This window comes from Streptomyces sp. NPDC021019 (assembly GCF_044333295.1).
Taxonomy (GTDB): Bacteria; Actinomycetota; Actinomycetes; order Streptomycetales; family Streptomycetaceae; genus Streptomyces.
The window spans coordinates 344,477-458,451 of sequence record NZ_JBIRQR010000003.1; the positions used below are offsets into that span (position 1 = coordinate 344,477).

The following is a 113,975-nucleotide window of genomic DNA, read 5'->3' on the forward strand; positions in this document are numbered from 1 at the left end:
ACCCGGCTGTCCCTGGGCTGGCGGCCGGAGCCGCTCGAAGTCGCGGGCCTCGCCGCGGCCGCGCTGCTCCTGGTGGCCGTCTGGTGCGCCGTCGCCCTGCGTGGGGCGGCCGTCGTACGACGGCCCCAGGACGCTCCCGGCGTCTCCTAGGGTCCGTCGCGAGACACCCCGTGCGACACGCCACGCGCTCGGGGGGCCGGTGACGGGAGACGCGCCCGGCGCGCGGGGCACACTGGGGCAGCACTCCATCCCCGTACGAAGGAGCGTGCAGTGGCACTCACCCGTGAAGAGCGCGAACAGTTCCTCGCCGAACCTCATGTCGCCGCCCTGGCCGTCGCGTCGCGGGACAGCGACCGGGCACCGCTCAGCGTTCCCATCTGGTACCAGTACGTGCCGGGCGGCGACGTGCGCATCCTCACCGGCCGCACCTCCCGCAAGGCCGAACTGATCGGCGCGGCGGGCCGGTTCACGCTCCTGGTCGACCGGCTGGAGCCGACCATCCGCTACGTCTCCGTCGAGGGGCCCGTCGTCGACACCCGCCCCGCCACCCGCGCGGACCTGGAGGAGGTGTCGGCGCGCTACCTCGCGGCCGAGAAGGTCGCCGGTTACGTGGACTTCGCCTGGGAGAACCACGGCGAGCAGGTGGTGATCACCCTGCGCCCCGAGCGTTGGGTCAGCTCGGACCTCGGCCAGGTCTGAGCCTCGGCCGTACGGCCCGGGCCAGGTCCGAGCCTCGGCCGTACGGCCCGGGCGGCGGGGCCTCCCGTCGGCCTCGTCCGGGCGCACCTTCGGTGTCGGCTCGCGTCCGCCGGAGACGATGTCACAAGGCGTGCCCGCCGGCTACTTGCAGCACCTGTCCGGTGATCCACCGCGCTTGGCGGGAGGCGAGGAACACGACGGCGTCGGCGATGTCCTCCGGCTCGCCCACCCGCCCCAGGGGGATGGCCCGTTCGGCCCGGTCGATCAGCGCCGCGTCCATCCAGCCGGTCTGCACGGGCCCGGGGGCCACGGCGTTGACCCGGATCCCCGAGCGTCCGAGATCGAGCGCGGCAGCCCTGGTGAACGCTTCCAGTGCCGCCTTGGACGTGCCGTAGCCGATCTGCCCGGGGAAGGCGCGCGCGGCATCGGTGGAGATGTTCACCACGCAGGGCGACCGGTCGGCGCGGGCACGGTGGGCGAGTGCGGAGGTGAGCAAGGCCGGAGCGGCGACATTGATCCGGTAGTGGCGCTCCAGTCCGGACGCGGTCAACGCGTCGACGGTGTCCGGACTCTCGCAGTGGGCGGCGTTGTTGACCAGCACGTCGACGGGCCCGAGCCGGCCTTCGACCTCGTCGAACAGGCGATCCGCGGAGTCCGGGGCGGAGAGGTCGGCCGCGACGGTGATGGCGTCGCCCAGCTCCCGTACGAGGCCCACCGCCTCCTCGGCCGGCGGAATCGCATGCTCCCAGCGCCTTCCCGGGGGAGGTGCCTGCTCCTGCTCCGGGACGTAGTAATGCACGGCCACGCGGGCGCCCTCGGCGGCGAAGGCACGACTGATCGCTCTGCCGATTCCTCCGCTCCCCCCGGTCACGAGCACGATGTGTTCGGCCAGACCTGTTTCGACCATTCCTGAAGCGTCGGGGACGCGTCGGCCCCACGCAAGCCGTTTCGCGCCCGACGCGGCCGGAGCGGACCACGCCCGGCCGCTGACGGGGCCGGACGGCGACGCCGCGTGATGCTTTCCCGGGCCGCCGAAAACACGTCGTGTGTCCCCGGGGGGCGTTGGTAGGAATGGGCCATGGAAGCCGATGCGCTGGATCCCCTGGACCGTCTGATCGCCGAGCGAGCCTGTGAGCGGCTGGTCGTCGAGTTCGTCCGCACGCTCGATCTGGGCGAACCCGGCGACGTGGCAGAGCTGTTCACCCTCGACGGGGTCTGGGAATGGGCCGAGGGGGACCGGCGGATCGAGGGCCGGGACGCTCTGCGCGCCTACCTCGGCGGCCGTCCCGCCGACCGGCTCTCCCGCCGCCTGTGCACCAACATCCTGGTGAACCTGACGTCCGCGACATCGGCGAGCGCGAGCACGTACTTCACGACGTACCGCGTGGACGGGCATGCCGGCGGCATGCTGCCGCCGCGCCTTCCCGTCCAGGTCGGACACTACGAGGACACCTTCCGGAAGGTCGACGGAAGGTGGCTCCTCGCCGAGCGGGCCACGTTCCTCGACTTCGGAGGGCCGACCGAACGGCTGGAGCCGGCCGCCCCGCGCTGAGGCGACCGTCCGTCCGTGCCGCTCATGTGCCCGGTGCCCGGCAGGAGGCCTGCCGGGCACCGGGCACATGAGCGCACAAGAGTGCGCCGGGGTCAGACCGCCGGGGCCGGGTACGTGGGGTACTCCACTCCGGAGACGTGCTGGACGACCCGGATGACCTGGCAGGAGTAGCCGAACTCGTTGTCGTACCAGAGGTAGAGGATCGCGTTGTCGCCGTCGACCTTGGTGGCCCCGGCGTCGACGATCGAGGCGTGGCGCGAGCCGATGAAGTCGCTGGAGACCGCGTCGGGCGCGCTGATGAAGTCGATCTGACGCTTGAGCGGCGAGGCCAGCGACACGTTGCGGAGGTAGTCGAGGACCTCTTCTCGGGTGGTCTCGCGCTCCAGCCGCAGGCTGAGGATCGCGATCGAGACGTCCGGCACCGGGACGCGGATGGAGCTGCCGGTGATCGGGGCGCCGAGGTCGGGCAGAGCCTTCGCCACGGCCGAGGCGGCACCGGTCTCGGTGATGACCATGTTGAGCGCCGCCGAACGGCCACGGCGGTCGGAGCTGTGGTAGTTGTCCAGCAGGTTCTGGTCGTTGGTGTACGAGTGGACGGTCTCCACGTGCCCGCGCAGCACGCCGTACTCGTCCGCCATCGCCTTCAGCGGCGGCACGATCGCGTTGGTCGTGCAGGACGCGCAGGACAGGATCCGCTCGTCCGGCTTGATCGTGTCGTGGTTGACGCCGTGCACGATGTTCGGGACGTCGCCCTTGCCCGGTGCGGTCAGCACGACCTTGGCGATGCCCGCTTGGAGGTGCTTGGAGAGGCCCTCCCGGTCGCGCCACCGGCCGGTGTTGTCGATCAGGATGGCGTCCTTGACGCCGTACGCCGTGTAGTCGACCGCCGTCGGGTCGTCGGAGTAGATCACCTGGATCTCGTTGCCGTTGGCGATGATCTTGCTGTTCGCCTCGTCGACGGTGATCGTGCCCTGGAACTGGCCGTGGATCGAGTCGCGTCGCAGCAGTGAGGCGCGCTTGACGATGTCCTGGCCGGAACCCTTGCGGACGACGATGGCCCGCAGGCGCAGGCCGTTGCCCGAGCCGGCCTTCTCGATGAGCAGGCGGGCCAGGAGCCGGCCGATGCGGCCGAAGCCGTAGAGCACCACGTCACGCGAGGCGCGGCGCTCGATCTTGTTGTCGCCCGTCGCCCCGGCGACGGCGTCCGCGGTGAACTCCTCGACGGAGAGTCCGCGCCCGTCGGCCCGGTACGTCGCGGCCAACATGCCTATGTCGATCTGGGACGGGCCGAGGTCGAGCGTCGTCAGCGCCCGCAGGAACGGCATCGTCTCGGTGACCGAGAGCTCCTCACCCGCGATCTGCCGGGCGAAGCGGTGCGTCTTGAGGATGCTGACCACCGACTTGTTCACCAGGGAGCGGCTGTGCAGCAGGACGTTGACGTCCTGCTCGCGGTGCAGCTTCCCGATGATCGGGATCATCGACTCCGCGATCTCCTCGCGGTGCATCCAGTTGGTGAACGAGTCGTCATTGACAGTCACAAGTTTATCTTTCGAGCTAGGCGGCGCTCATATGGTAACCGGCCGCGCCGCCGCCTCATCGAGTGGTCCCCTGCCTGCGGGTGAGCCCGCGCAGGTACCCGTTGCGCGGCCCCGGCGAGGCCTGAAGTGTCCAGCATGTGGGCAGCCGGTCAGTGCCCCGGGCGAATCGGGGTCAAGGCGGCGCAATCGGGCGCGCGTGCGAGTGGTCATACCAGAGTGGGACGGATGGCGGGCAAGTTCGACAACTGCCCGTCGCGCATACCTCATTGACGACTACCGTGTGTGCCCGGTGATCAACGGTGGGCTCATAACGTTCGGGCCTGCCCGACCGATGACCCGCGCCTGACCGACCACCGTAGGGGCCACCGCATGGACGCCGGCACGACCGCCGATCCCGGGTGCCCCCTGTACCGAGGACGCTGATGTCTCAACTTCGCGCACCCGACGCGCGACCGGACCGCCGTGAAGGCGGGCGGCACGGCCGCCCCGGCACGCGCGCCCACACGGCCGCCACCAGGCCGCGCGCCGCTGGTTCTCCCCCCGACGCCCGCATACGCCCCCAGCTGCTGCGGACCGCACTGCTCCCCGCCATCGCCGCCGTGCTCAGCGGCGCCGCGGCCGTCATCTTCACCGTCCGCGCGGGCGCCGTCGACGCCTCGCCCAGCCTCTGGGCGGCGCTCGGCGGATCCGGCGCGCTCGCTGTCGCCGCCGTCGCGGCCGCCTACCTCGGCGCCAGCCGCGTCGCGGGCCAGGTGCTCGACCGGGCCCTCGCGCTCCGGCGCGCCAGCGCCCGGGGCCAGGCCGAGCTGCAACGGGTGATGGAACAGCTCCGCGACGGGGAAGCCGTCGCCGCCCGGCCGCCCGCGCAGCCCCCCGCGCCCGCGGCCGACGCCTTCGACCTGCTCGGACAGGAGATGGCACGGGCCCAGGAAGCCGCGGTCGCCGCCGTCGTCCAGGCGTCCCAGCTCTTCAGCAGCGCCGGCAACGAGCAGAAGGTCGAGGTCTTCGTCAACCTCGCGCGACGGCTGCAATCCCTCGTCCATCGCGAGATCCAGATCCTCGACGAGCTGGAGCACGAGGTCGAGGACCCCGACCTCCTCAAGGGTCTCTTCCACGTCGACCATCTCGCCACCCGGATCCGCCGTCACGCGGAGAACCTCGCCGTGCTCGGCGGGGCCGTCTCCCGGCGGCAGTGGAGCAACCCGGTCACCATGACCGAGGTCCTCCGCTCGGCCATCGCCGAGGTCGAGCAGTACCCCCGGGTCAAGCTGGTACCGCCGATGGAGGGCACCCTGCGCGGCCACGCCGTCGCCGACGTGATCCACCTGCTGGCCGAGCTGGTCGAGAACGCCACCGTGTTCTCCGCCCCGCACACCCAGGTCCTGCTGCGCGTCCAGCACGTCACGGCGGGCCTCGCCCTGGAGGTGGAGGACCGCGGTCTGGGCATGCCGGACCACGAGCAGAAGCGGATGAACGCCCTGCTCTCCGACCCCGACCAGGTCAACGTCGCCCACCTGCTCCAGGACGGCCGGATCGGCCTGTTCGTCGTCTCGGCACTGGCCCGCCGCCACGGCATCGCCGTCCGCCTCCAGAGCAACATCTACGGCGGTACGCAGGCGGTGCTGGTACTCCCGCAGTCGCTGCTCGGGGCCGACCCCGACGCCCCGCGGTCACCCGACGCGGTGCCCGTGCCGCCCCCCGGCGCCGTGCACCGGCCGCCCGTCGAGGCCCAGGCCCCCGCCTTCCCGCCGCAGAGCGGCACGGCCCGGTCTCCGCATCCGGCCCAGACGTCCACGGACGGAACACACCGGAGGCCCGGCCGAGGGCAGAACGGCAGCCCGCGGTCGGCGGCCGGCGACCACCCGCGGAACGGCCGCACGCAACCGCCCGCGGGCGACGCCCCGCCCCTCCCGTTGCGCGCCGAACGCGTCGACCGCCCCACGCCGCACGGCTCCCCGCCCGAGCGCGACGGCCGGCCCGCCCCGGCGGCCGCCCACGAGCGCGACGACCACCCGGCGCCGTCCCGCGCCCGGCCCGAACTGCCCAAGCGGACCAACCAGGAGTCCCTCGTCCCGCAGTTGCGCGAGGCACCCGCACCCCGCGTCGAGGACGAACACGCCCTGCACGACCCGGGGCTCATGGCGGCCTTCCGGCGTGGCGTCGATCTCGCCGAGGCCCGGACCGCCCAGGAAGAGAGCCCTGACGGCGGATACGGGGGCGGGGGCCCCGGCGGCACGGGGACCGAGGGACAGACCGCCCTCGACGCCCCGCTGGAGTCCCTCTCGCCCCTTCCCGTACGCGGAGCCGCCGCCCCGCCCGACCTCCCCGGCCCGGCCGGGGCGTCGCGGGCCGACCACGCACTGCCCGCGGCCGGCCTGCCCGTACCGGACGGCCACCCGCCCGACGCGTACCCGCACGACAGCCCCGCGTACCGGCGCGGCACCCACGCCGAGAGCGCCCACGACCGCGCCCCGGCCGAGCCCGGAGCGTTCGCGGCCGACCCCTTCCTGCCGGGCCGGGTTGTCCCGGAACCCCGGAAAGACGTCACCTTCAAGGAGCAGACACCATGACGACCGAAACGCCGTCCGGTCAGATCTCGGACCTGGACTGGCTGCTGAGCGGACTGGTCCAACGCGTGCCCTACACACGCAGCGCGGTCCTGCTCTCCGCCGACGGGCTGGTGAAATCCGTGCACGGCATGGACCCCGACAGCGCCGACCACATGGCGGCCCTGGCCGCCGGCCTCTACTCGCTGGGCCGCAGCGCCGGGGCCCGCTTCGGCGACAACGGGGACGTACGGCAGGTGGTCGTCGAACTGGACTCCACGCTTCTGTTCGTCTCCACCGCCGGATCCGGCACCTGCCTCGCCGTCCTCTCGGGACGCGAGGCGGACGCCGCGGTGCTCGGCTACGAGATGGCGATGCTGGTCAAGAGTGTCCGCCCCTATCTGGCGACCCCGCCGCGGCAGCCGGCCGGGTCGCCGTTCACCCCGGGGCACTGAGGATGCCGGCCCCGCAGGACGGGCCCCTGCTCGACGACGCGGCCGGCCGGCTGATCCGCCCGTACACGATCAGCAACGGCCGCACCCGGCCGTCCACCGCGTTCGACCTGCTGTCCCTGATCATGGCCACGGGCATCGAGCCGGACATTCCGCTCGGCCCGGAGCACACCGTGGCCCTCGGCATGTGCGAAGGGCCGGTGTCCGTCGCCGAGATCGCCGCACACCTCCGGCTGCCCGCGGTCGTCGCCAAGGTCATCCTCTCCGACCTGGTCGCCTGCGGCGCGGTCACCGCGCACGCTCCCGCTTTCCATGACATGCCCACCGACCGATCCCTGCTGGAGGCAGTGCTCGATGGCCTACGACGACAGCTCTGACCGCATCCGAACCTCCGAGTTCTTCCCCGTGGCACTCAAGGTCCTGGTCGCCGGTGGATTCGGGGTCGGCAAAACGACGTTCGTGGGCGCGGTCAGCGAGATCGCGCCGCTGAGCACCGAGGAACTGCTGACCCAGGTGAGTGTGGGGACGGACGATCTGGAGGGCGTCGAGTCCAAGACGGCCACCACCGTCGCCATGGACTTCGGCCGCATCACCCTCTCCGAGCAGCACGTTCTCTATCTGTTCGGCACACCGGGCCAGGAACGCTTCTGGTTCATGTGGGACGAGCTCTCCCAGGGCGCGCTCGGGGCCGTGGTGCTGGCCGACACGCGGCGCCTCGCCGAATGCTTCGCCGCCGTGGACTTCTTCGAACGTCGCGGCATCGGATTCATCGTCGCCGTCAACGAGTTCGACGGCGCCTACCGCTACGAGCCGGACGAGGTCCGCGCCGCGCTCGACCTCGGGCCCGAGGTACCCGTCGTCCTGTGCGACGCCAGGATCGCCAGCTCCGGAACGGGCGCCCTCGTCACCCTCGTACAACATCTCATCAACGCCACCACGGCGCCCGCCCCACTACAGACCTTCGGAGCCCACCCGTGACATCCTTCGCCACCGGCCGGATGCTCCTGACGCCCACCGACCGGCACGGCCCGGCCCGCGCGGAGCGACTGCGCGAGCTGGATCTCGGCGAACGCCCCGACGCCTCCTACGACAACTTCGACGCCTTCGCCGACAAGGTGGCCGAAGTCACCGCCACGCCCTTCTCGATGGTCAACTTCATCGACGAGAACCGACAGTTCTTCGCGGGACTGCACACTCCGACCGGCAACCGCGGTGGCCAGGACCTCGGTTCGGCCGCGGCGGGCAGCAACCGCAGCAGCCGGTACATGGCCCGCGACCACGGCTACTGCCCGCACGTCCTCGTCCGGCGCAAGGCCCTCGTCCTGGACGACGTCTGCGACTACCCACGCTTCGCGGGCAATCCGGTGGTGGACGACATAGGCATCCGCTCCTACCTCGGGGCGCCACTGATCGACCGCACCGGCATCGCGCTGGGCACCGTCTGTGCCGTAGACACGGTGCCGCGCCCCTGGGGCCGGGCCGGGCTCGACACCATCAAGTCGCTCGCCCATGAACTCGTCCGCCAGATCGACGACCGGGAGGGCCACCGCCCCCTCTGACACCCCCCCGCAGGTCGTGCCGTACTCAACTCCCGGGCGGCGCACCGGTGGTGCCGGCCCTCCTGACGGACGAGCCGTTCGGCGCGCTCGACGCCCTTACCCGCGAGCAGATGAACACCGGGCTGAACCGGATCCGGCGGACCACCGGCACCACGGTTCTCCTGGTCACCCACTCCATCTCGGAGGCAGTCCACCTGGCCGAACGGGTCGTGGTGACGAGCCCGCCCCGGGACCCTCGCGGAGATCTTCGAGGTGGGCCCGCCCGTCGAGCGCGACTACGACGGGACGCTGGGCCGCCCGGCGTTCCGCGCACATCCGTGATCTGCTGGGCGCGGGAAAACGGAGGCCCGCGATGACCGAACATGCCGCGATCACCGCCGCCGATGTCCGCTCGGCCGCGCTGTCCCTGCCCGACACCACGGAGAAGCCCGCCTGGGGGCAGCCCACCTTCCGGGTGGCGGGCAGGATCTTCGCCTCGCTCGGCGACGACGAGACGGCGATGGGGGTGAAGTGCCCCCGGGAGGACCGTGCCGAGCTGATCGCCGGCGAGCCGGAGAAGTTCTTCATCCGTGAGGGCCACGACGACCACTACGCCTGGATGCGCGTCCGGCTGTCCGCCCTGGAGGACGCGGACGAGCTGGCCGCCGTCCTCGCCGACGCCTGGCGGCAGGTCGCCCCGCGCCGGCTGGTGGCGGCGCACCCGGAGCTGGAGGCGCCGGGGGGACGGGGGGACGGGGGAGAGCGGCGAGGGTGAGGACGAGGGGTGAGCGCGGCGGGCGACCGGTCGGCGGCGACCGATCGCGGCGGGCCTGCCTCCGCCGGGCTGACGGGGTGGGCCGATCGCGGGAGTGTGCCCGGCCCGGCCGGGCCGACGGGGCGGGCGGAGTCAGCGGGTCGGGTCGGTGGGCGGGCCCTGCGGATCAGGGGCGCAGGAATCCGGTGATCCGCTTCCGCAGGCCCTGGGGGTCCAGGCCGTGCGCCGCGAGGTGCTCCTCCAGCTGCCCGTACCGACGCAGCTCGGCGCGGCCCACCCCCAGTCCGAGCACCCGGTGGGGCAGGTCGATCAGCGCTTCGCCCGCCGCGGTGGCGGAGGTGCCCGCCAGATAGGGCTCCACGATCACCACGTCCGCGGTCGTGGCCGCACCGGCGGCCCGGCGCACCCCTGCCGCGTCGAACGGCCGCACGGTCGTCGCGTACAGCACGGTGACGTCCAGCTCCTCGGTGGCGGCGAGGACGTTGTCGAGCATGGGGCCGACCGCGATCACGGTCCCGCGCCGTCCTTCGCGCACGACGGTGAACCCGGCCGTGCCGCTCACCGGCAGCGCCTCCCGGTTGGCCTGGAGCGAGAGGCGTACGTACACCCGGTCGTCGCCGGCGACGGACTCCCGCAGCAGGGCCTCGGCCTCGTCCGGATGGCCCGGCACATGGACGGTCCAGCCGTCGAGCGTGTCCAGGAGGGCCACGTCACCGGGGGACATGTGCGTGAAGCCCCCGGCGGGCCAGTCGTACGAGCCGCCGGCGCTCACCAGGATCCCCCCGACCCCCTGGTGTCCGAAATCCAGCTTGACCTGCTCGAACGGTCGCTCGACGAGGAAGCTGGCGAAGGTGTGCACGATCGGCCGCATTCCCGTCAGGGCCATCCCCGCACCGGCCCCGACCAGCAGTTGCTCCCGGATTCCGACGTTGATCACCCGGTCCGGGTGGGCGCGCAGGGCCGGGGCGAAGCCGTCGGCGCTGATGTCGGCGAGCACGACGGCCAGCCGGGGCTCCTCGTCCAGGAGCCGCGAAGCGGTGCTGATGAATCGGTCACGCATGGTGTCCATGAAGGGGTCCCTCCCGGGTGCTCCGGTGTGCTCGGCGGCGGTGGTGGTCGTACGGGGTCGGTCGGTGCGGTCAGCTCTTGGGTTCGACGCGGGCGACGACGGCCAGCGGTTTACCCGGGTGGGGTGTGGTGAACGCCGTGTACAGGGCCTCGTGGTCGCGACCGTCCACGGTCACCGCCGCCCACCCGGCGGACGCGAAGCGGGAAGCGATGCCGCCGGGCCAGCCGTGGGTGGCGGACGCGTTGTCGATCACCAGTGTGTGCAACTGTTCGAGCCCGGCCGGGCCCGCGTGGGCGATGGCCTCGTGATTGCTGCCCTCGTCCAGCTCGGCGTCGCCGATCAGGACCCACACCCGGGGGTCGGTGAGGCCCTGGGCGCGCAGCCCGAGCACCGTTCCGACGGCGAGCGGCAGCCCGTGCCCGAGGGACCCGCTGCCGATCTCCGCTCCCGGCACCAGCAGTCGGTCCGGGTGGTGGCCGAGCGGCGAGTCGTACGCTCCGAAGCCGGGCAGCAGCTCCTCGCCGAAGAAGCCGTGCGCGGCGAGGACGGCGTAGTACGCCATCGGCCCGTGTCCCTTGGACAGCAGGAAGCGGTCCCGCCCGGGGGCGTCGGCCGTGTCCGGTGTGACGCGGAGCACCCTGTCGTAGAGCACCCACAGGGCGTCGAGCGTGGAATGGGCGGCGGGTGCGTGCTTCTCGGCGCCGGTCATCAGGGCGATCAGGCGGTCGAGGTCATGGAATGCGAGGGGGTCGCGTACCGTCGAGGCGGTCGTGTTCGTCATGACACCGAGCGTTCAACATCAACCACGGTTGAGGTCAAGCGCGGAATGGTGTTGGTGACCACCTGCTGGAGTGCGGTATTGTTCTCATGCGCGTTCAGCCAGGGGAAACCCCAGGTCAGACGGGCAACGGGACGTGGCGCAGCTTGGTAGCGCACTTGACTGGGGGTCAAGGGGTCGCAGGTTCAAATCCTGTCGTCCCGACTGGAGACAGTCGTGGATCAGGGCCGGTTTCGGAGCAATCCGAAACCGGCCCTTGATCATTTCTGGGACCAGCTGGGACCGGTTGGAGGTCCGGCGTCCTTTGCGGAGATGGCGGTACCGGAGGGGGCGCCGCCGGATCTGCCGCCACGCCCGGTCTCGCCCCGGGGCCCCCGGTCGTCCAGACGCACGTACGCGGAGCGCGGCGGCCTCGTGCGGGGAGGTGCGAACCGTCACGACGCTGCTCGCTCGGGCCGCCGACGGCCTACCGCCGGCAGGTGGCGACGATCACGAGCAGGAGAAGCGCGATCCCGAGCATCTGCAGGAACCCGAGGGAGTCGGGGTTCTTCTGGTTGATCTCGACGATGCCGCCGAGTGCCGGACCGGGGAGGTTCTCGGCGTAGTGGGCCGCCGCGAGATCTCCGACCTCGGATTCGGTGGTCCACCGGGTGGCGAACCTGCATTCGCCGCACCGGTACCGGTGTGCCATGTCAGTTCCTTGGTGCCGTGGGACACACGGGGATGAGGGAGGAGTACGTGAACACCGAGCGCCGGCGTACGAAGAGCCGGGCTGGAGGACGCGCTCGTAGGCAGGGGAGGGAGGGGAGTGAGTGCGCGGCAAGGCGGGTGAGGGACGGGCGGCCGGTGGGCGTTCCCCCGTCGCGTCGGCCGCGTCCCGGGAGACGAGGCCGACGCGACGCGCACACCGGCCACGTCGGACGGTGGTGCCACGGTGCGGTGAGGGGGACACGGTGCGAGGACGCTGTGTGCCGGCGTCAGTCGCGCTGTGGTGCGTCCTCGCACAGCGCCGTGTCCAGCAGTTGCCGTAGCTGCGCGTCCGGACGCCGGCCGATCTGCATCAACACTGATCTTCGGCCTGACGGCCGGCTTGACCTTCGGGCTCGTCGCGGCCTTCGAGGCACCCGTGGACGTCGCGGCCGCGCCCATGCGACTGCTGTCCGTCAACCGGGCAACCGCCACCCGGCAGTTCCTCGTGCTCGCTCTGCTGTCGCCGCCGGACTCGCTGTCTGCGGACATGTCGTCGTCGGCCTGCTCCAGCAGGTGCTGCGCTGGACGGTCCTGTGGCCGTTGGACACGGCTCTGCTTCTGGGAGCGGTCGGCGGGCTCGGCGGCTCCGCGGCGTACGTGCTCGCCCTCACGGCGTGGGGGCAGTGGGCGACGGTGGCCCGGTTCTGGTTACCGCTGACGCGCAAGCGAAACCGGACCCGAGGCGTCGCGCATCCGATGAGAGCGCGTCGTCGGAAGGCCGGGGTGTGGGTAGTTGAGGTAGTGGGTTCCGGGTGAGAGGGGGCACGGTCGGCCAAAGAGGTCGCGCGTGGTCAGCACGGGTGGGTCGGGTCCTTGACCGTTGATCAGCAGGGTGTGCCGGCAGTAGAAGAACCGGTTCCTGGTCCAACCGGCCGCGTTGTCGGCATCAGCGGGGTTCATGCTGTTCTCGAGGGCGGCGGGGTTCGGGAACCAGCGGCAGCGCGACGTCCGGCCCGGACAGGGCAGAGGCGACGACGGCCATGACCAGGTGCCGCTCCCACAGTGGTGTCAGTGCTGTCAGTGGGGTATGGCACGGTGACGTCCATGACCGCAACCGCATCTGAAAGCGTCCGCGAGGCCGGACGGGCCCTTGGCGTACCCGAGCCGGTGACCGAGGCGCTCGTCCGCCTCCTGCGCCCCTGCGTCCACCTCTGCCGCTACGAGCAACTGCCGGAAGAGCTGCGGAAGAACGCCGCTCCGGCCGCTCGGGCGGGCGGGCCCGCTCATCTGCCGGAGGATGTGGTCGTGCCCGCGTACGTGCCGCACGTGGTGACCGTCGACTGCGCGGCCGTACCCACCGACGTCCTCGACATCGACTTTCCCACCGATGGCCAGGTGGTCGTCCTCGCCGAGATCACGGACCAGGACGAGGGTTTCGTCATCCACCTGCCGACGGGGACCGAGACCGTCGAACGCCACTCCCGGGAAGCGGAGCCGGACGGCCCGACGTCCTACGCATCGTTTCCGCTGTACGCGGTACCCGGAACCACCATGCCCGGCTCTCTCCACCGCTCGCATGTGGCGGCAGCGGTCGACTACGCCGAGGGGGGCGCCGAGCGGGCCCGCCTTGTGGACAGCCTGATAGAGGAGATGGGGGCGCTTCTCGCCGTGCGCTGGGGCTACGGCATTCAGCTCGGCGGCTTCTCTCCTGCCTGGCACGATCCACTGGAGGACCGGGGGAACGTACTGTTCATGTCCATCCCCGAGAGCGCGGTCTTCGGCGGGGACTGCATCACCCTCGTCTCGGGGTCCCGGGAGCAGATCGCGGAGCGCCGCTACGACGAACTCGAATTCGAGGTCGAGTCCTGACCGGAGACCGCGAGCCATCGACCGTGGGACGGCAGCCACGGGCCGCGATCTCGCCATGATCAACGACCGGAGCACCGGCCGGCGGGTACCGACGGGATCGATGGCATGACGGGGATGGCCGGGTTCCTCGTCCACGCCGCGTTGCCGCACGAAGCGTTCGTCCGTGGCGCTGTCGGCTACCGGATCTCGAGGCAGCGACCGGCGTAGTAGGCCGCGAGTTCGTGGTTGTCGAGGTAGTCGTCGAATCCGACGCGATACGCGAGCGTCAGTTCGACCGGTGACGGTGCGTCGTCGAACGGCCGGCTCGCGCGGATGGCGTCGAGGATGTGCGGCATCGCGTACTGGAACCGCTGGCCGCTGCGGACGTAGTGCGGGAGGCCGTCGATGCTGCGCAGCTCGGCGTCCTCGGCACCCGACCCGGCGTAGATCGGGCGGGTCGCGTTGTCGTAGCGGAAGATCTCGTCGAGCAGCGGCCTGTGCCGCTCGGGCGCCTTCGGCAGGATCGCCTCGGCCCACCACCGCTGGAAGACCGGCGCGAACCGCGGGTCGGCGTAGAGCTTGTGCAGCGACTCGACGACCAGGCCGGAGTCGGTGAACTCGCGGCCGTGGCCGAGCAACTCGACGACGGCGGCATCGGTCGAGTCCTGGAACCAGTCCGACAGGATCAGCAGAACGGCGCTCTGGGTGAGCCCGGCAAGCTCCCGCAGCGGCACCCAGATGTGCCGGAAGTACATGTTCTCGCTCATCATCCGGGCCCAGAACATGAACCGTTGCATCGTCGTGTTCTCCGCGACCGTGACGGTGCGGTTGGCGAGAACGTACTCGAAGTCGTCGCTGTCGCCGCGCACGGTGACGAAGCCGTGCTCCTCGCGGTTCTCCGTGTAGCTCGTGTTGGGCAGCAGCAACAAGGGGTAGACGGCGATACGGGACACGTGTTCGGACAGCCGGTCGTAGCCCGCCAGGAAGGAGTCGACCGTCTCACCCGGCGCGCCCCAGATCAGCTCCGCGTAGGCGTCGAGCCCCTCCGCCGCGAGCCATGCCGCCAGCTCCTTCCACTCGTTGAGCCGCATGTTGCTTCTGCCCATGTCACGCAACGCCGTGTCGTCCAGTGTCTGCAGCGCCACGGTGAACGAGCTCTGGAACCCCTCGGCCTTCATCCGGCGGATGATGTTGTGGAACGTCTTGGACTTGTTCTTCGCCCATGACGTCTCCAGCGACTTCGGGAACCCGTACTTCTCACGCGTCCTGACGAGGTCCTCGACGAACTCCGCGTCCGGCTGTCGCATGCCGAAGTTGGAGTCGCACAGCACCACCGTCGGAATCCGGTGATAGCCGAAGACGTCGAGCTCCGCGCGCAGCCGCTCGCGGGAGAAGTCGCGCATCCGCTGGCCGACCGCGCCACCCCAATAACAGAACGAGCACTTGTACGGACAGCCTCGGTTGGTCTCCATCAGCGCGACGTCGTAGGGGAACCGGCCACGGTGGTCGAGCAGCGGGATGGCCCCCGTGAGAAAGGGTGACGGAATGAGGTCCAGGTCGTCGATGCGCGGCGCCTCGGCAGTGGTGTGGATCGTGCCTTCCTCGTCGCGGTAGGAGATTCCCGGCACCTGCGCGAGGTCGTGCGGCGACTTCTCCTCGAGGACGGCGAGCAGCAGGTCGCGGAAGGTGAACTCGCCCTCGCCGTTGGCGACGACATCGACCTCGGGGAAGCGTCGGAAGACGCGTTCCGCCTGGTGGGCGACGTGCGTTCCACCGAAGACGACCCAGCCGTCCGGGCGCACCGACTTGTAGGTCTCGGCGAGCGCGCCGAACTGGTTGAGGTTCCAGCCGAGGACCGAGAACGCCAGCACGTCCGGCACCACACCGGAGAAGATCGTGCGCGCCATCGAGCCGAGCGATTCTCCACCGCGGAAGTTCTGTATCCCCACGTCGAACTCGGGTCCCACCAGGGGATCGGCCCGTGCCGCGGCTGTCAGATAGCCGGCGGCGAGCGGCATCGACTCCTTCGGCATGTCCCAGGCGCCCTGTTGCACGATCAGCGCGCGCCCGCGCTTCTCCCGTGAACGTGGTCGTGGTCGTGGAAACGGAAGTGTGGACTGGCTCACTGTTCTGCCCCCATGCGGCCATGCCGCCAGGTTGTCGCGGGCGACGTGGGTGACGGAGCGGTCCACCGCCGCCGCCACTGCGAAGACCGCGCATCCGTCCGGTAGCTCTCACCCGGTCGCGTCGCCCATGGCGCGGCGCAGGGAGGCCGGACGCAGGTCGGTCCAGTTCTCCTCGACGTAGGCCAGACACGCCGCCCGGCCGTCCGGGCCATGCACCACGTGCCACCCGGCGGGCACCGGAGCGAACTCCGGCCACAGCGAGTGCTGGTCCTCGTCGTTGCGCAGCACCCGGAACGGTGCGGTGTCGTCGTCGAAAGGGTTGGTCGTCTCAGCCATGCCGCCTCCAGGTCGCCGCACGCCACAACGCGCCGCCGGGTGGTCGACACTCCTGCCCTCCAGCGCGGTGACCCTGCTCGGGACGCCCCGGCCCGCCCGTGCGGGGGACCGGGGCGGTGTTCGGTCAGATGCGGTAGCCGAGGCTGCGCAGCTGCTGACGGATCGCCTCGTCGTCGGCCGTGGCGGTGCCGCTGGTCGCGGCGCCCGAGTCGGTCGGAACGAGGGCGAGTCGCTCCTCACGAAGGTTCTCGTTCACTGGTTCTCCTTTCCTGACTTCGGTGTTCATCCCTGCCCGGTCGGACAAGCTCGGCGCCGCCTTAGGGTGGCGGCATGGATGGCGACATGGATGACCTGGCCTACGACGTGACCGGTACGCCGGAGGTTCGGCTGCGCCAGTGGGAACGGTGCTGGCCACCGGACGACCCGCATGCCAACTTCAAGGCCGAGGTGGTCGACTACGGGCTCCTCGATCCGCTGGAGACCGTGCGCGGCATGTCCCGGAACCTGGACATCCCGGTCGGCGCGATCGTCCGGTACGTGCTGGCGAAGTGGGCCACCGGCGGCAGCGGCGGCCTGCTCGAACTCGGGCCGGTGATGGTGCCGCGCCTGTGGGAGCCGATCGCGGCCGCCGAGGAGGCCGATTCCGACGAGCAGCGGCTCGCGGCGTACCACCAGCTCCGGCAGATGATCTCCTGGCTGAAGGTGCCGCTGGACGACCCCACGGTGTACCCGGCCCAGTGATCGGCCCGGCAGTCGGCCCCGTGACCGGCTCTCAGTGCTCACGGCGCACCACCCCGGTCACGCAGCCGATCCCGCCGGCCGCCCGCAGGTACGCGCCGACGTCGATCTCGTCGACCGCCATGCCCGCCCGCTCCAGCGTCCGCCGGATTCCCGGGCAGCCCGCGGGCATCAGCACCCGCCCCGGCGCGAGCACCAGCAGGTTCATTCCGCGCCCCACCAGCAGTTCCTCGTCCGGCGGCAAGGCGATCACCCGATAGCCGTACTCGGCGAGCAGCGCTGCCAACTCCGGTGGGGTCGCCGCCCGGTGGATGACGGCGGTGGACGGGTCGAGGAACACCACCGTTCCCAGCAGGTGCTGTACGCCCGGTGCCAGCGGCACCGTCACCACCCGCGCTCCCAGTCCCGCGACCGCCGAGGCGACCTCGGCCGCGCCGGCTTCGTTCGTGCGGAATCCGGTACCGACGATCACCGTCTCCGGGTCGATCCACAGCGCGTCGGCGCCCTCGAACACGGCGGTGCCCGACACCGTGCGCAGGATCGGGAACCCGGCCCCGGCCAGCGCGAGCGCGGCATGCCGTTCCTCGCCGGCCCGTTGCGCCGACGCCATCCGTGCCAGCACCGCCCCGGCCGGGGTCATCCAGAACAGGTCACGCGCGAACACCGCGTTCGGCGTCGCCCGGGGGGAGGCCAGATGTACGTCGACCTCCTCGTCCCGCAGGCGGTCCGCCAGCGCGTCGCACTGTGCCCGCATCGCCGGGAGATCCACCGGTCCCAGCATGAGCGAGGCCCCCGGCCGTCGCACCGCGGCGACGCTGTCCGGCGGGCGGACCAGCAGCACCGACCGCAGGGCGGCCGTCTCCGACCGGTATCCGCACGGCGCCCACACACTCCCGGCCGCGACCTCGTCCACGTGCGACGCCAGGCGGGGAACCCACCCCGGGCCGCCGTGGGTGCTCAGCTCAGATCCAGTGGTCGTCACGGGCGTAACCGAGCCTCTCCGCCATCGCGAGCACGTCGGCGCTCAGCGCCGACCTGACTTCCTCTTCCCGCGCCAGCCACCTGCCGGGGCGTGGTGCGGCGGTGGACACGGTGGCGGCGATGCCGTCGGTCGCGTCCCGCTTCAGCGGCCCGTCGAACGGGATCCTCAGCCAGTCCGCCATCCACTCGACGGCGTACGCCCGCTCGTGCGGGCCGCTGATCAGGTCCTCGAACCGCACCGTGTGATCCGCTCCGTGGGCGAGCACCGCACGGTGACTCGACACCCACTGGTGGGCGCAGACCCGGGGCAGGGCGGCGGCGGTGTACGCGGTCCAGCCGGGTGGCAGGTCGAACTTCCACCAGTGCCGGTCGGCCGGCCGCACGTCGGCGTATCCGCCGATGCGCAGCGGTTCGTCCAGCCGGTACGCGTGGAACCCGTGGTGCAGCCACCCGTCGATCAGGCCGTTGATCGACGCGGCCGGGTTCCTGGTCAGGTGCAGCACCCGCAGGTGCGCGTTGGGGAAGACGGCCCGCAGGAAGCCGAGCCGGTAGGCGTTGCCAGGCGTCTTGATCACCAGTGGTTTCGTGGCGAGATCGTCTTCGTCCGCCGGCAGCCACGGACGGGGGAGGACGAAGGGCGGCTCTTCGAGCAGCACGTCACCGGGCGGCCCGGCCGGTCGGGGTCCCGGTGACTGCCCGGGCAGGTCGTAGTACCACGGGTTCACACCGGCCCTCCCGATCAACGCCCGTGCGAACCGGGGGAGATCACGGTCCAGTACGGCCTCCGCGGTCCGCACCAGGTCGACGGGATCGAGGTCCCGCCCCGGCCACTGCACGAGCAGCCGCCACGCCGCGTCCACCGCCAGGTTCTCCACGCCGGTGCCCGGGGAGCCCGCGTCCAGTGCCAGCTCCGCCTCGAACAACGCCCGGGACCGTGGCGCCAGCCCGTGCCAGTGCGCCGCGTCCAGCACGTCGGATCCGGTGCCGCTGCGCGGGTGGTCGAGGCCGACCAGCCGCAGTAACGGGTTCAGCTCACCGCGCAGGTGCAGCAGGTGCGGCGAGGACCGCAGCAGCTCGGAGAGCATGCTCGACCCGCCCCGCGAGCTCGACGCGACGACGACGAGATCGCGCACCTTCGCGCAGAAGTGCTCCACCGGCGTGCCCCGCAGCGGCCGCAGCACCTCCAGCCGGCGCACGACCTCGGCGACGGGGCTGTCCACGGTGCGGCTAGGCATGGTCAGGCTTCCGCACCGAGTACACGCACCACCGCCACCGGTCACGTACCGAGCCGTCCGGCAGCACCTCGAACGGGTGTACGGCGCGCACCTCGCGCGGCGCGTCGTAATAGAGGCGGTAGATCTCCTGCCGACTCGCCGGCGTGGTCTCGTGGGTGTCGATCCACCGGTCGATCGACTCCCACAGGAAGTACTCCTCCATCCGCACATCGGTGAACCCGCCGCCGGTGAGCAACGCCCGGAAGTCCTCCTCACGGAACATCTGGTAGAGCAGTGGCTGCTTCTTCTTGAACACGCGGAACATCCAGAACGCGTCCACGTCCGCGTACGGCACGATCTGCCCGACGATGAACTGCCCGCCCGGCCGCAGCACACGGAGGATCTCCGATACCGGCCGCTCCGGTTGAGGCAGCAGATGCAGCACCTCCCGGGTGACCACGAGGTCGAAACTGGCGTCGGGGAACGGCAGGTCGTAGACGGTGCCCTGGTGCACCACGTCCAGCCGGGTGGCGGCGAGCGCGGCCATCTCCGGGGTGAGGTCCAGCCCGACCATCTCGCCGACCCGGCCGCGGAACGCGCCGCCGACGACACCGCTGCCGCAGCACACGTCCAGCATCCGCGCGTCCGGCGGGACCGCGCACAGCTCCGCGTGCCTGCCGAGCAGGTCCTCGTCGGTGAGCCAGGCGCACGAGTCGTGCCAGTCCTTCGAGCGGATCCCGAACTGCCGCTGGTAGAGCGCGTAGTCGACCTCGACGGCCCGGGTCCGGGAGCGGGCCGTCCGCCCGGCCAGCCGCGCGGCGAGCCGGGCCCGACTCGCGTCGACGGCCCGTTCGGCGATGCGCCGGGCCAGCTCCGGGTCGGCCGCCAGGGCCCGCCGCGCCTGCTCGGTGACGACGTCGAACACATGGGCTCCCGCGGCGTCGTTGCGCAGGGTGCGTTTGGTCTGACCGTCGAACCGCGCGTCCGGGATCCGGATCGCGATCACCGCGGTCAGCCCCTCCAGGATGTCGACCACGGTCATCCTGTCCGCGGCCGGGCCGAGATGTTCGGCCACCACCCCGGCCAGCGCGCCGCGCAGGGCGTCCACGTGGGACCCGCCCAGGTCGGTGCGGATGGTGTTGACGTAGCTGAAGATCTGCTCCGCGTACCCCTCGGTCCACTGGACGGCGGCGTCGATCACGCACCCGTCCCCCGCCCAGGTGACGGTGGTCGGCTCGGCGTGCACCTTTTCGGCGTCGCGGGCGCGGTAGGCCAGCAGGCCCCGCACCCCGGTCATCTCGTACAGCGACTCGTTCCGCCCGGTGCGGTGGTCGATGAGATCGACGCGCAGGCCCGGGTGCAGATACGCGATGTCGAGCAGCCGGGCGTGCAGCAGCTCCGCGTCGAGCACGCAGGAGGAGAAGATCTCCGGGTCCGGGCGGAACCACACCCGCGTGCCGCGGCGGCCGCTGTCGCCGCCCCGCTTGAGCGGAGTCTCGACCGAGCCTCGGGCGAACGACTCGCTGTGGTGCGCGCCGTCGCGCCACACGTCCAGCCGCAACCACTCCGACAACGCGTTCACGCAGGCCAGGCCGACACCGTGCAGCCCGGCCGAGGTCGCGTACGAGGAGTGGTCGAACTTGCCCCCCGAGTGCAGCGTGGTGAGCACGAGCTCACACGCCGGGATCCCGGCCTCCGGGTGCGGGGCGGTGGGGATGCCCCGGCCGTCGTCGGTGACCGAGCAGGAGCCGTCGTCGTGCAGCTCCACCGAGATCGCGCCGCAGTGCCCGGCGGCGGCCTCGTCCACGGCGTTGTCGACCAGTTCGAGCACCAGGTGGTGGGCGCCGTCCGGGCCGGTCGACCCGACGTACATCGACGGGTTGCGGCGCACCGCCTCAAGACCGGAGTAGACGGTGATCGCCTCGGCGTCGTATTCGGTGGTCATGGCGCTCCGTTCCCGGCGAACCGCGGCTCGTCCAGCCCGGTGAGGGCCTGCTCCAGCCGGTCCACGTGCGTCTTCTTCAACGTGCACAGCGTCTCCAGCCAGCTCGCCAGATCGGCCACGCCGTCCATGTGCGCCCGCGCGGCCAGGCCGGGATAGCGTTCGGTGGCCTCCCCGAGGTCGCCGCTGATCGCCGCGGCGAGGTTGCGGCGGGTGTCGCCCAGCGCGCGGCCGGTGCCCGGGTCGTCGCCGCCCAGCAGGTCGCGCAGCAGATCCAGGTGGCCGTGGGCGGCGCAGGCCACGCTCTCGGCGAGCTCGCCGAACAACCGGGCCGCCTCGGTGTGGCCCTCGATCTCGGCGACCTGGGCGAAGTAGGTGTACCGCGCCGCGGTGGCCGCCTCGGCGAGGAACGCGGCCCGCACGCCGTCGGCGGGGGACTGGTCCGGTTCCATGTCAGACCCTCGTCCCCGAGACGACGACGAACAGCATCCGGTCGGTGATCCGCCCGTCCGTCTCCGCCACCGCGTGCCGTGCGCGGAACGCGGGTGACGCCCTCCTGTAGCGGTCCCGGATGGCCTCCCGCGCGTCCTCACCGATCGCGCCGTTGTCCGACCACACGTCCACGTCCTCCACCGACACGTACCGTTGTGACCGCACCGGATCGCACCCCGCGCCGGCGAGCAGGGCCTCGACGTCGCCGGGCCGGAAGAAGTGCCGCCGGGCCGGGTTGCGCAGCCGCAGGATCTCGGCGTACTCGTCGCGGTCGTCGTCCCCGTAGGCGCACAGGTGGGTCAGTACGACCCGCCCACCCGGCCGGGTGACCCGCACCATCTCCCGCACCGCGTCCGGCAGGGTCATGAACTGGATCCCCTGACGGCACACCACGCTGTCGAACGTGCCGTCGTCGAACGGCAGCTCCTCCGCCGGGGCGATCACCAGCTCGTCGAGCACGTCGCGCGCCTGCTCGGCCATCTCCGGTGTGATGTCCACGCCGGCCAGCCGCCGTACCCGCCCGGCGAACAGCCGCGACACCAGTCCGGTGCCGCACGCCACGTCCAGGACCGCGTCGCCCGGCCGGGGCGCGGCCGCGGCCAGCATCAGCTCGCCGAGCGCGTCGTCGGTGCACCACGAACTGGACCGGTCGTAGGTGCTCGCCCGGTCGGCGAAGTGGGTGCGGACGCTTCCCGTTTCGTTCATCTGCTCTCTCCTGCCGGAACAAGGGCGCGACGGGGCTTCGCGCGGCGGCGCAGCCGGCGGACGGTGGCGTCGCGCCGCCAGCGCCGGAAGTGGTTGCGGTCGGTGCGCAGCGAACGCGCCTCCACCGCCATCCGGACCGCGAACCCGCGCAGCGCGACGCCGAGCGGACCAGGAGCCGGTTCGTCCAGCGAGGCCCGGTCGAACGGGTAGCGAAGCGTCTCCATCGCCCGCGCGGTCACGCTCTCGACCTGCCGCCGCTCCCGGTCGGACAGCCCCCGCCGGTGGGTGCCGATCCGGGCCGTGGTGATCGGGTCGCCCGCCGTGCGCCAGGACGCCGACAGCGACGCGGTCACCCGGGCGTTGCCACCGAGGTGGTGCGCCAGCATCGCGGGCTCGAACGCCTCCCCGATGAAGTCGCAGATCGCCCGGATCTCCCGCTCGGGCGCGGACACCAGATCCTCGTACCGGACCAGGTGCACCACTCGCGGCCCCCACCGCTCCAGGGCCGCGCGGGCGAGCTCCTGTTCGGCCGTCCACCGCAGCGCCATCCGGTAGGGGTGGCAGTGGCCGAACACGGCCCGCTTCGCCGACGCGGCCACGTCGCGGGGATCACGCACCAGCCAGAGGAACCGGGCGTCCGGGAGCGTGGCGAGCACCTCGTCGACGTGCTCGACCATGAACGTGCTCTTGCACCCCCACCGGGCCGCGCCCTCCGCGACGCGGTACTGGTCGTAGATCGCCGCCACCACCCCGAACAGCGACGGGCCGGCCGCCCCGGTCACCGCGGCCCGGTCGATCACGTGCGGCCACGGGTGGATGTGGTCGCGCAGCAACCGCATCGCGTCGCCCACCATCGCGTCGACATCACCGTCGTACGGGATGCCGGACAGGTACCGCATGAAGTGCGGCGGGTGCGGGACCGCGATCCGCGCGTGCGCGTCGAGCACCAGCCGCAGCAGGTTCGACCCGGAGCGTTCGGTCCCGATGATCAGGATCGGGCCGTCCTGGGTGGACACCGGTCAGCCCCCCACCGCGAGCTTCTTCGCGCCGCAGTCCATCAGCGTGCTCCCGACCGCGGCCACCTCCGGGTCGGCCACCTTGTCCAAGGTGTACTGCTCGGACCCGGGGACCAGGGGCGCGGCGGCGGAACTCCACTCCGCGCGCCAGCCGTTCCCGGCGTACGACGTCGACCGCTCGGTGCCGTCGGCCGGCTGCGGGTGGAAGTACTGGAAGTGCTCAGGCCAGTGCTGGAAGTCCATCACCGGGCCGGGCTGATAGGCGTCGTACACACGCTTGTACGCGTCCCGGCAGACCTGCTCGGGAAGCCCGCTCACGTTCAGGAACTCGTCCTCGTGCAGCGCCTGTTCGACCGACAGCCAGTTCAGGTGGTCGATCTCGGTGCGGATCACCTTGTTCCGCACCGCGTCCTGGTACACCGTCGTGCCGGGCATGGCCGACAGGTACTTCACCCGGGTCACATGGTTGTACTGCTCGGCGAACTGCACCATGTCCGACAGCGACTCCTCGGTCTCGTTCGGCAGACCGACGATGAGCAGCGAACCGAACCGCACGCCGCCCTCGAACGTGGTGCGCATCGCGCGGACGGTCAGGTTCTCGCTGCTGCCCTTGCGGGCCTCGCGCAACACCTCGCGCCCCAGCGACTCGACGCCGTACAGGATGATGTCCGCACCCGCCTCCCGCATCGCGTCGATGCGCGGTACGTCCATGTCGGCGCACCGGGTCAGACAGGTCCACCGCAGATCGTGCTGGGAGATCACGTCGCACATCTCGATGGTCTGGCCGCGGTGCGAGCTGAACGTGAGATCGACGAAGAAGCAGAACTCCACGCCGTACTCGGTCTTCAGCCAGTCGAGGTCGCGGTCCATCTTCTCCGGCGACTTCGCCCGCACCTGCGGGGTGGTGCGGTAGCAGAACGAGCAGTCCATCTTGCAGCCGCGGCTGTAGGACGAGATCACCTGCGGCTGCATGCCGAGCGGCGACCGCGACTGGGGCCACAGGTCGAGCCGCATCCGGGGCAGCGCGTCGAGATCCATCATCTGGCCACGCGGCGGCGTGCGGCGCGCGTTTCCCTTCTCGTCCCGGTAGCAGATGCCCTTGACGGTCGGGAGATCCTGCTTCCACGAACCGCGGGCGTAACTCTCCATCAGCTCCAGGATGGTGATCTCGCCCTCGCTGATCACCGCGATGTCACAGGCGGTGTCCGACATGAACACCGCCGGCGCGGAAGTGACCAGCGAGCCGCCGCAGATGATCGGTACGTCCGGGTGCGACGCGCGGACCATCTCCATCAGCGCGCGGCAGAACGGGAAGTTGTCCTCGAACGTGCACATGCCGAGCACGTCGGTGCCCTCGTTGATCTGCTCGTACGCCGCCCGCAGGGGGTTCGGAGTGTAGCGGACGTCGACGATGCGCACCGGATACCCGGCGTTGTGCAGCACGGTCGAGATGTACGTCGCCCCCTCGTAGGGAGAGGTGAGGAAGAACTCCCAACCGCGCGGCATGGTGAACGGCGAGGGCCCGACGACGAGGGTGAACCTCGGCAGCGTGGGATCGACCGGCACCGGTTCGGCGTCCTGGTCGCGCATCTGATCGATGTAGCGCTGGTCGACGGTGCCGTTCGCGTCGGCGTACAGCTCCAGGGCCAGGGACAACTTACGCGCCATGTGAATGCTCCCTCGCTTCACGGTCGTGGAGTCTCCGCCGCGTAACTGTAGGAGCGGGACGCGCTGTTCAGCACGGGTGTTCAGGTCGCACAGCCCGTCGTTGTCGTACGCCGCGAGCCCGTTGTTACCTTTCGGGGCCGCTGGAGTCGACAGAGGAATACCGAGGTATCCCGGTGACCACACAGCCGAACATCCTGTTCATCTCCCTGGACACCGTGCGCGCCGACGTGGCCTATTCGGGGAAGTACCCCGGCATCGAGCGGCTGCGCGCGAGCGGGGTCAGCTTCACGCAGGCGATCTCGTCGTGCCCGCTGACACCGGTCAGCCACGCCACGGTCTTCACCGGGCTCCAGCCGCCCCGCCACGGGGTCAGGCACCTGTTCCGCGAAGCGCTGGACAAGGGGGTACCGACGCTGGCGGCGTGCCTGTCGGCGGCCGGGTACACGACCGGCGCGGTGGTGTCCTGCCCCGGTATGAACCAGTGGTACGGGATGGATCGCGGGTTCGACTTCTACGACGACGAGATCCCGCTGCTGCCGGACGGCCGGGACCCGCTGTCGGTCGGCGACGTGAAGCTGCGCGGGCTGGCGCTCAAGCGCGCGCCGCTGGTCGTCGAACGCGCCACCCGCTGGCTCGGGTCGCTGGACGGCGCCCACCCGTTCTTCCTGTTCGCGCACTTCTTCGACGCGCACTGGCCGTACGAGCCGCCGGAGGACGTCGGCGTCGAGGTGGCCAACCCGTACGAGGGCGAGATCGCCTACACCGACCACTACGTCCAGCTCCTGCTGCGCCGCATCGCCGAGATGGGTCACGACATCGAGTCGATGCTGGTGGTGTGCTTCTCCGATCACGGTGAGGACCTGGCCGGGTGGTACCCCAACGACCATGCCGGCGACCTCGGTCACCCGTACGAGGAGGGCCACGGCTGCCTGCTGTTCGACGCGACCCAGCACGTGCCGCTGGTCATCAGCGGCCCCGGGGTGCCGGTGGGGACGAGCGTGGACAGCCAGGTCCGGCTGGTCGACATCATGCCGACCGTGCTCGACCATCTCGGGCTGGACCCGCTGTCGTCGGACGGCGCCTCGCTGACCGAGTTCTTCGCGGACGGCACCGGGGCGTCCCGCGAGGCGTACTCGGAGACCTACTTCCCGCAGGAGCGGGCCGCCGCCTCGGACGACTACCCGGACCTGAAGGCGCTGCACGCGGTGCGGGCGGACGGGCGGAAGGTGATCTGGGAGGCGGACGGGCGGCAGGTGTGGGCCTATGACCTCGCCACCGATCCCGACGAGCTCGGCGGGCGGGTTCTCGTGTCCGATGAGGACGCATGACACCAGGGGTGACCCCGGCGCCCCGTTCGGTCCGCCGGGTGCTGATCGCGAGCACGATCGGCACCGCCATCGAGTGGTACGACTTCTATCTCTACGCGACGGCGTCCGCGCTGGTGTTCGGCCCGCTGTTCTTCCCCGGTTCGTCGGCCGCCGGCGGTGTGCTCGCGTCGTTCGCCACCTATGCGGCCGGGTTCGTCGCGCGCCCGCTGGGCGGCCTGCTGTTCGGCCACTTCGGCGACCGGGTGGGCCGCAAGTCGATGATGGTGTGGACGCTGCTCGTCATGGGCATCGCCACGTTCGGCGTCGGCCTGCTGCCCACCTATGAGACAGCCGGTGTCCTCGCGCCGGTCCTGTTGGTGACGTTGCGCATCGCGCAGGGCATCGGCATCGGAGGCGAGTGGGGAAGCGCGGTGCTGCTCAGCACCGAACACGGGCCGCCCAAGCGTCGCGGCTTCTTCAGCAGTTGGCCCGCGATGGGCTTCGCGCTGGCGTTGTTCGGCAGCAACCTGACCTTCGTGCTGATCTCCAAGCTGCCCGAGGAGGACTTCCTGACCTGGGGGTGGCGGCTGCCGTTCCTGGGGTCCATCGTCCTCGTCGGCATCGGCATCTGGGTCCGGCTGGGGATCGAGGAGACACCGGAGTTCGTGCGTGGCCGGGCGGAGCACCGCCCCGCCCGGGTGCCGGTGATCATGGTGCTGCGGCGGTGGCCGCGCCGCGTGGTGATCGGCATTCTCGCCTCGCTCGGCACCGGGTCGGTGATCGCGATGTTCACCGTCTTTCTGGTGGCTCACGCGGCGAAGGCCGGGCCGGAGGTGCGGTCGACCGTGCTGACCGGGCTGATGATCGCGGCCCTGGGAGAGTGCGTGACACTGCCGGTGTTCGGCGCGCTGTCCGATCGGTTCGGCCGCCGGCCGGTCATGATCTTCGGCTACGCGGTCTCGGTGGCGGCGATGATCCCGGCGGGCGCCTGGCTGTCCTCGGGCGATCCGATGCTGGCCGTCCTGGTGCTCGTCCCCGCGCTGACCATCGCGCACGGCGCGATCTACGGCGGCCTGGCGGCGTTCCTGGTGGATCTGTTCCCGACCATGGTGCGGTTCTCCGCGATCGCCGTGACCTACCAGGTGGGCGTCACGGTCTCCAGCTTCTGGCCGCTGGTCGCGGTCGCGATCACCGGCGACTCGTCGTCGCTGCTTCCGGTGATCGCGCTGTTCGCGGTGGTCCAGCTGGCGGCGGCGATCGCCGTGGCGTGCGCGCCGGACTCACGCGCTGACGCGGACCTGGTCGCGGACCCGGCAGGCGAGTGCCGACCAGTCGGCCGCGCAGTCCATGGCGAGGTCGGCGACCACCGGTGACCAGCGCTGGGGCACGGCGGCGGCGAGACGGTCCCACTGCGCGGTGTCGAGGGTGTTGGCGTCGAGCAGCCGCAGGAGCGCGCGGCCGATCTCGGAGAACCGCAACGACGGATCGGTGCGCAGCGAGAGCAGGAACCGGTCCCGTTCGGCGCGAGGCGTGCCGGGAGTGCCGTTGTCACCACCGGCGTGGTTGCCCGATGCCTTGTCCTCCGGTGCGCTGCTTTCCGTGCGGGGTCCGGCGGAAAGACGATACCGCAGCGGAATAGGATCCTCGCCGCGGCGCATTCTTTCCCGGACATCCCGGGCGGTGCCGACGGATATTCCAGCGATGCGGGCGATCGCCCGCAACGAAAGATCTGGATTGTTCGAAATCGCCTGGCTCGCCATCGTGCGCCCGTGGGAAGCGTCGAGTGGCCGTACTTTCCCGTCGCGGCCGAGGCGGGTGTGCAACTGAGGCATTTCCCCGGTTGTACGCTGCCGGATCGCGGCCACCGTCTTGGTGGACAATCCGGCCGTCGACGCGATCAGGCGGTCCGACAGGTGCGGATGCGACGACAGGATCCGGGAGGCGGCGGCGGTGCGGTCGGCCAGCGTCAGCGGCAACCCCTGGGTCACGTTGGCGCTCACGGCCAGCACGAACGCGTCCTCCTCCGTGCCGTCGACGAACCGCACACCGATGGTGGACTCACCGCGGAGCTTGGCCGCACGCAGGCGGTGCACGCCGTCGATCACCCGCATGGTCGGCCGGTGCACGAGGATCGGCGGGAGGTCGTCCGGGCACTGCGCGAGCGCGCTGACGTGGTCGGGACGGGAGCCGGCGACCCGCACAAGAGACGTTTCGGTCACCTGGTCGACCGGCACGAACGTCGGTGGAGTGTCCTTCGGTCGCGTGTCCAGCGATGTCCCGCTCATCCGAACTCCTCCAGATGGGCCTACCCATTTCCGAGCACGACGCGGTCACGCTCACGCTCGGCAGGCGTAACTGACCAGATCCCGGGAAGCGGCTACAAGATACTGGCCAGGTTATGGCACCGAACAGGCCGACGAGACAAAGTTTCCCTTAGCAAGTTCTCATAATTGCCCTGGCCGGCGCGTCGGATGAGCGTCGAGGTAAGCACCTCGTCGATTTCGTTGACACCGATCTGCTTTATGGGACAGAGTTCCCCCGTTCCCCCTCATAGATTTCCGTGGGTCACGGAGTGTGAAACGGCAGTGGACGCGCGAATAGATACGGTGAATTCCTTACCGGCCGGGACGATGGTGGGGGTGTTCCGTCGCCACGTCGTCCGGGCCCCGGAGGCGATCGCGGTTGTCGCCGCTGACGGCACGCTCTCCTACGGTGAGCTCGACGCCCGCGCTTCCGCGGTGGCCGGCGGGTTGCGGGACCGCGGGATCGGACCGGACGACATCGTCGCCGTCGTGATCCCGCGCGGCGCGGACATGGTGGTGGCCGTCGTCGCCGTGCTCGCCGCGGGAGCCGCGTACCTGCCGGTCGACTCCACCCAACCGCCGGACCGGGTGGCTGCCGTGCTCGCCGACGCCCGCCCCGCCCTGGTGCTGACACCGGGGGAGCTGCGGGGGCTGGAGGCCTCCGCGGTGCCCGCCGCCCCGGTGGCGGAGCCGGATCCGGCGTGCGCCGCCTACGTCGTCTACACCTCCGGCTCGACCGGAGAACCCAAGGGGGTGGTCGTTCCCCACGCGGGGATCGCTCATCTCGTCGCGGCGCAACGGGAACGCTTCGGCGCCCGACCGGGCGCCCGGGTGTTGCAGTACGCGTCGGTCGGCTTCGACGTGGCCGTCGCCGACCTCTGCATGGCGCTGCTCACCGGGGCCACGCTCGTTCTCGCGCCGCCCGAGGGCCTTCCGCCCGGCGAACCGTTCGCCCGGTTCATCGCCGAGCACGGCGTCACCCACGTGTGCATGCCGCCGAGCGCGCTCGCCACCCAGCCGGACCTGGCGCTGCCCTCGGTCGCCTGCCTGATCGTCGCGGGGGAGGCCCCGGGCCCGGACCTCGTCGCCCGATGGTCCCCCGGCCGCCGGATGATCAATGCCTACGGCCCGACCGAGACGACGGCCTGCGCCACCATGAGCGCACCGCTCACCGGCGGTTCGGTGGTGCCGATCGGGGCGGCGATCCCCGGCACCGAACTACGGGTGCTGGACGGGACGTGCGCCCCGGCCGCCGAGGGTGAGCTGTACATCGGCGGCGCCGGGGTCGCGCGCGGCTACCTCGGCTGCCCCGGGCCGACCGCGCAACGGTTCGTCGCCGACCCGTGGGGACCGCCCGGGTCGCGCATGTTCCGCACCGGCGACCTGGTACGCGTGCTGCCGGGCGGCGACCTGCTGTTCCTGGGCCGGGCCGACGATCAGGTGAAGATCCGCGGCCACCGGGTCGAACCGGCCGAGGTGGAGGCCGCGCTCGGCGCTCACCCGGCGGTGGCGCGGGCGGCGGTCGTCGCCCGACCCGGACCGCTCGGCGCCTACCTGGTGGGCTACGTGGTGCCGCGCGGGGCGAGCGTGCCTGACCTCCGCGCGCACCTCGCCGAGCGGCTGCCGGCCCACCTCGTCCCGGACCTGATCGAGGTGGTCGGACATTTCCCGTTGACCCCCAACGGGAAACTGGACCGGGACGCGTTCGCCGAGCCCGCGCCGCGGGCGTCGGGCGCGCTCGCCGACGATCTCGCCCGGCTGTTCGCCGAGGTGCTGTCGGTGGATTCGGCCGCGCCGGACGACGACTTCTTCGCCCTCGGCGGCACCTCGCTCATGGCAACCGCGCTGGTCAGCCGGATCCGGCTCGAACTGGCCGTGGAAGCGTCCGTCGCCACCGTGTTCGACGCCTCCACACCCGCCGGACTCGCCGAAGCCCTGTCCGCGACGGCGTCGGCGACCCCGGGGAACCCGGCGACCCCGGTGGACTCGGAGACCTCGACGACCCCGGCGGACCCGGTCGACTCGGCCCGGGGCCGGACATGAACGTCGTCATCGTCGGGGCGGGCATGGCCGGAACGATGCTGGCGATCCGGCTGGCCCGCCGCGGCCACCGGGTGGACGTGGTGGAGCGCCGCGGCGACCCACGCGGCACGGACGGCCCGGACGCCGGGTCGATCAGCGTCGGGCTGTCCGAACGCGGGCGGGCGGCGTTGCGCGACATCGGCCTCCTCGAAAAGGCCCTCGCCGAAGCGGTTCCCATGCGCGGGCGGATCGTCCACCACAGCGGCCGGGTCAGCTACCAGCCCTACGGCGCGGACGACACCGAGGTGCTGCACGCGGTCCGCCGCCACGACCTCAACATCACCCTGCTCGACGCCGCCGCATCGGTTCCCCGGGTGCGGTTGTGGTTCGGGCACCGCGTCACCGGCCTGGCCGGTACCGAGGTGCGGACCCCCACTCGGACGTTCCCGGCGGATCTCGTCGTGGGCGCGGACGGCGCGTACTCGACCGTACGCGCGCACCTGCACCGCCGGGTGCGCGCCGAGTTCCACCAGACGCACCTGGACTGGGGCTACCGGGAGTTCACCGTCCCGGCCGTCGACCGACCGGAGGCCTTGCACGTGTGGCCCGGCCGCCGGGGACTGGTGGTGGCACACCCCAACCCGGACGGATCGCTGACCGGCACCGTGTTCCTGCCGTTCGACGGCGACACCGGATTCTCGGGACTGCGCGACCCCGCGCGGGCCGGGGCGTTCCTGGCCGAGGAGTTCGGCGACCTGACCGATCTCGTACCGGACCTGGTCACGCAGTTCCTCGCGCGGGAACCGGGCACCCTGGTCTCGGTGCGTACCGCGCCGTGGCAGCACGACCGTGTCGTCCTCGTCGGCGACGCCGCGCACGCCGTGTTCCCGTTCTACGGCCAGGGGATGAACGCCGCGTTCGAGGACTGCGCGGTGCTCGACGCGTGTCTCGCCGAGCACGCCCCGGGCGACGCGCTCGCCGCGTTCGAGGCCCGCCGCCGCCCGCACACCGACGTGCTCGCCGAACTGTCCGCGCGTAACTTCGTGGAGCTGCGCGACCGGGTGCGGTCACCGGTGTTCCGGGCCCGCAAACGGATCGACTTCGAGCTGGGCCGCCTGATACCGGGGTGGCGGACGCTGTACGCGATGATCAGCCACAGCAGCCTCCCGTACGGCGACGCGCTCGCCCGGGCCCGCCGCCAGGACCGCCTCCTCGCTGGACTCGCCGGGCTCGGCGGAGTCGCGTTGCTCGCCGCGGCGCGACGGAAGCGGAGCGGGAGATGCTGAGCCACCCGGCAGGTGACGTCGCGCTGTTCGAGCCGGACCACCCGGACCTGCCCGCCGCCGCCGAGGTGGTGCTGGCGTGGGCGCGGTCCTACCTGTGCCGACCCCACCCCGATCTGGGACGGGGCGGCGACGTCTGCCCGTACACGGCCCTCTCGCTGGAACGGGGCGGGCTCTTCCTCGCCGTACACCCCGGCCGGCCGGACCTGCGGGCGGTGATGGCCGCTTACCGCGACTGGTTCCCCGACCTCCCCCCGCGTGAGGGGCCGGGGGCCAGATACCGGACGGTCCTGGTGGTGCTGCCGGACGTCACGCCCGGGGAGATCGACCGCACCCAGCGGGAGCTGAAGCCCGGATTCGTGGAACGCGGCCTGATGATCGGTGAGTTCCACCCGGGACCACCGTCCGCACCCGGTCTCTGGAACGCCGACTTCCGGCCGATGCGCAGCCCGCTGCCGTTGCTGGCGGTGCGGCACATGGTGTCCGCCGACGCGCCGTTCCTACGGGCCGACCCGGAGCAACTGGCCTCGTACCAGAGGCGGTTCGGAGACCGGGGGGCGAGCCGATGACGGTCCCGCTCCCGCCCGGAGCCCGGCGACTGTGGTTCCTGGAGGCGTTCGCCGACGGCGCGCCCCTGCACAACAACCCGGCGGTGTTCCGGTTGGCCGGCCCCGTGTCGGTGGACGCGCTCCGGCGCGCGGCGGATCTGGTGGTGGCCCGGCACCCGGTGCTGCGCACCACGTTCGACGAGGTCGACGGTGACCCGGTCGGGCGGGTGGGTCCGGTGGGCGCCGCGGACGTTGTCATGCGGGCGGTGCAGGCCGCAGACGTCGAGGCGTTCGCGGCGCGGGCCGCACGGGAACCGTTCGACCTGCGCACCGGGCCGTTGTTCCGGATCCGCCTGGGCCGGATCACGCCGACCGACCACATCCTGGTGATCAACACGCATCACGCGGTCGTCGACGGCAGGTCACTGTCGGTGCTGTGCGGGGAGATCAGCGCCCTCTACGCCGACCCGGCCCGGCCACTGCCGGACCCCGGAGCGCCGCCGGACGTCATCGACCACGACCCGTCCCGCCGGGCGTCCGAGCTGGACGGTGTGCCGGACCTGCTCACCCTGCCCACCGACCGGCCCCGCCCGAGGACGCGCGCCTTCCGGGGCCAGTTGCGCCGCCACGCCGTTCCCGAGGGTCTCACCGCGCGGGTCGACGCGCTCGCCCGCGCCACGCGCGCCACCCGGTTCGTCGTCCTGCAGGCCGCGTACGCGGCCACGTTGGGCACGTCGGCGGGTCAGGACGACGTAGTGGTCGCCACCCTGGTGTCCGGGCGGCCGGGCCCGGATTTCGCCGACGTCGTCGGCATGTTCGTGAACCCGGTGCCGCTGCGGATGGGGATCGGCGGTGACCCGACGTTCCGCCGGCTGGTGGCCACGGCCCGCGGCGCGGTAGCGGCGGGACTGGGCGGCGCGGCGGTCCCGTTCGACCGGATCGTCGAGGCGGTCGGCGCCTCCCGCGACCCGAGCCACGCGCCCCTGTGCCAGGCGCACCTCGTGATGCAGGACCCACCCGAGGTGGCGCTCCCCGGCGTGCGGGCCGTCCGGATGCCGCCGGACACGGGCACGGCCGACGTCGACCTCACCGTGATGGTGGAGTCCGGCGGCACGGAGATGGCCGTGGTCACCGAGCACGACACCGATCTGTTCGACGGTGCGACGGTCGACGGTGTCGTCGGGCGGCTGCTGGCCCTGCTGGACCGCGCGTGCGCCGACCCCGATCGCCGGTTGTCGGCGTTGACGGCGAGAACTTCGGCCGCCGCGTCGGTGGCCGGGCCGGCCGGTGCTCCGGCGCCGTCGACCGCGCTGGAGCTGATCCGGTTCGGCGCGGACGGCCTCGCGGTGGGGGAGTTGCCCTACGCCGAGCTGGAGCGCCGTTCGGCGGCGCTGGCCTCGGTGCTGCGGGCGAAGGGCGCCGGGCCGGAGGTGTGGGTCGCGGTGGACCTGCCGCGCGGCCCGGACCTGGTGGTGGCCATCCTAGGGATCTGGCGGGCGGGCGCGGTGTACGTGCCGGTGGAACCGCTGTGGCCCGAGCCGAGGCGCCGGGCCGTCACCGGGGCCGCCCGCGTCGTGCTGACCGGGATCCCGGACCTGCCGGAGGAGTTCGAGCGCGTCGAACCCGGAATCGCCCCCGAGTCACTGGCGTACGTGTTCCACACGTCGGGGTCGACCGGCCGCCCGAAGGCGGTGGGCGTGCCGCACCGGGCGGTGGCCGGGATGCTGGCCCGGTCGACGGCGTTGGTGGGGCTGGCCGCCGGGGACGTGGTGGCGGCCATGACCTCCCCGGCGTTCGACATCTCGGTGTGGGAACTGGTGGCGCCGCTGACGGCGGGCGCCCGGGTGGCGCCGGTACCGCCGGAGATCGTCCGGGACGGTCCCGCGCTGGCGCGGTTTCTGAGGGCCGAGGCGGTCACGGTCGTCCAGGTCACCCCGTCGGTGTGGGCGGTGCTGGCGGCGGCCGGGGGCGTTCCGGAGTGTGTGCGGGTCCGGGTGTCGATCGGGGAGGTGCTGACGCCGGAGCTTGCCGGGTCGCTGGGCGGGGCCGCGCTGTGGAACGCGTACGGCCCGACCGAGACGACGATCTGGTCGACCGCCCAACGGGTGCGTGGAGGCAGCCGGTTCGGCATCGGCGACCCGCTCGACGGCGTGGCCCTGCATCTGCTGAACGCGGGCCTGCGACCGGTGGACGACGACGTGGTCGGCGAGGTGTACCTGGGTGGGTTCCCGGTGGCGCGCGGCTATCTCGGCGCACCCGGCCGGTCCGCGACGAGGTTCGTCGCCGACCCGTTCTCACCGGTCCCCGGCGCGCGCATGTACGCGACGGGCGACCTGGCGCGGCGTCGGCCGGACGGTCGCGTGGAGTTCGTCGGGCGGGTGGACGCGCAGCTCAAGGTACGTGGTCACCGGGTGGAACCGGCCGAGGTGGAGGCGGCGCTGCGCACGGATCCGGAGGTCGCCGACGCCCGTGTGGCCGGTGACGGCGACCGCCTGGTGGCCTACGTGATCCCGGCCGCGGGGCGTCCCCACTGGCCGGGAGTGCGGGAGCGGCTGGGCCGTGTCCTCCCCGCCTACCTGGTGCCGTCGGCGATGGTGACCGTGGACGCGTTCCCGTTGACCAGCTCCGGAAAACTGAACGTACGCGCTCTGCCCCCACCGGCGGAGGACGTCACCGCATCTGCCCCCCACCCGGGCCTGGAGACCACGCTCGCGGAGATCTTCGCGCGCCTGCTGGCTCGCCCGGTCAACCGTGACGACGACTTCTTCCTCTCCGGCGGCCATTCCCTGGCGGCGGCGAAGGCCGTTGCCAGGATCAGGGCGACGGTAGGCGTGGAGGTGACGATCAGAACCCTGTTCGCCAACCCCACGGTCGCCGCCCTGGCCGCCGCGATCGACGCGGACCGGGGAAGTACCGGTAGTCCGGACGGCTGCGGGGCGGTGCCCGCTTCACCAGGACGGCTCTCCGGCCCGCAGCACGGACTCTGGATCATCCACCGGACGGGTCAGGACAACGGCGCCTACGTCGTGCACGCCGCCGTCCGGCTGGAGGGCGCGCTCGACGAGGCGGAGCTGCGCGCCAGGTTCGCCCACACCCTGGCCGTCCATCCCGCCCTGCGATCGGCGATCGTCGTCCAGGACGACACTCCGCGGCTGATCGCGGAGCCCTGCACGGACGAGCTGCCGGCGAGGGCCTGGCGCACCACCGACCTGAGCGCCCACGCGGACCCGTGGCCGGAGGCCGAACGCCTCGCCGCCCGGGACGCCGACCACCCGTTCGACCTGACCCGGCGCCCGTTGGTGCGGGCCCACCTGATCAGAACCGCCCCCACGACGCATCTCCTGACGATCACCGCTCACCACATCATCTGCGACGACGCATCGATGGCGATCCTGCTGACGACCCTGACCACCGCGGAGCCGGCCGCCTCCCCACCCCTGCCCGGTGCCATGGACGTCCGGGGGCCGGAGGCCGCGCTCGGCACGAGGACCGACGCACGGGAACTACCGGTCCCCACACCGGCAGCCGTGGGCCCACGGCAACGAACCACCCAATTCTGGGCCGAAACGCTCCGTGACGCCCCATCCGCCTGCGGCCCCTCGCCGGACCACCCGTACGGCATGCCCTGGGCACCCACGCCGGGCGGATCGCCGCACCCGGAATCCGGGCCGGTCCCCGCTCACCCCCGCCGCGCGGGCGCCGGCCCCGGCGCCACCCACCGGTTCACCGTCCCGGCCGGGCTCGCCCGCCGATTCGCCACCTGGTGCCGGGGCGAGCGGGCCACCACCTTCGCCGGTCTCCTCGCCGTCCACGCCATCGTCTCCTCCACCCGGGACGGTGGCGGGGACCTCGTCGTCGGCGCCCCGGTCAGCACCCGTCCGGCCGGGTGGGACGACGTGATCGGCATGTTCGTCACGACCCTCCCGCTCCGGCTCCGCACGGACAACCGAGCCACCCCCCGCGACCTGCTCGCCGACGCCACCGGGGTGGTGGCCGACGCGATGGACCACGCCGACATGTCCCTGGCCGACATCCTCACCACGGTCCCCACTCCCCAGGAGGACCACCCCCTCTTCCGGACGATGCTGGTCCTCAACCGCGATCAGGCCCCCGTCACCTTCACCGGCCTGACCACCACCCCGCTGCCGATCGACCGCGCCACCAGCCGTTTCGACCTCACCCTCCACATCAGGGAGCGCGAGGGCGACTGGCCCGCCCTCATCGACTACCGCACCGACCGGTACGAGGCGGACACGATCACCAGGATCGCCGACCAGGTGCTGGCGGTCATGGAGGCGGTGACCCGCCACCCCGGTCTGCCCCTGAGCCACCTGGACCTGTTGTCCCCGGCCGACAACGCCGTCCACACCGCCCTCGGCACCCGGTCCGAGGCGGCCTTTCCCGGTGGACCGGACACGCCGTCAACTGGCCCGGGCTCCTCCGGTGGACCGGACACGCCGTCCACCGGCCCGGCCGCCCCCGCGCGACCGGCGGCCACGACCGTCGTGGACCTGATCGCGGCCCAGACCGCCCGGACTCCTGACGCCATCGCCGTCCTCGACCTCGCCGCCACCCCCCTTACCTACCGCGACCTGGACCGCAGATCCTCAGCGGTCGCCCGCCACCTGCGCGAGGCCGGCATCCGGAGCGAGGACCCGGTCGCGATCACCATCCCGTCCAGCGCCGACGCGATCATCGCGATCCTCGGCGTGCTCAAGGCGGGCGGATGCTTCGTCCCCATCGACCCCGCCCAGCCGCCCTCCCGCCAACACGCCCTGATCGCCGCCGGCGGTGCGAGGACCGTCCTGACCCGCGACGCCCTCCCCGCCACCGGCCACCACGAACCGACGCTCCTCCACCCGTCCCAGCTCGCCTACGTCGTCCACACCTCCGGCTCCACCGGCGAACCCAAGGGTGTCGAGGTACAGCACGACACGCTCCTCAACCTCACCACCGCGTTCATCGCCGAACACGGCCTCACCGCCGCGCACCGCCTCCTCATGGTCCCGCCCCCGCACTTCGACGCGGCGTTCGGCGACATCTTCCCGGTCCTCGCGGCCGGGGCCACCCTGGTCATCCACCCCGACCCGGGCGGACTCACCGGAGCGGACCTCCTCCGGCTCTGCGTCGAGCACCGGGTCTCCGCGGTGGACACGGCGGCCCCCCTCTGGCAGCGCTGGGTGGCCGATCTCGCCGGGGAACGCCTGCCGTTGGAGTTCCTGATGGTCGGCGGCGACATCGTGCCGGCGGCGACCGTCCGCGCGTGGGCGCAGCACGGCATCCCCCTCCACAACCACTACGGTCCGACGGAAGCCACCGTCTGCGCGACCAGCCACCGCACCGTCGACGGCCGCGAGCACCCCTCCCGGCTGCCGATCGGCCGCCCGCTGCGACACGTCCGCGTCCACCTCCTCGACCGGGCTCTGCGCCGGGTCCCCGTCGGCGTGGTCGGCGAGGTCTACATCGGAGGGCGGGCGCCCGCCCGGGGGTACCGGGGAAACCCGGCCGCGACCGCCGCGGCGTTCCTCGCCGACCCGTACGGCGACCGCCCCGGCGCCCGCATGTACCGGACCGGCGACCTCGCGAGGTTGAACCGGCACGGCACGCTCGAGTTCGTCGGCCGGGCCGACGACCAGGTGAAGATCCGCGGCAACCGGGTGGAGCCGGGGGAGGTGGCGGCCGTGCTCGCCGCCCACCCGGCCGTCGCGGAGGCCGTGGTGGTGGCCCGCGGGGACCGCCTCATCGGCTACGTCGGCACCACGGCCTTGACGGCTCCGACCGGGAACGCTGCCGGTCCGGCCTTGACGGCTCCGACCGGGAACGCTGCCGGTCCGGCCCCGACCGCACCCACCGGGAACACTCCCGCCCCGACCACCCCCGATGCGCGGGTCGCCGTCCCGGACGTTCCCGGTCTACGCGCCTTCTGCGCCGACCGCCTGCCCGCCCATCTCGTGCCGGACACCGTGGTCGTCCTCGATGCCCTTCCCACCACGAGCACCGGCAAGGTCGACAGAACCGCCCTTCCCGAGCCCCCCACCGGCCCCTCCCTCCCGGCGGATCCGCCCCGGACCGCCACCGAGCGAGCCGTCGCCGCCATCTGGGCCACCGTTCTCGACCGGTCCGACGTGGACCGCACCGCGGATTTCTTCGCCGTCGGCGGGCACTCGCTCATCGCCGCCCACGTCCTCGCCGCCGTCCGCGACCGCCTCGGCGTCACGGTGCCGATGCGCACCCTGTTCACCGCCCCCACCGTGGCGGCGTTCGCGGCAGCCATCGACGACGGTGCCCCGCCGGACCTGCCCACGGTCGACCGGTTGCGCGCCGACGCCGTCCCCCCACCCGAGATCCGTCCACGTACCGTCCACGCACCCAACATCCCCTCGGTCGGCACGCCGCGCCGGATCCTGCTCACCGGCGCCACCGGCTTTCTCGGCCGCCACCTCCTCGACCAGCTCCTGGCCCGGACCGACGCCGAGGTCCACTGCCTCGTCCGCCAGGGTTCGGTCGATCGGCTGCCGGTCACCGACCGCGTGATCCCGGTGCCCGGCGACCTGACCGCACCCGGCCTCGGCCTGTCCACGGAGGATCACGACACCCTCACGACCGTGGACGCGATCTACCACAACGCCGCCGTTCCGCACTTCGCCGCGTCCTACGACGCCCTCAAACCCGCCCACGTCGACGCCACCGCCACGATCCTGCGCCTGGCCGACGACAGCGGCGCCCCGCTGCACCTGATCTCCACCCTCGGCGTCTTCCTCGGTGACGCCCACGACGGCCGCCTCGTCACCGAGGCCGACACTCCCACCGACCCGAGCGGCCTCACCAGCGGCTACGACCTCAGTAAATGGGTGGCCGACGCCATGGCCGTCGCCGCCCGCGGCCACGGTCTGCCCGTCTCGATCCACCGCATCGCGGCCATCGTCGGCGACACCGCCACCGGCGCCGCCGACCCGCGCTCCGCGTTCAGCCGCTGGCTCACCGGATGCGTCGCCGCCGGCGCCGTCCCGGACACCACCGAGGTGCTGGACATGGTGCCCGTGGACACGGTGGCCGCGGCGGTCGTCGCGCTCTCACAGGCCCCGGACCTCCTGGGCCGGGACCACCACTACCACGGAGACGGCGGCCTCACCCGTGCCGCCCTCGCCGCCGCGCTCACCTCGGCCGGTCACCCGGTCGAGGTGGTGCCGTACCACCGATGGCGGGAGCGGATGCTCGCCGACCCGGCCGGGCCCTTCGCCCCGCTCGCCTTCTCCCTGTCCGAACACCCCCGACCGCACCCGCGGTTCGACTGCTCCCGCACCTGGGCCGCCGCGGCCGGGGCGGGGGTGGGGTTCCCCCCGGCCGACGAGCGAATGCTGCGCAGGCACCTGGACTTCCTCGCCGGTGCCGGCGCGCTTTCCGGAAATGGATGATCATGCCCTTGTCCGAACAGTCCTCTGGTGTCCCGGCCCCGGTGGCGGACCGGCTCGGCGCGGCCGGGTACCGGGCCATGATCGCCGGGGTCCGGCTCGGGGTGTTCACCGCGCTGGAAGCCGGACCGCTGTCCGTCGAGGAGCTGGCCACCACGATCGGCGGTGACCCGGCCGGGGTGCGCAGCCTGGTGAACGTGCTGGTGACCTTCGGCTACCTGCGGCACGACGAGGACGGGGTCACGACCGCCGTGAAGCCCGGACCGGTGGACGCCGAACTGTTCTGGCACGAGGTCCTGTTCGAGCACTGGGCCGACATCGAGGACACCATCCGTACCGGCACGCCCCGCCGCGGCTTCTACAGCTGGCTGGAGCGCCCCGCCTCCGGGGCCCGCCTGCGCCGGATGCTCGCCGTCGCCGCCGTGGACCTGGCCGACGACATCGCCGCCGCGCTGCCCCCCGCGGCGACCGTCCTGGACATCGGGGGCGGCCACGGCGACCACGCCGTCGAACTGTGCCGCCGGCGCCCGGGCGTGCGGGTCACCGTCTTCGATCGGCCCGGGACGATCACGGCCCTCCGCGAGGACGCCCCGCCGGGCCGGGTGACGGCGCGGGCGGGCGACTACCTCACCGACGACCTGGGTTCCGGCCACGACCTGGTACTGCTGTTCAACGTCCTGCACGGCCACCGCCCCGAGGAATGCCGCGAACTGTTCCGGCGCGCGGCGAAATCGTTGTCCCCCACCGGAAGCATCGCCATCCTCGACCACGACCGGCAACCACCGGCCGAACTGGGCCCGGCCGCGGGCGGGTACCTCGCCATGTTCGACCTGACCCTGTGGCAGGGCCACGCCGGCGGCGTGCACCGCTACACCGACCTCGCGGCATGGCTGGGCGAGGCCGGGCTCACCGAGACGCGGGTCGTGCCGCTCACCGCGTCCCCGCTGGAGAAGCTGCTGATCGCCGGTCGGCCGGCGTGACGGCCGACCCGTACCCGGGCTACGCCTGGTTGCGCGAGCACGAACCGGTCTGCCCCGTCGGAGGCCCGCACGTCCCGGGCCGGATGTGGCTGGTGACCCGGTACGACGACGTCCGCGCCTGCCTGGCCGACCGCCGCCTGGGCAGCCGCGCCCCGGTCGATCCCGACCCGCACCCGCCCGGTCTGTCCCATCTCGACGATCCCGGACACGCCAGGCTGCGTCGGCTCGTCGCCGCGGCGTTCACCCCCGCCGCCGTGTCCCGCCTGCGCGATCGCACCGCCCTGACCTGCGCGCACGCCGTCGAGTCGTTCGCCGGGCGGGGACGCGCGGACCTCGTCGCCCAGTACACCCGGGAGGTCCCGGTCGCCGTCGTGCACGACCTGCTCGGCGTCCCGGAAACCGAGCGCGCACCCGCCGCCGACGTGCTGGACATGTGGTACCGCGCGAAGTTCCAGCAGCCGCGCGACGAGGTGAAGCTGGCCGAGTTGCTGGGCTACGTCCGCCGACTGGTGGCCTACAAACGATCGCACCCGGGGGACGACCTGCCGACACGGTTGATCGAGTCGGGCGCGCTGACCGGGGACGAGCTGGAGGTGATGGTCATGACGCTGATCGGCGCCGGCCACATCACCACGATCCAGTTCCTCGGTACCACCATCCTGCGCCTGCTCGGCCACCCCGGCCGGCGGGCCGCGCTGCTCGGCGGCGACATCGACTGGTCCCGGGCGATCAACGAGCTGCTGCGTCTGGACTCGCCGTCGCACGTGGCGGAGTACCGGTACGCGGGTGAGGACATGAAGATCGCGGACACCCGCGTGGCAGAGGGTGACGTGGTGCTGCTTTCGCTGGCGGCGGCGAACCGCGACCCGAACCGGTTCCCCGACCCCGGCGCCCTGGACCTCACCCGTGACGCCCGCCCGCACCTGGCGTTCGGCCACGGCGCGCACACCTGCCTGGGCAGCCATCTGGTGAAGCTGGAGACGGAGATCGCGATCACCACGTTGTTCGGCCGTCTGCCGGACCTGACGCTGGACATCCCGACCGGCGAGGTCGCCTGGGGCTACGCCCCGACGTTCCGCGGCCCACAGGCCCTGCCCGTCACCTTCACCCCCTCCCCGGGCCGACCCCCCCGTCCCCGCTGAGACGCCCTTCTCCAGCGAGGGGTGCGTGCCGCACGGACAGCGGCGTACATCCGGCGGGCGCCGCCCCGGGGCTCAGCCTCCTTCGAGTTCCCGGCGCACGGTGGCGGCGATGCGGGTCAGCGCGGCTTCGAGGTGGCGGCGCTGGGCGGCGCTGAGCGGATCGAACACGAGTCGCTTCACCTGCGCGACGTGTTCCGGTGCGCTCTCGACGAGCTTCTGCCGGCCGGCGTCGGTGAGGGAGGCGAGGGTGTACCGGCCGTCGCCGGGGTCGGTTCGACGGGCGACCCAGTCGCGAGCCTCGAACCGGTCCATCACCTTCGACAGCCGGGGCTGGGTGCTGTCACAGAGCCGGGCCAGTTCGCTGAGCCGCATGGTGGCCTCGTCGGCCATGGCGAGTTGGGCCAGGACGCCGTACTCGAAGTTGGAGATCCCGGCGTCCCGCTGCAGTTGACGGTCGAGGGCCGCCGGGAGGGCGATGACGACCGTGAGGAGCGCCTGCCAGAGGTCCTGCTGGTCGTCGTCGAGCCAGGGTGACTGAGTGTCCATGCGTCTCATCATACTTGCCCAGGAAAGTTCCATCACTTGCCCGGGCAACCCTGTGTGGGTTACTTTTCCACTTGCTTCGGCAAGTGAAAACACTTTCCTGAGCAAGTGAAGGGTTTCGTTTCCCATGGCGGCCGGGCGAGCCGCCCGGCCGATGCCCGGTCGTGCGACCGCCGGATCCCGAGTGCCCCGAAACGCTTCACCGTCCCGCCCGACCACCCCGTCCGTGGGCGGCGGCGTCAACACACCCTGGAGGAAAGTGCCGTGAAGGCCATACGTTTCCACGAGTTCGGCGGCAGCGAGGTCCTGCGCCACGAGGACATCGAGCGTCCGCTCCCCGGCGCCGGTCAGGTGCTGGTACGGGTGGCGGCCACGTCGTTCAACCCGGTCGACGACCACATCCGCGCCGGCTTCCTGGCCGAGATGATCCCGATCGCCTTCCCGTACGTCCCAGGCCTCGACCTGGCGGGCACCGTGGCCGAACTCGGTGCGGACGTGACCGGCCCGGAGGTCGGCGACCGCGTCGTGGCCATGCTGCCCCTCGACTCCGCCGGTGGCGCCGCCGAGTACGTGCTCGTCCGGGCCGAGTCACTCGCCCCGGCGCCCCGGACGACCGAACTGGTGGACGCCGCGGCGCTGCCGCTGTCCGGGCTGGCGGCCTGGCAGACGCTGTTCGAGCTCGCCGAGCTGAAGTCCGGTCAGACCGTGCTGGTCAATGGAGCGGGGGGCGCGGTCGGCAGTCTCGTGGTGCAGCTCGCCGTCGACGCGGGAGCGCACGTGACGGCGGTCGACGCACCGCGGCACGCCGACCGCCTGCGGGGTTACGGTGCGGACCGGGTGGCCGGTCCCCTCGACCTAACCGCGGGCCCGGGCGCCGTGGGCGGCCCCCTTCCAGGTCGTGGTGAACCACGTTCGTGTCTCGCCGGAGGAGCTGGCGCGGTTGACGAGCTACGTCGCCGACGGCGGGGTATCCGCCAGTACGGCCGGCCCGGTCCCGGAAGACCCCGCCCGGGGGGTGCGCAGCACGAGCCTGTGGGTCCGCAGCGACGGAGCCCAGCTGGCCGAGCTGGTCGCCAAGGTGGATGCCGGCAAGCTCCGGGCCCACGTCGCCGCCCACCGCCCGGTGGCCGAGCTGGCCGCCGTCCATGAGGACGCCGGCGCCGGGCGGCTGCCCGGCAAGACGGTCGTACTCGCTCCCTGACCGCACCCGAGCGGGCCGCACGCTGTCCGCTGTCCGCTGTTCGCTCCCGCTCCTCACGCCGGACGTTCCCCCCCCGTTGCTCCGGCGGGTCCCTCGACGCGGAGAACCGGACCTCGGCGCCCCGGCGGGCACACCTTCCGGGGCGCCCGCCGCAGGACGTCGGGGAGGGGGTCCGAACCCGTTGTCACCGGGGCCGCCTAGAGTCTCTCCCACTCGTCACGGTGCGTTGCCGTCGACGGGTCTCATCAGCGTGCCACCGGGTTCGGCGGCCGTTCGGCAACAGGGGAGAACAGCGCATGGGGTGGGTGTCGGCAGGCGACTACGAAGTCGCTCTGGAGGCGGGCAAGATGGTCTGCCGCAACGGGAAGGGGCGGCGGCTGAAGTCCGTTCCGGCCAAGTTGAAGGACGATCCGGCGGTCGTGGGTCTCCGGCAGTTGACCGAGTGGATGGAGCGGCACGAACGCCGGTGCCTTACCGACGTCGAGCAGTGGATGGTGCGCTCGCTGCCCGTTCCCACGGCCGTGCTCGCCAGGGTCTGGCCCGACCCGGCGTGGCAGGCCGCCCTGCGGGACGTGGTGGTCACCGGCGCGGACGGCGGGGTCGCCGGGTTCCTGCGCGACGTCGATCCCGAGCGCGGTCTCGGCCTCGTCGACCTGGACGGCGACACGGTCCGCATCACCCCGGACGTGGTCAGCGTGGACCACCCCGTGCTCCTCGACGACCTCGACGAACTGCGGGAGTTCGCGGTCGAGCTGGGAGTGCGCCAGAACGTGGAGCAACTGTTCCGCGAGGTGTGGCGCCGCCCGCCGGGCCTCGCCCCGGAGACCACCTCCGTGGATACCTACGCCGGCGGCGTGTTCAAGGAACTGCGCTTCCTGCACGGCCGCGTCACTCAGCTCGGGTACCGGTCACGCGGGGGATACGCGGTCTGCCCGGTGGTCGAGGACGGCGCCACCGCCGAGGCGCGCATCTGGATCGGCGAACACGACGGATACGACGCGTACGACACCGAGACGGGCCCCCTGGGCTGGACGGACCCCGCGGGGCGCGCGCTGACGGCGGCCGAGGTCGGCCCCGTGGCGTGGTCGGAGGGCATGCGGATGGCGGCGGCGCTCTACGCCGGCCGCGACGTCGAGGACGAGGAGCGGGCGGCATGAGCATCACGACGACGGACACGGACGCGAACACGACGGCAGCGCACGCGCACTCCACGGCGGCGGACGCGGCGTCCCTTCCCGGCCAGGCCCGGGGCGGGAGCGCCTCCGATCCCGCCGCCCGGGCCCGCGCGGCAGCCCTGCTGGACGCCGGCGCGATCCTCCCGGCCGGCACCACCGACCGGGACGATGCCGACGCGCTGACCGCCCGCACCTACACGCACACCGCCCTCGGCGACCGCCCCGTGGTCCGCCTCGTGCCCGGCACACTCGGCGAAGCGGAGGACCTGGCCCTGGAGTTCCTCGGGCTGGCCCGGACCGCCGAGGCCCCCGTCGTGGGCCAGGTACGCCGCGAGACGCTGGGCTTCCCGGCCTGGGCGCTGGTCAACGACCCGGCCAACGGGCACCACGCCCTGGCCCTGGTCAAGGACATCGAGCGGCTGGGCCGGCAGGCCAGGAGCCGTGCCGGAGCGGCCAAGGAGGGCTTCGACGCACTCGGCGCCCGCCTCGGCCGGGCCGTGCCCCACTTCCTCCCCACCTACTACGAGCAGGTGGCGCGCCTCTTCCTCCAGGCCGAGAACACCAGCTACGCCGCCTCCTTCTTCGGCAAGGCCCGTGAGGCCGAGCGGGTGCACGGGCTCGCCGTGGACGAGGAGCGGCAGCGCGCTGTCTTCCTGGAGTTCGCCCTCGTCGGCGCGCTGACCGTCAAGGCGCTCCGGCAGTACGTACGGGACTTGGTGGCCCGGCTCGCACCGGCGGACGCCTGGGCGCAGTTCCGCCGTCTGCTGGTCGAGCGCTGTGCGGCCGGCATGCCGCCGTACGCGGCGCTGCCGCAGGACGTGCGCGCGCTGGTCAAGGCCGCCGGTCTGGACCGCGAGGCCGCCGAACGCGAGCTGGTGGCCGATCTGATCGGCTCGCCGGGAGTCGTCCGCGCACCCGCCTCGTTCTGGGAGACCTACCGCTCCTCACTCATCGACCTCGCCCGACGGGACGGGGCAGTGAAGGCCCGGCTCCTGGGCTTCTTCCCGGAGACCTTCGGCGAGAGCGGCCGGGACGCGCACGGCCGACCGGCCTGGCTCGCCCTGCTGGCCGAGTCCGGCGCCGACGAGCTGCTGACCGCCCTCCCGGGCCCCTCCGGCGCCCCGGCGTCCGACTCCGCCACCCTCTCCGCCCTCTCCACCCCGTCCGTCTCCCCGGCGGACTGGCTCGCCGGCTGGGAGGCACACCGCGGGCGAGGCCGGGTCACCTCGGGCCGCTGCCCGGGGACCCTCGGTCTGGTCGCCCGGATGGCGGACCGGCTGCGCGCCGACGGGCACCCCGTCGAACTGTTCCAGGGCCGCTGGCGGCGCACCGCCGACCTGGACCTTCTCGACCTCTGCCTGGCCTCCGGCATTCCCGTCGCCGAGCCGGAAGACGACGACGCGGGGACCGCGCGGTCCCTCGGATTCCCGATCGGCCCGTGGCTCACCGACACCACGCCCGGCGCGCGAGACCTCACCGCCGTCGCCGAACGCCCGTTCTTCCGCGCCCTGCTGAGCCGGAACGTCGGGAACCTGGGCGACGGACACCGCCAGCGCCTGAGCGATGCCGGCCTGGCGAGGGTCGCGGCGCACCCGGTGCTCTCGGTCATCCTGCGGGAGTGGCTGACCGCCCGCGCCGAGGAGTACGCGGCCGCGCGAGGACTTCCCGGGCTGCGCACCGCCCTCAACAGGCTCGAGCCCTTCCGTTCCGTGGTCGCGGACGTCGCTCCGGAAGTCGTACGCCTCATCGAGGGCCACGACGTCGTGCCGCTGCTCGCCTCCACGCTGCGTACCGGCGTCCTCGACGAACTGGGCTGGCCCGCGCTCGACGAGACCTACGCCGAACTGGCGGCCGAGGCCGCGGCCGCCGGGCGTCAGCAACGCAACCGGCGGGAGACGGCCGGCGTCACCGGCGCCTGGCCCGCACTCATCCTGCACACCCTCGAACGGGCCGTCGTCGTCGGCCCGGAAGGCGTCCTGCTGCGGCACACCCTGCGGCTGCCCGCCACCATCGACCACTGGCGGACGATCGCCCTGCGCTACGTCGACGGGGAGTTGCTGGTCATCTGGTGGGAGGACGGCAAGCAGCGCGGCTACTGGTCGCACCGCCCCGCCGAGGTCTTCACCGTCGGTGGCGAGCAACTCCCCCGCTGGGGCGGGTCCGGCCCCTCGGACGAGGTCTGCCTGCCGCTGCCCGGCGGCGGCCGCGCCACCGGCGGCAAGGCCCTGCACGCGGGCGACTCCTCCCTCCCGCCCCAGCGCGCCGTCATCTCCGACGGCACCGGCCACTGGCGCGAGGGCCACCAGGGCACCCAGCGGGTGTGGCTGGAGTACGACCCGGTCGGCGGCACGCACGGTCGCGCGTCCCTCCCCGCCTTCCTCCGCTCCGGGGTGCGCGACGGAGCCCGGCTGCTCGCCGAGCACTGCCAGGTGCTGCCGCTCCAGCCCGGCCTGGAGACCACCCCGTTCGGCACGGACGGCACGGTCCTCGGCCGCTGGGTCCGCCGTACGGTCACCGAGACCGGCACGGCCGCCCCCGCCGACGGGCATCGCATCGTCGCCGGCACCCCCGACGGCCACACGGTCACCCTGCCGCACCCGCTGCCCGGCGGCGGCTCCCCGGTGCCGCTCGGCGCCCTCGCCCTGCCCGGCGGTTCACGCCTGGTCGCGGCCCTGAACCACCGCTCCGTGGAAGCGCACCCGGCGGACACGGACGGCACCGGTGGCCGCCTGTGGTCCGTCACCACCGACTCCTCCGGCGGGAACGACGCGGCGGGCACCCCCTATGTGCCTCCCGTCTCCTACTGGCACGCCCTGCGCCCGAGGGACGAGCGGGGCTCCCTGGCCCTGCGGAACCTGACGGACGCCCGGGCGGAGGAGCTGTTCAACGAGGTCGCCGCCGCGGTCGCCCGGCACCTGGAGGCGTTCCGGGCCGTCGAGGAGTACACCGGGCCGTCCTCGCGGGAGCTGACCGAGGAGGCCGCCGCCCGGGTGCTGCCCGAGGTCTCCGACGCCCGGCTCCTCACCGGCGTCACCGCGCTCGTCCGCAACGCGGTGGACCGGGCTGTCTCCGCCGCCCGGTATCTGGAACCGCCCAAGGTCGTTCAGCCGGTCACTCCCCAGGACTCCGCGCGCACCAAGGGCATGTTCTTCGACCACGAGCCCGAGCACGGCGACGACGCGACACTGCGGGACGCCTCCGCCTGGGGCTCCGAGCGGATGCACGGCAGCTGGTGGGGAGGCGGGGAACGGTGGACCGTGATCCGCCAGATCCTCGCCGTCAACCATGTGCTCGGCGGTGGGCCGGCGTTCGGCCCGCCCACCCCGTCGAAGGTCCCGTTCACCCCGGTGGACGGCTGGCAGCGGGACGAGTACACCGTGCCCGGAGAATCCCTCACCTGGCTCTCCCTCCTCGACAAGCTGCCCGAACTGGCCTACCGGGCCGCCTCGGAGACGACCTCGGCCGCGCACCGCGCCGGGCTCCTCGTGCTGCTGGAAGCCCTCGCCGCGGGCCCGCTGGCCGACCCGGCGGGCACGGTCCGGCAGGTGGACCTCGTGGAACCGCTCGGCGGAGCGACGCCCGGGCGGGGGCGCCCCGAGGCCGTCCACCGCCTCGGCCAGGTGCTGCGCAAGGGCGCCCGCACGGTCGTGATCCTGCGCGACCGCGGCCGGAACTCCCGGGACGACAGGGCCTGCTGGCTCGCCCTGGACCACGACCCGACCGGCGCCTTCGGACCCGTTCCCGGCTTCACCCTGGACCGCGAGCGCGTTCACCGACCGGGCATCGCCCGCGACCGGCTCACCCGGCTCACCGCCCTGGTGCGGGAGAAGGGCCCGGCGCCCTGGCGCCCGGAGGCCGTCGAGGCGTTCCACGCGGCCACCGGAATCGGCCCCCTCCAGTCCGCCGCCCTGCTGTCGGCGGCCGTCCAGGAGCCCGGCGCCGAGGCGCTCGCGCTGCTCGGCGCGAAGACACGTGCCTTCGAGGAAGCCGGGGCACGGCTGGACGCCCTGCCGCGCGACGACCGGCACGCCCTGCTCCGGGCGCTGCTGCCCGAGGACCCGGCCGAGCTGTGGTCTGCCGGCCCCGACGTCCGGGCCGCCACCGAGGTCTGGCAGGAGCGCCTGGCCTCCCTCGTCCGCGTCCCCGAGGAGCTGGACCTCGACCTTTCGGGCACCACCCCGGGCGCCGTCGACCTGGTCCTCAACGCGGCCTCCCGGACCTGGCTCGCCCACGGCACCGCCGTCCAGGACGGCACCGGTCGTCCGGGCCCGCGCGTGACGGGCGCACGCGGTACGGTCTCCTCCACCCTGACCGCCCTGCACACCCTCGCCTACACGCTGCCGTACGGGCACCCCCTGCGGGCGCACCTGCCCGTCGGGCTCGCGGCCCTGCGTGGCCGCCTCGCCGACCCGGACCTGGTGCTGGACCTCGGTCTGCACTGGACCGAGTCGGGAGGCCCGATCGGCGCCGCGGTCCGCACCGCCCACGGGCTCCCCGAGTCCGGCGGTGCCGACGCCGACGGACTGGTCCGGGCCGGCACGGCGCTGCTCCTCGCCCCCGGTTACGGCGACAACGAGAAACTGCTGATTCGCCCGGCCGGCCTGGCGGGCCCCGACGACCCGGCGTTCGGCCTGGTCGAGGGCACCGTCGCCCGTCACGGCACCGGCGATCTTCTCGCCCTGCGCGCACTGCTGGGCGAGGAGACCGACGCGCTGGCCTCCGCGGGCGCCCCCGGCGGCTCCCCGTACCACCCGGCCCAGGACCCGACGCGTGCGGTGCCGGACCTGGTGGCAGAGGCGGCGGACGCCCTCGACCTGAGCGCGGACGCCGCCGCCCTCTACCTGATGCTGCTCGCCCTGCCCGACCCCACGGACCGCAACTGCGTCCGCTGGACCGAGTGGAAGCCGGCACGGATCAAGAAGGCCCGGGCGGAACTCGCCGCCACCGACCTCGTCCTGGAGGCCAAGCGCTCCCGCGCCGGCCGCACCCTGTTCCTCCCCTGCGGCTGGCTGGAACGCGGCGCCCCCGGACTGCCGCTGGAGACCTGGAAGGAACGCCTGTACCCGGTGGCCGGGTCAACCCGGACCCTGCCCCACCTCTCCGTGCCCGCGCTGTACGAGGCCGCCTGGACACGGGTCCGCGACGGCGACGCCCCCGCCTTCGAAGAACTGGACACCCGCGCACCCCGGAAGGGCCGCCGTCGATGACGAACGACACCACGACCACCATGACCACCACGACCACCTCGGAAGGCACCACCACGGGCGGCATCCCGGGCCGGGCGGCGGCGCCCGGCCGGGAGCACCGCCAGATCACGCTCCCCGAGGACCGGTACGCCACCGAGCTGGCCTTCCTCGCCGCCCACGACCCCGGCCCCCGGCCGCCCGGCTGGCTGCTCACCCCGCGCGCCGTCGTGACCTTCGTGACAGGCAGCGCGGGCGAGCCACTGGGCCTGCCGAAGGGCGCCGCCCCTGGTGCCGGGGTGCCGCGCCGCCTGGTGATCGAGCAGAAGTTCGTCGGCGAACGCGCCCTGGTCGAACGGTGCGTGGTCACCCTCGCCGGGGAGCGCGGACTTCTCCTCGTGGGCGAACCCGGCACCGCCAAGTCCATGCTCTCCGAACTGCTGTCGGCAGCCGTCTGCGGGACCAGCGCGCTCACCGTGCAGGGGACCGCGGGCACCACCGAGGACCAGCTCAAGTACGGCTGGAACTACGCGCTGCTGCTCGCCCAGGGCCCCACCGAGCAGGCCCTGGTGCCCTCCCCGGTACTCACCGCCATGACCCGGGGGGCCGTCGCCCGCGTCGAGGAGGTCACCCGTTGCCTGCCGGAGGTCCAGGACGCTCTCGTCTCGCTGCTCTCCGAGCGGCGGATCGCCGTCCCCGAACTCGCGGGAAGCGAGGGCGCCCAGGTGCACGCGGCCCCCGGGTTCACCCTCATCGCCACCGCCAACCTGCGGGACAAGGGCGTCTCGGAGATGTCCGCCGCGCTGAAGCGTCGCTTCAACTTCGAGACCGTGGGCCCCATCGGGGACGTGGACGCCGAGACCGCGCTCGTACGGCGCCAGTCGCGGGCAGCGGTCGAACGCGTGGGCGCCGCCTACCAGGTGGACGACGCGGTCCTCGAAGCCCTGGTCACCGCCTTCCGGGACCTGCGCGACGGCCTGTCCGTGGAGGGCTGGGAGGTGGAGCGCCCCTCCACGGTGATGAGCACGGCGGAGGCGGTCTCCGTCGCGGGCTCCCTCGGCCTCGCCGCCGCGTACTTCCCCGGCGACCGGGACGTGCTCTCCCTCCTGCCCGGCCACCTGCTCGGGGTCGTCCGCAAGGACGACCCCGCCGACGCGGCACGGCTGCTGGGGTACTGGGACGGCCCGGTGCGCAGGCGCGCCGAGCAGGGGTCGGCCACCTGGCGTGCCCTGTGGGACCTGCGAGCGGTGCTGGAGAACTGACGGATGAGCGAGTCGACCATCCCTGAGGGGCCGTCCACCTCGGAGGCCGCGGTGGCGGCCCTCGCGGCGACCGGCCCGGGGCAGCCGTTCCTGATCGGGGTGCGCCACCACGCGCCCTCGCTGGCGGCCGCCCTCCCGGCGCTGCTGGACGCGGCCGCCCCCGACATCCTCCTCGTCGAACTCCCCGCCGAGTTCCAGCCGTGGCTGGGCTGGCTCGCCCACGAGGAGACCGAGGCGCCGGTCGCGCTGGCCGCCGTGCCCGCGGACGGACCCGGCACCGGCCCGGCAGCGGAACGGGGTCCGGCCTTCTACCCGTTCGCCGACTTCTCGCCGGAGCTGGTCGCCCTGCGCTGGGCGGCGAGAAACGGGGTCCCGGCCGTGGCCTGCGATCTGCCGCTGGCCGACCGGGCGTGGGCGGGGGGCGGCACCGACACCCCCGCCCCGGTCCCCGACGCCGACCCCGCACCGGCGCCGGGGGAGGGGCACGGGCTGTCCGCCGCGCTCCGGTCCCGGCTCACCGGCCGCGAGGGCGACGACCTGTGGGACCGGCTGGTGGAGGCCCTCGCGCCCGGTTCGACACCCGAGGCGCTCCGCCGCGCCGCCCTGCTCACCGGCTGGGCACTGCGCTACGAGGCCGAGGCGCGGGGCGGTGTGCACGGCACGGACCTGGTGCGCGAGGCGTGCATGCGCCGCCATGTCGCCGAGGCCCTGGCGAGCGGGCGGCGGCCCGCCGTGGTGGTGGGAGCCTTCCACACCCCGGCACTGCTGCCGTCCGCCGCGGGGGGCCGCGCGCCGCACGCGCCGGAAGAGCCGGAAGAACCGAAAGCACCGGCAACGCCCGGAGCGGTGGCAGCGCCGGAAGCACCAGCAACGTCAAGAACGCCGGCAGCGCCGCAAGCGGCGGCAGGCACGGAAGCGCCGGACCGGGCCGCCGCGTCCGAGCCGGGCACGGACGGCCGCGGCCACCCGCACGGCACCGGCGGGACGACCCGCTGCACGGTCTCCCTCGTCCCGTACACGTACCCACTGCTCGACTCACGCTCCGGCTACCCGGCCGGCATCCGGGACCCGGAGTGGCAGCACACCGTCCTGGACGCGGCCGGGGACCCCGCGGCGCTGCACGAGGCGCTGATCCGCACCGCGGTCCGCGTCTGCGCCGCCCTCCGCGAACAGGGCCACCCCTACGGCCCGGCCGAGGGCCGCGAGGTCGTCCGGGTCGCCGGTGACCTGGCCCGCCTGCGCGGCCTGCCCGCCCCCGGCCGCGGTGAACTCCTGGAAGCCGTACAGACGGTGCTGGGGCGCGGAGAGACCTACGGCACGGGCCGCGCCGTCGCCTCAGCCCTCGAACGCGTACTGGTCGGCACCCGCACCGGACGCCCCGCACCCGCCGCGCCGCGCAGCGGTCTGGGCCCCGCCGTCGAGGCCCAGACCGTGGCGCTCGCGCTTCCCGGGCCGGAGGACGCGCACGAGAAGACACCGCGCGACCTCCGGCTGGACCCGGCGCGATCCACCCTGGACCGACGCCGCGAACTGCTGCTGCGCAGGCTGACGGTGTGCGGCATCCCCTACGCGCAGGAACAGGGGGTGGCCGGTGCGGTGGGCGGTGAAGGGCTGACGACGCGCTGGCAGGTGCGGTGGACCCCGGCGACGGCCGCGATGCTCACGGCGGCCGGGGCCCGCGGTGTCACCCCGGCCCAGGCTGCCGAGGGCGTGCTGCGGCAGCGGCACGCGGCCGAGCGCGCGGAGGGCGGCCCGACGGCCGCCCAGGTCGTCGGCGGCCTCGCGGAGGCGGCCGAGTGCGGACTCCCCGCCCTGGCCGACGAACGGCTGACGGAACTCGCCGCCGTACTCCCCGCCGGCGGGACCCTTCCCGAACTCCTCGCCGGGCTCGACCTGCTGGATCGCCTCGACGCCGGCCACTTGCCGGGGCCGGCCGCGCCCGACGGCTCCACGGCCCCGGACACCAGCGCCCGTGCCGCCCGTACCGCGCACGCGGCCGAACTGCTGACCTCTGCCGCGGTGCGCCAGGTCGACGGTCTGACCGGTTCCGAGGACCCCGAGGACGCGCGGGCGTTGCTCGAACTGGCCCAGCGGGCCGACCGGGTGGGCGGCATCCGGCTCACCGGCGCCCTCGCCCGGCTGGCCGCCGACGGCACCCCGCTGATCGCCGCGGCAGCCGGAGCGGTCAGGGTGCTCACGGGCCACGAGGAGGCCGAGTCCTTCGGCAGGCGCGTCGCCTCCTGGGTGGACGGCGCCGTGTGCAGCGCCTCCAGGGCCGCGCTCACCGCCCGCCTCACCGGCGTCCTGACGGTGGCGGGCCCGCTGCTGACGGTCGGCGTCGGCGCCCTGGACCCGTTGCTGCACCGGGTCGTCGAGCTGGACGACACCGCGTTCCTGGCCCGACTGCCGGCCCTGCGCGGTGGCTTCGACACCCTGAGCCCGGCCGCCCGGGACCGGCTGCTGGACACGGTCGAGGAGCGGCTCGGTGAACGGGTGGACACCCTCGACGTGGACGATCCGGCCGAGCTGGCCCGCCGGGCGACAGCCGACCTCGCCGCCCGCGAACTCCTGACCGGCCTCGGCCTGCCCGTCCCGCCACCCGCGCGGGACGACCGGGTCGCACCGTCCCCCGGCCGCCCCACCGCAACGAGCCCCACCGCCGCACCGGGCACCGGGGCCGCCACGACGTCCCCGCCCGCGACCGGGGCTGCCCTCGCCCCCGCACCCGGTACCGAAGCCGCCTCCGTACCCTCCGCCGAACGCACCCCCACACCTGACACCGCGCCCGCCGCCGCACCTCCCACCGGTTCCACCGAGGCCGCCGCCCCCGCGCGGACCCTCGCGCCCGCCGACCGCTGGCGGCTCGTACTCGGCCGCCGCGCCGATCAACTGCCGTCCGGCGCCGCCCGCCTGGCGACCGCTCTGGACGAGCTGTACGGCGCGGGGCACGGCGAGGGGTCCCGTGGCGGCCTGCCCGGTCACGGCGGCTCCGGACCGCGCGGCGGCCGGGAGCCGACGTTCCCCGGCGTCCGCGAGTGGTCCGAGGAACTGGCCGCGCTGTTCGGCCCCGGCGTCCGCGAGGAGGTCCTCGCCGCCGCGGCCGTGACAGGGCGACAGGACGTCCTCGCCGAACTCGACCCGGCGGCCGCCACTCCCTCAGTGGAACTGCTCCGGACGATCCTGCGGTACGCCGGCGGACTCCCCGAAGCCCGCCTCGCGGCGCTCCGGCCCCTGGTCCGCCACCTGGTCGACGAACTGACCCGGCAGCTCGCCACCCGGCTGCGCCCCGCCCTCACCGGCACGATGTCGGCCAGGCCCACCCGCCGCCCGGGCGGCAGGCTGGACCTGCCGCGCACCCTGCGGGCCAACCTGGCCACCGCCCGCCGCACGGCCGACGGAACGATCCAGGTGATCCCGGAGAGGCCCGTGTTCCGCAGCCGCGCCCGGCGGTCGGCCGACTGGCGCCTGATCCTGGTCACCGACGTCTCCGGATCCATGGAGTCGTCCACGATCTGGTCCGCGCTGACCGCTTCGGTGCTCGCCGGGGTGCCGACTCTGAGCACCCGTTTCCTGGCCTTCTCCACGGAGGTCGTCGACCTCACCGGCCATGTTCACGACCCCCTCTCCCTCCTGTTGGAGGTGAGCGTGGGCGGGGGCACGCACATCGCCGCCGGGCTGCGGCACGCCCGCCGTCTGATCGAGGTGCCCAGCCGCACCCTCGTCGTCGTCGTCAGCGACTTCGAGGAGGGCGCTCCCCTCGCCGGACTGCTGGCCGAGGTGCGGGCCCTGGTGACCACCGGCTGCCACGTCCTCGGGTGCGCGAGCCTCGACGACGCCGGCCGGCCCCGTTACTCGACCGGCGTCGCCGGGCAGCTCGTGGCCGCCGGCATGCCCGTGGCGGCCCTCAGCCCACTCGAACTGGCCCGTTGGATAGGGGAGAAGACCGCATGAACGACGACCGGTTGCCATCCGTCGCACCGGAGGTCACGGCCACGCTCGTGGAGGACCTCTCGCCCCGGCTGCGCAAGCGGCTGGACGCGGCGGTCACGAAGATCGGCGCCCGCCCGAAGCGCCGCGACGGGGACACCGTGACGATCGAGGTCGACGACGAGACCGAGTTGCGCCTGCACGCCCCGGGCGGCGTGGTGGCGACCACGGACGCCGTCACCTGCGGCTGTCTCCTCGCCCCGGCATGCGTCCACCGCGCGGCCGCCGCCTGCGCCGCCCCCGCGGCGGACCTGCCGCCGGAGCCCGTCGACCGGCCCACCGCGGAGGCCCTCGAACCCCCCTCGGCAGCGGACCCGGCCCGTACACCCGGCTCCGAGACCGGCCCGGTCCCCGCTCCCGCCCCCGCTTCCGCCCCCGACTCCGGCTCCCTGCCCGAGGTGGCGAGCCCGGCCCAGCGCGCCGCCGCCGGCGCCCTGTGGTCGGCGGGCGCCGCCGTGCTGGAGGCCGGAGTCGACGGGGCCGGCGCCGTCACCCAGTCGGCCCTTCTCCGCGCCGCGCACACCGCCCGGCTCAGGCAGCTGCCCCGTGCCGCGGCCGCCGCGCTGTCCGTCGTCACCCTGCTGCGCGCGGCCCGCGCGGGTGACCCGTCCTACCGCACGGCCGACCTCGTCACGGCCCTGGCCGAACTCCTCGGCACCGCGCACCGGGTGGGGACGACGTCCGGTACGGAGCTGGCCGCCGTCCGAGGCCGGGCCCGCCGCCCGTACAGCCCGGACGGCTCGCTGCGCCTGTACGGACTTTTCACCGAACCCGTGGTCACCGACTCGGGGCACGGCGGCGTCCGGACCTGGGTCGCCGCATCCGACGGCCGCCTCTTCACGGTCGGCGACGTGGCGCCCGGCGGCGCCGGACGCGCCCTGGGCGTGGCCGACCGGGCCGTGCGCCTGGGGGACAGCGCGCTCACCCACCGGGAGCTGGGCCGGGCCGGCCTGGCGGTCTCCGGGGCGACGGCGTCGCCGGACGGCAGACTGGGGGCCGGGAAGGGCGTCAAGGCCGTAACCGCCCGGGGTGCGGCATGGACGGAACCGCCGCTCGCCGTCCTGTGGGAGACACCGCCGTCCGAGCAGGCCGCCCGCGCCCTGCGGTCCACCGCCCGCTACGCGGACCCGGAGGGCCGTGGCAGTGACCTGCTCTTCCTGGACGTCGAACTCCTCGGTGCGGTAAGGGAGTCGGGCGGCTCCTGCCTGCTCGCGCGGTGCCAGGGCGGCGTGCTCGTCCGGCTCACCGTCGCCGACGACGACCCCGCGCTGGCCCATCGCGACAACGTGACGCTGCTGGCCGCGGCACCGGGGACGCGGCTGCGGATCATCGGCCGCCTGGTACCCGCGCCCCACCCCCGGCTCACCCTTCTCGCCTGCTCGCACCCCTCCGGCGAGGGCACGATCGACCTGGGCTTCGACCGCCTGCGCCGCGCCGACCTCCCCGACCCGAACGCCCCCGTGCACCCCGTTCAGCCCCGGCCCGGAGACTCCGGCGCGCAGTCGCCGCTGTACCTCCTGGAGCGCCGGGTGGAACAGACGGTCCCGGCGGGCCGTGCCGCCCTCGGCCTGCTCGGCGACGTCACCGCCGAGACCCGTCGGATCCGCCGCGCGGGTCTCCCCACGGCCGCCGGACTCCTCACCGCCCTGTGCGCATCGGCGGCCCGACGCGACCGCGATCCGTTCGGCCGCCTGCTCCCCGCCGACACCGACGGTTTCGCCTCCCACTGGCTGGCCGCCGCCCGCTACACGGCCGCCGTGGCCGAGTCCCTGTGCTCGGCGGCCTGGGAACCGGCGCGGGAGGGCGTTGCCTGAGGTCTGTCCGACGATCGTCACCGGGCCCGCCACCCCTGGCACCCCCGAGGCGTCGCGCGTGCCGACGTCCCCGCTCCCGAGGTCCGAACCGGCACACGGCATCATGCAGGCATGATCACCATTCACCTGAAGTACGAGATCGACGCCGACAAGCTCGAGGACTTCGAGGAGTACGGTCGCCGCTGGGTCCGTCTCGTCAACCGTTTCGGCGGAACGCACCACGGCTACTTCCTGCCGAGTGAGGGCGACAGCGACATCGCCTACGCCCTCTTCTCCTTTCCCGGCCTTGCCGCGTACGAGCAGTACCGCACGGACAGCATGTCCGACCCGGAGTGCCAGGAGGCGTTTCGGCTGGCCCGTGACACCCGCTGCATCAAGCGGTACGAACGCCGCTTCCTCCGGCCGCTCGACGACCTCTCCCAGCCGCGCCCGCAGGACGACCCTTACACGCCGTAGTCGTCGTGGTGGCGGACCCAGTCCATGATCCCGGCCTCCTCCTGGCGCCCGAGGGGGGTCAGGTCCAGGTAGTTGAAGGTGCCGTTGAGGAGATCGGTGCCACGCGAGTACGTCGAGTAGGTGTGAAACACCCGGTCGCCCTCGCGGAGGAAGACGCTCAGGCCGTGCTGCTCGCCGCTCAGGGCCCAGGACCCGACTCCGGCCTCCCGCAGCTCCTCCTTCGTGCGGAAGTTGAAGAGAACGGGCGTCACGGATTCGTCCATGGTGACGTGGAAATCGTAATTGAACGACGTGCCGTGGGAGGAAAACCAGGGAAAGGTCCACTCCATGCGTTCACGGAACTTCGTGATCCTCGCGAGAGGCGCGCGCGAGACCGCGGCGAATGATGTCCGGGCCGCGTGCAGATGCGCCAAGTGGCCGATGTTGTCGGCGAGGAGCGAACACCCGGTGCAGCCGGCCTCCCAGTCGGGTGCCAGCATGAAGTGGTAGACGATGAGCTGGCTGCGACCGTCGAACAGGTCGACGAGGCTTGCCGTGCCGTCCGGGCCGTCGAAGACGTACGGTTCGGTGACCTCCACCATGGGCAGGGCCCGGCGCCGTGCGCTGAGCGCGTCCCGTTCCCGGTCGAACTGCTTCTCCCGTGCCAGGAGTTCCTTCCGGGCCGCTAACCATTCTTCTCTCGACACGATCGCCGGACTGTTCATTCCTCGTCCTCGCTGTCGTCGTACATCTCCAGTTGTCGGAAGGTTACGTGAGGAGGCGGACGCTCTGTCTGTCGTACTGCTGGTTCATGGCCTGTACCACTGTCCCGCGCACTTCGACAGGGTGGCGGAACGCCTGCGGACCACGGGAATCGAGGTCGTCGTGCCCGAGCTCCACCGAGGCTCGCTGCCCGCCGACACCGCGGCGGTCCAGGCAGCCGTCGACGCCTTGGCCGAGCCTCCCCTCGTGCTCGGCCACTCTTACGGCGGGTCGGTGATCACCGGAGTGCGCGGAGCGGGACAGCTGGTCTATCTGGCGGCCTTCGTGCCGGACACCGGCGAAAGCGCGGCCACCCTCGGCGGGGCGTCGCCGCGACTCCAGGAGGCGATCAACCCCGAGCCCGACGGATCGACCAGCCTGCGTCCCGAGCTCGCCACCGAGGTCCTCTACAACGGCTGCTCCGAACCCCTCGCCGTCTGGGCGGCCGGCCTGCTCCGTCCGCAAGCCCCCGGCTGCGGACGAGGAGTCCCGCTTCATCACAGCTGGAAGGAGACACCGTCCACCTACGTCGTCTGCGGCCAGGACCGGGTCATCGATCCTGTTCTGCAACGGAAGATGGCCGCGCGGTGCACGGAGGTACGTGAGTGGCGGACGGGCCACTCCCCGTTCGTGGGGCACCCCGGTCTCCTCGCCGAACTCCTGGAGGAACTCACGCGGCGTTAACCGATCCGTCACGGCCTCTTCCGTTCTGTTCGATTCTCTTGGAACATCCTGTTCGCTCCTGTTCCCCACACTCCAAGAGGCCCCTCACTCATGGCTGATATGAATCGGCGCCGCTTCTTCCGAATAGCCGGTGCGACGGCGGGATTCGCCGCACTGTCGGGCAGCATCGACCGCGCCGCCGCCATCCCCGCCCACCGGGCCTCCGGGACGCTCCAGGATGTCGAACACATCGTCGTCCTGATGCAGGAGAACCGTTCCTTCGACCACTACTTCGGGGCGTTGAAAGGCGTGCGGGGGTTCGGGGACCCGCGGCCCGTGACGCTGCCGAGCGGGAAGTCCGTCTGGCATCAGGCCGACGCGACGGGCAAGGAGACCCTGCCGTTCCACCCGGCCGCCGACGACTTGGGGATGCAGTTCCTCCAGGGCCTCAACCACGACTGGGCGGGCGGCCACCAGGCATACAACGACGGGCGGTACGACCGCTGGGTCCCGGCCAAGACGCCGACGACGATGGCGTATCTGACCCGGGACGACATCCCCTTCCACTACGCGCTCGCCGACCGGTTCACCGTGTGCGACGCCTACCACTGCTCGTTCATCGGAGCCACCGACCCCAACCGCTACTACCTCTGGTCGGGGCACACCGGCAACGACGGCACCGGCGGCGGACCCGTCCTCGGCAACGAGGAGCGCGGCTACGGCTGGACGACGTACCCCGAACGACTGGAAGAGGCCGGGGTCTCCTGGAAGATCTACCAGGACATCGGCGACGGCCTGGACGGCCCCGGCGGCTGGGGCTGGATCGACGACGCCTACCGGGGCAACTACGGCGACAACTCGCTGCTCTACTTCGACAGGTACCGCGACGCCCAGCCCGGGAACCCGCTGTACGACAAGGCGCGCACCGGCACGGACGTGGCCGGCGGCGACGGCTACTTCGACGGCATCGCCGCCGACGTCCGGGCCGGAACACTGCCGCAGATCTCCTGGGTCGCCGCCCCGGAGGCCTTCACCGAGCACTCCAACTTCCCCTCCAACTACGGCGCCTGGTACATCGCGCGGCTGCTGGACGCGCTGACGTCCGACCCCGAGGTGTGGAGCCGGACAGCCCTGTTCATCACCTACGACGAGAACGACGGCTTCTTCGACCACGTCGTGCCGCCCTATCCGCCGACTTCCGCGGACCAGGGCCTGTCCACGGCCGACACCTCGACCGAGGTGTACGCGGGCGGCCCCTCGTACGGCCCCGGTGTCTACGGACTCGGGCCGCGCGTCCCGATGCTGGTCGTCTCGCCCTGGAGCACCGGCGGCTACGTCTGCTCCGAGACCTTCGACCACACCTCGGTGCTGCGGTTCATGGAGCAGCGCTTCGGCGTGCGCGAGCCGAACATCTCACCGTGGCGGCGTGCCGTCTGCGGCGACCTGACCTCCGCCTTCGACTTCGCCCGCACCGAGCCCGCCCCCGGCGACCTGCCGGACACCTCCGCCTACGAGCCCCCGGACCGCGAACGCCACCCCGACTACCGGCCCACCCCGCCCGCCGTCGGATCGCTGCCGCAGCAGGAACCGGGCAGCCGACCCGCCCGGCCGCTCCCGTACGCCCCGTACGTCGACGGCGCCGTCGACGCGGGCACCGGGAAGATCGCGCTCACCTTCAGCCCGGGCACGGCGGCCGGCGCGCAGTTCTACGTCACCTCCGGGAACCGGGCCGACGCCCCGTGGACGTACACCGCCCAGGCCGGCCGGACGGTGTCGGACGCCTGGAACTCCGCCTACTCCGGTGGTACCCACGACCTCACGGTCCACGGCCCCAACGGCTTCCTCCGTAGGTTCAGGAGCCCGGGTTTTACCGTCGGTCCCGAGGTCACCGCCCGCCACAACGACGGGAGCGGCAACCTCGACCTGACCCTCACCAACCCCGGCGAGACCACGGTCCGCCTCACGCTCGCCAACGCCGACGCCTACGGGGGAGCGGAGCAGTCGGTCGCCGTCCGGCCCGGCGCCACCGTGTCGCGCGCCATGGACCTGAGGGCGGGAAGGCGCTGGTACGACGTGTCCGTCACGGCCGAGGGCGACCCGGTCTTCCTGCGCCGCTTCGCCGGCCATGTCGAGACGTGGGCCGCCGGGGTCAGCGACCCGGCAACGGCCACGGGCTGACGCGACGGAGTGCCCGACAGCGAAACGGCGGGGCCCGGACCGTATCCGTGTATCCGGTCGGGGCCCCGCCGGTCACGCGACGCCGGGCGGGGCCGCTCAGACGGCTCCGCCGCCTCCTCCTCCGGCACCGGACGCGGCCTTGATCCCGCGGGTGATGTCGTCGAGGACGGACAGCTTCGGCGCGTCCTTGTTGACGTCGAACCCGGACCGGACCACGACGAGCATGTCCTTGGACGTGGGCGAGGGGAACACCAGCGATTCCACGTAGCCGTCGTCGCCCTTCTCCGTCACCACCTTCCAGCGCACGACATAGCCCTTGCCGCCCGCCACCGTGACGGCCTCGGACTTCAGCTCCTCGTGCGAGGAGATCTTCCCGTAGCTCTTACCGCCGTAGGACTCCTGCGCGTTGAGGGCGATGTCCTTCTTGGCCGCCTCCTCGGGCGTCCCCGCGGTGAGCTTCATGGCAGCCGCCGGGGCGGAGAACACCCCGCCGCGCACGCAGGTCTCGGCCGTGTCGCCGGGACACGCGTGCTCACCCGTCGTCAGTCCTGCGCCGACCGCCCCGGAGGTTCCCTTCCACCCCTGCGGAACCGGAATGCTGATCCCCGCGGCCAGGTCGGTGGCGAAGCCCGGCTCGGTCGGCGGGAGCTGTTCGCCGGGCCCCTGACCGTCACCGTTCTCCCCGCCGCCCTTTTCACCGTCCTTCTCGCCGTCGTCCGGTGCGCCCGGCGGATCAGGGACGGGGGACGGCGAGGAGGACGCCGTGCCGGGCCGGTCGCCGCCGTCCTCGCCCAGGAGATACACACCGCCCCCGATGGCGGCGAGCACCACCGCGCCCACCGTCACACCGACACCGACGCGGATCCCGCGACGGCGCGCCGCGCCGGGCGACGCGCGGACATGGCCGGTCCACTGCGCTCCGTCCCACCAGCGTTCCTGAGCGGGGCCATTGCCTGAGTACCCGGGGTCTGGATGCCAGCCGGGCGGGGTCATCTGGGTCACGGGGGCACCCTATGCGGACCGGGTGAGAATCACATGAACTGCCCGCGCCGCCCTCGATGCCGCGGATCAGGGTTCGATCAGCCCGGCGCGGATCGCGTAGCGGGTGAGCTCCAGGCGGTCGCGCAGACCGAGCTTCTGGAGCAGGTTGGCGCGGTGCCGTTCCACGGTCTTGACGCTGATGACGAGCAGGTCGGCGATCTCCTTGGAGGAGTGGCCCTCGGCGACCAGCTTGAGGATCTCCTCCTCGCGCTCCGTGATGGCCCGCGCCGGCAGGTCCTCGCCGTCCCTGGCCCGGTCGAGGAAGTTGCGGATGAGCGCGGTCACCGCGCCCGGGTAGAGGAACGGCTCGTCGCGCATCGCCGCCCGGCAGGCCTCCACCAGGTCCCGGTCGGCGACCGACTTGAGGACGTACCCGGCCGCCCCCGCCTTCAACGCCTCGAAGAAGTACTGCTCGTTGTCGTACATCGTGAGCATCAGGATCCGCAGGCCGGGCATGACCCGGGACAGCTCGCGCGCCGCCTGGAGGCCGGTCAGGCGGGGCATCGCGATATCCAGAATGACCAGATCGGGCCGTTCGGCGCGGGCCATCGCGATGGCCTCGGCGCCGTCGCCCGCCTCGGCGACGACCGTCAGGTCCGGTTCGCCGTCGAGGATCAGCCGGACGCCGCGACGCACGAGTGTGTGGTCGTCCGCCAGCAGGATGCGGGTCGGAGCGGTCGCGCCCCTGGAAGGTGTGGCGATGGACGGTGAGGTGGGCATGGTCACTTGCCTCCGTTCCGGACGGGCACATCGAGACGTACTTCGGTGCCGCCCTGCGGGCCGGAACCGAGGACGACCTCGGCGCCGATCAGCAGAGCGCGTTCGCGCATACCGCGCAGGCCCGCCCCCTCCGGGGCGTCCCCGAGGCCGCGGCCGTCGTCGCGGATGCGTAGTTCCACTCCGCCGGGGCTGCGCCGCAGCGACAGTTCGAGCCGGGTGGCGCGGGCGTGCCGGACGGTGTTGGTGAGGGCTTCCTGCGCGATCCGGTAGACGACCAGCTCGGCCTCGGCGCCCAACTCGGGCAGGTCCTTGCCCATCCGGCGGCGGATCGTCAGCCCGTCCGGCGTCGGGGTCTCCGTGACCAGCGCCGTCAGCGCGCTCACCAGGCCCAGTTCCTCCAGCACGCCGGGCCGCAGTCGGCGTGCGATCCGGCGGATCTCGTCGAGCGATCCCCGGGTGATCTCCTGGACCTGACGCAGCTCGCCGCGCAACGGCTCCGGGGCCTGGTCGGCGACCCGCTTCAGCTCCAGCAGAACCGCGGTCAGCGTCTGCCCGACCTCGTCGTGCAGCTCCTGCGCCACACGGCGGCGCTCGGCCTCCTGCGCGGAGAGCGCGCGGGCGCTGCTGGTGGCCCGCTCGGCCTCCAACCGGTCCAGCATCGTGTTGAACGTCTCGATCAGCGCGGCGATCTCACCGTGACCCGCGACCTCGGGCCGCGGGCTCGGACGCAGCAGATCGGTGGTCGTCATCGCGCGGGTGACGCGCTGGAGCGGGAAGAGACCGAGCCGGAGCAGGGCCGCGTTGGCCGCGAGCATGAAGGCGATCCCGCCGGTCAGGATCATGGCCTCGGTCAGCAGGACCGGGGCGGAGACGGTGATCGGTCCGAGCAGCAGCAGGGCGCCGGCCGCCACCAGCACGGCGGCGTTGAGCAGGAAGATCCGCCAGAACAGGGACAAGGTCGAACGGCTCCTTCCGAAGTCGGGTCCATGGGTGCGCTGTCAGCCTCTCCTATCGTCGCTGCCGCTGCGCGGGTGGCCGGCCGTCGCCGCCCGGACCCGCCACTCCGACACCCCACGCGCGCGCCCGGTCTGCATGGTGCGCACCCCCGGATATGGGTGCTGTCCCCGATGGTCCCGGAGCCCTGCCCCGACGACCATGAGGCCAGGGCTCCAGGGGGCCCCGCCCCGTGCCGCACCGCGGGGCCCTGGGCATCAGGAGCCGAGAGGGTTTCCGTACCGGGAGGGAGACACCATGCCGACGTACGACCAGCGGCTGCGTGACCTGGAGGAGCAGTTGCGTCACGACGATCCCGGGTTCGTCGAGGCCATGTCCGGCGGAACCCCGCGCACCCCGCGCGAGTACCGCCGCCGCAACGCCTGGGTGTGGCTCGCCGTCGGGCTCGCCGCACTGGGCACCGGTATCGCCGTGAGCCACGGTCTTCTGATCGCCGCCGGGCTGGTCGCCTCCGGAGCGGCGGCCCAGCTCTTCGACCCGCAGCGCGGACGTCTGCACGGGCGGGACATCCCCAGCGCCCCCTGACCCGCGCCCCTCCTCCCGGCGGTGCCCGCATGGACCGCCCCCGCCGCCTTGCCGACGCCATCGGACGCGCTGCCCCTCAGCTGCATCCGCAGTTCCGCCTGCCTCAACGTCTGCCCGGGGCACGCACGGACCGGCGGTCACGCCTACGGATCGACCTGCCCCGGACCCATCGGCGCCGTCCTGCTCCCCAGCCGGCCGGCATGCACGCGGCGAAGGAAGCCAGGGGACCGACCAGAGCGGGCCACATCGATCAAACGCTCATGGAGGTGCGAGGGCAGGGGCCCGTCGGCCGGAAACCGGTGCGCTTACCATCTTTCCCGACATGGACACCATCAGCCTCTGGCAACTGGCCGCACTCGCGGCGGCATCCACCCTCGTCGGCTTCTCCAAGACAGCTGTCAGCGGTGCCAACACGATCAGCCTCGCGGTCTTCGCGGCCGTTCTCCCGGCCCGCGAGTCGACCGGGGCGCTGCTCCCGATCCTCATCGTCGGCGATCTTCTCGCCGTACGCGTCTACCGCCGTCACGCGCACTGGCCCACCCTGCTCCGGCTGTTCCCCGCCGTCGCCGTGGGCGTCGTGGCGGGCACCCTGTTCCTACTGTGGGCCGACGACGCGGCGGTCCGTACCTCCATCGGCGCGATCCTGCTGTTCATGACGAGCGTGACCCTGTGGCGCCGCCGGATCGCGGAGAAGGAGACCGGGACCGAGGCGGGTACCGGTCCCGCCACCGGGGCCGATCGGAGCGCCGCGCGCGGCTACGGGGTTCTCGGCGGGTTCACCACGATGGTCGCCAACGCCGGCGGGCCGGTGATGTCGCTCTATCTGCTCTCGGCCGGCTTCCGCAAGCTCGGCTTCCTCGGCACCTCGGCCTGGTTCTTCCTGATCCTGAACGTGTCCAAGGTGCCGTTCAGCGTGGGCCTCGGCCTGATCGACGCCCGCTCCCTGCTGCTCGACGCCTGCCTGCTGCTGTTCGTCCTGCCCGGCGCCTACCTGGGCCGGGTATGCGTGGACCGGATCAATCAGAAGGTCTTCGACCGGATCGTCATCGGTGTGACGGTGATCGGCGGACTTCAACTGCTGCTGATCTGAGGCGCCCGGACCGCCTCCCTCAGGGAAGCAGCAGCCAGTCCGCTCCCACGGCGGCCAGCAGCCCGGTTCCCAGCAGCCAGCTGGCCAGTCGGGTGCGTCCATTCCTGCTCAGCTCGATGACCACGCCGCACAGGATAAGCGCGAGCCCGTAGACGCCGACGACGAGTACCGACGAGCGGGACGCGATGCGCAGCCCGAGCACGAGGGCCATCGCCGCCATGCCCACCGAGGAGAGCACGATCCGCAGCCGCCGGGCCTGACGCGGGGTGAGTCTCTTCCCGTCCTGACCGTCCCCACGGTCCTCACCACCGGGATCGACTCCGACCGTAGCCGTAGCCGTAGCCGTGGCCGTGGCCGCTTCCGTCTCCGCGGCGGCGTCGGCTATCGGGGAGTCGGCGCCCCCGTCCTTCTCGCGCTGGGCCCGGTGCTGGTCCTGGTGCTGGTCCTGGTCCTGGTCAGAAATGCTCATGGAGCCGGATCGTAGTAGCTGTACGGACCCGGGACCCGCGGACCCGGCTCTTCCGCTCCTGGCCCCGCCCCGCCTTCGGGCTACCTCCGCAGGCGGGGCGCCTCGGCCGCCGCGTCAACCGTCGGGCCTGCCTCCACCCGGTCCGCCAACCGCCGAGCCCAGTCGGACAGTCCCGCGACCGCGATCCCGTGCGGCCCGGACGCGGTGAACGGGGCGAGCGCCCCCGCGCCCCGGCGCAGCAGCCGCGCGCCGCCCGCGGTGTTGCCCCGAGCGGAATGGGTCAGCCCCACCGCGAGCTGGGCCAGCCCCCGCCAGAGCTCACGCTCGTCCTCCGGACCCGACTTCCAGGCGTCCTCGAAGACCTCGTGCGCGTGGAACGGCATTCCCGCGTCCAGTAGTCGCTGCGCCTCCCGGAGCGTCTCCGAGGGCGTGCGGACGACCCCCTCCGGCTGTCGTTCGACGCCGGGCGTCCCGTACGGCAGGGGGCGTCCCAGTCCGTCACGGGGGCGCGCGTTGCGCGCCCGGCCCTCGGCGTCACGGTCTCTGCGCGTCTCGTTCACCCCTCGATTGTGCCCCGCACCTGCGGAGAATCCTGCGAACCCTGTCGATGAGCACCCGCGCACGACTAGGCTCGACCGTCGAGAAGACTGCCTCTGTGGGAAGGGTGGGCATGAAGCCGTCCCAACCGTTGTACGAGCGTGAACCGGAACTCGCCGCCGCCGCGGAGGCGGTGGACGCCCTCTGTGGTGCGCAGGCCGTCGGCGGGCTCCTGGTATTCAGCGGAGAGGCGGGGATCGGCAAGACCGCACTGCTGGCGGAGATCCGGAGGATGGCCGCCGACCGCTGCACCGTCTGGTCGGCCCGGGGAGGAGAGACCATCACCTCCGTACCGTTCCACGTCGTACGGCAGTTGTTGCAGCCCGCACTCGACCAGTTCCCGCCCGACGAGACCCGCGCCCTGTTCGGCGACTGGTACGAGACCACCGCCCCGGCCCTGGGACTCGCCGAGCCGAGCGGACCGCAGCCCGATCCGCAGGGTGTGCGCGACGGCCTGGACTTCGTCGTCGGCCGACTCGCGTCCCGGCTCAGCCACCGGCCGTTACTGCTCATCGTGGACGACGCGCACTGGGCGGACGGCGAATCCCTCGCCTGGCTGGCCTCGTTCACGGCCCGTCTCGGCGAACTGCCGCTCCTGGTGGTGCAGGCACACCGCCCGCAGGAGCTGGCCGAGCGCGACGCCAACTACATCGCCGACCGCGAGGCCGAGCGCGGCTTCGGCACTCAGGGGACGGTGACCCGGGTCGCCCTGCGTGCTCTGACTCCGGACGCCACCGCCGTACTGGTCCGCGCGGGCCTCGGTGATCACGCCGACGACCCGTTCTGCCGTGAGGTGTGGGCCGTCACCGGAGGCAACCCGTACGAGGCGGTCGAACTGGTCGCCAAGGTCCAGGACCGTGAACTGCCGCCGGTGGAGGAATCCGCGGGCGAACTGCGCGAACTCGGCGCGTCCGCCAAGGGCAGCGGCCTCGTCGCCCGCCTGGAACGGCTCGGCACGAACGCCAACCGGTTCGCCTGGGCAGCCGCCGTGCTGGGTACCGACATCTCGCAGGAACTGGCCGCCACACTCGCCGGAATGAGCTCGGCGGAGGCCGCCGACTGCACGGCCCGGCTGCGTGACGCCCGTATCGTCAGCGGCTTCGACCCGTTGGAGTTCGTCCACCCGCTGATCGCGACGGCGGTCTACCGCTCGATCCCGTCGGCCACCCGCACCGCCATGCACGGACGCGCAGCCTGGGCGATCACCCGGGCCGGCCTCGGTGCCGCCGCGGCCTCCCGGCACCTGCTGGAGGTCCACCCGGACGACGACCAGGAACTGGTCGCGCAACTACGGGAAGCCGCCGGCCAGCACCTCGCCGTCGGTGCGCCCGAAGCGGCCCGACGCTGCTTGGAACGGGCACTGGAGGAGCCACCGCGCCCCAAGGACCGGGCCATCCTGCTGTACGAGCTGGGCTGCGCGACGTTGCTGAGCTCCCCACCCACCACGGTCCAGCACCTGCGCGCCGCCCTGGACATGCCAGGGCTCGACGACGGGCTGCGGGTCGACGCCACCTTCCGGCTCGCCGCCGCGCTCGCCCACAACAACCAGCTCAAGGACGCGGCGCTCTCCCTGGCCGCCGAGGCCGCGCGCACCGCGCCCGGCCCCGGGCTGATGCGGCTGCAGGCAGCGCACTTCATGTGGGAGGGCATGCAGGCCACCGAGGACGACGGACCCGCCCGCTCCCGGCGGCTCACCCGCAACGCCGACCACCTCAAGGGCCGCGACAACGCGGAGCGCGCGCTGCTCACGCTGCGGGCCTTCGACGCCATGGTGCGCGGTGAGAACGCCCAGCTCATCGTGGACCTGTGTGAACGCGCCCTGATCGACGGCAGTCCCGCCCGGGGGCTCGGCTGGACCGACTCCGAGTGGGGTTTCGAACTCCCCACCATGGTCGGTATCGCCTACACCTTCGTCGACCAGCTGGACCGCGCCGAGAGCCTCTTCGGCGAAGCGGTACGGGCCTTCGAGATCTCCGGCTGGAGCGGGGCCCACCTGGCGTTCGCGCACACCCTGCTGGGCATGGTCCACCGCCGTCGCGGCCGCCTCGCCGAGGCCGAGGGCTTCCTGCGCGAGGGGCTCCGTCTCGCGGACCGCGTCGGTTCCGGACTTCCCGTCCACTGGGACGCCGCCTGCCTGCTCATCGACACGCTGCTGGCCCGCGGGCGCACCGAGGAGGCCCGCCGCATCGCCGACCGCTACGACTTCGGCCCGCCCTACCCCAGCGCCATGGTGCTGCCCGACGGGCCGTCCATGCGGGGCCGCCTGCTGCTCGCGGAGGGCCGCAAGGAGGACGCGATCGCGGAGCTCGAAGTGGCGGGCGCCGCTCTGGATTCCCGCGAACGGTTCAACGGCGTCTGGGCTCCCTGGGCCGGCGACCTGGCGCGGGCCCTGGCCGACGACGACCCGGCCCGCGCGGCCCACCTCGCCGCCCGGAACCGCGTGCACGCCGAACGGTTCGGAACTCCCACCGCCATGGGTGAGGCGCTTCGCTGCGTCGCCCTCTTCGCACCCCCGGAGCGGGCCGCGCAACTGCTTGCCGAGGCGGTGGGGCACCTGGAGAAGTCCTCCTCCGCCTACGAGCACGCCCTCGCCCGAGTCGACTACGGCATCGCGATCGGTTCTCACCGGGAGCTCGCCCGCGCCCAGAAGCAGGCGATGGCCTGCGGTGCCGAGGGGCTCGCCTCCCGCGCCCAACAGGCACGGGCGTCGATACGGTCCTCCGAGTGAGGTAATGTTTGTCCTGCGCGGTCAACCGGGGAGATCCGGGGGAAACGCGACGGGACGTGGCGCAGCTTGGTAGCGCACTTGACTGGGGGTCAAGGGGTCGCAGGTTCAAATCCTGTCGTCCCGACTGGAGACAGTCGCAGATCAGGGCCGGTTTCGGAGGAATCCGAACCCGGCCTTTGATCATTTTTGGGGACCAGTTGAGGACCAGCTGGAGGTCCGGCGTCCTTGCCCGGGTCTGCGGGTCAGCAGGTCATGACGATCGAGCTCGGCAGTGAGCGCGGTGCGCGCAGCACGTTGAAGTGGGCCGAGAGCGCCGCTCCGGTGGCCGTGATCTTGTGGACGTCCGGGTGAAGGTAGCGCTGGGTGGTGGTCAGCGAACCGTGGCCCGCGATCCTGCGGAGGACGTGGACTTGGACCCCGGCGTCGGCGAACCAGGTGAGTGCGGTGTGCCGGAGGTCGTGGCGGCGCAGATTCCTGAAGCCGCAGACCGCTGGACCTGTCTGATCCTCGCGGCTTTCACCCAGCTCCGACTCGCCCGCCCACCGGCGGCAGACCTCCGCCGGCCGTGGGAGAAGCCGACTCCGCCCGACAAACTCACCCCCGCACGAGTCCGCCGCGACTTTCGGCACCTCCGCCCGAAGGCCACCTGCCCAGCCGGAGCACCGAAATTGACGCAGCCCGGTCCAGGACGACCACCCGGCCGCAAGAACAGCCAGCCCACCGCACGCTACGACGTGCACACCGTCAGCAAACCCGGCTCCACGAAGCGACGAACGAAGAAGTCAACGACCCCACGCCCACGCCGCACAGGTTAAAGATCAAGCTAGCGGTGGCACGACACGCTACGCCTGGACGCCGACCGGCCTGCAACTGTCGGTCACCGACCCGACCGGCGCCAGGACCGAGGCGACATACGACGAACTCGGCCGCGAGCTCACCACCACGGCCATCGAGCGATACCCAGCACTACAGAATCTCACCAGCCGGTACACGTGGGACGATGCCGACAACCAAACCACCCACACCACAGCCGTCGGCCACACGACCACCGCCACCTACAACGCCGCCGGCGACCCCGTGACCTTCAGCGACGCCTACGGAACCACTCGTTTCGCCTACGACCGTACGGGGCGGCCGACCGAAACCATCGACGCCACCGGCCGCATGTCCCGGACGACGTACGACTCCATGGACAACGTGACCGCGATCGTCGACTACGGCAAGGGCGCCACTCCCGTGAGGTCGTGGGCTGCGACATTCGACCTCGACGGCAACAACACAACAACAAGTTCCCCTGAAGGGGCACGCACCGAGCGCACCTTCAACGCACTCGGATATATCACCGGACAGACCGAGAAAGCCACGGCGACAAAGTCGACAACTCTTTCATTCGGGTACGACGCGACCGGCAACCGCATCCGCCTCACCGAGGGCCGAGGCAACATCACTCTCTACACCCACAACTCGTGCGGCCTGCCTGAGTCGACCATCGAGCCGGCCACCACCGCCCACCCATCGGAGGGCGACCGCACCTGGACCACCGTCTACGACAAGGCCGGCCAAGCCACAACGGAACTCCTGCCGGGCGGAGTCCGCAGAGACCGCGTCTTTGACGGCATGGGCCGACTCGTACAGGAGACCGGAACAGGAGCCGAAGCCGCTACTGTCAGCCGCACCCTCGGCTACGACCCAGCGGGCCGACTCGTCTCCGCAGGAACGGCGAGCCTGCTGGAGAAGAACACCTACACCTACAACGATCGCGGCCTCCTCCTGTCGGCCAAGGGCCCCGGCGGCAACGTGAGCTACGAGTACGACGGCGACGGACGCATGACCAACCGCTGGCACCAGGACGTTCAAACCTCCTTCGGCTACGACGCAGTCGGCCGTTTGGACTGGACCAGCGACTCCCTCACCGGACGTCAGACCTGGGGCGACTTCGACGAGGCCGGGCGACCGCGGCTTGCACAGTACGCCGAACCACTCGCCGACGGGTCCTGGAAGGTCGGAGCCCAACGCGCATACGAGTACGACAGCCTGGGGCGCCAGACCAGCGACGCGGTGACCGCGACCGACACCGGCGAGAAGGTCACTTCCCTCAGCTATGGCTATGACCTCGATGATCGGCTGACCAGCAAGACGACCACCGGGGTGGCAGGCGCGGGAACACACTCCTACGCATACGACGACGCAGGACGCCTTTCCTCCTGGACGAACGGCTCCACGACCACGTCATACGAGTGGGACGAAGCCGGCAACCGCACCAAAGCTGGAACCCGGAAGGCGACCTATGACGCGCGCAACCGCCTGCTGACGGACGACGCCTCCACGTACTCCTACACCCCGCGCTCCACCCTGGCCTCCGTCTCCGCAGCCACGGGAGGCACCCGCGCCCTCACCTTCGACGCGTTCGAGCGGAAAATCACCGACGGATCGACCAGCTATGCCTACGACTCGCTCGACCGCACCACCACCAGCGGCACCACGTCGTTCACCTACGACGGCGGCTCCAACCAACTGATCAGTGACGGCACATCCCACTACGCCCGAACCCCCGACGGCGCGCTTCTCGCCAGCAGCCAGGGCGGCACACCACAGTTCAGTCGGTGCGGCGCCGGCCGAGCCCGTCCGGCCAGACCCTCCAAGCCCACCAGCCGACCCGTAAGGCCGACCGCGCGGGGCCCGATACGAACCAGGCCGGTTGCCAACACGACGCGCCCGGGCAACGGAGGCCGCTGCACATACAACTGCTCTTTCCGCACAGGCACCACCAGCAGGGCACCCCAAGGAACCGTGACCACCCGTCCGCCCGCCCCACGCCCTCCCCAGAACCCCAATCGCGGGCGAGCGCCAAGCCCGCTCCGACTCGGCCAGCGCCCAAGCCCGACTGGAATCCCCATGCTGCGAAGTGGGGGGCAGGCAAGGGATGGAGTGCGGTCTACACAGTCGAGGCCCTGCTCGACCTTCTCGACGGCGGCCAATACACACCTGATCGTGCCCAGGAGGAGTTGCCGGACCCGTTCCTGAGTGAGGCGCGCAATCCTGGCGGAGATGCGTCGCGCTCGGAGGATTGTGACGACCAGGCGGGGGAGAACGTGAGCGGCAACATCACCTACATGCCTCGGGAGCGATTCCGGCCTGGCAATGACGGATGCCGCGCCACCGGGATCACCGCGGACTTCTCGTCTCCTGAGGATGCGATGGACGGAACCAAGACGATCACGAAATGGAAGCCGGACTGTGAGACAGGCGCCACAGTCGGTCCTTATCCCGCTGACTACTGGAACCTCACTGCGAGTTCTCGCGCCAAAGCGCGACGTCACCTGGCAGGCTGTCAGTTCGGCGGATCCGGTTCGGACCTGCGGAACCTGGTGCCGCTGCACCGGGATGCGAACTCCAACATCATGAGGGGTATCGAGACAAAGATCGCGAACCAGATCGCTGGAGGCCAGACGGTGCACTACGAGGTCACCCCGATCTATCCCGCGAGGCCGACGGGGATTCCTGACCTGATTCACATACAGGCGTTGGGGAACCAAGGCTTGGACGTTGACTGCTATATCAAGAACGCCGCGGTCTCCGGACCGGCAGTATGTTCTTCTGAGATCTATGCGAGGTGATTGATGTGGCGAATGTGAGTCCTGAGGTGTTCGGGCCGCCGGAGAGATTCCGTCCTGCGAGCCCTGAGTCGTGGCGAGAGATTGAATTTTGGGCTGGTCTTGAGCTGCCCCGCGACTACAAGCGGTTCGTAGACGGCTATGGGGACGCTGTAGTCTTCAGGCACCTGTTCATCGCCCATCCGGAGGGGGCCGACCCTCTTTTGAAGGTGATGCAAGAGGAGCGCCAGACCTTCCTCGCGGGTGAAGAAGGCGCATCCGACGTGGCCCCCAGCGAGAGTTCCGGGATGGGTGGATTTCTGCCATGGGCCTATCACGACTTCAATGGCGACATCTGTCTGCTGGTTCCGCCTTCGGCTGACAACCTCGATTGGTCTGTAGCTGTCTCGTTCCGACAATGCCCGGAGGTGCAGACCTTCCCGGGGGGAGTCACAGAGTTCCTGCAGGCCCTGGCCCGGGGGGAGTTCCCCCGCGGTTGGCCGCGTGTTGGGTTCGACTGGGCAAGTGCTGAGGGATCGCCGCTGATCTGAGCGGGGTCAATCGGGTGACTGCCGTCCGTGACTTTGGCCGGAACGTAGTTAAATAGCTGCCGGGCTGGATTCGTGTCCCTCCGGCCCGCAGAGCGAGCTCTCCGTCCCAAGCGTCGATGAATTCCCCGACGTAGCCGAGCCACTCGGCCAGGTCCACTCGCGCCTCGTCGTCGAAGGTCGCATGCCGCAAACCGTCCCGGACCTCGGACAGGGCCCCGGCTTCAGACGCTTACCCGGCCGCTCCCGCAAAGCGGTCAGGGTGGAGCGGTGGGGTGGTCCGGATCTTGGTGTGCGCGGCCGTGCGGCGGCGGGTTGGGCCAGGAATGGAAGTTCTGGGAGCAACAGCGAGTGGCGGGCCATCCGACGGCCGCGTGCTGCAAACGAGCGGCGCGCGGATGCCGGACGCGGCTGGCGCCAGCGGGTGCGAGCGCAACCCCGTGGGGCTGATCGCACGGTGCGTTCTGACGTGATCTGTTGTGGGGCCCGGTCTCGGGGCGCCTCCCGGTGCACCTGCTGAGGCTGGCGGGTCTGCTTCTTCGTCTGCCTTGAGTACGCGGCTTCATCGCGATTTGACCTGAGGTAACGGCTCAGCCTAGGCGTGGCCAGTTGGGTGGTAGGGCGTTCTTTCAGCGTGGCTTGCTCAGTCCAATCGTCGGTGCATCCGCTACGAGATACGAGCCTGCACTGTTCGAACTCGTCTGCCCCATGACGAGCTTGAGTCGACTATGTACGATGCGCTGAAACGATCAGTAAGTTCGTGATGCTGCTGGGCAGCTCGAGTTGCGGGGGTCGGATGCGGGACCTGCTCTACTTCTCCCGGGAGAAACTCCGGCATTTCCATGGCGGCCCGGAGGGCTTCCCAGGAGGCCGCTCGCTCGAGGTCGAGGCGACGGCGTTCGGTGTCGGGGGCCGGGTGGCGGTCGGCGAGTCCGGCTCGGCCGGAGCTAGTCAGTCTGAGGGACCGGACCTGGAAACGGCCATCGCCCACCTCGAAAAGACGTGCACGGCGCATACGGCGGTCCCGGCCTCGTGCCGATCCGTCGGAGTGTATGAGTGGGTGGAGTTCTCGGGCGCGTTCCACCGAGGGCCCCGTGTGCGGGACTGGGGTCTGCACGACAAGGGTGTGTACACGTTCACTTCTCACGAGAACCCCTTGTTGTGCCCCCAGTTCACAGGAGAAGCCGAGTGTTCGGGCATCGAGGTGCTGCTGTGTGGTTCCGCGCAGCACGTCATCGGAGAGGACGACCAACCTCGTACCCGGATGGGGTCCGGGTCGGACTGGCTGCACGACATGGCTGCTGAGTTGGTCGCCTTGGAGGAGCGCGGTGAGACGACTCTTCCTGAATCCCTCGTGCGCACTCCGCGAGAGATGCAGGAGTACGCGGCCAGAGTGGCTCACGACATGATGGTCTCCTGGCGACAAGGACCCGTCCATGTGCACGGGCACGCGCGAGTTCTGTGCAACTTCGAAGCCGTGGATGGGCAGCACCGGTTGATCGTGGCGAGCCCGCTGTACGTCGAGACCGCCCCGCCTCCGAGGGACGGGGCCTTGGCTCCGCAATCCACACGGCGCCGATGGCCCTGGAGGTTCAGGGTCTACCCGCCGGCGCGTTGATTTGGGGTCCTGGGCGGACCAGCCAGGGCGGTGCGGGGTAAGCGCCTCGGTAGGGGCGAGACGAGAGAACTCCTCGTCGCCTGCTCCGGCGGGGTTCTGCAGGCGGTGGCGGGTTGCGCGGTGCGGGCAGGTTGTCCGGCGGCGATTTCGGCGTGCAGCTCAAGGGCCTCGACGCCTCCCGGGGGCCGGTAGGCGTCGAACGTGCTGCGGGCGGGTAACTGGCATCTCCGTTGCGGAGGCTGTGAAGGCGTGCTGGGGCCGGGCGGCCCCAGCCTCAGTGAATGATGGGGTCCTATGCTACCGATGAGAGGAGTACCCGATGGATCGTGAGTTGCGGATTTGGCTTCGTTTCTGAGCGCTCGCCTCGATGACGACGATGCTGCACTTCGTATGGAGGGGCAGGGCGAAGGAGCCATGGCTGCACGCGTTCTGGCTGATGTCGCCGCCAAGCGTGGGATATTGCGCTTGGCGGAGTGTCAGCAGCGAAACGCCGACGCTGAAGACTTCATGGTTCATGGGCCAGCCATGGTCATGCTGGCCGCGCTCAAACCAGTGCTTCGCCACCTCGCTACTGCGTACGTCGGTCACGCAGACTTCGATCCCGAATGGGAGCCGAACGAGGAAGAGTACGAGCCCGACGAACGGTTCAACGCCCGCAGTCGGAACTACTCCGATTGAGCGCTGTGTCATCACCCGGTCACCGGTTCAGTGGTGAGGGGACAGGGGGATGTGTGGTCCTCGACTGACCGGGAGGCGACTTATCGGAAGGTTGAATTGTGGCTCACAGCTACCTGGGTGCACGGGGTGACACTGGTGCCGGGTTGCCCGGAGCGTAACTGCGGCTCCAGGCAACCGGCGTCAGGATCTAAAAGAGCCCAAGTTTCTTCGGGGCTGTATGAGGTCGAAATGTTCTTCGTCTCCTAGCGGCATAGCAGTCGCACTCGCGCCGATCGGCGAAAACAGGAGTGGGCGGGGAGGCTTGGCGTGGGCTGGTCCGGAATTGGTCCGGATCTTGGTGCGCTGACGCTGGTTCGCGTCATGCTGCGGCTGCGGTGGATTGTCCCAGACACTCGGGACTGGCCTCTCCCGGGACCGACGACCGGGACGGCGAGGTCTCCAGGGCCTGTCGGTGTCGGTCGGGCGGCCCGGCTCAGAGATCCCCAAACCAGGGCAGCGTCGGTGAACCGTCCGGATCCAGGCCGTGTGGCCACCGTGCGAAGGGTCTGAGTGACTTGGCTTCCCCCGTGTTTGCGGCTGCTCCGAAGAGGGCCTCAGCTCGCTCGTGGTTACCCGCTTCCTCCCATAGTTCCCCAAGGAGGACCATAGCGTCTGGGTCTCCGGCGCTGGCCGCCTCGTGGGCGAGGATTTCGGCGCTTTCGCGGTCCCCAGCCTGTGCTCGCAGCTGGGCCAGGCTGGCCAAGAGCATGGTGTACCCGGCGTCGGACACTTTGCGAGCGAAGGCATCCGCGCCCTCATGGTTCCCAGATCGCTCCCGCTGCAGCCCCAGGCGAGGCAGCGCGAGGACGTTTCCTGCGCCAGCCGCTCTGAAGGCGAGCCTTTCGGCTCCTTCGCAATCGCCCGCGTCCTCTCGTATCTGGGCCAGCATGGCCAGGGCGAACGGGTCGTTGGCATCGGCGGCTTCGCGTGCTAGGAGTTCGGCTCCCCTGTGGTCCCCCTCAGCATGCCGGATCTCCGCAAGGAGGTGCAGAGCCCAAGCATGCCCGGCGCCAGCTGCTCTGAAGGCGAGGCTTTCGGCTCCCTCGCGGTCTCCGGCCTCTTCCCGCAGCTCTAGCAGGAGGTCTAGGGCTTCCGTGCTACCCGCGTTGGCTGTTCTGAGGGCGAGGGTCTCGGCTTCTTCGTGGTGTCCTGCGTTCTCTCGCCGCTCCACGACCCGAGACGCAGCCGTCGAGTCGCCGGCAGCGGCTGCTTCGCGGGCAAGGGCTTCGGCTCCCTCACAGTCCCCGGCCGCTTCCCGCAGCTCGGCCAAGAGGCTTAGTGCCATGGAGTCGCCGGCAGCGGCTGCTTTGTGGGCGAGGGATTCCGCTCCCTCGTGGTTACCGACCTCTAGCCGCAGGTACGACAAGCGGAGCAGGGCGTGGGTTCTTCCGGCGTCGGCGGCTTCGCGAAGGAAGGCTTCAGCGGCCTCGAGGTCCCCGGCCCTTTCCCGAAGCGAGGCCAGGTGAATCAGGGCGTCGGCGTTGCCTGCATCGGCCACCTCGCGGAGGAGGGTCTCGGCTCTGTCGGGGCCTTCACCCCTCTCCCACAGATCCAGTAAGAAAGTCAGGGAGTCGAAGTAACCGGCTGCGGAGGCTTCGAGGAGGAGGGCTTCAGCACCCTTGCGATCCCCGGCTCTTGCCCGCGCCTTCGCCAAGGAGGTCAGGTAGTACGGGCTTCCATCCGCGGCGGCTTCACGGGCGAGGGCCTCGGCGGTCTCCCCATCCCCGCTCTTCTCCCTTAACTGCACCATCCGGAGAACCACCAGTGCTCTCACCGCATAGGTTCAACGGGTTGCTCAGGGTCCAGAGATTCTCCGCAGGCGACGTCACCGACGGTGAACCGTCGGTGGTTCGCGAGTTAGGGCTGGTCAAGCGGCCTGAGCGGCGGTGATGTCCGCGCAGCTTCCGGGCTTGGCTGGGCTGCAGAACAGCAGTCGCCCGTCCCCGTCGGTGAACACCATGACCTTCACGGCGTTCTGCTTGTTCTTGCCGGAGATGAAGCGATCCCGGTCCTTGCGGCCGAGGGCCGGGCGGCGGACACGGATCTCGGTCCCGTCGATGATGCCGGTCTTCCCGGCCTGCGGTCGCGGAGGAGCGGCTCGATGCGCTCCGACCGGCCATCCGAGCGGGCAGGGGTGGGCTCGCGTACGGTCCCACGTGGACGTTGTTGTGCACTGAAAAGCATGATCCGGGGCTCCGCAGCCGTTCTCTGCGACAGGCTCTCGTGGGTTCTGCCGCCGTGCTGGTCGACTCGTACGTGCTCGGAATCGACCAGTTGCTGTCCCTGCAAAGATTCTCTAGACGAGGTGTAACACGTCGCGTGGAGGCGGACATAGGACTCTTGGAGGGCAGATGCAGCCAGAGATGTACGAGCAGAGATTCGCTGAGGTGTACCGGGATCACCGCGGTGCGATCGAGGCATACGCGGCTCGACGTGTGCACCCAGACCGGGTGGCGGACGTGGTAGCCGACGTGTTCCTCACCGCTTGGCGACGGATGGAAGACATAGGAGACACCGACGAGCTTCCATGGCTTTACGGAGTTGCCCGGCGCACGCTCGCCAATGATCGCCGTTCACAGCGAAGGCAACTCAGCCTCACCGAGCTCCTTGCTGCGCAGCCAGCATCGTTTGATTCTGAGCATGCGGACAGCGTGATAGCAGTAGCCGATCTTGCCAAGGCGTTCGGTCTCCTCAAGGAAGAGGATCAGGAAATTCTTCGCCTAGCAATTTGGGAGAACCTGAGCGTATCAGGGCAGGCGCGCGCCTTGGAGTGCAGCATGGCAGCGGCACGGGTTCGCTTGTTCCGAGCTAGAAAGCGATTGAAGAAAATTCTTCACGGGTTCAATTCGAATTATGGTGTAGGTTCCCGAGTGAAGGAGCAGAGCAATGCGTGAAATTGACCGTTCTCTGACCGAGCTTGAGTCGCGTATCCGTAAGTCTCATATGGCGCAGCCGGAAGCGGACGCGCTCTTTGAGCGCATCGTTCAGGAGCGCGTCCCTGCGGGGCAACGCTCGCGCTCCCCATGGAAATCGCCGTTCAGGGTATCGATACTTGCCGTGGCGGTTGCCGTGATAGGGGGGGCACTGATCATTGGGCCGGACTTGCTGCAGCGCCCTCCGGTGGATCCGGCTGTGGCAGCCACTCCCAAACTCCTCAAGGTCCACATGGTCGTCGGCAAGAATACAACTGCGGAAAAGAGCTTGGAAAGCATCGCACGAAAGGTGGAAAAACTTCAGGAGCCGAACGGCGCTGAAAGTGGTCCATTCATCCAAGAGACCTGGTCATTGACTACCAGGATCGGGGGGATGCAGATCACCTCTGCCGTGGTGCCCGAACGCCGTGAGACGTGGAAGATGGCAGACGGTAGTACCAAGTGGTCGGTCAAGGCGGAGAAGCCGCAGTTCCAGAACGATGAGCAGCGCTCCCTCTGGGAGCGTCAGTGGGATGCGATTGACGAGCCCGTTGACCGGTCTGGCACGGGAGACGTTGGGTATGGGGACGCGCCTAAGAATCCGGCAGAGATGGAAGCTTGGCTGCACCAGGGGGCGCCGGCAGACACGGCTGGCTTCATCTCCGAGTCAGTTGTGGACAAGCTGATGACTAACCATCTGAACCCTGAACAGCGTGCGGCCCTTCTTAGGGTTCTTGCGACGAAGAAGGGACTGGTCACGGCGGGTGAAGTGACCGACAGAGCAGGACGCCAGGGTGCGGCCTACACGATCAAGGACGGCTCAGGGAGTATTCCGGCGGAGCACATGATTATAGTCGATCCTGTAAACGGGAAGATTCTCGCCTATGAAGAAATTTTTCTGAGTTCTTCACCGGCGATGAAGGTGGAAGGACCTGCTGTCGTAAACTACGTCACATTCCTCAAGGGCTGACTGGTCGGTGGGTGGAGAGGCGGGCTGCCTGTCCACCCACCTAAATCAGTAGGACGTCCAGAAGCAGTCTGCCTTGTTGTCTAGACTCGCACCCACGAATGCCTTACTGGTGTGGGGGTGCTCCTGCCAAAGGATGATGGGGTCATCATTGCAAGACCTGTCCATGCCTGTCTGGGAACGGCCCTGAACGTAGATGTACTTCCCGCCCTTGTTTGACCAAGACGATGTCTTGTTTGCGAAGTCGTACAGTGAGAAAAACCGGACCTCGTGTCTAGCCTGGTTCCACTGGAGACGTCGGCCGCCGAAGTCCTTGTACTGGTAGAAGCAGTACCAGTCATTGCCGATCACCTCGGTCGGGCAGTTGTCGCTCGCTGCGAGAGATTTGCCCGAGGCGACAGCATCTTTGATGCTCTGCTTCGAGATCCCAGCCGCCTTAGCCTGCAGGTTTGTGGCGGCCTGGCTGCTGGGAGGCGCTGTCTCCTCGCCAGGCAGCGGGAAAGACATAATAACTTCCCCGCCCTCCCAAGCGATTTCGTTAGGGCTGATCTGCACGCCCCCCGTGGTCTTTGCCAGCACTGTATCTATCTGCTGTTGAAGCTCGCTGGTTTCGGTCGCGTATGCCTGGCTGCCTGTGGCAGCGGTCAGGATAGCGATGCCGACGAAGGCCAGAGATTTACGCAGCTTCATGGCTTCTCCCAAAGGTTTTCGCGCCAAGTGGCGAGCAGGGTGGAGTATTCGTGAGCTGCGCTGAAGGGGCAATCGAGCAACTCGGGCATTTGTAATGAAACATCATTTTTTGCACAATTTTGACCAGTAAGATGCCTATGGTGTCTGAAACGGGATGCTCCCTGTGGGGTTCATAGGCGGTCACGGTTCCGCTTTTTTGGTCTCTGAAACAGCAGGAGCCGCCCAGGCTCAAGCGTCGCCTTTTCCGTTTTCTGATCCTGAACTTGATCGGGTGGTGTCGGGCTACTTGCCGGACAGTGTGCGGGTGGCTTCGGTAGTCCTTGTGGGTAAGGTATCCGCAGGGTGACGGCTTGATCGAAGCTGAAAGGACCGCGCGGGAGCGGGTCCGGCTCCAGGCCGTGGCTAGCCCTCGACACCCTGCGGCTGGAGGGCTTCGTACCACTCCAGGGCGAGCATCCGGTCGTCCGTGGCCGGGGCTGCCTGGACCCGGGGGGCCGACGTCCCGGAGAACGGATGAGGCAATCGTTCCGCTGGTGGGCGCTTAGGTTGGGCGGCGGACCGAGGGAATGCCCAGTGAGACGTGGCTCGTGCGGAGGGCAAATCGGGTGGCGTCGGCGTGCTTTTGGCGTAGTAGTTGGAGGGTGAGATCGATACCGTCGATCTCACCCTTCCACCCCTCCGTCTCAGCGCGTTCCCGCCGGGCAAGGAGGTCGCGCTCAATCTCTTCCAGCCGCGTGATCATTTCCGGGTTCACCTGTAGTACGGGGCATCGGATGCAGGCGTGCTCGTGGTTGCACGGACTACCATAGGGGCGCCCGCACAGGCCGAGCTCGACCTTTCTGGTGTCGAAGTGTCCCTCGAAGGCGTGCCATTCGTCGGCCGTCGGGTCGCGGTACTCAGATTCGGGGCGGGTTTGGCGCCGATTGGCGAGGAACTGCTGGTAGTGCTGCACGACGTCTTCTTCGAAGACCGCCACGTAGCCGCGTGTGGTCTGGATATTCAGGTGTCCGAGCAGCGCGGCGCCAATGTGGATGGGCACTCCGCTGTTGACAAGGTCGGTGGCGAACAGTCTTCGGAAGTCGTGGGCTGTGAAGTGAACCCCGTGAAATCGGTGGTCTACCGCTTCGAGTCTCTTGCACGCAGTCTTGAGGAGTCTGTTCACGACTGGTGCACTGATGCAGCCGCTGGCGTGGTTCATCGAGCGCTGGAACAGGAACGGCAGTGCCTCGCTCATGATCTTCTCGTGGCCGTCCCAACGGCGCAGAACACGCACGGGTCTGCCATTTGCCGTCAGCCGCCGGAGGATTTCGGCGATCGCGTGGAAGAGTTCGGCGGACATCGGGATGACGCGCTCCCGGTCGTTCTTCGAGGGAGCGATCACCAGCAGCCCGATCAGCTCGCCGTTCGGCCGCTGATACTGGCGAATGCTCAGGTGGGTGAGTTCCATGAGCTCCTCGACCCTGATCCCGGTGAGGCGTAGGACATGAACGATGGCCCACGTCCAGAACGCCTCGTCCTCACGCACGACGGCGTTGACCGCCTCGCTGGTCTCAATGTCCCGGCAGCGAAGCGGTGCCTCTCCGTCCCAGAGCGTGTACTGCTGGTCGTGACGGGTCAAGGGCCGGAGGTATCGGCGCCCGTCGCACGTGAACTCGTCACCCGGCTCCACGTCTTTCACTCTCGACAGCAGCGTTCGGGCGGAAGCCAGTTCCGTGTCGACGTGCTCAACGAGGACGGATAGGAGAGGCTGGAGCGTTCGAACCCGGGCGTGTACCAGCTCGGTGCGTTTCCTGGCCCGCGCACTGTAGCCGCGGGTCAGGGTATGCGGGACCGGGTTCGGAGCGGCCCACACTCCCCAGCGTTCCGGCTCGGCCATGGCCCATGCGGACAGATCCAGGTAGAACGCCTTGACCGAGAGGATGAGGTTGTCGAGGTCGCGGCGTGGAGTCCCATCTGCCTTGACTGCAGTCCGCCGTACCCACTCCTGGAACGTCTCGGCACTGAGACGTAGGTCAGGTTGGGCGGGGTTGATCATTTCGATCTGCTTCCAGAAGGTGCCGGCCAGACGCCGCGCCAGACTTCTGGCTGAGGAGAAGTCCATGCCGTCGGCGACTCGGACGTGCATGTAGTCGACCAGGAGCTGCTCGACTGCCTTGTTGCCGAGGCCCTGTCGGCGTACCACCTCGCCCACGTCGCGGTTGTGGCCGTTCATCGCGCGGACCACTGAGTTCGGTGTCAAGGCGGAAAAGTGTCCGACAGCGCACAACACCTCCCACAAGACCCTGCCCCCGTAGAGGCCACCCTCATACTCGTTCGGGCTGACGCGCCGCCATTCCCAGGCGTAGTGCAGCAGGGCCTCCGGCGTGAGATCGGCTGCCGGAATCTGCTGGCTGACCAGCACCGACGCCAAATCCTCGTAAGCACGTTGACGTGTTCTCCCGCTGTATCCCGTCTCAGCGATGCCGCGGCAGAGCAGATCCAGGAGAGGGTCCTGCTGGCAGCGGAAGAAGACCTGCGCAAAGTTCGGCAGCATGGTCCTCCGGAGTGCGGCCAGCGATGGCCGGACCGCGCGGAAAGCGATCAGAAACGTCAGCCCCTGCATGAGGCTTCCGCCCCCCGGCTGGGCCTGCGCATGGTCGGAGATGGTGCTCGCGGTCGCCTCGTCGTCCAGGCCGGTGGCGAGCCAGCGCTCGTGCCACGTCTCGCCCGGGAACCTGGAGAGAAACTCTCCGATCCGCCTCGTGGAGTTCCGCATCTTCGAGCGGTTGCCCGAGGATTCTTCGCACGCGTACTCGCCCACCGTCTCAAGCAGCACCTCGATGGACGCGCGGCTCAGGTCACCCAGTGGGCTCGGCAGGTTCGGCTCGGCGGGACGCCCCTCGACCGAGCCGGCGTTCCGCGTGAACTTGCCTCCCGCCTCTCCCTCGGGCAGAGGAGTACGCCGTGTGCGGCTGGTCGTCGCGGACAGGGACCTAGTCACCGAACACCGCCTTCACGTCGCGAGGGTCGTAGCCGGCGGGCAGCGACGAGGCGACCCGGGGCCTGGAATAGAAGGACTGCAAGCGGTCGAACATCTCCTCCACGCGTGGCACGGTGTACTGCGTCGTCGTCCTGATGTCGCGGTGCCCGAGGATCGTCTGCACGTCGGTCAAGGTCAGCGCTGGGTCTCCGGCCATCCGCACTGCTGCGGTATGCCGAAGGTCGTGCAACGTCCAGTTGGTGCCCTGCCTTGTGCCTGCGCGCTGCAAGACGCGGCGCATCGCCGCATATGTCAGAGGCCGATCCGTGCCGCGACGCGCTCGCCATACGATCTCGTCGGGCCCGATCAGCCCGCGTTGCGCCGCGTAGCGCGCCAGCAACAGCATCGCCTCCGGCGAAAGGGGCACTGTCCGCATCTCGCCGCCTTTCGAGAGGATGCGGATGCGCTGCCCCGCCCAGTCGACGCATGACTCTCGCAAGCCGAGCAATTCGGTGGCGCGGGCACCAGAACTGACATAGCAGGCCAGCAGGGCCCTGTCGCGATCACAGCCCATGGCGTTGAAGAGCTCGTCCCACTGCCTGTCCGGGATTGAGCGAGGCGCCTTCTTGGGAGCCTTCTGGCGCAAGCGGGAACGCCGGACGATGACCTGGGAGTCGTCCGGGGAGCGATGGCGATTGACTGTCGCCTGGCGGTGCGATTCCGGAACCGGGTTGATCACCGGACCGACCCCGAAGTGCGCGTGATACTCGTAGAACCCCCGCGTCGCGGCAAGCGTGAGGTTGATCGTCGATGGGCTGTAGCCAGCCGGTAGTACGCGCTTGCCCGTTCGCATGTTGACCGAGCCGGCCGGAGTGGATCCCGGGCTCCGTCGAACGCGCTGCGGATTGCGGGCCGCGCGGAGCCAGCCCACCAGTACCGCGACGTCGTTCTCGCTTGCCAGCGTCCAGGGCACTTCCAAGGCCCAGAGGATCCTGAACCAGGTCAGGAGCGCGTAGCAGTACGCGCGGGCGGTCCGAGGGCTCACATCTCCGAGGACAAGGTCGCGCATCCACCTCTCGATGGCAGCGATGGATGCGCCGTCCTGGTCAGCGAGAGCGTAGGGCACGTCGCGCTGGCCAGTCCCTATGACGGCCCCAACGCGAGGCGGGTCGCTGCGGCCCGCCATCAACAGAGTTCGGACTGTTTCTGTCACTTGAGAGTTCCTCCCGGTGGTTGCTTACACCACCGGGAGCCGCTTCAGTACGGGTTCACCGAATGGTGCAGTCAACACACCACACCTCCGCCATGCGGATCAGGCGGGGTCCGCGGTTGGAGGTGTCGGTTACGAGGGCTCTCTGGAGGAGATGGTGTGCCCATTGCCGACGCCACCGTTGTTGCGCGGCGAGGGAGAGGTTGGTGAGGTCTTCGGCGTGGGTGAGGTGGGTATGGGCTGCGTGCCAGAACGATGCCGGGGGGCACAGGTACCAGCGTTCCGCGCGGCCGTGTTGTTCGAGGTAGTCCGCCAGCCGGAACACTGTGCCCCCACCCGTTGGCGCCGTCACTTCGTCGGGTACTGGCCCGCCCGGAGGGCGCCGTGTGGGTCGAGTGGTGGTGCGGGTGAGGGGTGCTTGTTTGCCGTAGACGGGTTCGGCGAGCGCGGCGAAGGCGACTTCGGCCCAGTCGGGGCTGCGGTAGTCGTAGTCGTGGTCGGTGAAGTAGTCGTCGGCTGCGGCGATGAGGAAGGCTTGGGGGAGGTGCAGGTCGACTCCGAGCCGGCGCGCGTCCATAGCCGCCTCCAACAGAGCTCGTGCTGAGGGCGTGCCTTGCTGATACCGCCGCAGGAGCTCTGGACCACCGGCGAGATCCTGCGCGAGCCGGCCGTGCCCTTCCACGCGGCCGAGCGCGTCCCTCAGCAGCTCGTCACCTTCGGCGGCGAAGTCCCGTGCGGCATCGAGGGCCGCCTTGTCGAACGCTTCCGGGACGATCAGGGTCCGCCCGCTCAGCAATTCCCGGAGCCGGCTGTGGGAGTCCGGCGCACCGGGCGGCGGCAGGGCAGTGTACTTCTCGACGTATTCCGGCCACAGCGTCCCCAACACCACCACAGGCGCCCGCTTCGTGTCGGTCAGCAACGAGTGCAGGGCGGCGGCGACACGCTCGCCGGTGTTGGGGTCGCCGAGGTAGTGCTGAGCCTCGTTCAACCACACCACTGTCCGCGCCCTGACCTTCTCCAGATCCGCCAGCGCGGCGTCGGCACGGGTCGGTTCGAAGGGATGCCACAGCCGCCACCCCGCCCCGGCCAGCGGCTGTACCGCCTCCCAACACGCCCGCGTCTTCCCCGTCGACGATGACCCGACCAACATCACCATCCCACTACGCCCGGCCACCGCAGCGCGCACCACCTCGCCGAGCATCTCGTCGTGCCCGCGCCGCACATACCCCGACAGCGCACGCACCGCCCGTACTCCGGCCCCGGGCTCGGTGCCGGCGGGATGCACTTCAAGGTCATGAGGATCCCACTCCTCGACCGGCCTTCCCGGCCCGCCACACACGATCGGACCGTCACCACTTTCGCCAGCAGCACGGCGCCGCAGCGCCAGCAGCAGGTTTCGCTTCTCGTCCGGGAGCTTGAGAGCGCGCGCCAGCGCCGCCACGGTGACCGCCGACGGCACCGGCCGACCCACCTGGTATGCCTCGGAGACCGTGGTACGCCCCAAACTCGCCCGGATCGCGAGCTGAGATTTGGTCAGACGGGCATTGGCCAGCGCATCGGCCAGCAGTTCCCGCAGTTCCGCAAGCGCCTCCTCCCGGCCGTCGGCGATGTCGCCCGCCATGCTCCCGCCCCCTCAGTGTTCGTCGGTGTTCATCATTGTCCGGCCGCGCCCCGACGAACATCGATTTCGAGACTTTGGGTCCGCGGCAGCACTGGCTGCTCGCGACCGAAGGAGAACACCGTGCCCACACTCGCCCTCATCCTGCTCGTTACCGCCTTGGTGGTCGTCGTCGCGATCTTGGCCGCCGCCGTAGCGGGGAAGCTGGCGCGTCTCGACGGCGCCACCTATCCCGCCGCTCTCACCCGCGCTGGGATCGCTTTCGCGGCCACACTCACCCTCGCCACCGCGTTCACCGCGGCTCTCACCGCAGTAACCCCGGGGGTGTAGATCGTGCGGCTCGCCCAAGATCTTCGTAGGCGTTGATCGACGCAGCTTGGCGTGGGCCGCTGCGTGACCGAGCGAGCACTCTTTTGGCTGTCGCGTGGGAACGGCAGCGGAGGTCCTCAACTCTACGTCCCGGTCCTGGGGCCACTTTGACCGCACAATCGGAATGGGGCCACCTGGGGACCAGTTGGGGACCGGTCGAGGTCCGGCGTCCTTGCAAGCAGTACCGGGCGTACCAGCGGCTGCGGAACTTCGCCTCTCCGCGCCCGCCGCAGAGGACCAAACTGCTGGTCCACCTGAAGGACGACCCGGGGGACGTCGGCCTGGTTCCGGGTTCTACCCGGGACGCGTCCGGTCTCGGTCACCACGGAACGGGCGACCTGGAGGTCCAGCTCCGTACGCCGAGGAACGTGGAGCGGGCGCAGGATCTGTTCCGGGCGAGCTACGCGGCGGTGTGATCGCCCGCTGGAGGCAAGGCCGTTGCTGCTTCGAGGCTGGCCGCGACCACCGGCACGGTGGGTGGGTCCGTGACGAGGCTCGTCCTGCGTCCGGTGCCTGCGGCCTTGGGGCGGCGGAGTCCGGTGTCGTGGGCGAGGGTCTCGGAGAGGTCGGACAGCAGCGAACTCGGGCTGTGCGGGGAGGCGGTGAGGGTCCAGGTGGGCCGGTCCGGGCCGGGGCCGGCCCAGATGGTCCAGGTGCCCTGGGTCTGGCTCAGCCGCGAGGCGGCGAAGGCAACGAGAAGGACGCCCGCGTCCCCCAGGATCCGCTGCCTCGGCGAGCAGGCCATGGCCACCCTCAAAGGCTGGCGGCTCCTGCGGAAGCTCCGCTGCAGCACCAACCGCATCACCGACCTGGTGAAGGCAGTCCTCGCGCTTCACCACGCATCACCGTGAGGTGGGAAAAGGCTCACGCGTTCCTGGACGGATTAACGGAAGCGGTACGCGCTGCATACCTCCGTGCCCGAACCCGCAGGATGTTGCTCGGGAGTCCGCATCCTCATGCCAGCGGAGTGGTCTTCCCTTTCCGCCGGGCTCTCGGCATCGTGTGGAGCGCATCACGGAACGTCCATTCACGCGGGGATCCGGGTCCCGGGTGCGCTTGCGTGCGCCTGGATGAGGGCGCCCCGGTGACGGCCCACTCATGAAGGAGAAACATGCCCGAATTCAGACAGCCCGGTTGGACCAGGGGCATCGCCCCGCTCGACGAGAGCGCCGGTGGGCAGGTGTTCGGGGGCGCGACCCCGGTCGCCGCGACCCCGGTCGTCGTGGCCGGCGCGGGCGCCGTGGTGATCGCCTTCGCGGCCGGCGTAGCCGCCCGCACGTTGGCCAATGGTGGCAACATCGAGCTCCCGATGTAGGCGGTGGCACCCCGCCACCCGACTCGGCCGGGGAAGACGCCCGGCGCGCGGCCCGGACACACTCCGCTCCAACCGGGGCGGCCCGTCCCGACCCCTCCCGTCGGAACTGTGTCCCGTCAGGGGCCGCCGGCGTCGGTTGCCGTACCCATGACGGCTCCACGACGCGAAGGCCGTCCGAGGGCACTCGGCGCCCCGACCTGTGGGTCCGTCCCGTCTGCGCCGCCCGCCCATGACGTCACCCCACCGGCCGCCCACCAGCGAGGAGAAGTCCTTGAGTACCGCTTCGATACCGGCCGTTCTGTCCGAGACCGGTGCCCTGTCCGAGTCCGACCCCGGCCGCGCGCCAATGGACACCGTTCCGGTCGCCTCCGTCACGTTCACCATGTCGGCCTGCGTCGGCATCTCGGTCTGCCTCACCGGAAGCACCATACAGCTCCCGCAGTAGGCCCGACGGGCCGCCCGCTGCGGGTGGCACCTCACCCGTACCCACCACCTCACCAGTAGGAGAGTCTCATGAGTAAGTCCTCTACCCCGGCCGCCCTGACCGCGACCGGTGCCCTGACCGAGTCCGACCCCGGCGTGACTCCGCCGGGCCTCGCGCCGGTCGCCGCAACCCCGGTGGCCATCGTGGCCAGCCTGGGAGCCGCGTTCGTCGCCGGTTACGCGGCCGGCCGCGCGGCCGGGAGTGACATCGAACTTCCGATGTAGTCGTGTTTCCGCCAGCACCGGACCGTCCCGTTCCATCACTCCAGTGAGGAGAACAATTCTGTGAGCACGTCCCCGATACCGGCCGCCCTGCGCGGCGCCGGCGGTCTGTCCGAGTCCGCCCCCGGCCAGGCACTGTCGACCTTCGCACCGGTCGCCGCGACCCCCGGGATCGTGGCCGGCGCGGCCATCGGCGTCGCCCTGGTGAACGCCTTCGTCGCCGGTTACAACTACACCGGCAACGGCAACGTCGAGCTCCCCATGTGAGCCCGATACGCCGTGCCCGTCCCCGGCGGGGGCGCCCCGTGAACGCGGCGACGCCCCAGGGGGCGGTGAGCCGCCTCCGCGGCACGCGCGCCGAGCGGTAGGTCCGTCGCCCCCCGGCCCCGGCACGGGAGCCGCGGCCGCCGTGCCGGGGCCGGCCGGAAGCGACGGTGCGTGGGTGACGTGGGGACGAACGCCTCCAGGGCGGTCGCCCGCCCATGCCACCACCACGCCCGGACGCACGGTCCGGCCCCGGCACTGGCCCGGCCCTGAAGGAACCCGTCCCGCACGAACCCGGTACGCCCCCGGACAGCACCCTGCCCGGCCCACCCGGCCCGTGGGCCCCCGTACCGGCCCGGGAACCGCCCGACACGCCCTCCGCCTCGTCACCCCGCCGCCCTCCCGCCTCGTTCGTCCCCAGCACGGAAGGCCCGTCCATGCCCTCACGCCCCACCCGACCGAGTGGACCCCGCAGACAGCGGCCGACGCTGCGCGGGGTCCTGTCCGCCCTGCAAGGCCCCGCCCCCCTCTCCCGCGAGCAAGCCATGGGCGCCTCCGAGCGGCTGGCGGCGGCGACGTCCCTGCTGTCCAGCATCGAGCACCTCGTGCGCCGCCGGGAGCACCGGTCGAGCCGGCTGAACGAATGGGCCATCTCCCGCGACGCGTACGCCCGTTACGGCAGGCCCTTCCGCAAGCTGCTGGACCTGGCCTCCGACGAGCGGACCAACCGGGCGCTGCACGCCGGGCGGGTGGCCGCGAGCGCGGCCCTCATGCTGCCCGGCAACGGCCGGTGGCGCGGGGCCGCCACCCTCTACCTCGGCGTCAGCGGGGCGTTGCTCTACCCGGCCGAGCGCTACGGCACCGACGGCTCCGACCAGGCGTCCACCATGGTGCAGACCATGACCGGGCTGGCGAGACTCGCCCCCTCGTCCCGCACCCAGGACGCCCTGATCTGGTACGTGGCGCTCCAGGGGAACCTGTCCTACCTGATCTCCGGCTGGGTCAAGCTGCTGGGTCCCGACTGGCGGTCGGGGGCCGCTCTGGCGGGGGTGATGCGGACCAGGACGTACGGGCACGAGGGGATCTGGAAGCTGACCCATCGCTACCCGCGCTCGAGCCGCGCCGCCGTCTACGGTGTGCTGGCCCTGGAGTGCCTGTTCCCGGTGGTCTATCTGAAGGGCGGCCGGCTGACCCGCCCGGTGCTGGGCGGCGCCGTCCTCTTCCACATGGCCAACGGCTACGTCATGGGCCTCGGCAGGTTCCTCCCGGCCTTCGCCGCGATGCACCCGATGGTCGCCTACACCAGCACGCCGCGCAGCCACCCCGCGGTGGCGGGCCGCGACGACACCATGCCGGCCACGGTGGCCCTGCTGGCGGCGGGCGGCGCGGCCGTACTGGGGGCGGTCGCGGTGGCCCGGCGGCTGCGCGTCACCGACACCCCGCACGGCGGCTCCGTCGTCACCACGCGGCACGGCAACGAACTGAGCGTGCAGAGCACCCTCACCGGCCGGAGTGCGAACCCGGTGGTGGTCTTCGTCCACGGACTGGGCGCCTGCCCCGCGTACTTCGCCTGGATCGTCCGCGCCCTCCGCGGCGGGGACCGGCAGTGGCTGATGTACAGCAGGGCCGGTTACGGCCCCAGCCGGCGCCGCGCGGACGGAGAGTACACGCTGGAGGAGTCGGTCGACGACCTGGTGGACCTGATCAACGCGGCGGTCCCCGAGGGGCGCCAGGTGGTGCTGATGGGCCACTCCCTGGGCGGCGAGATCTCCCGCCGCGCGGCGGTCAGGCTGGGCTCCCGGGTGAACTCCGTCGTCTACGTGGACAGTTCGCACCCCGGCCAGCTCACCCGGTCGGCGCAGCAGGGCGCGACCGCGCCGCGGATCGGGGAGGGCCTGCGCACCATGGCCATCAGCCTGCGGCTGGGGTTCGGGGCGCTGATGCGGGCGCCCGAGCCGGTCGCCGACCTGCCCGAAGAGGTGCGGGACAAGGTCAGGATGGAATTCGCGGACTCCCGCGTGTGGACCGCCGCGGGGCGCGAATGGAAGGCCGTCGAGCAGGACTTCCCCTCCTTCACCGGGCCACTCGCCGCCCTGGACACCCACGCCCTGGTGCTCTCCGCCCAGCAGACCGTGGACCGCGATCCCGACCACCTGCTGATGCACAAGGACCTCGCCGATGCCCACAGCGGGGACCGGACCGTCCGAAGCGTCGTCATCGAGGGCGCCGACCACGACGGCATCCTCACGGACCCCCAGTACGCCGCCGAGACGCTCCGCCACCTGCTGGCCTTCCTGGCCGACACCGCCGGGCGGAAACCGGGGGCCCGGCCCGGATTCCTGACCGGGACGGAGCCGGCCGGCCGGACCGCCGCGCCTGAGGAGGAGAACCGATGAGCAGCCCCCGTCTCCCGCGCGCCACGGGCTCGCTGTTGACCCGCGCCTTCGGCGGCACAGACGGCAAGGTCCGCCTCGCGGCCGGCGTCATCTTCCTCGGCGCCATCTGCTGCCAGCACCCGCACCCGTCCTTCGACCGGGTCCAGCGGCTCGACCCGCTCGCCAGCATCTTCCCCAACTGGCGCTTCTTCGCCCCGACTCCTGCCCAGCACGACTTCCAGTTCTACTACCGCACCCTCGACGAGGCGGGCGAGACCTCCGACTGGTCCGCGCTGGAGGTCATCCAGGGCCGCCGCGCCCGCCAGTTCGTCTGGTTCCCCGAACGGCGCAGCGAGAAGGCGGTGTACGACCTGGGCAGCGAGATCCTGCGCGTCCTCGACCGCGGGTTCGAGGTGGCCGTGACCCTGCCCTCCTTCCGTATCCTGCGCAACTTCTTCCGCGAGGAGATCGAGCGGTCCGGCACGCCGGACGTCAAGGGCTTCCAGTTCGCCCTGGTCCAGGACTCGGGCTACGACGAGGCCGAGGAGCCCGAGATCATCTTCCTCTCCCCCTACACACCGATGCGCGAGACCGCCGCACCGGCGCGAGAAAGCGAGACCGTATGAGCACCGCCGCCCCCTCCTGGACCTCCGTGGCCACCGCCCCCGAGGTCCAGGACATCGGCTACGGAAGGGTGTTCGCCGACTTCTACGACCGCCTGCTGCCCCACGACGGCTCCGCCGAACGCACCGCCGGGGTCCTCGCCTCCTGGCACCCCGGCGGCGGCACCCTCGAACTCGGCGTGGGCACCGGACGCGTCGCCGTCCCGCTTGCCCGGCTCTCCGGCGAGGTCGTGGGTGTGGACTCCTCGCCGGAGATGCTCCGGCGGCTGTGCGAAACCGTCGACGCCACCGGCGCGCCGGTCACCCCGGTGCACGGCGACATCCGCACCTACGCCGACGACTCCCGGTACGGGTTGGTCTACTGCGTCTGCGCCACTCTCTCACTGATCTGCGACCCGGCGGAGCAGCGGACGGCCGTCGCTCGCGCGGCCCGGCACCTGGCACCCGGCGGCACCCTCGTCGTGGAGACCCACAACCCCGGCTTCGTGACCGCCCTGCACGAGGGGCGCGCCCGCACCTCCTTCTTCATCCCCTACGACGAACCGGGCACCGGCGTGCAGACCTACTCCACCCTGATCCCCGGCGGGCTCTGGCACGCCTCGCACCTGGTGCACGAGGGCGGCCGGGTAAGCATCGGCACCGAGATCACCCGGCTCACCACCGCCGAGGACGTCGACTCCTACGCCGCCGACGCCGGTCTCGTCCTGGTGTCCCGGCAGGGCGACTGGGCGGGCGGCCCGTTCCTGCCCGAGGGGAGCGGCGTCCACATCAGCCGCTACCGCCGCCCCGCCTCCGGTGAGGAGCGGTCATGACGGCCACCGCGGCGGCGGCCGGCGGCGCCGTGCGGAACCTGACGCGCGGGCAGTGGCGGCTGCTGCTCGGGGGCACGGCCCTCGGACTGCTGGGCGTGGTGTGCACCCTGGCGCAGCCGGTGCTGCTGGCCGACCTGATCAGGGCCGCCGGGGACCACCGCCCGGTGGTCGGGGTCGTCGTAGCGCTGGTCGTGCTGTTCCTGCTGGACGCCGCGCTCTCCGCCGCCCAGGGCTGTCTCATCGGCAGGGCGGGGGAGAACATCGTCCGCGACGCCCGGGTCCTGCTCTCGGGCAAGGTGCTCCGGGCCGACCGCGCGCACCTCGACACCTGGCGCCAGGGCGACCTGCACACCCGGCTGGTCGGCGACACCTCCCTGATGAAGATCGCGCTCACCCAGAGCCTCGCCCAGATCGTCCTCAACGGGCTGATCGTGGTCGGCGCCGTCGTGATGATGGCGTTCACCGATATCTGGCTGCTTCTGGTCGCCGTCGGATGCCTCGGGATCGCCGGGTCCGGGTCGGTGTGGCTGGCCCGCGCGCTGCGCCGGGCCGCCCTGGCCAACCGGGAGGACATCGGAGACTTTGGTGCCGACCTGCAGCGCGCGCTCGCCGCCCTGACGACGGTGAAGGCCGCCAACGCCGAGGGCCGCGAGCAGGACCGCCTGGCGGAGTCCGCCGACCGCGCCCGCGTCTCCGGCAACCGGGTCACCGTGCTGAACGCCATGTTCACACCCGCGCTGAATGTCGGTCTCCAGGCGTCGCTCGCCGCCGTGATGGGCCTCGGCATGGCCCGTGTGGTCGCCGGCTCCATCAGCCTGGCCGACTTCTCGGCCTTCACGATGTACCTGTTCTACCTGGTGTCGCCGCTGGTCCTGGTGTTCCTCTCGATCGGCACCTACCTCCAGGGCCGGGCGGCCGTCCAGCGCGTGGACGAACTCGACACCCTGCCGCAGGAGGACGAGCACCCGACCGGCACCGCGGACCCGGCCGACGGCCGGACCGCCGCCCTTGCCGGCGACTCGGCCAGCCGTCCGGCCCCGCAGGGCGGTCACCCCGCAGTGGAGTTCCGCGACGTCTTCTTCGGCTATGGCGACCGGCAGGTGCTGGAAGGTGTGTCGTTCACCGTCCCCGCCCAGGGGCTCACCGCCGTGGTGGGTGCCTCCGGCGCGGGCAAGACCACCGTCTTCCAGCTCATCGAGCGCTTCTACCGGCCCCGGGGCGGCGCGATCCTCCTCGACGGCAGGGACATCGCCCACCTCCCGTCCGCCGAGATCCGCGGCCGGGTCGGCTACGTCCAGCAGGACAACGCCGCGATGCGCGGAACCCTCCGCGAGAACATCGTGTACGCCGCGCCCGACGCCACCGAGGCGGAGATCGCCGAGGCCGTCGAACTCGCCGGCCTCACCGAGGTGGTGGCGGAGCTGCCGGACGGCCTCGAAACCCTCCTCGGCGACCAGGGCACCGGACTCTCCGGCGGCCAGCGGCAACGGCTCTGCGTGGCACGGGCGTTGCTCCAAAAGCCCGACGTGATGCTGCTCGACGAGGCCACCGCGCACCTGGACTCCGACGCCGAGGCGGCGCTGCGCGACAGCCTGCGCGGCATCTCCGGGCGGTGCGCCGTCGTCGCCATCGCCCACCGGATCTCCACGGTGGCCGAGGCCGACCGGATCGTGGTCCTGGACGAGGGCCGGGTGCGCGCCGTGGGCACGCACACCGAACTCCTCGGCAACGACGCCCTCTACCGGCGGCTGGCCGCCACCCAGTTCGCCGACGGCGCCCTCGGCGGACGCCCCGCACCGGACCCCGTACCGGGCGGGGCCCGGGGCGCGGTGCCGGGCTCCTCTCCGGTGCCCGAGCCGGTCCCGGCCGCCCTGCCGGACGCGGGAGCCGTCCGGTGAGCACAGTGGACGCGGCGGTCGTGGGCAGCGGGCCGAACGGGCTGGCCGCCGCGGTCACCCTGGCCCGCGCCGGCCTGCGGGTGGCCGTGTACGAGGCCGCCGACACGATCGGCGGGGGACTGCGTGGCGCCGCGCTGTTCGACTCCGAGGTGGTGCACGACATCTGCGCGGCCGTCCACCCCTTGGCGGTGGCCTCGCCGTTCTTCCGGGAGTTCGACCTCGCGGGACGGGGCGTGCGGATGCTGCGGTCCGACGTCAGCTACGCCCATCCGCTGGACGGCGACCGGGTGGCCCTCGCCCACCACGACCTGGACGCCACCTGCGCGGGCCTCGGCCCGGACGGGCCGCGCTGGCGGCGGCTGATGGAACCGCTGCTGACACACAGCGACGCCATGGTCGACCTGCTGCTGTCCGATCTGCGCAGCCGGCGCGGGCTGCGCGCCGCGCCCGCTGTACTGAGCCGGGTCCTGCTCCACGGGACCCGGCTCGGTTCCCGCACCTTCCGCGGCGAGGCGGCGCCCGCACTGCTCGCCGGGGCCGCCGCGCACGTCGTCGGCCCGCTGCCCTCACTGCCCGGCGCCGGGGTCGGGCTGCTGCTGGCCCAGTTGGCCCATGGCCCCGGCTGGCCGCTGCCGCGCGGCGGCAGCCCGAGCATCGCCGAGGCCATGGCCGACGACATCCGGGCGCACGGAGGGGAACTGCATACCGGACGGAAGATCACCGACCTGCGGGAACTGGCGGGGGCGCGGGCCGTTCTGCTGGACATCGCACCGACCGCGCTGCCCGGCCTCGCCGGGGGCGCCCTGCCGTCCGGCTACACCCGGTGGCTGTCCCGGTACCGGTACGGCCCGGCCGCGGGCAAGGCGGACTTCCTGGTCTCCGGACCGATCCCCTGGTCGGCCCCGGAGACCGGTCGCGCGGGCACCGTGCACCTGGGCGGCACGGCAGCCGAGGTCTTCCGCCAGGAGACCGCCAACGCCCGCGGGCGGGACGGGGGTTCACCGTTCGTGCTGGTCGTCGACCCGGCCGTGACCGACCCGGGGCGCGAGGTGTCCGGGCGCCGCCCGGTGTGGGCGTACGCCCATCTGCCGCACGGCAGCGAGTGCGACCCGCTGCCCGTGATCCGCGCGGCCATCGAGCGGTACGCGCCGGGCTTCACCGACTCCATCGTCGCCCAACGCGGGGTGTCCGGGCGGGACTACGCCGCCTACAACCCCAACTACGTAGGCGGCGACATCGCGACCGGGGCGATCGACCTGCGGCAGACCGTGTTCCGGCCCGTCCCCCGGTGGGACCCCTACCGGACCCCGCTGCCCGGCGTCTACCTCTGCTCGGCGGCCACCCCGCCCGGACCCGGGGTGCACGGCATGTGCGGCCTTCTCGCGGCCCGGTCAGCGCTGCGCCGCGAGTTCGGATGGCCGCTGCCCGTGCTCGGCCCGGTCGGCGCGGGAACCCCGGGCGCATGACGACCCGGGCCGGGCCGGTCGGCGCCACCCCGGCCCCGGGTCCGCGGGCCCGGGGTCACACCCAGCCGCGTTCGCGGGCCAGCAGCGCCGCCTGGGCCCTGCTGCACGCGCCCAGCAGGGCCAGCAGATCGGAGACATGGCGCCGGTAGGTGCGCAGCGACATGCCCGCCGCCCGCGCGCCCGACTCGTCCTTGGTGGCGGTGCACATGAGGAGCAGCACCGCGCGCTGGGTCCCGGTGGGGCTGTCGGTGCCCGGCTTCGACGCCGGACGGTCGGTGAGGTCCGTCGCCGCCGCCCACAACCTCTCGAAGAGGGAGACGAGACTGCTCACCGGGCCGCTCTCCTCGATGCACAGCACGCCCCGCTCGATGTCGTGCGCGTCGACGGGGACCAGCGCGGTGCGCCGGTCGTAGACCAGCACCAGTTCCGAGAGCCCCTCCGCGACCCTGACCTCCGCGCCGTGGGAGCGCAGCCGCCGGAGCTGGTCCGCGCCGGTCGGGGGCGTCGGAGCATCGCTCCCCACCAGGGTCCGCATCCGGACGCCGCGCCGCAGGCAGCGCAGGCCGAGTGAGAGAGTGTGGGCCGTGCCCAGCGGTACCAGGGCCCGGTCGGGCACCGCCGCCAGGATCTCGGCGTCGGCGTGGAAGGCCGCCCGGTCGATCCGGGCGAGGGCCTGCCCCAGGTCCTCCAGGCGGTCCAGGGCGATCGCGGAACCCGCGTAGACGCCCCCGCCGCCCGCGGAGGAGGGGGCGGGCACGTCCCGCCACAGGGAGCGCAGGATCGGCCGTGGGTCTGCGAGGCGGCGCAACGTCCGGTAGGCGGCGTCCAACTGCTCCTCCGCCAGCCGCGCCACCACGACCCCCGGGTCCGTGGCCCAGGTCCGCGCCTCGCTCCCGTGCAACAGCCCCCGGTCGCGCAGCCGCTCCGCGGCCCGGTGCACGCCCTCCCCGTCCATCGGCGCGGCGGTGCGCGCGTCACGGACGGCGGCGCCCGGATTCCGCAGGAAAAACCGGTACACCGCTTCTTCGGTGCTGCTCAGACCGAGTGGCGACATCGTATGGGTCCCCATGGCCCTTCCCTTGAACATGTCCGGCGGGACGACGGAGCCCAAGTCTGCCCGGGGAGACGCGACGTGAGGTCTCAGCGAAGTCTCACGCGCCGCTGGTACCAGGGAAGTTCCGGATGCGTGACCACTTGAATGAACGGTCTCCGATCGCTATGACAGGGGGCCGTGCACCGAAGTGATCCTGGAGGTCCGATGTCCGAGGCACCCGCAGCCGCAGCGCCGGTACGAGCCACGCCGAACTCCCTGCGGGAGGTGGTGGCAAGCCGTGATCTGGCCAATCTCACCGGCCCGCTCGGCAGCGGAAAGTCCCGGTTAGTCGCCGGACTCGGGCCCGTCTCCCTCCTTGACCTCGACCGGCCCGGCGCCCTGGAGCGGCTGCCGACCGCGCTCGCCGAGGACACCCCGGCTCCGCTGGTCGTGGACAGCGCCGACGACGACCGCGCCCTGGCCGCGCTGGAGCCGCTGCGGCTGCGCCCGCCCGGCAGCGGCCGGCCCGTCCTCGTGATCAGCAGGCGCTCCCTGCTGGCCCGGCCGGGATGGGCCGACACGGGGGTCGCGGTCGTGGAGACCGGCCCGTGGCCGGACGCGCGGATCGGGCGTCTGACGGCGGATGCGCGGGTGTCCGACGCGCGGTGCCGGGAACTGATCGTCCGGCTCGCCGCGGGCAACCCGCTGATCGCCGAAGCGGCCTGCCGGGCCGTCCACGCGGGTGCGCCGCCGACCGCGGCCGGGGCGGTGGCCGACGGCGCCGCCCGGGAGATCGTGGAGCGGCTCTCCCGGGAGCGGCCCGCCGGGCCGTGGCAGCACGCCCTGGTCCGGCTGGCCACCGTGTGGTCGGCGGACGAGGAACTGCTCGACGCCGACCCGGGCCTGTTCGACACCCTGGCGGGGCTCAGCCCGGTCGTCCCCACCGAACTCGGGTTGGCCCTCACCGAGCCCTTCCGCGGGGTGATCGAACTGGCCCATCGCTGGCGTCGGCCCGCCGCCCACCGCGGCGCGTGGGCCCGCGCGCTGGCCCACCGCAAGAAGCTGCTGGCCGACGAACCCGCCGCCGACCGCCGTAGCCGTCTCACCGAGGGGATCATCGCGCTGGCCGATGACGACGCCGTCCGCGAGACCATGTTCCCCATCAGCGTGACCCGGGACGTGATCCACACCGCTACCTCGGACGACGCCGAGACCATCGGCACCCTGATGCGCCAGTGGGCCCGGCAGGGTGGGCTGGACGTGCGCTGGACCGACCGTCTGGTGGAACGCTGGCTCGTCGACGACCCCGCCAGCTTCCAGTTGGTCCGGGACGGCGGCGACCGTATCATCGGCCTGACGAACACCCAGCAGGTCACCGAACGCACCATGAGCTGTGTGGAACCTCTGCTCCAGCAGCACACGGACCGGCTGCTCGGCCGCCCGCGCGGCGCCGGGGGATGGCTGCTCGGCGCGGCCTACTGCCCCGACCGGGGCGCCCATGCGCACCTGCTGCGCGGCCTGCTGCGCCAGGTCATCACGGGCGGCCTGCTGCTGACGGTGTCCACCCCGAACCCGGACTACCAGCGGCTGCTGCGCGGGCTGCGCTTCCAGCGTCACGGCACCACCACCGACGACGTCTACCGCTGCGGGCGCAAGCCCGAGATCTTCAGCCAGGACTTCGGTTCCGCCGCGCTGCCCGACTGGACGGAGCGGCTCGCCCGCACCTCGGGGGCGCGCGGCGGTCCGCGTCCGACCGGCCAGGAGGTTGCCCGTGCCCTCGCCGTCATCGCCGACCCTGCCCGGCTGGCCGAGAGCCCGCTGCTCTCCTCGCCGCGCCCCCGGACGGTGGCGGAACTGCGCGCGGACCTGTGGGAGGCGGTGCGACGGCTGGCGGACAGCGAGGTGCGCGAGGAGGCCGAGGCCGGGTGGATTCTCCAGCACTACTACCTCGGACGGCCGCGGACCCATCAGCGGCTCGCCCAGCAGCTCCACATCAGCCGCGCCACCTACTTCCGGCGGCTCCGGCAAGGGCTGGACCTGGTGGGCGGCGGACTCGCGGCGGAACGGAGCGTCCCATGAGGGGCGCCGGGAGGACGGCAGCGGCGGGGCCGGGTGCCTCAGCGGCAGACCTCGCCCGGCCCTGCCGGGACCGGGAGCTGCGGCACCGTCACGAAAGGGCGGCCGCAGGCGGTGAGGGCGTCGATGACGAGATCGGTGCGCAGGGGATGCGCGATCGGCCAGCCGGTCAGATGCCGTGAGGCGAGGCCGATGACGGTGGCCAGGCAGAGGAACTACCCGCTCTCCGGCGGAGAGCAGGTGAAGTCGCCGACGTACCTCGCGTTCGTCTCGTGGGCGGTGAAGTGGCGGCCGATCGGGTCCGGGGCAGAACGACCCAGTCAGCGGCGAGCTCCGGTGACCACGACCAGCAGCGGAACGAGCCGGGACGGAGGGATCTGGTATCGCCCACGTCCGGTGGTCTCCAGCCAGCCGGCGGAGACGAGTTGGCGTAGATGGTGGTAGATCTGCCCGGTCGTACCGAGCCCCTCCAACTCCACAAGTTCGGTGACCGCAGTCCGTCCTTCGGCCAGGGCCTGGATCAGGCGCAACCGCACGGGGTGCCCCAAAGCTCCCAGCGTGGCGGCCGCCTCGGACCAGTCAGATCTCAACACCGACTCCGTGGCTTCGGACCGTTCCCACTCCACAAGCCCACCGTCCAGACCGACCACAGACCCGGCAAAGATCACTCCCCCTCGTGCTGCTTCCTGCAAGCGCTCCCGAAGTTCCGGCAATGCCCAGTAAGCTTCAGTCGACGCGTCTTCGGCACCTTGCTCAGGCGTGGCGCTCTGCACTCGCTCCTCAAGCTCGGAGAGTCGCCGAGAAACCTCGGCGACCTGCCCAACCAACGCGTCCCACGACGGCGCAGAATCACCCATTCGGCCAGCCTATCGTCGGACGAGCGCGCACGGCCCTCGCCCACCGAAGTGAACCCGCGGTCCGTCTGACCCGGGTCGGCGACCGTGATGCCGGGGCAGGCGTTGGGTTGCCCGTTATGACCGTCGGAAGCTGCCGGGGCTCGCATCCGGGGACAGTCCGCCGGATGTTCCGGCGTTGAGTACCCGACCGCGCGTGCGCTCAGGCACAGTTGGGCCTGACGGGCCGGGCGGGCCATGCTCCTCCTGGGGAGTCAGCAGCCACCGGTTCCCACAGCTAGGGAGAGGGAGAGGAGATGTCGATGTCGCACCCTCAGCAGCACCGACGCCCTGCACGTCCGTTGCCGATGCCTTTCGGTCCGCAGATCGTGCCACCTCTGTCCGATGCCGGGGTCGGTGTGGTGGCCTGCGGTGTGGCGGCCGGGCGACCCGTAGCGCTCACGTGCGGAGGCGACCATTCCTCGCTCCGCGTGTGGGACATGGCGGACCATCAGGAGGCCGGCACCCCGATCACTGTGGAGGGCGCCCGCCCCTTCACCAGCGTCACCCACGCGTTCCTGGAGGAGCGGTCCGTCGCGGTCGTGGTGGGCAGCGACCTACGGGTGTGGGACCTGGACGACCGTCGGCTGATCCGTCATGTGACCCTGCCGTACTTCCCGCCGGACATGGACTCCGGGCGCGGACTCAGGGACGTGGCCTGTACCCGCGTGGACGGGCGGGTGGTGGCAGTCACGGGCGGATACGACAAGACCGTCAGGATCGTGGACCTGCTCGCCGGCGAACAGGTGGGCGCCCCCCTGACCGGCCACACGTCGATGATCTGGACTGTGGCCTGCGGAACCCGCCACGGCACCCCGATCGCCCTCACCGCGGGGGACGACACGACCGTGGGGGTGTGGGACCTTCGGAAGCGCCAACCGATCGGGCGACCGCTCTCCGGTCACACCAAGGCCGTGCGCAGCGTCGCCCTGGGCCGGGTCGAAGGACGGTCTGTCGCCATCTCCAGCGACAGGGACACCGTGCTCCTGTGGGACCTGGAGGCGTCCCCACCCACCTCCCGCCCGCTGGAGGACCTCGGCGGCGAGGTTCGGGCGGTCGCGCTCACCGCCGTCGGCGGACGCCCGGTCGCGGTCACCGGCGGAAAGGACGTGCGGTTGTGGGACCCTCTCACCGGCCGGCCCGTCGGACCACCGCTCTTCGACGGCCGCGACACCTTCATATCGTCGCTGGCATGCGGCACTCTGCACGGCCGCCCGACCGTGCTCGCCGCGGTCTACGGGCAGCATGTGCGGGTGTGGGACCTGGAGGAACACCGGCGGATCGGACCCACCCCACCAGGGCGGTACGCCGACGAAGTCCCGGCCCGCTGGACCAATCCGGCCACGGGCGATGTCTACGACCTGACCGGGGACCTGGTCGACGACGACGGCGACCGGTGGAAGGTCGTCGACTACGACGGCATCGAGCCGATCGTCTGCGAACTCCCGATCGACCCCACGGTCGCATTCGGCATCGTCGATGCCCACCATGAGTTCGGACTGAGTTCCGTCATCACCCCCGGTCGTCACCGCTGAGCAGACGGGGACGCGTTGTCGTGAGGGTGTTCGGGTTCCGGGCCGTTCGGGTCGCGGGCCGGGGGACCAGCGGCCGGGGGCCGGGTCCCCGTGGGCGAGCCCGCGCTCGGCGACCGCCTCCAGCCAGTCGGCCATCGGCCACCAGCCCCGACGGCGGTGGAAGGTCTCCGCGTCGCGCGCAATGTCGTGCGGGTGCGCCACCGGAGGGTCGGAGACGGGGTGGTACTGATGGCAGGCCGGGGCGCCGCCCACCCGGGTGAGCGGTACGCCGACCGCGCGGGCCAGGGGCAGATGCCCGTTCGCCGCAGGGCAGTCGACGACCGTCGCGACAGGCTCCCGGCCGCCCACCACCCTGCTGACTTCCGGATCATCCATTGCGACGACCACGTACTGATCAGGGATGTGTGCACCGGCCGCGAGGCCCAGATGCTGGTGTGTCAGGAGCGGGTGCCGTCCGGCTGCCGGAATGATCACCGTGGTGCGCATGACAAAGCCCCTTGCCCGGACGCATCATCGGCCAGGAAACGGGCGGCGCGGGCCGCGCCGTCGCCGGGCGCCCACGGCGACCAGCGGTCTCCGCCGTGGGCGAGAGCGCGTGGCCGCCTGGCCCTCGTCGTACCCCGGTGGCCGGAGGCCGACGACTGGACCGGGCTCCTCGAACAGCGGTGGCGAGGCGGCGAGCACGCTCAAAGGGCTCTCCTGGCCGAGCCCGACCGGCCAGAACCCCCGTCCCAGTGGCCGCAAGGTTTACCGGACGGCACGGCAGCACCGGACCGGACCCCCCTTGAGGTCCGTCGCGGGTGACCGGCTCGGGCACCGTCCGGCCCCCGCTTCGGTGAAGGCCGCCGACTTACGCGCCGCGCGCCCGGGCGGCGTCGACGCGCGGCCTGTGCCGGCGGTCGGCCTGCGCGTGGACCCTGATTCTGCCGGATGGGTCCTGATGTGCCATTTCCGGGCGCCCGGGCACACCTTCAGGCCTTCGGTCCGGGGTCGACCGGGTGACCGGCCAGGGCGTGCACGGTGACGTCCATCCAGGGCCAGACCGGCAGCGACGAGATGATGGCGTGGAGTTCGGTGGGGTCCGCGGCACGCCACAGTCCCCAGTTCTCGGTCCGGCCCGGCACCCGCCACATGCGGACCAGGGTCCCGGACGCGGCGAGTTCGGCGGCGCGGCGGCGCTCGTCGTCGGAGACCTTCGCCTTGAGGTCGGGGTCCATGGCTTCGGGCCAGGTGATCCGGATGTTGACGAGAAATTCCATGGGACGCGTCCTGTTCCTGGGGTCGAGAGATTCCGAAGGCGAGCAGGCCGACAGGCCGGCGGGGGAGGGGCAGGGGGTGTCGGTCAGTCGCCGAACGGGTCGGCCGGGGTGCCGTGTTCGGTGATGACGGACTTGGTCTGGAGGAACTCGGCGACGGCTTCGACGCCGTTCTCCCGGCCCAGGCCGGACTGTTTGTAGCCGCCGAACGGCACGCTCCAGTGCAGCAGTCGGTAGGTGTTCACCCAGACCACGCCCGCCTCCAGCCGTCGGGCCACCCGGTGCGCGCGCGCCGCGTCGCGGGTCCAGAAGCCCGCGGCCAGGCCGTACTCGACGGAGTTGGCGAGCGCGACCGCTTCCTCCTCGGTGTCGAAGGGGTGCACCGTGACGACCGGGCCGAAGACCTCCTCCCGGCAGACCGCGAGGTCGGGCGTGGCGTCGGCCAGCACGGTCGGCTCGTACCAGAAGCCCGCCTCGCCCGGCGCGGCGACGGTGGCCCGCTTCCCGCCGGTGACGGCTCGCGCGCCCTTCGCGAGGGCGTCGTCCACATACCCCTCGATCCGCTCCAGAGCCGCTGCCGACGCCACCGGCCCGACGTGGGTACGCGGATCACGGGGGTCGCCGACCCGCAGCCGCCCGACCGCTTCCCCGTACCTGCGGAGGAACTCCTCGTACACTTCGCGCTGGACGAGGACGCGGGAGCCCGCGACACAGGTCTGGCCGGCCGCGGAGAAGGCGCCCTGCCGGGCCGCGACGACGGCCGCGTCGAGGTCTCCGTCGGCGAAGACGATGTGCGCGGACTTGCCGCCGGCCTCGCAGACGTAGCGCTTCATCCGCTCGGCCGCGCGCGCCCCGAGGGTCCGGGCGACGGCGGTGCTGCCGGTGAAGGTGACCATGGCGACGTCGGGGTGGTCGGTGAGGCGGCGGCCCTCATCGGCGCCGCCGATGACGACGCCGATCACCCCGGGCGGGAACCCCGCCTCCAGGGCCAGTTCGGCCAGCCGCACCGAGGAGGCCGGGGCGTGCGGCGGCGGCTTGAGGATCACGGTGTTGCCGGCGGCCAGCGCCGGGGCGAGTTTCCAGGTGCCCAGGGAGAGCGCGCCGTTGAAGGGGGTGAGCGCGGCGACGACGCCCAGCGGTTCCTGGGTGATGAGCGCCCTCGCCGTGCCGCTGAGCGGACGGGAGACGTCCTCCATGGTCTCCGCCACGGCCGCGAAGTACCGGTACCAACGGGCCAGCGCGCCGACCTCGCCCCGGGTGGCGGCGAGGGGTTTCCCGTTCGCCCGGGTCTCCAGTACCGCGAGTTCCTCGGTGTGCGCGACCAGCACATCGCCGAGGCGGTGCAGCAGGTCGGCGCGGGCGTGCGCGGGAAGCGCGCCCCAGGACGGGGCGAGGAAGGCGCTGCGGGCGGCCTCGACGGCGGCGTCCACGGCGTCCGGGTCCTGGTACGCGCGGGCCCAGACCTCCCCGGTCGCCGGGTCGGTCAGCGGCACCGCGGTGCCGGCCGGCGCGCGCCGCGCCCCGCCCGTGTGGGAGGTGTAGTCCTCCATCGCCGGCGGACCGCCGGGAGCGTTCTCGGAGGTGAGGTCGGGGGTCTTCATGGGGCGGTGGTCCTTTCCGAGGGAGAGGTTTCCGAGGCCGGGCCTTCAGGGGGCGGGCTGTTCCGGGACAGCGCGGCCCGTACCTCGGAGGCGTCGGCGTGATGGCAGGCCAGCGTGTGTCCGGTGGCCCCGGCGGCGACGGTCGGGGGCGGCGCGCCTTCGCGGCAGACCTCGGTGGCGAACGGGCAGGAGCGCTGGAAGCGGCAGCCGGCCAGCGGAGCGGCCGGGTCCGGGGGTTCCGCCCGGGTGCGGATCTGGCCGCGGAGGCCGGGGGCGCGGGGGTCGGGCACGGGAACGGCAGCCAGCAGCGCGTGCGTGTAGGGGTGGCGGGGCGCGGAGAACACCTCGTCGCAGGGGCCGCTCTCCATGATCAGACCGCCGTACATGACGATGACGTGGTCCGAGATGTGCCGCACCACGCTCATGTCGTGGGAGATGAACAGGAAACTGACGTCCTGTTCGCGGCGGAGGTCCTTGAGGAGATTGACGATCTGGCCCTGGATGCTGACATCCAGCGCGGAGACGATCTCGTCGCAGACGATGAAGCGGGGCTCGACCGCCAGGGCGCGGGCGATCGCCGCGCGCTGGCGCTGGCCGCCGGAGAGCTCATGGGGATAGCGGTCGGCCAGCTCCGTACGGAGGCCGACCTGCGCGAGGAGCTCCTCGACCCGCTCCCCGGTCTTCTCGCGGGGCGTCGTCCGGTGAACGGTGATGACCTCGCGGATCATCGCCCTGACGGTCATCCGCGGGTTGAGGCTGGCGTACGGGTCCTGGTAGACGATCTGGGCGAGCCGGGGCAGCGCCCCCGCGCGGCGTATCTCCTCCAGGGGCCGGCCGTGGATGCTGACCCGGCCCGAGGTGACGGGTGAGAGGCCGACCAGGGCGCGACCCGTGGTGGTCTTCCCGCTGCCGCTCTCGCCGACGATGGTGACGATGCTGCGGGCGGGCACGGTGAAGGAGACCCCGTCCACGGCGTGTGCGGTGCCGGTGACCCGGCGCAGCACCCCGGAACGGAGAGGGAAGTGGACGCGGAGATCGGTGACGGCGACGGCGTCGGTGTCGGTATCGGCTGTGGGTGGTTCGGCGGTGGCGGGGGGCAGGGCGTCGGCGGCGTTCATGCGCGCTCCTCTCGGTGGTCCGCCCCGACGAGGACCGGTGCGGTGTAGGGGCAGCGGACAAGGTGGCCGGGGGCGGTGGAGGTGAGGGGGAGGAGTTCGGGGACCGCGTCCTCGCAGGTCGCGCGGGCGGCGGAGCACCGGGGCCGGAAGGCGCAGCCGGGCGGCGGTGCGGCGGGGTCGGGCGGGAAACCGGGGATGGCGGGCAGCCGCTCGCCCCGTTCACGGTCCATGCGGGGGATGGACTCCATCAGCGCCCTGGTGTACGGGTGGCTCGGGCGGTCGAAGAGCGCGGTGGTGGAGGCCGTCTCCACGATCCGGCCCGCGTACATCACCGCGATCCGGTCGGTGACCCCGGCGACGACCCCGAGGTCGTGGGTGATGAGGATGAGCGCCATCCGGAGGTCCTTGCGGAGCCGGTCGATGAGCTGGAGCACCTGGGACTGGATGGTGACGTCGAGGGCGGTCGTGGGCTCGTCGGCGATCAGGACCTGGGGTTCGCGGCTGATGGCCATGGCGATCAGAACGCGCTGGCGCATGCCGCCGGAGAGCTCGTGCGGATAGCTGCGGAGCCGTTCGCGGGCGGCGGGGAGGCCGACGAGGTCCAGGAGTTCGGCGCACCGGGAGGCGGCCGCCCGCCGGCTGAACCCGTCGTAGTGGATGAGGGGTTCGGCCATCTGCCCGCCGATGGTCATGGCCGGGTTGAGGGCGGAGAGCGCGTCCTGGGAGACGAGCCCGATGCCGGAGCCCCGGACGGTCCGCATCTGCCGGGGAGTGAGCGCGGTCAGGTCCTTGCCGTCGAAGGTCACCCGGCCGGAGATCTCGACGCCGGCGGGGGCGAGCATCCGCAGGACCGCCAGCATGGTCTGGCTCTTGCCGCAGCCGGACTCGCCGACCACGCCGAGCGATTCGCCGGCGGCGACGCTGAACGAGACGTCACGCACGGTCTCCAGGGGGGCGTCGTCGCCCGGGTTCTGGCCGCGGTGGGCGACCTTGAGGTGTTCGACTTCCAGTACGGTCACGGTGACGTCTCCCTCTAAGCCAGTTTGATCTTCGGGTTGAAGTACGCCTGGAGAACGTCGACCAGGAAGTTGATCAGTACGAACGCGATGGCGATGACGAGGATCCCGCCCTGCACGAGGGGGATGTCCCGGGCGGAGATGGCCTGGTGGAGGGCGAGGCCGATGCCCGGCCAGGAGAACACCGTCTCGGTGAGCACCGCGCCGCTGAGCAGGAAGCCCGCCTGGAGGCCGATCACCGTGATGACGGACGGCATGGCGTTGGGGAGCACATGGCGCACGATCACCCGGAACTCACCGACACCGCGTGAGCGGGCGGTTCGGACGTAGTCGTTGCCGATGACCTCCAGCACCGAGGAGCGGGTCATCCGGGCGATGACCGCCAGCGACCACGCGGCGAGGGTGATCACCGGCAGCACCATGTGGGCCGCCACGTCGAGAGCCCCGCCGCCGCCGATGGAGGTCATCCCGGTGGCGGGAAGCATCCTCAGCTGGAGCGAGAAGACGATGATGAGCACCAGTCCGAACCAGAACGACGGTACGGAGTTGAAGAACAGCACGCCGACGGTGAGGCTCCGGTCCCGGGGCGAGCCGGGCTTCTGCGCGGCCCAGGTGCCGATGGCGACGCCCACGACCGCCGCGACGAGGATCGCGGTGCCCGACAGCAGCAGGGTGTTGAGCAGCCGGTCGGAGAGGACTTCGGAGACCGGCCGGCCGAAGGAGAGCGAGCGGCCCAGATCGCCGTTGAACAGACTGCCGAGGTAGGTGAAGTAGCGGGAGACGGCCGGTTGGTCCAGGCCGAGGTCCTCGCGGAGCGCCTGACGGTCGGCCTCGGAGGCGGTGGGGCCGAGCAGGGCGCTCGCCTGGTCGCCGGGGATGATCTGGCCGAGGCCGAAGGTGGCGATGGTCACCCCGAGGATGACCGGGAGCATGTGCAGCGCGCGGCGCAGCGTGAAGGTCAGCATGGCGAATCTCCAGGGCTGTTCATGACCGGCTCCACCGGGTCCGCGGGGTGCGTCCGCCGCCGCGCACGGCCCGGGACTTGCGGCTGCGCGGGTCGAGACGGTCGCGGATGCCGTCCCCGAGCAGGTTGAACCCGACGGCGAGTACGACGATCGCGAGGCCGGGGATGGTGGCGACGTGCGGCGCGGTCACCAGCAGTGCGCGCCCGCCGCTGAGCATCTGACCCCAGTCGGGGGTGGGCGGCTGTGCGCCCAGCCCCAGGAAGGCGAGGCTTGAGCTGAGGATGACGTTGCGGCCGGTCTGGAGGGTGGCGAAGACGACCACGCCGCCGAGCAGGTTCGGGGTGATGTGGCGGAGGGCGATGCGCAGATGGCTGTAGCCGAGGGCGCCGGCGGCCTCCACGTACTGCTCCTGGCGCAGGGCGATGACGTTGCCGCGGACGATCCGGCCGAACTCGGGGACGGTGACCACCACCATGGCGATGACCATCGAGGTGATGCCGGGGCCGAGGGCGACCCCGATGCCGAGGGCGAGCAGGATCCCGGGGAAGGAGAACATCACGTCGAAGACGCGCATCAGGGTGCTGTCGAGCCAGCCGCCGACGTAGCCGGAGAGCAGTCCGAGGCAGCCGCCGATGGCGAGCGCCACCAGGGTCGGCACCACGGCGACCAGCAGGGCGAGCCGGGTGCCGTACATCAGCCGGCTGAGGATGTCGCGGCCGACCTCGTCGGTGCCGAGGAGGTGGCCGCCGTTGAAGGGGCCGAGCCCGATGGACGAGGGGTTGGTGGCGAGCGGGTCGTCCGGGGCGATCAGGGGCGCGAGGAGCGCGACGAGGATCGTGGCGGCGACGATGGTGCCGCCGATGAGGGCGGTGGCGTTGCCGGAGCCCAGCAGTGCGCGGAGGCGGGTGCGCCGCCGAGGGGGCGCGGCCCGCACGTCGGCGGGGCGGGGTGGTGCCGCAGTGGCCTTCATGGCTGTGGTCTCCTCACCGGCGGCGGATGGTGGTGTAGTCGATGTAGACGGACGCTGCGGGCACGACTCCGTCGACCTTCCGGCTCAGCAGGCGGGGCAGCCGGTCCTGGTAGAGGAAGACCCAGGGGGCGTCGGCCGCGATGCCGTCGGCGGCCTCCCGGTAGAGCGCCGTGCGGCGGTCCGGGTCGGGTTCGCCCCTGGCACGGTCGAAGAGGGCGTCGACGTCCCGGTCGCGGTACCAGCCGCGGTTGACCCCGTCGGGGGGATGCAGCTCCCCGCTGAACATCCGCTCCAGGAAGTCGGCGGCGTCGGCACCGGTGGTCCATCCGTTGAACGAGCCGTGGGTGGTGTCGTTGTAGCCGTTGCCCTCCTCGGCGACGAGCGAGGCGAACTCCATGTACTGGGTGTCCAGGCGGACGCCGACCGCTTTGAGGTCCTGCTGGATGAGCGACATGATCTCGGTGGCCTGGGAGAAGCCGGGGCCGCTGTCGGGTGCGAGCATCCGCAGCCGTACGGGGGTGGGCACGCCGCTCTCACGGATGAGCCGGCGGGCCTCTTCGGGGTCGTAGGAGTCCGCGGCGGCCCCGGGGCTCTCCTGGTACGCCTCGTTTCCCCGGGGCAACGGCCCGGTGGACGGGGCGACCTGCCGGCCGGTAAGGGTGGCGATCGCCCGGCGGTCGACGGCGTGGTTGAGCGCCCGCCGGAATACGGCGTTGTCGGTGGGGGCGATCCGGGTGTTGAGGCGGATGAAGTACTGGTTGGCGGGCTCGGGGTACTGCACGGTCATAATGCCGCCGTCGGCGAGCTGCTGGACCTGCTGGGCCCCGGCACTGAGGATCGCGTCCACCTCACCGGTCTGCGCGGCGATGGCGAGCGTGGTGGGGTCGGTGACGGACTCCACGATGATGGAGGGCGTCCTGGGGGACCCGCCCCAGTAGGCCGCGTTCCGCTTCAGCGTGATGCGCTTGCCGCGGTCGGCGGACTGCTGGGTGAAGGGGCCGGTGCCGACGGGGTGCAGGCCGATGTCGTCGGGCCGGTGGGCGCGGAGCGCCTGGGGGCTGATGATCGACATCCGGCGGTCGGTGAGCACCCGGGGGAGCCCGGCGTACGGCTCGGTGAGTCCGAGGACGACCGTGTGCGGGTCGCGGACGTCGACCTTCTTGATCCAGCGGGTCAGGAACTTCATGTTCCCGGCGGCCGTCGGGTCGTGGAAGGCGGAGTCCTCGTCCATGATCCGGTCGAAGTTGGCTTTCACGGCGGCGGCGTCGAAGGGCGAGCCGTCGGCGAACGCGACCCCCTCGCGGAGCTTGAGGGTGTAGGTCCGAGCGTCCGGTGACGCCTGCCAGGATTCGGCGAGCGCGGGCCGGAGTTCGGGAGCCTGGGCCGTCTCGGTGCCGAGGTCCTCGCGGATCAGCGGATCGAAGAGGGCGTCGATGACCCGGAGCACCGGGGTGCCGGACGCGCGGTGCGGATCCAGGGTGGGGATCTCTCCCTCGGCGCCGATGATCAGGGTCTGCTCGTCTCGGCCGAAGGACGGGTTGGCGCTGCAGCCGGTGAGCAGGACGCCCACGACGGCCAGACAGCCCGCCGCCCGGCGCAGTGTTCCTGTGCGTGGGCGCTGCGGCCCATCGCGGCGCGAAAGCCTCATGCTTGTCGCCTTTGCTCGTGGTGGAGGTCGTGGAGCACCGCTTCGGCCGTGTTCCTGCCGGGTGTTCCGGTGATGTAGCCGCCGGGCCAGGTCCCGGCGCCACTGACGTAGAAGCCCTGGAGCGGGGTGCGGTAGCCGGCGACCTCGGGGTGCGGGCGGGCTCCGAAGAGATTTCCCGGCAGCATGTCCCCGTGGGTGATGTTGCTTTCCAGGAGCCCCAGTTCGCTCTCGATCTCGACCGGGTTCATGAACCGGTGATCGACGACGCGGTCGGCGAGTCCCGGCATCAGCCGCGAGAGTTCCTCGACGCACCGTCGGCCGAAGCGCTCCGTGCGCTCGGCGTCCCAGGGCCCGTCGTGCGGGCGGTAGGGGGCGTGCCAGGCGTTGACACTGATGAGATGGGTGCCCCCCGGGGTGAGACCGGGAGACGTGAGGGTCGGTATCAGCCCCCACATCAGGGGCTGTTCGCTGGCGTGGCCCCGCAGCGCCCCGGAGATCGACTCCTCGATCTGTCCGAGCGAGGAGCCCACCCGGAACTGACAGGCCCGCACCCGCTCGGGATCCGCGTCCTCCGGGAGCCCCGCGTAGGCGGGCAGCGAGTCCACCTCCAGGACGACCTTGAAAGCCGATCCGCGCATCGCGGTGCCCGTGACCTCCGCCCGGATCTCGGGCCCCATCGCCGCGTCGTCCAGCAGATCGCGGAAGAGGTGGACGGGGTTGACCGCCGACACCACCCGGCCGGCGGTGAACTCCTCGCCGGACGCGGTGACCACGCCCCGGACCCCGCCGTCCCCGTGCAGGATCCGCACCACCGGGGAACCGGTGCGCAGGGTGACGCCGTGGGCGCGGCAGCAGTCCTCCAGCGCGTCCACGATCGCGCTCATCGACCCGACCGGGAGACCGGTGGAGCCGCGGAGCGCGACCCGCTCGGCCGCGTCGCCGGAGTGGGGTGCGCCCGCCGCGGCCAGGGCGAACGGGCGCATCATCAGTCCGACGGCGCTGCCGGGCGTCGAGGGCGGTACGAGCTGGGCGTTCAGCGCCAGCAGGGCGAGCAGCGCCTTGGCCTGGTCCGACACGAGACGCTCGTCGAGCAGCCCGGTGAGGCTGCCCTCGAAGACGGCGGTGAAGAGCTTGTGCTCCTCCGGGTCGGTCAGCCGCTCCCGGAGGGCCGAGAGCGCGGGCGGGGGACCGTCGAGGGACACCCGAAGGCTCGCCCCGAGCCGTTCCAGACCGCTGATCAGCTCCCGGTAGCGGTCGGCCTCGCCCGGCGCGAAGGCGTCGAGCTGCCGGTCGACGCGGGCGGGGTCGCGCCAGCCCAGGAAGCACCGGCCGTCGAACTGCTGGACCACGGTCGGGTCGGCCCGGACGAACCGGAGACCGTGGTCGGCGAGCCGGAGTTCATGGACGACCGCCGGGTTCAGCGACCCGGGCGAGTTGGTGAAGGCCAGGCTGCGGCCGGGCAGGAACTCGTATCCTCCGCAGGGCCCGCCCAGGCGCTGCCGGGATTCGACCACGGCGACGCGCAGTCCCGCCCGGCCCAGATAGGCGGCTGTCACCAGCCCGTTGTGACCGCCCCCGACCACCACGACGTCAAACCGGTTCATGCCCACCGCTCCTCTCCGTGTCCACGCCGTCTTCTCGGCGGCCGTCAGTTCCGGGGATCGGCCACGAAGCCGGCGTCGAACAGGCGCAGCCAGTTGTCGCCGGCGATCCGCTCGACCTCGCTCTCGCTGAACCCGCGCTTGCGCAGGTGCTCCAGGACGGTGGCGTAACCACTGCCCGCGGCGAACCATTCGGGGAACTCGACCGGTCCGGAGATGGGGACCATGGGCTTGCGGCTCCAGCGCCCCTGCCGCCACCAGTGCAGTTCCTCGTCGCCCTGGCCGGCGTAGTAGTCGGAGCCGAGCCCGACGTGGTCGACACCGACGAGGTCGACGGTGTAGGCGACCATGTCGCAGAACTCGTCGATGGTGCAGCCGGCACCGCTGGGGGCGATGCGCGGGTACATGCTCAGGCCCACGACGCCGCCGGACTCGGCCGCCTTCTTGAGGACCGTGTCGGACTTGTTGCGGAAGGCCAGCTCGACGTTCTCGCCCACGAACGCCCGGGGATTGGCGTGGGTGATCGCCACCGGTCGCTCGGACGCCTCCAGCGCTTCGAGGGAGGTGCGCTCGTTGCAGTGGGAGACATCGATGAGCATGCCCACCCGGTTCATCTCCCTGATCAGGTTGACTCCGTAGGTGCGGGAGAGGCCCGCGTCGTCGCTCTCCCAGCAGCCCGCGCCGGCGGAGTTCTGGGTGTTGTAGGTGAGTTGGCAGATCCGTACCCCGGCCTGGTGGAAGGCTCCGACCAGGTCGAGGTCGTCCTCGAAGGGGCTGCTGTTCTGGAATCCGAGGATGACGGCGGTACGGCCGTCGTTCCCGGCCGCGCGGACGTCGTCGGCGGTACGGCCCTCCGTGAGGAGGTCGGGGTTCTCCGCGAGCAGCCGCTGCCAGCGGCCGACCTCGCGCATGGTTTCGGTGGAGTCCTCCCAGATGGCGACGGTGGCGTGAACGCCGGCTATCCCGGCGGCGTGCCACTCCTCGAAACGCTCGCGGGCGGGCTTGACGAACTGCAATGCGTCTACCAGCACGTGCTTTCCTCTTCGCAGGTGAGCCACGCGGTCCGGGCGAAGTGACGGCCCGGCCGTGCGACTCGGTGTGGACGATGGGGTGCGGTGGGCGATGCCACCGCCGTGCGGTGGTGCCTTCGGTCCGGTGTCAGACCTCGCGGCCGAGACGGCCGAGCTCGGGGATCTCGTCGCGGAGGCCCAGGGTGCGCAGGGCGCTCCAGAGAGACGCCTGATTGCTGGTCACCACCGGTCGGCCGGTGTCCATTTCGAGGTAGGGCAGGATCTCGAAGGTCCGGTAGGTGCCGCAGGAGATCAGCAGCGCGTCGGCGTCGGGGGCGGCCTTGTGCAGCCTGCGCCCGAGCCGGTAGGCGCTGTCGGCGTCGTGGACGCTGGCCTCGTAGGGGTCGGTCATCTGGAGCCCCTCCATCACGGGCACCTCGAAGCCGACGGCGGTGAGGTACACGCGCAGCGCCTCGTTGACCTCGTCGGTGTAGATGCTGCCGACGGCGACGGAGGTGGCGCCGACGGCGCGCAGGGCGTCGACGGTCGCCTGCATCATGGTGATCGCCGGGATCCCGGTCTCGGCCTTGATCTCGTCCGTGACCTTCTCGTCGGTGCCGGGGCCCGGGATGAAGGTGCCGGGCGCGCCGCACTGCACGATCAGGTCCACCTTGGCGGTGGCGAGTTGCCGGGAGGCTTCGAGCACCTGGCTCATCATCTCGCGCAGGCCCTCGGCGTCGACGCGGGGAACGATGGTCCGGGCGTCGGCGAAGGCCACCCCGGTGGGCGCGACCGAGCGCCACTCCTCCGCTCCTTCGATCGCGGTCGCCGGGCGGATCTGTCCGATTCGTGCACGCCAGCCGAGCATCATAGGGCATTTCTCCTGAAATGAGCTGTAGATACGGAAAGGGTGAGGCGTAGAGCGGGCTCGCAGTGGCTTGAAATGGTGCATGGATTCTTGCTGCGCGAACGTCGCCCGTACAGCGGCAAAGGTCCCGTTTTCCCGGCGGTCAGCCGAGGTCGACGGTCTTGTCGAACAATCTGGGACAGTGGACCAGATTGTTTGGGACAATGTACCTACGCGTTTTGGTCAGGTCAATGGGTAGGTTTTTGGCTCGAAGAAGTGCCGCCGAGCGTGCGGTGGCGGCACGGCGGGAGGCAGGCCTCTACCCGGGCGGGCGCGGGGTCACGAGCGTGCGCGGGCCTGCGCCGGGCGATTTCCGGCGCCCGTCAGCACGACGGGCGGTTCGCGGGCGGAACGGCTGGGTGCGATGGCGTCTGGATCGGGGCCGTCCTTCGGCCGGGGCGCGTCCGACGTTCGGCGCGCCGGCTCGGCACGGGGCTCGGGGGTCACACGGCCCTGCCGGCGGGAGGTCGCCGCCCGCCCGGCTCGCCGCGGAAACGCGTCAGCGTGTGCGGATCAGGCGGGCTGGCGCCAGCGGATGGCGATCTGGGCCGCGGCCGACCGGAGGAGCGGGACCAGCTCGGCCATCCGCTGGTCCGCGAG

The 113,975-nt window shown here is 71.5% G+C and carries 94 protein-coding genes, 2 tRNA genes and 7 pseudogenes (2 of these 103 running past the window's edge); 58 read left to right on the forward strand and 45 right to left on the reverse strand.

What is annotated here, in order from left to right; translation table 11 throughout:
• A protein-coding gene (locus ACH4RG_RS18995) for a hypothetical protein (protein ID WP_397917534.1) crosses the window boundary here: on the forward strand, window positions 1-150 show its end. The gene continues 324 nt to the left of window position 1, outside the view; only the last 150 of its 474 coding nucleotides appear in the window; its start codon lies off the left edge, out of view; the stop codon is at window positions 148-150.
• A 120-nt stretch (window positions 151-270) separates the two neighbouring features.
• On the forward strand, window positions 271-699 hold the full coding sequence (locus tag ACH4RG_RS19000) for a pyridoxamine 5'-phosphate oxidase family protein (protein WP_397917535.1): 429 nt from the start codon (window positions 271-273) through the stop codon (window positions 697-699).
• A gap of 121 nt (window positions 700-820) precedes the next feature.
• Here the strand turns inward: ACH4RG_RS19000 and ACH4RG_RS19005 are convergent, their stop codons facing one another.
• Entirely contained in the window at window positions 821-1,606 is a 786-nt protein-coding gene (locus ACH4RG_RS19005) for an SDR family NAD(P)-dependent oxidoreductase (protein WP_397917536.1), read from the reverse strand.
• 171 nt (window positions 1,607-1,777) lie between these two features.
• Here ACH4RG_RS19005 and ACH4RG_RS19010 point away from each other — a divergent pair, with 171 nt between their 5' ends.
• On the forward strand, window positions 1,778-2,251 hold the full coding sequence (locus ACH4RG_RS19010) for a nuclear transport factor 2 family protein (RefSeq protein WP_398539864.1): 474 nt from the start codon (window positions 1,778-1,780) through the stop codon (window positions 2,249-2,251).
• Between the two features lie 92 nt (window positions 2,252-2,343).
• Here the strand turns inward: ACH4RG_RS19010 and ACH4RG_RS19015 are convergent, their stop codons facing one another.
• Entirely contained in the window at window positions 2,344-3,789 is a 1,446-nt protein-coding gene (locus ACH4RG_RS19015; protein ID WP_397917538.1) for a glyceraldehyde-3-phosphate dehydrogenase, read from the reverse strand.
• 422 nt (window positions 3,790-4,211) lie between these two features.
• Here ACH4RG_RS19015 and ACH4RG_RS19020 point away from each other — a divergent pair, with 422 nt between their 5' ends.
• From ACH4RG_RS19020 to ACH4RG_RS19050, 7 genes and pseudogenes are all read left to right on the forward strand, one after another.
• The gene (locus tag ACH4RG_RS19020) at window positions 4,212-6,359 is read left to right on the forward strand and encodes an ATP-binding protein (RefSeq protein ID WP_398539865.1); all 2,148 of its coding nucleotides are present in this window, start codon (window positions 4,212-4,214) and stop codon (window positions 6,357-6,359) included.
• Window positions 6,356-6,790, forward strand: coding sequence for a roadblock/LC7 domain-containing protein (locus ACH4RG_RS19025; RefSeq protein ID WP_397917540.1), 435 nt, complete (start codon window positions 6,356-6,358; stop codon window positions 6,788-6,790). Before ACH4RG_RS19020 ends, ACH4RG_RS19025 begins: the two co-directional genes overlap by 4 nt.
• Window positions 6,791-6,792: 2 nt before the next feature.
• Window positions 6,793-7,164, forward strand: coding sequence for a DUF742 domain-containing protein (locus tag ACH4RG_RS19030; RefSeq protein ID WP_397917541.1), 372 nt, complete (start codon window positions 6,793-6,795; stop codon window positions 7,162-7,164).
• Window positions 7,142-7,765 carry a GTP-binding protein gene (locus tag ACH4RG_RS19035; protein WP_397917542.1) on the forward strand — a complete coding sequence of 208 codons (624 nt, stop codon included), beginning with the start codon at window positions 7,142-7,144 and terminating at the stop codon, window positions 7,763-7,765. The genes ACH4RG_RS19030 and ACH4RG_RS19035 overlap by 23 nt, the downstream gene beginning before the upstream one ends.
• Window positions 7,762-8,346, forward strand: a complete 585-nt coding sequence (locus tag ACH4RG_RS19040) for a GAF domain-containing protein (protein WP_397927150.1) — start codon at window positions 7,762-7,764, stop codon at window positions 8,344-8,346. Before ACH4RG_RS19035 ends, ACH4RG_RS19040 begins: the two co-directional genes overlap by 4 nt.
• A gap of 53 nt (window positions 8,347-8,399) precedes the next feature.
• A pseudogene (locus ACH4RG_RS19045) lies at window positions 8,400-8,680 on the forward strand (ABC transporter ATP-binding protein); the annotation flags it as partial.
• An 18-nt stretch (window positions 8,681-8,698) separates the two neighbouring features.
• Window positions 8,699-9,100 (forward strand): MmcQ/YjbR family DNA-binding protein, encoded by a 402-nt coding sequence (locus ACH4RG_RS19050; protein ID WP_397918102.1) that lies wholly within the window; start codon window positions 8,699-8,701, stop codon window positions 9,098-9,100.
• Between the two features lie 166 nt (window positions 9,101-9,266).
• Here ACH4RG_RS19050 and ACH4RG_RS19055 read toward each other — a convergent pair whose 3' ends face one another.
• Both ACH4RG_RS19055 and ACH4RG_RS19060 read right to left on the reverse strand, forming a co-directional pair.
• The gene (locus ACH4RG_RS19055; RefSeq protein WP_397917544.1) at window positions 9,267-10,169 is read right to left on the reverse strand and encodes a transketolase family protein; all 903 of its coding nucleotides are present in this window, start codon (window positions 10,167-10,169) and stop codon (window positions 9,267-9,269) included.
• Between the two features lie 70 nt (window positions 10,170-10,239).
• Window positions 10,240-10,950 carry a transketolase gene (locus tag ACH4RG_RS19060; protein WP_398162754.1) on the reverse strand — a complete coding sequence of 237 codons (711 nt, stop codon included), beginning with the start codon at window positions 10,948-10,950 and terminating at the stop codon, window positions 10,240-10,242.
• A 127-nt stretch (window positions 10,951-11,077) separates the two neighbouring features.
• Between ACH4RG_RS19060 and ACH4RG_RS19065 the strand changes: the two genes are divergently transcribed.
• A tRNA-Pro gene (locus tag ACH4RG_RS19065) sits at window positions 11,078-11,151 on the forward strand.
• 262 nt (window positions 11,152-11,413) lie between these two features.
• Here the strand turns inward: ACH4RG_RS19065 and ACH4RG_RS19070 are convergent.
• Window positions 11,414-11,638 carry a hypothetical protein gene (locus tag ACH4RG_RS19070; RefSeq protein ID WP_397917546.1) on the reverse strand — a complete coding sequence of 75 codons (225 nt, stop codon included), beginning with the start codon at window positions 11,636-11,638 and terminating at the stop codon, window positions 11,414-11,416.
• 1,103 nt (window positions 11,639-12,741) lie between these two features.
• Here ACH4RG_RS19070 and ACH4RG_RS19075 point away from each other — a divergent pair.
• Complete coding sequence (locus ACH4RG_RS19075) at window positions 12,742-13,506, forward strand: hypothetical protein (RefSeq protein WP_398162753.1); 765 nt, start codon at window positions 12,742-12,744, stop codon at window positions 13,504-13,506.
• 176 nt (window positions 13,507-13,682) lie between these two features.
• On the opposite strand, the gene ACH4RG_RS19080 is transcribed toward ACH4RG_RS19075, so the two are convergent.
• The 3 genes from ACH4RG_RS19080 to ACH4RG_RS19090 form a co-directional block, all read right to left on the reverse strand.
• Window positions 13,683-15,539 (reverse strand): KedN5 family methylcobalamin-dependent radical SAM C-methyltransferase, encoded by a 1,857-nt coding sequence (locus tag ACH4RG_RS19080; RefSeq protein WP_398539866.1) that lies wholly within the window; start codon window positions 15,537-15,539, stop codon window positions 13,683-13,685.
• 180 nt (window positions 15,540-15,719) lie between these two features.
• On the reverse strand, window positions 15,720-15,947 hold the full coding sequence (locus tag ACH4RG_RS19085) for an MbtH family protein (RefSeq protein ID WP_397917549.1): 228 nt from the start codon (window positions 15,945-15,947) through the stop codon (window positions 15,720-15,722).
• 124 nt (window positions 15,948-16,071) lie between these two features.
• A complete protein-coding gene (locus ACH4RG_RS19090; RefSeq protein WP_257140581.1) occupies window positions 16,072-16,203 on the reverse strand; it encodes a hypothetical protein in 132 nt (43 codons plus the stop codon).
• A gap of 74 nt (window positions 16,204-16,277) precedes the next feature.
• On the opposite strand from ACH4RG_RS19090, the gene ACH4RG_RS19095 reads away from it, so the two are divergent.
• Window positions 16,278-16,688, forward strand: coding sequence for a DUF6027 family protein (locus tag ACH4RG_RS19095; RefSeq protein WP_397917550.1), 411 nt, complete (start codon window positions 16,278-16,280; stop codon window positions 16,686-16,688).
• Window positions 16,689-16,719: 31 nt separating this feature from the next.
• Here ACH4RG_RS19095 and ACH4RG_RS19100 read toward each other — a convergent pair whose 3' ends face one another.
• The 7 genes from ACH4RG_RS19100 to ACH4RG_RS19130 are packed head-to-tail and all read right to left on the reverse strand — an operon-like array spanning window position 16,720 to window position 24,703.
• Window positions 16,720-17,667: a dimethylarginine dimethylaminohydrolase family protein gene (locus ACH4RG_RS19100; protein ID WP_397917551.1), complete on the reverse strand. Its 948-nt coding sequence runs from the start codon at window positions 17,665-17,667 to the stop codon at window positions 16,720-16,722.
• A complete protein-coding gene (locus tag ACH4RG_RS19105) occupies window positions 17,648-18,901 on the reverse strand; it encodes a sulfotransferase (protein WP_398539867.1) in 1,254 nt (417 codons plus the stop codon). Before ACH4RG_RS19105 ends, ACH4RG_RS19100 begins: the two co-directional genes overlap by 20 nt.
• Window positions 18,894-20,825 carry a methyltransferase domain-containing protein gene (locus ACH4RG_RS19110; protein ID WP_398539868.1) on the reverse strand — a complete coding sequence of 644 codons (1,932 nt, stop codon included), beginning with the start codon at window positions 20,823-20,825 and terminating at the stop codon, window positions 18,894-18,896. Before ACH4RG_RS19110 ends, ACH4RG_RS19105 begins: the two co-directional genes overlap by 8 nt.
• The gene (locus ACH4RG_RS19115; RefSeq protein WP_398539869.1) at window positions 20,822-21,274 is read right to left on the reverse strand and encodes a rubrerythrin family protein; all 453 of its coding nucleotides are present in this window, start codon (window positions 21,272-21,274) and stop codon (window positions 20,822-20,824) included. Before ACH4RG_RS19115 ends, ACH4RG_RS19110 begins: the two co-directional genes overlap by 4 nt.
• 1 nt (window position 21,275) lies before the next feature.
• The gene (locus ACH4RG_RS19120; RefSeq protein ID WP_397927157.1) at window positions 21,276-22,019 is read right to left on the reverse strand and encodes a class I SAM-dependent methyltransferase; all 744 of its coding nucleotides are present in this window, start codon (window positions 22,017-22,019) and stop codon (window positions 21,276-21,278) included.
• Window positions 22,016-23,035, reverse strand: coding sequence for a sulfotransferase family protein (locus tag ACH4RG_RS19125; protein ID WP_397917555.1), 1,020 nt, complete (start codon window positions 23,033-23,035; stop codon window positions 22,016-22,018). Before ACH4RG_RS19125 ends, ACH4RG_RS19120 begins: the two co-directional genes overlap by 4 nt.
• Window positions 23,036-23,038: 3 nt before the next feature.
• Entirely contained in the window at window positions 23,039-24,703 is a 1,665-nt protein-coding gene (locus ACH4RG_RS19130; RefSeq protein WP_397917556.1) for a B12-binding domain-containing radical SAM protein, read from the reverse strand.
• Between the two features lie 173 nt (window positions 24,704-24,876).
• Here ACH4RG_RS19130 and ACH4RG_RS19135 point away from each other — a divergent pair, with 173 nt between their 5' ends.
• Window positions 24,877-26,031, forward strand: a complete 1,155-nt coding sequence (locus ACH4RG_RS19135) for a sulfatase (protein ID WP_398162750.1) — start codon at window positions 24,877-24,879, stop codon at window positions 26,029-26,031.
• Window positions 26,028-27,383 carry an MFS transporter gene (locus tag ACH4RG_RS19140; protein WP_397917558.1) on the forward strand — a complete coding sequence of 452 codons (1,356 nt, stop codon included), beginning with the start codon at window positions 26,028-26,030 and terminating at the stop codon, window positions 27,381-27,383. The genes ACH4RG_RS19135 and ACH4RG_RS19140 overlap by 4 nt, the downstream gene beginning before the upstream one ends.
• Here the strand turns inward: ACH4RG_RS19140 and ACH4RG_RS19145 are convergent.
• Entirely contained in the window at window positions 27,291-28,295 is a 1,005-nt protein-coding gene (locus ACH4RG_RS19145; RefSeq protein ID WP_397917559.1) for a ParB N-terminal domain-containing protein, read from the reverse strand. The genes ACH4RG_RS19140 and ACH4RG_RS19145 overlap by 93 nt on opposite strands.
• Before the next feature lie 345 nt (window positions 28,296-28,640).
• On the opposite strand from ACH4RG_RS19145, the gene ACH4RG_RS19150 reads away from it, so the two are divergent.
• The 6 genes from ACH4RG_RS19150 to ACH4RG_RS19175 are packed head-to-tail and all read left to right on the forward strand — an operon-like array spanning window position 28,641 to window position 41,700.
• The gene (locus ACH4RG_RS19150) at window positions 28,641-30,356 is read left to right on the forward strand and encodes a non-ribosomal peptide synthetase (RefSeq protein ID WP_397918103.1); all 1,716 of its coding nucleotides are present in this window, start codon (window positions 28,641-28,643) and stop codon (window positions 30,354-30,356) included.
• The gene (locus tag ACH4RG_RS19155) at window positions 30,353-31,621 is read left to right on the forward strand and encodes an FAD-dependent oxidoreductase (protein WP_398539870.1); all 1,269 of its coding nucleotides are present in this window, start codon (window positions 30,353-30,355) and stop codon (window positions 31,619-31,621) included. The genes ACH4RG_RS19150 and ACH4RG_RS19155 overlap by 4 nt, the downstream gene beginning before the upstream one ends.
• Window positions 31,615-32,187 carry a DUF6875 domain-containing protein gene (locus ACH4RG_RS19160; RefSeq protein ID WP_397917561.1) on the forward strand — a complete coding sequence of 191 codons (573 nt, stop codon included), beginning with the start codon at window positions 31,615-31,617 and terminating at the stop codon, window positions 32,185-32,187. The genes ACH4RG_RS19155 and ACH4RG_RS19160 overlap by 7 nt, the downstream gene beginning before the upstream one ends.
• Window positions 32,184-39,581, forward strand: coding sequence for an amino acid adenylation domain-containing protein (locus tag ACH4RG_RS19165; RefSeq protein ID WP_398539871.1), 7,398 nt, complete (start codon window positions 32,184-32,186; stop codon window positions 39,579-39,581). Before ACH4RG_RS19160 ends, ACH4RG_RS19165 begins: the two co-directional genes overlap by 4 nt.
• A gap of 2 nt (window positions 39,582-39,583) precedes the next feature.
• Window positions 39,584-40,558, forward strand: coding sequence for a methyltransferase (locus ACH4RG_RS19170; protein ID WP_397917563.1), 975 nt, complete (start codon window positions 39,584-39,586; stop codon window positions 40,556-40,558).
• Window positions 40,555-41,700 carry a cytochrome P450 gene (locus ACH4RG_RS19175; protein ID WP_398162748.1) on the forward strand — a complete coding sequence of 382 codons (1,146 nt, stop codon included), beginning with the start codon at window positions 40,555-40,557 and terminating at the stop codon, window positions 41,698-41,700. Before ACH4RG_RS19170 ends, ACH4RG_RS19175 begins: the two co-directional genes overlap by 4 nt.
• Before the next feature lie 72 nt (window positions 41,701-41,772).
• Here ACH4RG_RS19175 and ACH4RG_RS19180 read toward each other — a convergent pair whose 3' ends face one another.
• A complete protein-coding gene (locus ACH4RG_RS19180; RefSeq protein ID WP_397917565.1) occupies window positions 41,773-42,246 on the reverse strand; it encodes a MarR family winged helix-turn-helix transcriptional regulator in 474 nt (157 codons plus the stop codon).
• A 360-nt stretch (window positions 42,247-42,606) separates the two neighbouring features.
• Between ACH4RG_RS19180 and ACH4RG_RS19185 the strand changes: the two are divergent.
• Window positions 42,607-42,789, forward strand: a pseudogene (locus ACH4RG_RS19185) (alcohol dehydrogenase catalytic domain-containing protein); the annotation flags it as partial.
• A gap of 42 nt (window positions 42,790-42,831) precedes the next feature.
• On the opposite strand, the gene ACH4RG_RS19190 reads toward ACH4RG_RS19185, so the two are convergent.
• Window positions 42,832-43,020: a hypothetical protein gene (locus tag ACH4RG_RS19190; protein ID WP_398540040.1), complete on the reverse strand. Its 189-nt coding sequence runs from the start codon at window positions 43,018-43,020 to the stop codon at window positions 42,832-42,834.
• 163 nt (window positions 43,021-43,183) lie between these two features.
• Between ACH4RG_RS19190 and ACH4RG_RS19195 the strand changes: the two genes are divergently transcribed.
• The 7 genes from ACH4RG_RS19195 to ACH4RG_RS19225 all read left to right on the forward strand — a co-directional run bounded on the left by ACH4RG_RS19195 (window position 43,184) and on the right by ACH4RG_RS19225 (window position 57,321).
• A complete protein-coding gene (locus ACH4RG_RS19195; protein WP_398539872.1) occupies window positions 43,184-43,444 on the forward strand; it encodes a zinc-binding dehydrogenase in 261 nt (86 codons plus the stop codon).
• Window positions 43,445-43,740: 296 nt separating this feature from the next.
• Window positions 43,741-44,601 carry a DUF4132 domain-containing protein gene (locus ACH4RG_RS19200; protein ID WP_397917567.1) on the forward strand — a complete coding sequence of 287 codons (861 nt, stop codon included), beginning with the start codon at window positions 43,741-43,743 and terminating at the stop codon, window positions 44,599-44,601.
• Entirely contained in the window at window positions 44,598-49,826 is a 5,229-nt protein-coding gene (locus tag ACH4RG_RS19205; protein ID WP_398539873.1) for a hypothetical protein, read from the forward strand. Before ACH4RG_RS19200 ends, ACH4RG_RS19205 begins: the two co-directional genes overlap by 4 nt.
• Complete coding sequence (locus ACH4RG_RS19210; protein ID WP_398162746.1) at window positions 49,823-51,064, forward strand: AAA family ATPase; 1,242 nt, start codon at window positions 49,823-49,825, stop codon at window positions 51,062-51,064. The genes ACH4RG_RS19205 and ACH4RG_RS19210 overlap by 4 nt, the downstream gene beginning before the upstream one ends.
• Window positions 51,065-51,067: 3 nt before the next feature.
• Window positions 51,068-55,015, forward strand: coding sequence for a DUF5682 family protein (locus tag ACH4RG_RS19215; RefSeq protein WP_398539874.1), 3,948 nt, complete (start codon window positions 51,068-51,070; stop codon window positions 55,013-55,015).
• Complete coding sequence (locus ACH4RG_RS19220; RefSeq protein WP_397917571.1) at window positions 55,012-56,865, forward strand: hypothetical protein; 1,854 nt, start codon at window positions 55,012-55,014, stop codon at window positions 56,863-56,865. Before ACH4RG_RS19215 ends, ACH4RG_RS19220 begins: the two co-directional genes overlap by 4 nt.
• A 111-nt stretch (window positions 56,866-56,976) precedes the next feature.
• Entirely contained in the window at window positions 56,977-57,321 is a 345-nt protein-coding gene (locus ACH4RG_RS19225; protein ID WP_397917572.1) for an NIPSNAP family protein, read from the forward strand.
• On the opposite strand, the gene ACH4RG_RS19230 is transcribed toward ACH4RG_RS19225, so the two are convergent.
• Window positions 57,309-58,025, reverse strand: coding sequence for a DUF899 domain-containing protein (locus ACH4RG_RS19230; RefSeq protein ID WP_397917573.1), 717 nt, complete (start codon window positions 58,023-58,025; stop codon window positions 57,309-57,311). The two genes, ACH4RG_RS19225 and ACH4RG_RS19230, sit on opposite strands and share 13 nt — an antisense overlap.
• 64 nt (window positions 58,026-58,089) lie before the next feature.
• Between ACH4RG_RS19230 and ACH4RG_RS19235 the strand changes: the two genes are divergently transcribed.
• Together ACH4RG_RS19235 and ACH4RG_RS19240 are read left to right on the forward strand one after the other, a co-directional pair.
• Window positions 58,090-58,746, forward strand: a complete 657-nt coding sequence (locus ACH4RG_RS19235; RefSeq protein ID WP_397918104.1) for an alpha/beta hydrolase — start codon at window positions 58,090-58,092, stop codon at window positions 58,744-58,746.
• A gap of 90 nt (window positions 58,747-58,836) precedes the next feature.
• Entirely contained in the window at window positions 58,837-60,903 is a 2,067-nt protein-coding gene (locus tag ACH4RG_RS19240) for a phosphocholine-specific phospholipase C (RefSeq protein ID WP_398539875.1), read from the forward strand.
• Window positions 60,904-60,999: 96 nt separating this feature from the next.
• On the opposite strand, the gene ACH4RG_RS19245 is transcribed toward ACH4RG_RS19240, so the two are convergent.
• The 3 genes from ACH4RG_RS19245 to ACH4RG_RS19255 all read right to left on the reverse strand — a co-directional run bounded on the left by ACH4RG_RS19245 (window position 61,000) and on the right by ACH4RG_RS19255 (window position 63,620).
• Window positions 61,000-61,896, reverse strand: coding sequence for a DUF2510 domain-containing protein (locus ACH4RG_RS19245; RefSeq protein ID WP_397918105.1), 897 nt, complete (start codon window positions 61,894-61,896; stop codon window positions 61,000-61,002).
• 75 nt (window positions 61,897-61,971) lie between these two features.
• A complete protein-coding gene (locus tag ACH4RG_RS19250) occupies window positions 61,972-62,664 on the reverse strand; it encodes a response regulator (RefSeq protein WP_397917575.1) in 693 nt (230 codons plus the stop codon).
• Between the two features lie 2 nt (window positions 62,665-62,666).
• Window positions 62,667-63,620, reverse strand: a complete 954-nt coding sequence (locus tag ACH4RG_RS19255) for a HAMP domain-containing sensor histidine kinase (protein ID WP_397917576.1) — start codon at window positions 63,618-63,620, stop codon at window positions 62,667-62,669.
• 295 nt (window positions 63,621-63,915) lie between these two features.
• Here ACH4RG_RS19255 and ACH4RG_RS19260 point away from each other — a divergent pair, with 295 nt between their 5' ends.
• The 3 genes and pseudogenes from ACH4RG_RS19260 to ACH4RG_RS19270 all read left to right on the forward strand — a co-directional run bounded on the left by ACH4RG_RS19260 (window position 63,916) and on the right by ACH4RG_RS19270 (window position 65,293).
• Window positions 63,916-64,203: a DUF3040 domain-containing protein gene (locus ACH4RG_RS19260; RefSeq protein ID WP_397917577.1), complete on the forward strand. Its 288-nt coding sequence runs from the start codon at window positions 63,916-63,918 to the stop codon at window positions 64,201-64,203.
• Between the two features lie 35 nt (window positions 64,204-64,238).
• Window positions 64,239-64,421 (forward strand): annotated as a pseudogene (locus ACH4RG_RS19265) ((4Fe-4S)-binding protein); the annotation flags it as partial.
• 104 nt (window positions 64,422-64,525) lie between these two features.
• A complete protein-coding gene (locus ACH4RG_RS19270) occupies window positions 64,526-65,293 on the forward strand; it encodes a sulfite exporter TauE/SafE family protein (protein WP_398539876.1) in 768 nt (255 codons plus the stop codon).
• A gap of 19 nt (window positions 65,294-65,312) precedes the next feature.
• Here ACH4RG_RS19270 and ACH4RG_RS19275 read toward each other — a convergent pair whose 3' ends face one another.
• Both ACH4RG_RS19275 and ACH4RG_RS19280 read right to left on the reverse strand, forming a co-directional pair.
• Window positions 65,313-65,762, reverse strand: coding sequence for a hypothetical protein (locus ACH4RG_RS19275; protein ID WP_398539877.1), 450 nt, complete (start codon window positions 65,760-65,762; stop codon window positions 65,313-65,315).
• 80 nt (window positions 65,763-65,842) lie between these two features.
• Window positions 65,843-66,322, reverse strand: coding sequence for a DUF309 domain-containing protein (locus ACH4RG_RS19280; protein WP_397917580.1), 480 nt, complete (start codon window positions 66,320-66,322; stop codon window positions 65,843-65,845).
• A 110-nt stretch (window positions 66,323-66,432) separates the two neighbouring features.
• On the opposite strand from ACH4RG_RS19280, the gene ACH4RG_RS19285 reads away from it, so the two are divergent.
• The gene (locus tag ACH4RG_RS19285; RefSeq protein WP_397917582.1) at window positions 66,433-69,087 is read left to right on the forward strand and encodes an ATP-binding protein; all 2,655 of its coding nucleotides are present in this window, start codon (window positions 66,433-66,435) and stop codon (window positions 69,085-69,087) included.
• 50 nt (window positions 69,088-69,137) lie between these two features.
• Window positions 69,138-69,211 (forward strand) — tRNA-Pro (locus ACH4RG_RS19290).
• Window positions 69,212-69,329: 118 nt separating this feature from the next.
• Here ACH4RG_RS19290 and ACH4RG_RS19295 read toward each other — a convergent pair.
• Window positions 69,330-69,569 (reverse strand): annotated as a pseudogene (locus ACH4RG_RS19295) (tyrosine-type recombinase/integrase); the annotation flags it as partial.
• Between ACH4RG_RS19295 and ACH4RG_RS19300 the strand changes: the two are divergent.
• The 6 genes and pseudogenes from ACH4RG_RS19300 to ACH4RG_RS19325 form a co-directional block, all read left to right on the forward strand.
• Window positions 69,561-69,902, forward strand: a pseudogene (locus tag ACH4RG_RS19300) (transposase); the annotation flags it as partial. The pseudogenes ACH4RG_RS19295 and ACH4RG_RS19300 overlap by 9 nt on opposite strands.
• Window positions 69,903-70,035: 133 nt before the next feature.
• Complete coding sequence (locus ACH4RG_RS19305) at window positions 70,036-72,111, forward strand: hypothetical protein (RefSeq protein WP_397918106.1); 2,076 nt, start codon at window positions 70,036-70,038, stop codon at window positions 72,109-72,111.
• A 68-nt stretch (window positions 72,112-72,179) separates the two neighbouring features.
• Window positions 72,180-72,704, forward strand: a complete 525-nt coding sequence (locus tag ACH4RG_RS19310) for a DNA/RNA non-specific endonuclease (RefSeq protein WP_397917583.1) — start codon at window positions 72,180-72,182, stop codon at window positions 72,702-72,704.
• Between the two features lie 5 nt (window positions 72,705-72,709).
• On the forward strand, window positions 72,710-73,231 hold the full coding sequence (locus ACH4RG_RS19315; RefSeq protein WP_397917584.1) for a hypothetical protein: 522 nt from the start codon (window positions 72,710-72,712) through the stop codon (window positions 73,229-73,231).
• 793 nt (window positions 73,232-74,024) lie between these two features.
• Complete coding sequence (locus tag ACH4RG_RS19320) at window positions 74,025-74,846, forward strand: SAVMC3_10250 family protein (protein WP_397917585.1); 822 nt, start codon at window positions 74,025-74,027, stop codon at window positions 74,844-74,846.
• A 339-nt stretch (window positions 74,847-75,185) separates the two neighbouring features.
• Window positions 75,186-75,524: a DUF6221 family protein gene (locus tag ACH4RG_RS19325; RefSeq protein ID WP_397917586.1), complete on the forward strand. Its 339-nt coding sequence runs from the start codon at window positions 75,186-75,188 to the stop codon at window positions 75,522-75,524.
• A 472-nt stretch (window positions 75,525-75,996) separates the two neighbouring features.
• Here ACH4RG_RS19325 and ACH4RG_RS19330 read toward each other — a convergent pair whose 3' ends face one another.
• Both ACH4RG_RS19330 and ACH4RG_RS19335 read right to left on the reverse strand, forming a co-directional pair.
• Entirely contained in the window at window positions 75,997-77,337 is a 1,341-nt protein-coding gene (locus tag ACH4RG_RS19330; protein WP_397917587.1) for a tetratricopeptide repeat protein, read from the reverse strand.
• Between the two features lie 93 nt (window positions 77,338-77,430).
• Window positions 77,431-77,856 carry a transposase family protein gene (locus ACH4RG_RS19335; RefSeq protein ID WP_397918107.1) on the reverse strand — a complete coding sequence of 142 codons (426 nt, stop codon included), beginning with the start codon at window positions 77,854-77,856 and terminating at the stop codon, window positions 77,431-77,433.
• A gap of 58 nt (window positions 77,857-77,914) precedes the next feature.
• Between ACH4RG_RS19335 and ACH4RG_RS19340 the strand changes: the two genes are divergently transcribed.
• Together ACH4RG_RS19340 and ACH4RG_RS19345 are read left to right on the forward strand one after the other, a co-directional pair.
• On the forward strand, window positions 77,915-78,457 hold the full coding sequence (locus tag ACH4RG_RS19340) for an RNA polymerase sigma factor (RefSeq protein WP_397917588.1): 543 nt from the start codon (window positions 77,915-77,917) through the stop codon (window positions 78,455-78,457).
• Window positions 78,450-79,445 carry a CU044_5270 family protein gene (locus ACH4RG_RS19345; protein ID WP_397917589.1) on the forward strand — a complete coding sequence of 332 codons (996 nt, stop codon included), beginning with the start codon at window positions 78,450-78,452 and terminating at the stop codon, window positions 79,443-79,445. The genes ACH4RG_RS19340 and ACH4RG_RS19345 overlap by 8 nt, the downstream gene beginning before the upstream one ends.
• A gap of 45 nt (window positions 79,446-79,490) precedes the next feature.
• On the opposite strand, the gene ACH4RG_RS19350 is transcribed toward ACH4RG_RS19345, so the two are convergent.
• The 4 genes from ACH4RG_RS19350 to ACH4RG_RS19365 form a co-directional block, all read right to left on the reverse strand.
• Window positions 79,491-80,132: a peptidase inhibitor family I36 protein gene (locus tag ACH4RG_RS19350; RefSeq protein ID WP_398162736.1), complete on the reverse strand. Its 642-nt coding sequence runs from the start codon at window positions 80,130-80,132 to the stop codon at window positions 79,491-79,493.
• A gap of 541 nt (window positions 80,133-80,673) precedes the next feature.
• On the reverse strand, window positions 80,674-83,112 hold the full coding sequence (locus tag ACH4RG_RS19355; protein ID WP_397917593.1) for a tyrosine-type recombinase/integrase: 2,439 nt from the start codon (window positions 83,110-83,112) through the stop codon (window positions 80,674-80,676).
• Window positions 83,105-84,160, reverse strand: coding sequence for a tyrosine-type recombinase/integrase (locus tag ACH4RG_RS19360; RefSeq protein WP_398539878.1), 1,056 nt, complete (start codon window positions 84,158-84,160; stop codon window positions 83,105-83,107). The genes ACH4RG_RS19355 and ACH4RG_RS19360 overlap by 8 nt, the downstream gene beginning before the upstream one ends.
• 199 nt (window positions 84,161-84,359) lie before the next feature.
• A complete protein-coding gene (locus tag ACH4RG_RS19365) occupies window positions 84,360-85,922 on the reverse strand; it encodes a hypothetical protein (RefSeq protein WP_398539879.1) in 1,563 nt (520 codons plus the stop codon).
• Between the two features lie 120 nt (window positions 85,923-86,042).
• On the opposite strand from ACH4RG_RS19365, the gene ACH4RG_RS19370 reads away from it, so the two are divergent.
• Together ACH4RG_RS19370 and ACH4RG_RS19375 are read left to right on the forward strand one after the other, a co-directional pair.
• The gene (locus ACH4RG_RS19370; RefSeq protein ID WP_398162732.1) at window positions 86,043-86,249 is read left to right on the forward strand and encodes a hypothetical protein; all 207 of its coding nucleotides are present in this window, start codon (window positions 86,043-86,045) and stop codon (window positions 86,247-86,249) included.
• 215 nt (window positions 86,250-86,464) lie between these two features.
• A pseudogene (locus tag ACH4RG_RS19375) lies at window positions 86,465-86,704 on the forward strand (transporter); the annotation flags it as partial.
• Here the strand turns inward: ACH4RG_RS19375 and ACH4RG_RS19380 are convergent.
• Window positions 86,689-87,033: a DUF317 domain-containing protein gene (locus ACH4RG_RS19380; RefSeq protein WP_397927172.1), complete on the reverse strand. Its 345-nt coding sequence runs from the start codon at window positions 87,031-87,033 to the stop codon at window positions 86,689-86,691. The pseudogene ACH4RG_RS19375 and the gene ACH4RG_RS19380 overlap by 16 nt on opposite strands.
• Here ACH4RG_RS19380 and ACH4RG_RS19385 point away from each other — a divergent pair.
• From ACH4RG_RS19385 to ACH4RG_RS19430, 10 genes and pseudogenes are all read left to right on the forward strand, one after another.
• A pseudogene (locus tag ACH4RG_RS19385) lies at window positions 87,008-87,139 on the forward strand (IS5/IS1182 family transposase); the annotation flags it as partial. The gene ACH4RG_RS19380 and the pseudogene ACH4RG_RS19385 overlap by 26 nt on opposite strands.
• A 260-nt stretch (window positions 87,140-87,399) precedes the next feature.
• Window positions 87,400-87,603, forward strand: a complete 204-nt coding sequence (locus ACH4RG_RS19390; RefSeq protein ID WP_032791397.1) for a hypothetical protein — start codon at window positions 87,400-87,402, stop codon at window positions 87,601-87,603.
• A 271-nt stretch (window positions 87,604-87,874) separates the two neighbouring features.
• On the forward strand, window positions 87,875-88,048 hold the full coding sequence (locus tag ACH4RG_RS19395) for a hypothetical protein (RefSeq protein WP_397927173.1): 174 nt from the start codon (window positions 87,875-87,877) through the stop codon (window positions 88,046-88,048).
• A gap of 68 nt (window positions 88,049-88,116) precedes the next feature.
• Window positions 88,117-88,311: a hypothetical protein gene (locus ACH4RG_RS19400; protein ID WP_397917597.1), complete on the forward strand. Its 195-nt coding sequence runs from the start codon at window positions 88,117-88,119 to the stop codon at window positions 88,309-88,311.
• 60 nt (window positions 88,312-88,371) lie between these two features.
• Window positions 88,372-88,575, forward strand: a complete 204-nt coding sequence (locus ACH4RG_RS19405; RefSeq protein ID WP_397917598.1) for a hypothetical protein — start codon at window positions 88,372-88,374, stop codon at window positions 88,573-88,575.
• A 542-nt stretch (window positions 88,576-89,117) separates the two neighbouring features.
• Window positions 89,118-90,968 (forward strand): alpha/beta fold hydrolase, encoded by a 1,851-nt coding sequence (locus tag ACH4RG_RS19410; protein WP_397927432.1) that lies wholly within the window; start codon window positions 89,118-89,120, stop codon window positions 90,966-90,968.
• Window positions 90,965-91,573 carry a hypothetical protein gene (locus tag ACH4RG_RS19415; RefSeq protein ID WP_397917599.1) on the forward strand — a complete coding sequence of 203 codons (609 nt, stop codon included), beginning with the start codon at window positions 90,965-90,967 and terminating at the stop codon, window positions 91,571-91,573. The genes ACH4RG_RS19410 and ACH4RG_RS19415 overlap by 4 nt, the downstream gene beginning before the upstream one ends.
• Complete coding sequence (locus tag ACH4RG_RS19420; RefSeq protein WP_397927175.1) at window positions 91,570-92,382, forward strand: class I SAM-dependent methyltransferase; 813 nt, start codon at window positions 91,570-91,572, stop codon at window positions 92,380-92,382. The genes ACH4RG_RS19415 and ACH4RG_RS19420 overlap by 4 nt, the downstream gene beginning before the upstream one ends.
• Window positions 92,379-94,280 (forward strand): ABC transporter ATP-binding protein, encoded by a 1,902-nt coding sequence (locus ACH4RG_RS19425; protein ID WP_397927176.1) that lies wholly within the window; start codon window positions 92,379-92,381, stop codon window positions 94,278-94,280. The genes ACH4RG_RS19420 and ACH4RG_RS19425 overlap by 4 nt, the downstream gene beginning before the upstream one ends.
• Complete coding sequence (locus ACH4RG_RS19430) at window positions 94,277-95,746, forward strand: phytoene desaturase family protein (protein WP_398539880.1); 1,470 nt, start codon at window positions 94,277-94,279, stop codon at window positions 95,744-95,746. The genes ACH4RG_RS19425 and ACH4RG_RS19430 overlap by 4 nt, the downstream gene beginning before the upstream one ends.
• Before the next feature lie 55 nt (window positions 95,747-95,801).
• Here the strand turns inward: ACH4RG_RS19430 and ACH4RG_RS19435 are convergent, their stop codons facing one another.
• Window positions 95,802-96,815 carry a LuxR family transcriptional regulator gene (locus ACH4RG_RS19435; RefSeq protein WP_398539881.1) on the reverse strand — a complete coding sequence of 338 codons (1,014 nt, stop codon included), beginning with the start codon at window positions 96,813-96,815 and terminating at the stop codon, window positions 95,802-95,804.
• Window positions 96,816-97,004: 189 nt separating this feature from the next.
• On the opposite strand from ACH4RG_RS19435, the gene ACH4RG_RS19440 reads away from it, so the two are divergent.
• A complete protein-coding gene (locus tag ACH4RG_RS19440; protein WP_398539882.1) occupies window positions 97,005-98,858 on the forward strand; it encodes a hypothetical protein in 1,854 nt (617 codons plus the stop codon).
• Window positions 98,859-99,175: 317 nt separating this feature from the next.
• On the opposite strand, the gene ACH4RG_RS19445 is transcribed toward ACH4RG_RS19440, so the two are convergent.
• Entirely contained in the window at window positions 99,176-99,445 is a 270-nt protein-coding gene (locus ACH4RG_RS19445; protein ID WP_397927177.1) for an ArsR/SmtB family transcription factor, read from the reverse strand.
• A 743-nt stretch (window positions 99,446-100,188) separates the two neighbouring features.
• On the opposite strand from ACH4RG_RS19445, the gene ACH4RG_RS19450 reads away from it, so the two are divergent.
• Window positions 100,189-101,283: a hypothetical protein gene (locus ACH4RG_RS19450; RefSeq protein ID WP_398539883.1), complete on the forward strand. Its 1,095-nt coding sequence runs from the start codon at window positions 100,189-100,191 to the stop codon at window positions 101,281-101,283.
• A 971-nt stretch (window positions 101,284-102,254) separates the two neighbouring features.
• On the opposite strand, the gene ACH4RG_RS19455 is transcribed toward ACH4RG_RS19450, so the two are convergent.
• The 11 genes from ACH4RG_RS19455 to ACH4RG_RS19505 all read right to left on the reverse strand — a co-directional run.
• Window positions 102,255-102,542, reverse strand: a complete 288-nt coding sequence (locus tag ACH4RG_RS19455; protein WP_397917607.1) for a muconolactone Delta-isomerase — start codon at window positions 102,540-102,542, stop codon at window positions 102,255-102,257.
• A gap of 83 nt (window positions 102,543-102,625) precedes the next feature.
• Window positions 102,626-104,140 (reverse strand): aldehyde dehydrogenase, encoded by a 1,515-nt coding sequence (locus tag ACH4RG_RS19460; protein ID WP_397927179.1) that lies wholly within the window; start codon window positions 104,138-104,140, stop codon window positions 102,626-102,628.
• Window positions 104,137-105,258: an ABC transporter ATP-binding protein gene (locus ACH4RG_RS19465; protein ID WP_398539884.1), complete on the reverse strand. Its 1,122-nt coding sequence runs from the start codon at window positions 105,256-105,258 to the stop codon at window positions 104,137-104,139. Before ACH4RG_RS19465 ends, ACH4RG_RS19460 begins: the two co-directional genes overlap by 4 nt.
• Entirely contained in the window at window positions 105,255-106,277 is a 1,023-nt protein-coding gene (locus ACH4RG_RS19470) for an ABC transporter ATP-binding protein (protein WP_397917610.1), read from the reverse strand. Before ACH4RG_RS19470 ends, ACH4RG_RS19465 begins: the two co-directional genes overlap by 4 nt.
• A 14-nt stretch (window positions 106,278-106,291) precedes the next feature.
• A complete protein-coding gene (locus ACH4RG_RS19475) occupies window positions 106,292-107,239 on the reverse strand; it encodes an ABC transporter permease (RefSeq protein ID WP_397917611.1) in 948 nt (315 codons plus the stop codon).
• Between the two features lie 19 nt (window positions 107,240-107,258).
• The gene (locus tag ACH4RG_RS19480; RefSeq protein ID WP_397917612.1) at window positions 107,259-108,209 is read right to left on the reverse strand and encodes an ABC transporter permease; all 951 of its coding nucleotides are present in this window, start codon (window positions 108,207-108,209) and stop codon (window positions 107,259-107,261) included.
• Window positions 108,210-108,222: 13 nt separating this feature from the next.
• Window positions 108,223-109,857, reverse strand: a complete 1,635-nt coding sequence (locus ACH4RG_RS19485) for an ABC transporter substrate-binding protein (protein ID WP_397917613.1) — start codon at window positions 109,855-109,857, stop codon at window positions 108,223-108,225.
• Window positions 109,854-111,461: a phytoene desaturase family protein gene (locus ACH4RG_RS19490; protein WP_397917614.1), complete on the reverse strand. Its 1,608-nt coding sequence runs from the start codon at window positions 111,459-111,461 to the stop codon at window positions 109,854-109,856. The genes ACH4RG_RS19485 and ACH4RG_RS19490 overlap by 4 nt, the downstream gene beginning before the upstream one ends.
• 44 nt (window positions 111,462-111,505) lie before the next feature.
• Window positions 111,506-112,489 carry a dipeptidase gene (locus ACH4RG_RS19495; RefSeq protein WP_397917615.1) on the reverse strand — a complete coding sequence of 328 codons (984 nt, stop codon included), beginning with the start codon at window positions 112,487-112,489 and terminating at the stop codon, window positions 111,506-111,508.
• 127 nt (window positions 112,490-112,616) lie between these two features.
• Window positions 112,617-113,339: an aspartate/glutamate racemase family protein gene (locus ACH4RG_RS19500; RefSeq protein WP_398539885.1), complete on the reverse strand. Its 723-nt coding sequence runs from the start codon at window positions 113,337-113,339 to the stop codon at window positions 112,617-112,619.
• A gap of 549 nt (window positions 113,340-113,888) precedes the next feature.
• Window positions 113,889-113,975: the end of an IclR family transcriptional regulator gene (locus ACH4RG_RS19505; RefSeq protein WP_397917617.1), read on the reverse strand. 747 nt of this gene lie beyond the right edge of the window; only the last 87 of its 834 coding nucleotides appear in the window; the start codon falls outside the window, past its right edge — the gene reads right to left on this strand; it ends in the stop codon at window positions 113,889-113,891.

What these genes read in the sequence shown, in the direction of transcription:
- ACH4RG_RS19050 (WP_397918102.1), top strand. Translation starts at nt 8,699, where the DNA reads ATGACCGAACATGCCGCGATCACCGCCGCCGATGTCCGCTCGGCCGCG.
- ACH4RG_RS19485 (WP_397917613.1), bottom strand. Translation starts at nt 109,857, where the DNA reads ATGAGGCTTTCGCGCCGCGATGGGCCGCAGCGCCCACGCACAGGAACA.
- ACH4RG_RS19440 (WP_398539882.1), top strand. Translation starts at nt 97,005, where the DNA reads ATGTCCGAGGCACCCGCAGCCGCAGCGCCGGTACGAGCCACGCCGAAC.
- ACH4RG_RS19075 (WP_398162753.1), top strand. Translation starts at nt 12,742, where the DNA reads ATGACCGCAACCGCATCTGAAAGCGTCCGCGAGGCCGGACGGGCCCTT.
- ACH4RG_RS19380 (WP_397927172.1), bottom strand. Translation starts at nt 87,033, where the DNA reads ATGGCCTGCTCGCCGAGGCAGCGGATCCTGGGGGACGCGGGCGTCCTT.
- ACH4RG_RS19150 (WP_397918103.1), top strand. Translation starts at nt 28,641, where the DNA reads ATGGTGGGGGTGTTCCGTCGCCACGTCGTCCGGGCCCCGGAGGCGATC.
- ACH4RG_RS19025 (WP_397917540.1), top strand. Translation starts at nt 6,356, where the DNA reads ATGACGACCGAAACGCCGTCCGGTCAGATCTCGGACCTGGACTGGCTG.
- ACH4RG_RS19180 (WP_397917565.1), bottom strand. Translation starts at nt 42,246, where the DNA reads ATGGACACTCAGTCACCCTGGCTCGACGACGACCAGCAGGACCTCTGG.
- ACH4RG_RS19410 (WP_397927432.1), top strand. Translation starts at nt 89,118, where the DNA reads ATGGGCGCCTCCGAGCGGCTGGCGGCGGCGACGTCCCTGCTGTCCAGC.
- ACH4RG_RS19105 (WP_398539867.1), bottom strand. Translation starts at nt 18,901, where the DNA reads ATGCCTAGCCGCACCGTGGACAGCCCCGTCGCCGAGGTCGTGCGCCGG.
- ACH4RG_RS19095 (WP_397917550.1), top strand. Translation starts at nt 16,278, where the DNA reads ATGGATGGCGACATGGATGACCTGGCCTACGACGTGACCGGTACGCCG.
- ACH4RG_RS19260 (WP_397917577.1), top strand. Translation starts at nt 63,916, where the DNA reads ATGCCGACGTACGACCAGCGGCTGCGTGACCTGGAGGAGCAGTTGCGT.
- ACH4RG_RS19345 (WP_397917589.1), top strand. Translation starts at nt 78,450, where the DNA reads ATGCGTGAAATTGACCGTTCTCTGACCGAGCTTGAGTCGCGTATCCGT.
- ACH4RG_RS19285 (WP_397917582.1), top strand. Translation starts at nt 66,433, where the DNA reads ATGAAGCCGTCCCAACCGTTGTACGAGCGTGAACCGGAACTCGCCGCC.
- ACH4RG_RS19425 (WP_397927176.1), top strand. Translation starts at nt 92,379, where the DNA reads ATGACGGCCACCGCGGCGGCGGCCGGCGGCGCCGTGCGGAACCTGACG.
- ACH4RG_RS19270 (WP_398539876.1), top strand. Translation starts at nt 64,526, where the DNA reads ATGGACACCATCAGCCTCTGGCAACTGGCCGCACTCGCGGCGGCATCC.
- ACH4RG_RS19480 (WP_397917612.1), bottom strand. Translation starts at nt 108,209, where the DNA reads ATGAAGGCCACTGCGGCACCACCCCGCCCCGCCGACGTGCGGGCCGCG.
- ACH4RG_RS19460 (WP_397927179.1), bottom strand. Translation starts at nt 104,140, where the DNA reads ATGAAGACCCCCGACCTCACCTCCGAGAACGCTCCCGGCGGTCCGCCG.
- ACH4RG_RS19145 (WP_397917559.1), bottom strand. Translation starts at nt 28,295, where the DNA reads ATGAGCGGGACATCGCTGGACACGCGACCGAAGGACACTCCACCGACG.
- ACH4RG_RS19240 (WP_398539875.1), top strand. Translation starts at nt 58,837, where the DNA reads ATGGCTGATATGAATCGGCGCCGCTTCTTCCGAATAGCCGGTGCGACG.
- ACH4RG_RS19490 (WP_397917614.1), bottom strand. Translation starts at nt 111,461, where the DNA reads ATGAACCGGTTTGACGTCGTGGTGGTCGGGGGCGGTCACAACGGGCTG.
- ACH4RG_RS19010 (WP_398539864.1), top strand. Translation starts at nt 1,778, where the DNA reads ATGGAAGCCGATGCGCTGGATCCCCTGGACCGTCTGATCGCCGAGCGA.
- ACH4RG_RS19340 (WP_397917588.1), top strand. Translation starts at nt 77,915, where the DNA reads ATGCAGCCAGAGATGTACGAGCAGAGATTCGCTGAGGTGTACCGGGAT.
- ACH4RG_RS19350 (WP_398162736.1), bottom strand. Translation starts at nt 80,132, where the DNA reads ATGAAGCTGCGTAAATCTCTGGCCTTCGTCGGCATCGCTATCCTGACC.
- ACH4RG_RS19360 (WP_398539878.1), bottom strand. Translation starts at nt 84,160, where the DNA reads ATGCGCGACCTTGTCCTCGGAGATGTGAGCCCTCGGACCGCCCGCGCG.
- ACH4RG_RS19055 (WP_397917544.1), bottom strand. Translation starts at nt 10,169, where the DNA reads ATGGACACCATGCGTGACCGATTCATCAGCACCGCTTCGCGGCTCCTG.
- ACH4RG_RS19085 (WP_397917549.1), bottom strand. Translation starts at nt 15,947, where the DNA reads ATGGCTGAGACGACCAACCCTTTCGACGACGACACCGCACCGTTCCGG.
- ACH4RG_RS19030 (WP_397917541.1), top strand. Translation starts at nt 6,793, where the DNA reads ATGCCGGCCCCGCAGGACGGGCCCCTGCTCGACGACGCGGCCGGCCGG.
- ACH4RG_RS19475 (WP_397917611.1), bottom strand. Translation starts at nt 107,239, where the DNA reads ATGCTGACCTTCACGCTGCGCCGCGCGCTGCACATGCTCCCGGTCATC.
- ACH4RG_RS19465 (WP_398539884.1), bottom strand. Translation starts at nt 105,258, where the DNA reads ATGAACGCCGCCGACGCCCTGCCCCCCGCCACCGCCGAACCACCCACA.
- ACH4RG_RS19400 (WP_397917597.1), top strand. Translation starts at nt 88,117, where the DNA reads ATGAGTAAGTCCTCTACCCCGGCCGCCCTGACCGCGACCGGTGCCCTG.
- ACH4RG_RS19115 (WP_398539869.1), bottom strand. Translation starts at nt 21,274, where the DNA reads ATGGAACCGGACCAGTCCCCCGCCGACGGCGTGCGGGCCGCGTTCCTC.
- ACH4RG_RS19320 (WP_397917585.1), top strand. Translation starts at nt 74,025, where the DNA reads ATGCGGGACCTGCTCTACTTCTCCCGGGAGAAACTCCGGCATTTCCAT.
- ACH4RG_RS19005 (WP_397917536.1), bottom strand. Translation starts at nt 1,606, where the DNA reads ATGGTCGAAACAGGTCTGGCCGAACACATCGTGCTCGTGACCGGGGGG.
- ACH4RG_RS19140 (WP_397917558.1), top strand. Translation starts at nt 26,028, where the DNA reads ATGACACCAGGGGTGACCCCGGCGCCCCGTTCGGTCCGCCGGGTGCTG.
- ACH4RG_RS19200 (WP_397917567.1), top strand. Translation starts at nt 43,741, where the DNA reads ATGGGGTGGGTGTCGGCAGGCGACTACGAAGTCGCTCTGGAGGCGGGC.
- ACH4RG_RS19170 (WP_397917563.1), top strand. Translation starts at nt 39,584, where the DNA reads ATGCCCTTGTCCGAACAGTCCTCTGGTGTCCCGGCCCCGGTGGCGGAC.
- ACH4RG_RS19390 (WP_032791397.1), top strand. Translation starts at nt 87,400, where the DNA reads ATGCCCGAATTCAGACAGCCCGGTTGGACCAGGGGCATCGCCCCGCTC.
- ACH4RG_RS19205 (WP_398539873.1), top strand. Translation starts at nt 44,598, where the DNA reads ATGAGCATCACGACGACGGACACGGACGCGAACACGACGGCAGCGCAC.
- ACH4RG_RS19060 (WP_398162754.1), bottom strand. Translation starts at nt 10,950, where the DNA reads ATGACGAACACGACCGCCTCGACGGTACGCGACCCCCTCGCATTCCAT.
- ACH4RG_RS19110 (WP_398539868.1), bottom strand. Translation starts at nt 20,825, where the DNA reads ATGACCACCGAATACGACGCCGAGGCGATCACCGTCTACTCCGGTCTT.
- ACH4RG_RS19165 (WP_398539871.1), top strand. Translation starts at nt 32,184, where the DNA reads ATGACGGTCCCGCTCCCGCCCGGAGCCCGGCGACTGTGGTTCCTGGAG.
- ACH4RG_RS19415 (WP_397917599.1), top strand. Translation starts at nt 90,965, where the DNA reads ATGAGCAGCCCCCGTCTCCCGCGCGCCACGGGCTCGCTGTTGACCCGC.
- ACH4RG_RS19230 (WP_397917573.1), bottom strand. Translation starts at nt 58,025, where the DNA reads ATGAACAGTCCGGCGATCGTGTCGAGAGAAGAATGGTTAGCGGCCCGG.
- ACH4RG_RS19070 (WP_397917546.1), bottom strand. Translation starts at nt 11,638, where the DNA reads ATGGCACACCGGTACCGGTGCGGCGAATGCAGGTTCGCCACCCGGTGG.
- ACH4RG_RS19215 (WP_398539874.1), top strand. Translation starts at nt 51,068, where the DNA reads ATGAGCGAGTCGACCATCCCTGAGGGGCCGTCCACCTCGGAGGCCGCG.
- ACH4RG_RS19455 (WP_397917607.1), bottom strand. Translation starts at nt 102,542, where the DNA reads ATGGAATTTCTCGTCAACATCCGGATCACCTGGCCCGAAGCCATGGAC.
- ACH4RG_RS19120 (WP_397927157.1), bottom strand. Translation starts at nt 22,019, where the DNA reads ATGAACGAAACGGGAAGCGTCCGCACCCACTTCGCCGACCGGGCGAGC.
- ACH4RG_RS19130 (WP_397917556.1), bottom strand. Translation starts at nt 24,703, where the DNA reads ATGGCGCGTAAGTTGTCCCTGGCCCTGGAGCTGTACGCCGACGCGAAC.
- ACH4RG_RS19245 (WP_397918105.1), bottom strand. Translation starts at nt 61,896, where the DNA reads ATGACCCCGCCCGGCTGGCATCCAGACCCCGGGTACTCAGGCAATGGC.
- ACH4RG_RS19220 (WP_397917571.1), top strand. Translation starts at nt 55,012, where the DNA reads ATGAACGACGACCGGTTGCCATCCGTCGCACCGGAGGTCACGGCCACG.
- ACH4RG_RS19210 (WP_398162746.1), top strand. Translation starts at nt 49,823, where the DNA reads ATGACGAACGACACCACGACCACCATGACCACCACGACCACCTCGGAA.
- ACH4RG_RS19500 (WP_398539885.1), bottom strand. Translation starts at nt 113,339, where the DNA reads ATGATGCTCGGCTGGCGTGCACGAATCGGACAGATCCGCCCGGCGACC.
- ACH4RG_RS19420 (WP_397927175.1), top strand. Translation starts at nt 91,570, where the DNA reads ATGAGCACCGCCGCCCCCTCCTGGACCTCCGTGGCCACCGCCCCCGAG.
- ACH4RG_RS19225 (WP_397917572.1), top strand. Translation starts at nt 56,977, where the DNA reads ATGATCACCATTCACCTGAAGTACGAGATCGACGCCGACAAGCTCGAG.
- ACH4RG_RS19155 (WP_398539870.1), top strand. Translation starts at nt 30,353, where the DNA reads ATGAACGTCGTCATCGTCGGGGCGGGCATGGCCGGAACGATGCTGGCG.
- ACH4RG_RS19020 (WP_398539865.1), top strand. Translation starts at nt 4,212, where the DNA reads ATGTCTCAACTTCGCGCACCCGACGCGCGACCGGACCGCCGTGAAGGC.
- ACH4RG_RS19160 (WP_397917561.1), top strand. Translation starts at nt 31,615, where the DNA reads ATGCTGAGCCACCCGGCAGGTGACGTCGCGCTGTTCGAGCCGGACCAC.
- ACH4RG_RS19435 (WP_398539881.1), bottom strand. Translation starts at nt 96,815, where the DNA reads ATGGGGACCCATACGATGTCGCCACTCGGTCTGAGCAGCACCGAAGAA.
- ACH4RG_RS19250 (WP_397917575.1), bottom strand. Translation starts at nt 62,664, where the DNA reads ATGCCCACCTCACCGTCCATCGCCACACCTTCCAGGGGCGCGACCGCT.
- ACH4RG_RS19035 (WP_397917542.1), top strand. Translation starts at nt 7,142, where the DNA reads ATGGCCTACGACGACAGCTCTGACCGCATCCGAACCTCCGAGTTCTTC.
- ACH4RG_RS19275 (WP_398539877.1), bottom strand. Translation starts at nt 65,762, where the DNA reads ATGAGCATTTCTGACCAGGACCAGGACCAGCACCAGGACCAGCACCGG.
- ACH4RG_RS19450 (WP_398539883.1), top strand. Translation starts at nt 100,189, where the DNA reads ATGGCGGACCATCAGGAGGCCGGCACCCCGATCACTGTGGAGGGCGCC.
- ACH4RG_RS19365 (WP_398539879.1), bottom strand. Translation starts at nt 85,922, where the DNA reads ATGGCGGGCGACATCGCCGACGGCCGGGAGGAGGCGCTTGCGGAACTG.